Source organism: Nocardioides sp. LML1-1-1.1, from assembly GCF_040676175.1.
Classification (GTDB): domain Bacteria; phylum Actinomycetota; class Actinomycetes; order Propionibacteriales; family Nocardioidaceae; genus Nocardioides.
Genome location: NZ_JBEGHK010000002.1, coordinates 775,826 through 859,215, shown reverse-complemented (window position 1 = coordinate 859,215; position 83,390 = coordinate 775,826). Strand labels below are relative to the sequence as shown.

Below are 83,390 nucleotides of genomic sequence, written 5' to 3'. Positions count from 1 at the left end.
GACTCAGAAGCCGCCCGCCGAGCAGCCTTGCCCGACTGGCTCCACTTCTACAATCACCACCGAGCCCACTCCGCGATCGGAGGCCGGCCACCGATCACCCGGATGACCAACCTCCCCGGACATCACAGCTAGGCGGGCAGCCGCACCGTCACCCGCAGCCCGCCGCCGGCCCGCGGGGCGAGCACCAGCTCGCCGTCGTGGGCCTCGGCGATGCTGCGCACGATGGCGAGCCCGAGCCCGACGCCGGCATGGTCGGTGCGGATCCGCCCGGTGCCGCGCTGGAAGGGCTCGACCAGGGTGCCGACGAGGTCGGCACCCAGGGGCGGGCCGGTGTTCTCGACGGTCAGCACCGCGCCCTGCGGGTCGGCCGCCGTGCCGACCCGCACGCCGCCTCCCTCGGGGAGGTTGTGGACGATCGCGTTGTGCACCAGGTTCGTCGTCATCTGCAGCAGCAGCGCCGGCGAGCCCGCGGTCGTGACCGGCTCGCCGGTGACCTCGATGGTGGTGCCGCGCTTCTCGGCCAGCGGCAGCAGCGTCTCGGCGGCCTCCTCGGCGAGCAGGGAGAGGTCGACCGGCGTACGGACGAAGGCGCGACGGTCGGCCTTGCTCAGCAGGAGCAGCGCCTCGGTGAGGTCGATGGCGCGGGCGTTGACGGCGTGCAGCCGCTCGACGAGCTCGCCGTTGTCGTGGTCGGGCTCGTTGCGGGCGACCTCCAGCAGGGTCTGCGTCACCGCCAGCGGGGTGCGCAGCTCGTGGGAGGCGTTGGCGGCGAAGCGCTGCTGCTCGGCGACCTGCGCCTCGATCTGGGCGAGCATCGTGTCGAAGGCGTCGGCGAGCTCGCGGAACTCGTCCTGGCGGCCCTCCAGGTGGATCCGGTGCCCGAGCGCGCCGGCCCCGGCGCGGCGGGTCGCGTCGGTGATCCGGGTCAGCGGCGCGAGCATCCGCCCGGCCAGCCACCAACCACCGGCCAGGCCGAGGACGAGCACGACGCCCAGCATCATCGCCGCCTTCGGCGCGAAGGCGTCGACGAGGTCGGTCCGGTTCGGGGTGTGCGGCCAGGGCCGGCCGTCCTCGGGACCGATGATCTGGCCGTCCGGCACGTAGCGCAGCAGGAACACCCACACCACCGCCAGGAGCAGGAAGGCGGCCACCATGAGGAACCCGGCGTAGCTGAGCGTGAGCCGCATCCGGACGCTCAGCCCGCGCGGCCTAGCCATCGGCGTCCTCCGGCGGGACCTCCACGCGATAGCCCACGCCCGGCACGGTCGCGATCAGCCAGGGCTCCCCGAGCCGCTTGCGCAGGGCCGAGACGGTGATCCGGACGGCGTTCGTGAACGGGTCGGCGTTCTCGTCCCAGGCCTTCTCCAGCAGCTCCTCCGCGCTCACCACCCCGCCCTGGGCGGCGACCAGCACCTCCAGGACGGCGAACTGCTTGCGGGTCAGCGCGACGTACCGGCCCTCGCGGTAGACCTCGCGCCGGAACGGGTCGACCCGCAGCCCCGCGACCTCCCACACCGGCGGGCGGTTGTGGGCGCGCCGGCGGTCCAGCGCCCGGAGCCGGAGCACCAGCTCGCGCAGCTCGAAGGGCTTGGTGAGGTAGTCGTCCGCGCCGATCTCGAAACCGGACTCCTTGTCGTCGAGCCGGTCCGCGGCGGTGAGCATGATGATCGGTGTCGCGGTGCCGGAGGCGACGATCCGCCGGGCCACCTCGTCGCCGGACGGGCCGGGGATGTCGCGGTCGAGCACGGCGATGTCGTAGGCGTTGACGCCCAGCAGCTCCAACGCGGTGTCGCCGTCGCCGGCGATGTCCGCGGCGATCGCCTCCAGGCGCAGCCCGTCGCGGATGGCCTCGGCCAGGAAGGGCTCGTCCTCGACGATCAGCACACGCATAGCAACCCCGATGCTAGGGCGCGCGGGTGTATCGCGGGCGTATCGAAAAGTGGATACGCCCTGGCAACGCCGTCCTTCCTTGACTGGGCGCATGTCCACCAGCACCACTGTCCGCACCCTCGGCGCGCTCGTCCTCGCGGCGCTCGCGCTGCCGCTGCTCGTCGCCTGGTCCGGCGCACCGTCCGTCGACCGCGCCGACGGCGAGCTGCCCGACGGCGCCACCGTCTTCGACGACGACGCGGGTCTGACCCGGCTCGAGCCCGACCTGCTCGACGCGCTGCGCCGGGCCGGCCACGACGCCGCCGCCGACGGGGTCGAGCTCGGCGTCAACAGCGGCTGGCGCTCTCGCTCCTACCAGGCGCGGCTGCTGCGCGAGGCGGTCGCCGAGCACGGCTCCGAGGCGGAGGCGGCGCGCTGGGTCGCCACCCCCGACACCTCCCCGCACGTGCGCGGCCGGGCGGTCGACATCGGCGGGCCCGAGGCGACGTCGTGGCTGGCGGAGCACGGGGCGTCGTACGGGCTGTGCCGGATCTACGACAACGAGCCGTGGCACTACGAGCTGCGGCCGCGGGCGGTCACGCACGGCTGCCCGGAGCGGTACGCCGACCCGACCCACGACCCGCGGACGCAGCGGTGAGCGCCGTCACCGTCTTCGGCTGCGACCCGGAGGAGGCCGCCCTCGCGCAGCGGCTGGGACCGCGCCTGGGGCTGCACGTCACGCTCACCTCGGCGCCCGCCTCCGCCGCCACGGCCGCGCTCGCCGCGAGCCGGCCCTGCATCAGCGTCGACCACCGCACGACCCTGGACCGGGCCGACCTGGAGGCGCTCGCCGCGGCCGGCGTACGGCTGGTCTCGACCCGCAGCATCGGCACCGACCACATCGACCTCGCGCACGCCGAGCGGCTCGGGATCGAGGTGGGGAACGTGCAGTACGCCCCCGACGGGGTCGCGGACTACACGGTGATGCTGATCCTGATGGTGCTGCGGCACGCCGGTGCGACGCTGCGGCGCAGCGCGGTGCACGACTACCGGGCCGGACCGCGTGGGCGCGAGCTGCGCGACCTCACTGTCGGCGTGGTCGGCGCCGGGCGGATCGGCTCGGCCGTGGCCGCCCGGCTGCGTGGCTTCGGCTGCCGGGTGCGCACCGCGGACCGGGAGGCGGGCGACCGGCTCGACGACCTCCTGCGGGTCAGCGACGTGGTCACCCTGCACACCCCGCTGGACCCGAGCACCCGCCACCTGCTCGACGCGCGGCGGATCGGCCTGCTCCGGCCCGGCGCCTGCGTCGTCAACACCGGTCGCGGCCCGCTGCTCGACACCGCCGCCCTCCTGGCCGCGCTCGAGGACGGGCGCCTCGGTGGGGCGGCCCTCGACGTCGTCGAGGGCGAGGAGCGGGTCTTCCACACCGCCCACGACCACCCGCCCGGCGAGCGGTGGGCGCGCCTGCAGCGGCTGCCGAACGTCGTGCTCACCCCGCACACCGCCTACGCCACCGACCGCGCACTGCACGCGACGGTCGAGCACTCCCTCATCCACTGCGCCGAATTCGCGAAGGAGACAGCATGGACCGGCTGAAGGTCGGGATCCTCTTCGGAGGCCCGTCGGAGGAGCACCCCGTCGCGGTGAAGTCCGCGCGGCAGGTGGTGCGCCACCTCGACCCGGAGCGGTACGACGCCGTCCTGGTCGGGATCACCCCGGACGGCCGGTGGTGGCTCGTCGACAGCCCGGAGCCCGGCTGGGAGAGCCGGACCGGCGACCCGGTCGTGCTCTCCCCGGACCGCTCCACCGGCGGCCTGCTGGTCCTCGGTGCCGGCGGCGTCGAGACGATCCGGCTCGACGCCGTGCTGCCCGTCCTGCACGGCCGGTTCGGGGAGGACGGCGCGATCCAGGGCCTGCTCGAGCTCGCTGGCATCCCCTACGTCGGCTGCGACATCCAGTCCTCCGCACTGGCCATGGACAAGTCGCTGACCTACCTGGTCGCCGCCGGTGCGGGGATCCGGACGCCGTCGTACCGGGTGGTGGAGGCGGGGGAGCGGCCCGACCCGGCGTCGTTCGCCTACCCGGTCTTCGTCAAGCCCGCCCGCTCCGGCTCCTCCTTCGGCGTCAGCAAGGTCGCCGGGCCCGGCGAGCTCGCCGGCGCGCTCGCCACCGCGCGGCGCTACGACGTCAAGGTGGTCGTCGAGGACGCCGTCGCCGGCACCGAGGTGGGCTGCGCTGTGCTCGGCGCCGGGACCGAGGTCGTCCTCGGCGAGGTGGACCAGATCGGGCTGTCCTCCGGCTTCTTCCGGATCCACCAGGAGGAGGCACCCGAGCAGGGCTCCGACAACGCCACCGTGACGGTGCCGGCGGAGATCTCCGGCGTCGCACGGCAGCGGGTGCGGGAGACCGCGCTGGCGACGTACCGGGCGTTGGGGTGCCGCGGGCTGGCCCGCGTCGACCTGTTCCTGCTGGACGACGACAGCGTGGTACTCAACGAGGTCAACACCTTCCCGGGACTGACGTCGTACAGCCGGTACCCACGGATGATGGAGGCCGCCGGGCTCCCGCTGGCCCACGTCCTCGACCGCCTGGTCGCCGCGGCGGTGGCGCGATGAGGGAGGGCTTCGCCTTCGTCGACGAGCTCGTGCCCGGGATCCGCTGGGACGCGAAGTACGCGACCTGGGACAACTTCGTCGGCCGTCCCGTCGACGGCTACCTCGCCAACCGCATCGTCGGGACCCGTGCGCTGTGTGCGGCCCTGGGGCGGGCGCAGCGCGCGGCCGTCGTACACGGGCGGGGGCTGGTGCTGTGGGACGGCTATCGCCCGCAGCGCGCCGTCGACCACTTCCTGCGCTGGTCGGCGGAGTGGGAGGACGGGCGCACCAAGGACCGCCACTACCCGCACCTGGACCGGGTGCAGATGTTCGAGCGCGGCTACGTGTCCAGCCGCTCCGGGCACAGCCGCGGCAGCACCGTCGACCTCACCCTCTACGACCTCGCCACGGGCGAGCTCGTGCCGATGGGCGGCGGTCACGACCTGATGGACCCGGTCTCCCACCACGACGCCACCGACCTCGACCCCGCGGCCGCCGAGAACCGTCGCCTGCTGTGCGCCCTGATGGGCGACGCGGGCTTCCGTGCCTACCGGCGCGAGTGGTGGCACTACACGCTGCGCGACGAGCCCTACCCCCGCACCTACGTCGACTTCCCGATCACCCCCGGTCCCGAGGTGACCTGGCCCGTCTGCTGACACCTCTCCAAGCCTCAAGGCCCCGGTCCCCGACCGGGGCCTTCGGCATTTTTCGGGCCGTCGGAGCGCGATCGCAGGCGGATCGCAAGTATCAGATCTGACAGTGACTGTCGCCTCACAGACAACACAAGACAACAAAATTGGAAATCGGCTCCGCTCGAGCCGACTGAAGCCTTACTTCATATGTCGAACACACCTGTCCAGGTGTGTCTGACTGAAGGGGCTTCACATGTTCACCAAGAAGATCGCTGTCCGACTGGGTGCACTGGTTCTCGTCGCGGTGACGGGGACCGGGCTGGTCGCCGTCGAGAGCGGGGCCGCCGGCGGCGCGGTGCGCGCCAACTGGGGCGTGCCCTGCTGTTGAGCTCGTCGCGGCCGAACGCACACGACGAACGAGGGGTGACCGGCGGTGCCGGTCACCCCTCGATCGAGGCTCTGGGTTCAGCTGTCCTGCAGCGCACCCACCGAGCGCCCCGGGAGCCGCAGGCCGGTCGACGCACCCGCGCTGCGGAACGCCCTCAGGGCGCCCTCGTGGTCGCCGACCTCGGCGAGCAGGTCGGCGAGCTCGAACCACAGTTGGCCGGCGCTCCGGTCGGCCCCGACCGCGGTGAGCGCCTGGGCCGCGGCCTGGAACAGGTCGCGGGCCGCGTCGTGGTCGCCGCGGGCGAAGGCGATCCGGCCCTTGAGCACCAGGCCCTCGGTCTCGTGGCTGTGCTCGCCGGCGGGCTTCGACTCCATCGCCTGCTCGACGAAGGCGGCGGCGCGTTCGTGGTCGCCCAGCGCGAAGTAGGCCTTGCCCTTGAGCAGCTGGGTCGCGGAGACCTCCCACGCCGTGCCGCCCGACCAGCGCATCTCCTCTTCGAGGGTCGAGAGCACCTCGAGTGCGGAGTCGGCGTCCACCGGGTCCTGCTGGAGGTAGAGGTGGGCGATCTGGAAACGGAGCCCCGCGAGGTGGCGGTTGTCGCCCCCGGTCTCGAAGTGGGCCAGCGCCTTGCCGGCCAGCTCGAGAGCGGCGTCGGTCGCGCCGCGCTGGGCCTCCGCCAAGCTCGCGTTCCAGTAGGCGGACGCCTTGCCGATGGGCGAGTCGTACTTCTCGGCGGCCGCGAGGGCGTGCAGGCACAGCTGCATGGCCTTGTTGGTGTCGTCCTGGGCGAGGTAGGCGCCGGCCACGGTCACGGTGAGCTGGATGGCCTCGGTGAGGCCGTCGATCCCCAGCTCCTCGATCTTGGTCTGGGCCTGCTCGCCCACGCTGATCGCGCGGGCGTAGTCGTCGTTGACCCGGTGGCAGCGGCTCAGGGCGATCAGCGCCTTGAGCCAGCTCGCGTCGGGCGTCGGCTCGGACGTGATGTCCTCGAGCAGCACGATCGCGGCGTCGATCTCACCGACGTTCTCCAGGGCCAGCGCCCGGACCTGCTTCGCCGCCCGCAGCACCGGGGGGACGTTGGCGGTGGCCTCGTCGGCCAGGACCTTGTCGACGGCCTTCAGTGCGCCGGCGCCGTCGCCGGAGACCAGCGAGAGCTCGGCGTAGTCGACGGCGAGGCGCAGCTCCTGGACGCGGTCGCGGGGGACGTTGAGGAGCAGGTCCTCGAGGGAGACCCCCATCCGGCCGGCCATCCGCTCGAGCAGTCCGGCCTCGGGGCGGCGCTGGCCGTCCTCGATACGGGACAGGTACGCGGCGGAGACGTCCTCGGCGGCCACCTGGGCCTGGGTCATGCCGGCCGCCACGCGGGCGGTCCGGATCCGTCGCCCGAGCTCGGCGGCGTCGATACTGCGGCTCAATTCGGCTAGATACAGGTCCACGTGACCCATTGTGCCTTCCATGCGGTGGTGATGGTCAGTGCTGGGGGTGCGTGTCGGGGGTGGCGCTCGCGAGCAGCTCGCCCACGCGCTGGCCGCCGGCGCCGATCTCGGCGAGGGCGAGTGCCATCGACGCCAGCTGTACGGCGGCCGGGGTGGCCCCGCCGACCGCCGCCTCCGCCGTGCTCGCCCGCCAGTACGACGCCGCCCGGTCGAGCTCGGAGGGGGCGGTCTCGTAGGTGGTCAGCGCCTCGCGACAGACCCGTTCGGCGGTGCCGAGGCTGCCGCACAGCAGGTGGGCCTCGGCGACCGCGGCGGCCAGGCGCAGGGTCTCGGCGAGCCCGTCGACCCCCAGGTCGGCCATCTGGCGCTGGGCGACCTCGCCGATGGCGATCGCGCGGCCGGGCTCGCCGCGGGTGCCGTAGCAGCGGCACAGGGTGATCAGGGCGCGCAGGGTGTTCATGTCGGGGTTGGGGCTGGCGACGAGCCGCTCCAGGACCTCGATGGCCTCGTCGAGCCGGCCGAGCGCGAGCAGGGCCTCCGCGCGCACCCGCAGCGCGGTCGCGTGCAGCGCGTCGTCGCGGTAGGTGACGACGACGCCGAGGACGGCGTCGGCCATCTCCAGCGCCTGCTCGGCGTCCCCGAGGGTGATCGTGATCGCGGCGTGCTCGATCTGCAGCTCCAGGGAGCGTGTCTCGTGGGTGGAGAAACCGGTGAGCAGCTGGTGGCCGGTGGTGCCCATCCGACTCGCGAGGGCCTCGAGCAGCTGGGCGGCCGGCCGGCGCTGACCGCGCTCGATGCGGGAGACGTACGCCGCGGTCACGGTCCCGTCCGCCAGCTCGGACTGGGTCAGCCCGGCGGCGACGCGCGCCGCGCGGATCCGCCGGCCGAGCTCGGTTGGGTCGATGGTGCGGCTCAAGCCCGCGAGATCTACGTCCACCACACCAGTGTGCCCTTGATCATCATATTGTGACAGACCTAGCGGTGATTTGGAGACAATTCTCAGGTTCGGCCTGCCGCGGACCGCAACCTCTTGACTCGGATGATGTGTGTCGTAGTAATCTGCGACAAATATCATCTGAGTTGGAGGCGGACATGCAGATCGTGATCTTCGGAGCCGGACTGATCGGGAGCCGGCTGGCGACCCACCTCGCCGAGCGCGGGCACGACGCCCGCGCCCTCGGCCGGGCGGACGGCATCGACACCACCACCGGACAGGGCCTGGCCGAGGCGGTGGCCGGCGCCGAGGTGGTCGTTGACCTGACCAACTCGCCCACCTGGGCCGACGAGGAGGTGCTCGCCTTCTTCCGCGACTCGACCGCACACCTCGTCGCCGCCGGCGCCGCGGCCGGCGTGCGGCACCACGTCATCCTCTCGATCGTCGGCCTCGACCGGCTCACGGACGCGGGCTACATGCGGGCCAAGCTCGCCCAGGAGGCCGGCGTCGTGGCGGGCGCGGTGCCGTACACGATCGTGCGGTCCACCCAGTTCCACGAGTTCGTCGCCGGCATCGCCGACGCCTCGACCGAGGGCGACACCGTCCGCGCGACCCCGGGAAAGCTCCAGACGATCGCGGCGGACGACGTCGTCGCGCACCTCGCCGAGGTCGTCACCGGCACGCCGGTCGAGGGGGTCGTGGAGATCGCCGGGCCGGACGTCCTCGGCATCGACGAGCTGGTCCGGCGGCTGTTCGCGGCCACCGGCGACCCGCGCACCGTCGTCACCGACCCCGAGGCGGGCTACTTCGGGGCCGCGCTGGACGACACCGCCCTCGTCGCGACGCCGGGCGCGGGCGCCTGGATCGCGCCGACGTCGTACGACGACTGGCTGGCCACGCACTAAGGTCCGTGCCGTGAAGCTGAGCGCCGGGGTCGAGTGGGCGGTGCACTGCTGCGTCGTCCTCAGCCAGGCGGCCCGACCGGTGCCGGCCGCCCGGCTGGCCGACCTGCACGGCGTCTCGCGCTCCTACCTCGCCAAGCACCTCCAAGCCCTGGCCAAGGCGGAGATCGTCCGCCCGGTCGAGGGCCGCGACGGCGGCTACGTGCTGACCCGGCCGGCCGCCGAGATCAGCGTGCACGACGTGGTCCGCGCGGTCGACGGCCCGGAGCCGGCGTTCCGCTGCACCGAGATCCGGCAGCAGGGCGAGCTGGCCGCGCCGCCGGAGCAGTGCCGCACGCCCTGCGGCGTCGCGCGGGTGATGGCGGACGCCGAGCGAGCCTGGCGCCGCTCCCTGGCCGGTACGTCGATCGCGGACCTCGCCGCCGGCTTCGACACCTCGCGGATCACCGAGCTGGTCGGAGACGTGCCCGGCGGTGCTGCTGCGGGCTGACCCCGCGCACCCGCTTGAACGCCGCGCTCAGCGCGAACCCGCTGCCGTAGCCGACCTGGCGGGCGACGACCTCGATGGCGTCGTCGGAGGCCACGAGCAGGTCGGCGGCCAGGGCGAGCCGCCAGTGCGTCAGGTAGGTCATCGGCGGCTCGCCGACGAGCTCGCCGAAGCGCCGGGCGAGCGCGGCCCGGGAGACGCCCGCCTCGGCGGCCAGCGAGGCGATCGTCCAGCCGTGCTCGGGATGATGGTGCATCAGCCGCAGCGCCTCCCCGACGACCGGGTCGTTGGCGGCGAGGCCACGGGTCACCCGCTCCTCGCGGGCCAGCCAGTCGCGCAGCACGGTGACCAAGACGAGGTCGAGCAGGCGGTCGACGACGACCTCCTGGCCGGGCTCGTCGCGGGTGATCTCCGCGGCGAGGACGTCGAGCAGCGGGGAGGTGGACCGGCGTTGCACGATCAGGCCGGGCAGTGCGGCGAGCAGCGGCCGGCCGGCCTCGGTCTCGGCCTCCCAGGTGCCGACGAGCAGGACGTCGGACCCGTCGTGGCTGTTGCCCCAGGTGCGCACCCCGAGTGCCATCCGCTGGCCGAGCAGCGCGCCGTCCGGGTCGAGGCAGGTGTTGCCCCGGGCGATGGTGATGCCCGGCCGGGTGGCGGGGTGGTCGGCGACGGTGTAGACCGGGCCGCCCCGGATCACCGCGACGTCGCCCACCTGCAGCGCTAGCGGGTCGCCGAGCTCGCCGGTGATCCACACCGAGCCGCGGGCCACCGCGACCAGGGTGAGGGCCGGGTCGTCCTCGATCCGCACGCCCCACGGCGGCTCCATGACCATCCGCAGGGCGAAGGCCTGCCGGGCGCGCGGCCCCGACAGCAGGTGTCCGATGCCGTCCATGAGACGCACTGTGCTGGACGATCGCACATGGAATCAAGACTTCCAGCCATGGAGCGTCTCGCCGTACGGCGGTGGACTGGTGCCATGAGCAACTACCTCCTCGCCGCCGGGACCGCCGGCACCGGTCTCGTCGCCGGGATCTTCCTCGCCTTCGCCACCGCCGTGATGCCGGGTCTGGCGCGCGGCGACGACCGGACCTTCGTCGCGGCCATGCAGCACGTCAACGTCGCGATCGTGAACCCGCTCTTCGTGAGCGTGTTCGTCGCGCCGCTGGTGCTGCTGGGCGTCGCGGTGTTCACCGGCCCGGCCCGCTGGTGGGTGCTCGCCGCCCTCGTGCTGTACGTCGTGACGGTGCTGGTCACCGGTGCCGGCAACATCCCGCTCAACGACGCCCTCGCCGCGGCCGGTCCGGGTGAGGACGCCGCCGCGCGCCAGGCGTTCGAGGACCCGTGGAACCGGCTGCACCTGGTCCGCACCGCCGCCGTGGTGGCGTCCTTCGGCTGCTGCCTGGCCGCGCTCGTGCGCGGCGCGTGACCGGATGCGGGATGTGACGTGAGCCACAGGAACCGGTTGCTCCGGAGTGCTTGCGCGCAGCTAGCGGGAAACCTACTGTCGGTATCCGCAACTCCCAGTTGCACATAGACGTCGCACCAGCGTCGGTGCGCGGAATCGAGGTCACCATGCTCGCCCACGAACGCATCGGCTCCGGGGAGCCGCTCGTGCTGGTCCACGGGATCGGCCACCGCCGCCAGGCGTGGTACCCCGTCGTCGACCGGCTGGCCGAGCACCGCGAGGTGATCCTGATCGACCTGCCCGGGCACGGCGAGTCGCCGGCCCTGGTGCCCGACGAGCGGCCGATCAAGGAGCACCTCCGCGACGTCCTCGAGGAGACCTTCGCCGCGCTCGACCTCGACCGGCCGCACATCGCGGGCAACTCCCTCGGTGGCCGGATCGCGCTGGAGGCGGCCGCGGACCACCTCGTCAGCAGCGCCACCACCCTCGCGCCGGCCGGCTTCTGGCGCGGCAGCCTCGACTTCCTCTACATCCGCGCGGTCTTCGTCGCCCTCACCGGCGCGGCGACCCTCGCCCAGCCGATCGCGCCGGCCCTGCTCAGGACGGCGCCCGGCCGTGCCGCCGCGATGGGCCTGCTGATGACCCACGGCGGGCGCCTCGCGCCCGAGGCCGCGCTCGGCGACCTGCGCGGCCTGGTGGCCGCGAAGCCCGCCCTGCGCACCATCATCGACGGCGGCGAGCCCTTCGACCGCGAGATCGATCCGTCGATCCCGGTCACGGTCGCGTGGGGCACCCGCGACCTCGTGCTGCTGCCCTACCAGGCCGGCCGCGCCCGCAAGGCGCTGCCGCACGCCGAGCACGTCTCCCTGCCGGGGTGCGGCCACGTGCCGATGATCGACGACGTCGACCTCGTCGTGGACGTGCTGCTCAAGGGTTCCGACCACCCCCGCCTGGGCCAGACCCGGTACGACGTGGCCTGACTCCACTACGGTGGCGCCCGTGGGCACCACCGAGGACCTCACCGCGCACGTGCGCCGGATGATCCCGATCTTCGCCGCGATGGAGCTGGAGGTCGTGGAGGCCGAGCGCACGAGCGTCGCCGCGCGGATCCCGGCGGGACCCAACGGCAACCACTTCGGCGCGACCTACGCCGGCTGCCTGTTCTCGGTCGCCGAGGTGCTCGGCGGCGTGCTCGCCAGCACCTCGCTCGTCCTGGAGGGTGCCGTGCCGCTGGTCAAGCGGCTGACGATCGACTTCCTGCGCCCGGCCACCTCCGCGGTGACCGCCCGCGCGCGCCTCGACGAGGACACGATCGCGCGGGTGCTGGCCGAGACCGCGGAGCACGGGAAGTCCGACTTCCTGCTGGAGACCGAGGTGAGCGACGAGCACGGCACGGTCGTCGCCCGTACCTCCGGGACCTACCAGCTGCGCCGTCTCTGAGCCGTCGACTGGGACGTCCGTCCCGATTTCTCAGGTCCTGGGTCCCGGTGCCGATGAGGTCGGCGGGTATTGCTGCAAAGTAAAGGGATAGCCTGACGTCAGCGATCGCATGGGGAGGGGGATCGGCGCCGGATGGACCTCGAGCTGCCGCCGGAGGCGCACGCGCTCCTGGACGCGATGGTCGCCATCGGGTCCGACCTGGACCTGCGCGGCGTGCTCTCGCGCATCGTCGAGGCGTCGTGCCGCCTCACCGACGCCGAGTACGGCGTGCTGGGCATCGTCGACGACCAGGGCCACTTCACCGACCTGGTGCCCAACGAGGCGGCCGCCGGCCAGTTCGACGAGATCGGCTTGATGCCGCAGGGCCACGGCCTGCTCGGGCTGGTGCCGCGCGAGCGGCGCGCGATCCGGGTCGACCACGTGGCCGAGCACCCGGTGTCGACGGGCGCCTTCCCGCACGCGCACCCGATGATCGACAGCTTCCTCGGCGCCCCGGTGCTGGTGGGCGAGCAGGCCTTCGGCCACCTCTACCTCGGCAACAAGCGCGACGGCGCGCCGTTCACCCCGACCGACCAGGCGCTCGTGGAGGCGTTGGCCCGAGCGGCCGGGGTGATGATCGACAACGCCCGCGCCTACGAGCAGGTCGAGTGGCGCCGCCGGTGGGTGGCCAGCACCGCCGAGGTCGGCAGCGACGTGACCGGCACGCTGCGGGTGCAGGAGGCCCTCGACGAGCTGGTGGTCTCGCTGCGCGAGCTGTGCGGCGCCCGGTTGGTCGCCTACGTCCGGCGCGACGGCGAGCTGATGGAGATCCGCCAGGTCGCCGGCGACGGGGACGCGGTCGAGGTCGCCGAGCGGCTCACCGAGGAGATCCGCGAGGTCGACCGCACCCGGGTCCCGGCACGGCTGCCGGGCGAGGGCGGGCGCACCACCCTCGTGGTCCCCGTGCACACCCGGCTCGCGGGCTCCGGCGTGATCGTGGTCGACGATGCCCAGGAGACGCCCTCGCTGCGCGGGATCATGCTCGACCTGGTCGCGGTCACCGCCGTGCAGGTGGGGCTGATCCTCGACCGCGACCAGGCGCTGCGCGACCGCGCACAGCTGCTCGTCGCCAAGGACCGCGACCGGATCGCCCGCGACCTGCACGACCTCGTCATCCAGCGGCTGTTCGCCACCGGGATGCAGCTGCAGGGCGCCCGGGGTCTCGACGTCGCGGCGCTGCGCACCCGCGTCGACGACGCCGTCTCCGACCTCGACGTCGCGATCAAGGAGCTGCGCGCGGCCATCTTCGAGCTCGGCACCGGCACCGGCCGGCCGCTGCTCGACGAGGTGCGCACGCTGCTGGGGGAGTACGCCACGCTGCTCGGCTTCCAGCCCCTGCTGCGGGTCTCCGGTCCCGTCGACCGGGCGCTGGTCCCCGAGGCCGGCACCCACGTGCTGCTGACCCTGCGCGAGGCCTTGTCCAACGCCGTCCGCCATGCCCGCGCCTCGTCGGTCACGGTCGAGCTGACCGCGTCCTCGGCGTGGTTCCGGGTCCGGGTCACCGACGACGGTCAGGGCTTCGACCCGGCCACCGTGCAGGCGGGCAACGGCACCGGCAACCTGCGCACCCGCGCCGCCGACCTCGGCGGCCACGTCGCGGTGGTCTCCGCCCCCGGCGAGGGCACCACGCTGGAGTGGGTCATTCCGGCGGTGGGCTGAGCTCCGGCTCCGGCTCGCCCTCGGCCGCGACGGGCTCGCCGGCGAGCACCGGCCACAGCGCCCGCAGCACCCCGGTCACGGCCGCGCAGGCCAGCAGCACCAGCCCGAACCGGGTCAGTGCCTGGTCGAGGGTGAGCAGCCCCTGGGCGGCGCGGTACGCCGCCGGCGAGGCCACCACCGCCGCCACCAGGATCACCCGGACGTCGATCAGGGCCGGCGTGATCGGCGCGGGCCGCTTCGCGCGGGCCATCAGGCACCTGCCGCGGCGAGGGCCGGGCGGGCACCGCCGGCGCCGACGATCCCGACGGAGCGGACCTCGCGGGCCGCACCCAGCTCGGAGTAGGCCAGCACGGGCAGGCGCTCGACGGCCGGCGCCACCAGCCGTCGTACGGCGGCACGGATCTGGGGCGCGCAGACGAGGACCGGGCGCACGCCGGTGTTCTCGGCGGCCTGGGCGGACTGGACCAGCCCGAGCAGCACCTGCTGGGCGACGTCGGGGTCGAGCACGATGATCGTGCCCTGCTCGGTGGGCCGCAGCCCCTCCAGCATCTGCTGCTCCAGCAGCGGCTCGAGGCTGATCGCGTGCAGGACGCCGTCGGCGACGTACGGCGCGGCGAGGGAGGGCTCCAGCGCGGCGCGCGCCGCGTCGACCAGTCCGTCGTGCTCCTTGGAGACCGTGGCGCGCACCGAGAGCGCCTCGAAGATGGAGACCAGGTCGCGGATCGGCACCCGCTCCTCCAGCAGCGTGCGGAGCACCCGCTGGACCTCGCCGAGCGGCAGCTGGGTCGGGGTGAGCTCCTCGATGACCACAGGGTGGCTGCGCTTGACGATGTCGGTGAGCAGCCGGACGTCCTCGCGGCCCAGCAGCCTGCTGGCGTGCTGGTGGACGACCTCGGACAGGTGGGTGGTGACGACCGAGGCACGGTCGACGACGGTGGCTCCACCGATCTCCGCCTGGTGCCGCAGCTCAGCCGGGATCCACTTGGCCTCCAGCCCGAAGACCGGCTCCTGGGTGGGCGTGCCCGGCAGCGAGCCGAGGAAGTCTCCGATCGCGAGCACCGTCCCACGGGGCGCCTCGCCGCGGGCGACCTCGGCGCCGAAGAGGGTGATCGCGTAGGTGTGCGGCGGCAGCTCGAGGTTGTCGCGGGTGCGCACCGGCGGGATGACGATGCCCAGCTCGCCGGCCACCTTGCGGCGCAGCGCCTTGACCCGGTCCAGCAGGTCGCCGCCCGCGCGGGTGTCGACGAGGTCGATCAGGTCGGCCGACAGCTCCAGGCCGAGCGGGTCGACCCGGATCTCGGCGACCAGGGCCTCGGGGGAGTCGGGGGACTCGACGAGCTCGGCGGTGGCCGCGGACTCGGTGGCCTCCTTCGCCGTCCCCTCCTCGATCCGGCTGGCGGCCATCAGCATCACCCCGCCCGCGACGAGGAACGGCAGCTTCGGCAGGCCCGGGATCGCGCACAGCGCCAGGGCGCCGAAGCCGGCGACCCGCAGCGGCATCTTGCGCGCGAACATCTGGCCGACGATGTCGGAGCCCATGTCGGAGTCGGCGACCGAGCGGGTCACGATGAGGCCGGTGGCGACCGAGAGCAGCAGTGCGGGGACCTGGGAGACCAGGCCGTCGCCGATCGACAGCAGGGAGTAGGTGCTGATCGCGTCGCCGAACGGCATGCCGTACTGCGCGACCCCGATCGCGAAGCCGCCCAGCAGGTTGACCAGGGTGATCACGATGGCGGCGATGGCGTCGCCCTTGACGAACTTCGAGGCACCGTCCATCGCGCCGTGGAAGTCCGCCTCGGCGTGCACCTCGGCGCGTCGGCGGCGAGCCTCCTCCTCGTCGATGAGCCCGGAGTTGAGGTCGGCGTCGATCGCCATCTGCTTGCCGGGCATCGCGTCGAGGGTGAAGCGGGCGCCCACCTCGGCGACCCGGCCGGCACCGTTGGTGATGACGACGAACTGGATGACGAGCAGGATCGCGAACACGATCAGGCCGACGATGAGGGAGCCGCCGACGACGAAGTGGCCGAAGGTGTCGATCACCTTGCCGGCGTAGCCGTCGAGGAGCACGAGGCGGGTGGCGCTGACGTTGAGCGCCAGGCGGAACAGGGTCATCACCAGGATGACGGACGGGAAGGCCGCGAACTCCAGCGGCTTGTGGATGAACATCGCCACCATCAGCACGAGCAGCGCGCCGGTGATGTTGAGCGCGATGAGCAGGTCGAGCACCATCGCCGGCAGCGGGACCACGAGCATCACGACGATGAACACGATGCCCAGGGGGACACCGAGCTTGGTCAGCGACTTCACGGGCATGCGGCGGCCGGCCTCTCGGGGCGAGGGAGCGCCGTCCGTGGCACTGCGGGTGGCGCCGTCCTGTCGCCGTGCCTCTGATCGGCGGCGTACGACGCGACCTGAGCGGTCACGTGACGGCCCTGCGGCGCCGGGCGTGCGCGAGGACCTCCGGCAGCTCGTCGGTACGACGCGGGGTGCGGTGCTCCCCGCCGTGGTGACCGGCGTTGCGGCGGCTCAGCACGAAGGCCAGCACCTGCGCGACGGCCGCCCACAGCTCGCGCGGGATCTCCTGGCCGACCTGGCAGTGGCGGTAGATCGCCCGCGCCAGCGGCACGTCCTGCACCAGCGGGATCCGTTCCTCGGCGGCCCGCTCGCGGATCTTGGCGGCGATCGCGCCGGCGCCGCGGGCGACCACGCGGGGCGCGCCCTGCTCGGGGTCGTAGCGCAGCGCGACGGCGACGTGCGTGGGGTTGACCAGCAGCACGTCCGCCTCGGCGACGTCGGCGAGCATCCGGTTGCGGGCCGTGGCGAGCTGGCGGCTGCGGATCGCGCTCTTCACCATCGGGTCACCCTCGGCCTGCTTGTGCTCCTGCTTGATCTCGGCGTGGCTCATCCGGGTCTGCTTGCCGATCCGGCGCCGCATCATCGCGTAGTCCGCGGCCGCCATGCCCAGGCCGGCGACCGACACGGTCAGCAGCAGGTGGGAGACCTCGGAGGTGGCCGTGGCGAGCACGGTCTCGATCGGCAACAACCCACCGACCAGCGGCATGATCGAGCGGATGCCGGACCAGGCGAGCAGGGCGACGACCGAGCTCTTGCCGAGCACCTTCACGCCCTCCCACAGCGCGTGCGGACCGAAGAGCCGCTTCGCGCCCTGCAGCGGGTTGAGCTTCTTGGGGTCGGGCTTGGCGAGCTTGGGGGAGAGGTAGAAGCCGCCCTGCGCCAGCGCCGACAGCACGCCGACCACCAGGACCATGCTGCCCAGCAGGACCAGGCTGACCAGCACGTGCTGGGCGGCGTCGCCGAGCATCGACAGCGCCCGGGAGATCGAGGGATCGGACGCCGCGCGCAGGTGCGTGCTCATCATCGTGCGCAGGGCTTCGCCCTCGTGGTCGAGCAGCGGGCCCATCGCGAGCGTCACCACCAGCAGGGACAGCCAGCCGCCGAGCTCGGGGGTGCGCGGGACCTGGCCGTCCTTGCGGGCCTGCTTCTTCCGCTTGGGTGTGGGCTTCTCGGTCTTCTCCTGGTCGGCCATCAGCCCGCCCCGCTCATCGTGGCCATCGCCTGGTTGGCGAGCGAGACCAGGTGGTCGACGGCGCCGGGCAGCATCGGGAAGGACATCCCGAGCAGCAGCAGGGTGAGCCCGACCTTCGCCGGGAACATCACGTTGAGTGCGTTGAGCTGCGGCGCGACCTTCGTCAGCAGGGCCAGCGCCAGGTCCGCGACGAAGAGCACCGCGATCATCGGCAGCGCCATCTGCACCGCGACCGCGAAGAACATCGAGAACGCCGTCACCAGCACGCCGTCCCAGCCGGAGACGTGCGGCGTGCCGGTGAGCGGGAGGAACTTGAACGTGCTCAGCAGGCCGCCGATCACCAGCAGGTGGCCGCCGGAGACGAGCAGCAGCACGGTGGCGAGCATCTGGTGGAAGCGGCCGAAGACGGTGTTCATGTTCATGCCCAGCGGGTCCCAGGCCGAGGCCAGCGCGAAGCCGCCGAAGAGGTCGATCAGCGCGCCGGCCGCGCCGACCGCGGAGAACAGCAGCATCGTGACGTAGCCCATCGCGACGCCGACGAAGGCCTGGGTCGCGGTCGCCATCAGCAGCCCGGGCGTCGTACCGGGCAGTGCCTGGGTGGCCAGCGTCGGTGCCATCGCGAGCGACAGCCCGAGCGCGACGACAACCTTGGCCATCGACGGGATGCCCCGGGTCGCGAACGGAGGTACGACGGCCAGCCACGCCACCACCCGCACGGACGCGAGGAGCAGGGCGGTCAGCTGCGCACCGTCGACGGACAGGACCACGGCGTCGCCTAGCTCAGCAGACCGGGCAGGCGTTCGAACAGCTCGACCGTGAACGCCATCAGGGTGTGCAGCATCCAGTTGCCGCACACGAGCAGCGCGACGCCCACGCCCACGAGCTTCGGGACGAAGGAGAGCGTGAACTCCTGGATCTGCGTCATCGACTGGAACAGCGAGATCGCGAAGCCGATGACCAGCGAGGTCGCCAGGATCGGCGCCGACAGCTTCAGCGCGACCAGCATGGTCTTGAGGGCGATCTCGATGATCGCGGTGTCGGTCATCGCTAGCCCCCTCCGTACGACGCGACGAGGGACTTGATCACCAGGGCCCACCCGTCGACCATCACGAAGAGCAGCAGCTTGAACGGCAGGGACACCATCACCGGCGGCATCATCATCATGCCGAGGCTCATCAGCGCCCCGCTCACGACGATGTCGATGACCAGGAACGGGATGAAGATGATGAACCCGATGATGAAGGCGTCCTTGAGCTCCGACAGCACGAACGCGGGGATCAGCGTCGCCGTGGAGACCTCCTCGCGGTTGTCCGGCAGCTCCCGGTCGGCGACGTTGGTGAGCAGCATCAGCTCGTCGTCGTCGGTGTTGTCGAGCATGAACCCGCGCAGCGGCTCCATGCCGTCGTGGAAGGCCTCGGAGGTCGTCTTCGTGCCGTCCAGGTAGGGCTGCACGCCGGCGTCGTTGATGCTGCTCAGCACCGGCGCCATGATGAACAGGCTGAGGAAGAGCGCGAGCCCGGCGAGGACCTGGTTGTTCGGTGTCTGCTGCAGGCCGAGCGCGTTGCGGGTCAGGCCGAGCACGACGAGCACCTTGGTGAAGCTGGTGCAGGTCAGCACGATCGCCGGCAGCAGGCTGAGCAGGGTCAGCGCGAGGAAGACGACCAGGCTGTGGCTGGGCTTGTCGGTCAGGCCGGACAGGTCGATCTGCACGCTGCCACCGCCGTCGGGACCGCCCGGCCCACCGGGACCGGTGGGCTTCGCGAGCACGAGCGCCACCTGGGGGAGCAGGTTCACGACGCCCGCTTCCCGGTGACGGCGGCGAGGGTCTGCTTCCAGGTCTGCGCCGACAGCACCGAGCCGGCGAGCGGGCCGGTGGCCGCGGGCGCCGTACGGACGGGGGGCTGGCCGCCGTCGTCGTCCTCGTCGTCCTCGTCGTCGCCCGGTGCCGGACCGAGCCCGCCGTCGGCGAGCACGTCGAGGCCGACCTCGTCGGGCTCCACCTCGGTGAGCAGGGTGACCTGCTGCTCGGTCGTGCCGAGCACGAGCACCCGGGTGCCGACCGAGACCACGGCGACGCCCTGGCCGCGGCCCAGCGCCTGGCGGTGCACGACCTGGATGGCGGCACCGCTGGGCGCCTTGAAGCGGCGGTTGACGCCGCGTGCGATGAGCAGGAGCAGCCCGACGACGACCGCGAGCGAGCCGAGCAGCCGGAAGGCCAGCGCTCCGATGCTCGGGTCGGATGCGGACAGGGCGATCATCGGCGTCAGGCCGAGGCGGCGGCGTCGAGGATCTCGGTGACCCGCAGGCCGAAGTCCTCGTCCACGACGACGACCTCGCCGCGTGCGACCAGACGCCCGTTGACGAGCAGGTCGGCGGGGCTGCCGGCCGCGCGGTCCAGCTCCAGCACCGCGCCGGGGGTGAGCGCGAGCAGGTCGCGCACGGTCATCCGGGTCCGGCCGAGCTCGACGGTCACCTCCATGTCGACGCCGTGGAGCAGCTCCAGCCCCCGCGGTACGACGGGCGTGGGCGCGCTCGCGAAGGCCGGCACGAAGGGCTCCTCCGCGGCCGGCGCCTCGACGACGTCCTCGGCGGTGATCGGCTCGCGGGCGCCCGCCAGCGTCGCCGCCGGCACCAGCACGGCACCGGCGATCCCGGTGCCGATGAGCGGCACGGTGGTGAAGTCGGCGCCCAGCAGCGCGGTGACGTCGAAGTCGTCGGCCTCGAGGTCGAGGGTGGTGGCACTGCGGGCCTGGGCGCCGAGCCGGTGCGCGGCGGCGTCGAGGGCCGGCTGCACGGCGGCGGCGACGTCGAGCGCGCCGATCGGGCTGGCGGCCAGGGCGTCGACGAGCTCCTTGCCGACGAGCACCGCGACCGGGCCGGGGACCCCGCCGTCGAGCTCGGCGACCGCACCGCCCGCGAAGGCCGCGGCCACGTGCGGCGAGCCCGGCTGGGCGGGACCGAGCACGAGCGGGCTGACCGACGGCAGGACCGCCGCGGCGGCCTCGGCGACCGCCTCGGCGAGGGTCGGGGTGGCGTCGGTCATGAGTTCTCCTCGGGCGTGGTGACGATGAGCGCGGCCAGGCGCTGGCCGCGGGCTCCGGGGGTGGCGTGGGCGAAGGTGTTGCCGTCGACGGTGACGTCGAGCGGCGCGGACGCCGGGTGGCTCAGCCGCACCACGGAGCCGGGCTTCAGGTCGGCGAGCAGGCCGGGGTCCAGCGTGATCGGCCGGAAGCGCACCGACACCGCGACCGGGACGCGGTGGAACTGCTCGTGCAGCAGCATCGCCGACTCCGCGCGCTGGGCGCGCTCGCGGTCGGACATCGTGCCGGCGCCGGCTGCATTGGCGAGGTGGGGGAGCAGGCCGCTGAAGGGCAGGCACACCGACATCCGGTGCGCGCGCTCGTCGATGCGCAGCTCCAGGGTGACCACGACCATCACGTCGGCGGCCGCCGCGACCTGGGCGAACTGGGGGCTGTACTCGATCCCGGTGACGGTCGGCTCCAGCGCGACCAGTCCCTCCAGGGAGTAGCGCATCTCGCCGAGCAGGCGCTCGACCAGCCCGCGGATGACACCGTCCTCGATCTCGGTCAGCGGCCGGTCCGGCTGCTCGTCCGAGCCGGGCCCGCCGAGCATGTGGTCCAGGCAGGACATCGTCGCGAAGAGCGGGATCTCCAGCACGCCGGTGCCGGGCATCGGGTCGGCCGAAAACAGGGTCATGTACGTCGACGGGCCGAGGCTGTCGACGTACTCGGCGTAGGTGCGCTGCTCGATGCCGACCAGCGCGACCGTGCACACGGTGCGCAGCGAGCTGGTGAAGACCGTCGTCGCCTGGCGTGCGAAGCCGTCGAAGCCCAGCTGCAGGGTGCGCTGGTGCTCGCGGCTGAGCTGGATCGGCCGACGGAAGTCGTACGGCGTCGGCTCGGCCGTCCGGGGACGACGCCGCGGCCGTTGCGGAGCGAGGGTCACGCAACGCCCCATCGTCGGCGCACGGGAGGACCTGAGAGGTCGTCCCGTCACCGGACGGTCAGGGTCCCGTGGTCCCAGATGACTACGGAGGGTCCCAAGGACGGTCCCGGGTCGGCGCCCGTGCGGAGCAGCCCTACTGCGTGACGAACTCGGTGAAGAGCACCTCCATGACGTCACCGCGGTAGCGGTGCTCGAGCTCCTTCTCCAGCTCCTGGCGCAGCTTCTCGCGGGTGGCGGGGGTGTTGACCTGGCCGACCGGCAGGCCGCTGAACACGCCGATCGCGGCGTCGAGGGCCTGGCTGCCGTCGGCCTCGTGCGCGGTCTCGGTGAGCTGCAGGGCCATGCCGAGGCGCAGGTAGTGGCCGCCGGAGAGGTTGACCTGGATGGCCTCCAGCGGGAGCACCTCGCCGGGCTTGGGCTCGGCCGGGCCGGACGGCTTGAGCAGGAAGAACCAGGCGGCGCCCGCGGCGAGCGCGAGGACGACGACGCCGATCAGGATCTTCTTCTTGCCCTTGCCTCCCGCGGCGGGTGCGGCCGCGGCGTCGGTGGCCGGGCTCGGGGCGATCGTGGTGCTCACGGGAGTTCCTCTCGGGTGGCGGCGTGGGAGCCGGCGGCGCTGGCGTGCGGGTCGGTGCTGTCCGGGTCCGGGCTCGGGACGTCGGCGGGGGTGCCGGGCTCGTCGAGCCCGGCCTGGCGGCGTACGTCGGCGTAGGCGTCGTCCATCAGCGCCCGGGTCTCGGCCGGGGCCTGGCTCAGGACCACGATGTCGACGCGCTTGTTGATCTTCTGGGAGCCGGCGCGGGCGGGGTTGACGAGCGGCTTGGTGTGCCCGAAGCCGGTGGCGCGCAGCCGCCCGGTGGCGATGCCGTGGACCTCCTCGAGCCGGCGCAGCACGTGCGCGGCGCGGGCCAGCGAGAGCTCCCAGTCGGTGGGGTAGTACTTGGGCTTCACCTTCTCCTGGTTGGTGTGCCCGTCCAGCTCGATCGGCTCGGTCAGCGTCCTCAGCACCGGCGCCATGGTGTCCACGACCTGCTGCCCGCGGGCGGTCAGCACCGCGACGTCCGGCTCGAAGACGACGTGCTGGGAGACCAGGCTGACCACCAGGCCGCGGTCGTCGATGGTCGCGCGCACGTCGTCGCGCAGGCCCTTGCTGCGCAGCGCCCGGTCGATCTTCTGCCAGACCTTCAGCAGCCGCTCGACCTCGCTGCGCGCCTCGCCCGCCGCCCGCTCGTTCTTCAGCCGGTCGGACTCCTGCAGGATCTTGGTGACCGTCGAGCGCTGGGCCTCCGGGACCTGCGCGAGCAGCATCTCGTACGACGCCTCGCCCGGGTCGCTCGCGCCCTTGCGGCTGCTCACCGGGCTGGCCCCGTCGAGGATCGACTGCTCGCGGCCGAAGCCGACGGCGAGCCCCTCCTTGAGCTGCTCGTACTTCTTCTCGTCGACCGTCGACATCGCGAACATCACGATGAACAGCACCATCAGCAGGGTCACCATGTCGGCGTACGTCACGAGCCAGCGCTCGTCGACGTGGTGCTCGTCGTGGTCCTCGTCGTGGTGCCGCTTGCGCGGCGGGCCGTGGCCCTTGCCCCCGGCGGACATCAGGCGGCCTCCTGCTCGGCCGTGCCGGTCGGCAGCAGCGAGCGCAGCTTCTCCGCGACCAGGCGCGGGTTGGCGCCGGCCTGGATGGCGGCGACGCCCTCGATGGCGACCTCCATCCGGGCGCACTCCAGCTCGCCGAGCCGCTTGAGGCGGCTGGCGATCGGCAGCCAGATCACGTTGGCGGACATGACGCCCCACAGGGTGGCGACGAAGGCGCCGGCGATCAGGTGGCCCAGCTCCTCGGGGGTGGCGAGGTTCTCCAGCACGTGCACCAGGCCCATGACGGTGCCGATGATGCCGATCGTGGGGGCGTAGCCGCCGGCGTCGCTGAAGAACTTCGCGGCCTGCTTGTCGTCGCGCTTCTTCGCCCGCAGCTCGGCCTCGAGGATGTCGCGGACGTCCTCCGGGTCGGTGCCGTCGATCGCCATCGTGACGCCCTTGACGAGGAACGGGTCGTCGATCTCGCGCAGGCTGTCCTCCAGCGCCAGCAGGCCCTCGCGGCGGGCCCGCTCGGCGAGCGTCACCACCTGGGGCACCAGCGTGTCGGCCGGCTCCACCGAGCCGGAGATCGCCCGCTTGACGTTGCCGACGGCGGCCTTGGCGTCGACCATCGTGCCGCCCGCGACGGTGACCATGACCGTCGTACCGAGCACCAGCAGGATGGGCGGCAGGAGCAGCAGGCTCATCGGGTTGCCGCCCTCGAGGACGTTGGCCGCGACGATGATCACCAGGCCGACGACGATGCCGACCGGGGTGGCGATGTCCTTCACGGGGTCACTCCTCGCTGGCGGTCGGTGCGCGGCACGGCGGCCAGGCGGGTGGCGCGCGGGCGCACCGGCGGCAGGCTGGCCGCGTCGGGCAGGGCGGCGCGGGCGACGATGGAGGCGCGGTAGTCCACGACCGCGGCCAGCACCTCGTCGAGGGACTCCGACACGAGGTACTTCGTGCCGTCCACCAGCGTCACCACGGTGTCGGGTGTGCAGTCCACACGTTCGACGAGGTCCGCGTTCAGCAGGAACGTGGTCCCCGAGAGTCGGGTCAACGAGATCACCGCGGCACCTCCATGTGCGTGGTTCGTGCGGTCGTGCCGTCCGTGGCACTCCGCCGCTCCCATCGGCCGGGGGAGGTAATCCCTGACGAAAAGCACTGATTTACCGCGTGTCGGCGTGCTTTTCGTCAGGGACTACCGTCCCGGCGACGATCAGCGCTTGATGTTCACGAGCTCCTCGAGCACCTGGTCGCTCGTGGTGATGACGCGCGAGCTGGCCTGGAAGCCGCGCTGGGCGAGGATCAGGTTGGTGAACTCGGCCGACAGGTCGACGTTCGACATCTCCAGGGCGCCGGCCATGATCTGGCCGCGCTGGCCCTGGCCCGCGACGCCGAGCTGCACGCCGCCGGAGTTCGCGGACTCGCGGAACGCGGTGTCGCCGATCTTCTCCAGGCCCATCGGGTTGGTGAAGTCCGCCACGGCCAGCTGGCAGATGTCGCGCTGCACGCCGTCGGAGAAGACGCCACGGACCTTGCCGTCCGCCGCGATCGAGTACGACGTGAGCTCGACGCCCGCGGGCAGCGTGCCGTCGATCATGTGCAGGTCGACGTCGGCCGGTCCGCCGGTGGGCAGGCCGGCGCCGTCGAGGGCGTAGCCCTGGACCCGCATGCCGTTGGGTGCCACCAGGACGCCGGTCTGGTCGAAGGTGAAGGCGCCCGCGCGGGAGTAGACGTTCTCGCCGCCGTCGCGCAGCACGAAGAAGCCGTCGCCCTGGAGCATCACGTCGGTGGGCCGGCCGGTGAGCTGCGCCGAGCCCTGGCCGAAGTTGGCGCTGGTGGCGGCGAGCTGGACGCCCAGGCCGATCTGGATCGGGTTGGTGCCGCCGCGCTCGGCGCTGCCGCCCGAGGCCGCCGTCAGCATCTGGCTGAGGGTGTCGGAGAAGACGGTGGTGCTCGACTTGAAGCCGGTGGTGTTGGCGTTGGCGATGTTGTTGCCGGTGACGTCGAGCATGGTCTGGTTGACCCGGAGGCCGGAGATGCCGGCGAACAGCGAACGAAGCATGGTGGTTCTCCTTCGGTGGTGGTGCTGGTGGTCGGGCGGTGCTGGTCAGGTGGTGGTGCTGGGGGTCCCGCTCGGCGGGACGTAGGTGCTGCCGGAGCCGCCCGTGCTCGGCGCCTGGATGGTGGGCGCGTCGCCGACGCTGACGACGTCGGTGATCGGGACCTTCTGGCCGTCGACGCTGAGCACCGGGCCCGAGGCCAGGTACGTCGTGCCCTGGACCTTCCCGCTCTGCTCGACGCCCTTCTCGTCGTACCAGCGCACGGTCTGGCCGATCATCGAGCTGGCACCGAAGGCGAGCTGGGTGCTGAGGATCATCGCGTTCTGGTCGGCGATGGAGCCGAGCTTCTCCAGCGACGTGAACTGCGCGGTCTGCGCGAGCATCTGCGAGGAGTCGGTCGGGTTGAGCGGGTCCTGGTACTTCATCTGGGTCACCATCAGCTCGAGGAACATGTTCTTGTCGTCGCTGGTGGTGGCCTTCGTCGTACCGGTGCTCGCGGTGCCGGTCACGCCGTAGCCGACGCCTTCGGTGGATCCGATGGACATGGGTGCCTCCTCAGACGGTCCGGTCGAGGCGACCGGTGGCCGGGGTCGGTTCGGTGAGGTACGACGGCTGGCGCGGCTCCTGGCGCCGCGGCTGGTCGCGGGTGGGCTGCTCGCGGGGCGCCTGCTCGCGCGGCTGGCCCTCGCGGGCCTGGGCGTCGGGGCCGGTGTGCAGGCCGGGCTGCGCGGCGGTGGCCGCCGGCTGGACGCTCGCTGTGGGGCCGGGGCCGGAGGACAGCAGCGGTGCGAACGGGTCGCGCACGCTGACCCGGGCCTCGGCGCCGGTGCGCTCCAGCAGCCGCTGCAGCTCGGGCGCACCGCCGGCCAGCGCCCGGTGCACCGCGGCCCCCTCGACGCCGTCGCCGCCCGCGAGCCGGACGTGCACCGAGCCGTCGCGGACCACGAGGGTCACCCGGACCTCGCCGAGCTGCTCGGGCTGGAGGGTGAGCGTGATCCGGTGGGTGCCGTTGCTCGCGGTGCTCACCAGCCGGGTGACCTCCGGGAACACCTGCTGCACGACCGCCTTCCCCACCGTCGAGTTGGGGGTTCCCACCGTCGAGTTGGGACTTCCCACCGTCGAGTCGGGACTTCCCACCGTCGAGTCGGGACTTTGCGACACGGTGGGTGGCAACACGTCGGGGTCGGCCGGACGCTGGCGGGCGGCCGGGTCGGCGACCATGACCAGGCGGCTCGCCACGGCCGGGGTGTCCCGCGCCGTGGTCGCCGCGGGAGCGTCGTGCGCTGCTGCGTCGTCGAGTGCCGGCGACGGAGCGGGCGAGACCGAGGGTGCCGGGGTGGGAACCCCCAAGTCACGGGTGGGAACCCCCAAGTCACGGGTGGGAACCCCCAAGTCACGGGTGGGAACCCCCAAGTCACGGGTGGAAAGGGGCACGTCGAGCGGCTGGACCGCCGCGGACCCCTCGGCGCTGGGCTCGGCGGACGCGGGCGCGGGTGCGGCGACCGTGGCGACCGAGGTCAGCACCGGCAGCGTCGCGGCCGGTACGGCGAGCGCGCCGGCGAGGGCCGCCGCGAAGGCGTCGCCGAAGCCGGGCTGGCCGTCGGGGTTCTCGCCGGTCGGCTGGTCGGGGACCTGGCCGTCGGTCGGGACGAGTGCCGGGATCCCCGGCAGGAAGGGCGCGATGCTCAACTCAGCTCCTCACCATCGCCATGATGTTGCGGACGTAGTTCTGGGTCTCCCGGTACGGCGGGATGCCGTCGTAGCGCGTGACCGCCCCGGGGCCGGCGTTGTAGGCCGCCAGGGCCAGGTCGGTGCGGCCGAACTTGTCGAGCAGCGAGCGCAGCAGCCGCGCCCCGCCGTCGATGGCCTGCGCCGGGTCGAAGGAGTTCTCGACGCCGAGGCCGCGGGCGGTGCCGGGCATGAGCTGCATCAGCCCCTGCGCGCCCGCCGGGCTGACGGCCTTCGCGTTGAAGCCGGACTCCTGCTTGGCGACGGCGGCGAGCAGCTCGCCGGGGACACCGGTGCGTGCGGCGGCGGCGTTGATCAGGTCGGCGTACGGCGTCGAGGCGGAGACCCGTGCGGAGATCCCCGCCGTGGCGGCCGGTCCCGAGGTGGGCGTCGCGGTGCTGGGGATGATCCGGCGGATCATGTCCGGCTCGGACGGGACGTCGACGATCCGCACGTTGAGCCCGGTGCGCGGCGCCTCGATCATCTTGCCGTCGCCGATGTAGATCGCGATGTGGTCGGCACCGTTGTTGCGGCTGGAGTTGTCCCACGCGATCAGGTCTCCGGGCTGGGCCTCGGCGAGGCTCTTGACCGCGGTGCCGGAGCGGGCCTGGTCGGCGGAGAGGCGTGGCAGGTCGTAGCCGAGGGACTTGTAGACCGACTGCACGAGCCCGGAGCAGTCGACGCCCTTCTCCTTGCTGGTGCCGCCCCAGACGTAGGGGAGACCGAGGTACTTCTTGGCCTCCTCGACGACGGCCTGGCCGCCGGCGCTGCCGGTGCTCGTGGCGGTGGCGCCGGCGGCGGAGAGCGCGTCGGAGAAGCCGGCGCCGGTCGTCGAGGTCGCCGAGGTCGCGGCGAACTGCGCGAGCTGGGCCTGGATCTGGCCGATCCGCGCGGTGACGACGTCGATGCTCATCGGGTCCCCCTCGCCCAGCGCTGGGCGGCCAGGTCGTCGGCCTCGCGGGCCTCCCGCCGTGCCGCCTCGGTACGACGGCGGGCCGCCCGCTGCTCCAGCAGGTGCTCGACCGCGGCGAGCCGGGCCTTGTCGGCGCCCCAGCGGGCGCGGGCCTCGGCCGCGACGACCTCGGTGGTCGCCAGCTCGGTGCGGGTCTCGCCGGCGAGCAGCCCGGCGCCAGTCAGGGCGGCGCGCTGTGCGAGGAGCGCGCCGGGCGTGCTGACGGCGGGGACGGAGGAGCCGGCCAGGACGCCGGTCAGGCTGTCGAGACGCGTGGTGAGCGCGGCCTGCTCGGCGAGCACCTGCTGCAGGCCGATCCGGCTATCGGTCTCGCGAACCTCGCGGACCCGTACGACGGCGGCCAGGCTGCGGTCCTCACGGTGCGCGCTCACGACGCCACCAGGCCGGCGAGCCGGTCCCAGGTCTCGGTGGGCGGGGTCAGCTCGTCCATGCCCTGCTGGAGGAAGGCCTCGATCCGGGGCAGCCGGGCGAGGGCGGCGTCGGCGTGCTCGTCGGCTCCGGCGACGTACGCCCCGATCTCGACGAGCTCCTTCACGGAGCGGTGCGCGGCGAGCATCCGGCGCAGCCGGGCGGCGTCGCCCTGCTGGTCCAGCGTGGTCACCGCGCGGTGGACGCGGGAGATCGACTCCAGCACGTCGATGGCGGGGAAGTGGCCGGCGGTGGCGAGGTCGCGGGTGAGCACGACGTGGCCGTCGAGGATCGAGCGGGCGGTGTCGCCGATCGGGTCCTGGAGGTCGTCGCCCTCGACGAGGACGGTGTAGAGCCCGGTGATCGAGCCGTGCGCGGACGTGCCGGCACGCTCCAGCAGGCGGGGGAGCAGACCGAAGACGCTGGGCGGGTAGCCGCGCGTGGCCGGCGGCTCGCCCGCGGACAGGCCGATCTCGCGCTGCGCCATGGCGACCCGGGTGAGCGAGTCCATCATCAGCAGCACGTCGCGGCCGGCGTCGCGGAACCACTCGGCGATCCGGGTCGCGGTGAAGGCGGCGCGCAGCCGCTCGACGGCAGGGGCGTCCGACGTCGCCACGACCACGACCGAGCGGGCCAGGCCCTCGGGACCGAGGTCGCCGTCGAGGAACTCGCGCACCTCGCGGCCACGCTCGCCGACCAGGGCGATCACGTTGACCTCGGCGTCGGTGCCGCGGGCGATCATCGACAGCAGCGACGACTTGCCGACACCGGACCCGGCCATGATGCCGAGCCGCTGGCCGCGCCCGGCGGGGACGAGCGCGTCGAGGGCCCGTACGCCGAGCCCGAGCGGCTCGGTGATCCGGGGCCGGGACAGCGGGTCCGGTGCGCCGTGCTCGGTCGAGACGGACAGCAGGCCGTCGAGCGGCGGGCCGCCGTCGATCGGGCGGCCGAGGCCGTCGAGCACGCGGCCGCGCAGGGCGTCGCCGACCGAGATCCGCAGCGGGCCCCCGGTGGCGTGGACGTGGTCGCCGACGCGGACGCCGGTCGTCGTACCGAGCGGGAGGCAGACCGCGGCGCCGTCGCGCAGGGCGGCGACCTCGGCCAGCAACGGACCGCTGGCGGTGCGGACCTCGACCAGGTCGCCGGCGGCGGCCGACGGCAGGCCGCGGACCTCCAGGTGCAGGCCGACCAGCTCGGTCACCGTGCCCAGCCGCAGCGGGCGGGCGGCGGCGACGGCACGGTCGAGCACGGGCGCGGTGATCCTCACGACAGCACCTCCCGCACCCGCGCCATCGCGGCGTCGATGCGCAGGTCCGTGACCGAGCCGTCGGGCGACTCGACCAGCGCGTCCGCGCGACCGAGGGTGGCGTCGGCGACGACCTCCACGCCGCGGGCGGCGAGGTCGCGAGCGGCCTCGGTCGGCACCACGGCGGGGTGCAGCCGCACCCGGCCGACCGGTACGGCGGGCAGCACCTGCAGCACCCGGACGACCACGTCCGCGGACGCCACGTGCACGCCCAGGATCTCCGCGGTGAGCGCGCAGGCGAGCTCGCTCGCCTGCTGCTCGACCGCGGCGGCGAGGTCGTCGAGCAGCCCCCTGACCTGCTCGGCGGCCCGGCCCAGGGCGGCCACGGCGGCGTCGTGCTCGGCCTGGCGGCCGGACTCGGCGGCCTGGTGCCGGGCGCCGCGCTCGGCCTCCTCGGCGGCGGCCTGCTCGGCAGCCGCGCGTCGTCCCTCGGCCCACCCGACGGCGTACCCCTGGGCCCGGGCGGCCTCCCGGGCCTTGGTCGCGAGCCCGTCGAGCATCGACTCGGTGACCGCGTCGCCGAGCACCGAGGAGCCACCGAGCCGGGTCCACTGCCCGACCCGGAGCTCCGGCGTCGCGACGCCGCCGCGGGGCTCAGACGACGAACTCATCGTCGTTCCCTCGCCGGACCATGATCTGGCCCTGCTCCTCGAGCTGGCGGATGGTGCGGATGACGCCCTGCTGGGCCTCCTCGACCTGCGCGAGGCGGACGGCGCCGAGCAGCTCGACCTCGTCGAGCAGGTTCTCTGCGGCGCGCTCGGACAGGTTGCCGGTGATCTTGCTGCGGACCGCGTCGCTGACGCCCTTGAGGGCGAGGGCGAGGTCGGCGGTGTCGACCTGGCGGAGCACCTGCTGCACCGACCGGTCGTCGAGGCCGACGATGTCCTCGAACATGAACATCCGGCTCTTGACCTCGTCGGCCAGCGACGGGTCGAGACCTTCCAGGCCCTCGACGATCTGCCGCTCCGTGGGGCGGTCCGAGCGGTTGATGATGTTGACGAGCGGATCCACGCCGCCGACCCGGGAGACCTCCGCGGGCTGGAGCATCGAGGACAGCTTGCGCTCGAGGATCGCCTCGACGGTGCGCACGATCTCGGGCGACGTACGGTCCATCACCGCGATCCGGTGCGCGACCACCGCCTGCTGGTGGGCGGGCAGGCCGCTCAGCAGCAGGGACGCCTTGTCCGCGGCCATGTGAGCGAGCACCAGCGCGATCACCTGGGGGTGCTCGTCGGCGATGAAGGAGCGCAGCTGCGCGGGGTCCGCGCGGTGCAGGAACTGGAAGGGCATCTGCACGGCCGCGGCGTGCAGCCGCTCCATGATCTCCTTCGCGCGCTCCGGGCCGAGCGACTGCTCCAGCAGCTGCTGGGCGAAGCCGAAGCCGCCCTGGGTGACGTGCGCGTGCGCCGTCGCCAGGTCGTGGAACTCGCTGAGCACCTGGCTGGTCTCGTCGGCGGTCACCGCGTCCAGCCGGGCGATCTCGGCGGAGATCGCCTCGACCTCGGCGTCGGAGAGGTGGGACATCACCTGGGCGGCGCGGTCCTTGCCGAGCTGGATGAGCAGGACGGCGGCCTTGCGCACGCCCAGCTGGGCGATGGCGGAGGTGGTGCCGGTGGCCATGATCGTCATTTCCGCGGCTCCACCAGCCAGCCGCGCAGCAGCGCGGCCACGTCGTCGGGCTGCTTCTCGACGAGCGCGATGAGCTCCTCGCGCATCGACTCGTCCTCGTCGGACTCCGCCGCCTCCAGCGCGGCCAGGGCGGGCGACTCCAGCACCGGCGTGCGGTTGGCGGCGTCGAGGCGGAGCTGCTCGACGACGTACGACGTCGCCTCGTCGCGGGCCTTGGCCCGGCGCCGGGCCTGCCACCAGGCCATCAGCGCCACGAGCATCACGCCGCCGCCGATGCCGAGGTTGCGCAGCAGGGCGTTCTTGCGGTCGGCCGCGTCGGCGGCCTTCGCGGCCGCGATCTCCTTGGCGTTGGCGTCGGCCACGCTGCGGTCGAAGGGCAGCACGGAGACCTCGATCGTGTCGCCGCGGGTCGGCTCGATGCCGACCGCGCTGGTCAGCTGGTCCTTGATCACCTGCGGCTGGATCTTCGCCGCCGCCGTCGCGTCGAGGGTCACGCCCACCCCGAGCCGGTTGATCGCGCCGGGCGCGGTCTCGCGGGTCTCGACGACCTCGTCGAGGGCGTTGTCGCGCGTGGTGCTGGTGTTCTCGTACGCCGAGTCGCCGCTCCCCGCCGCGGTGGGGTCCATCTGCCCGTCGGGGCCGACCACGCCACCGGCGCCGTCGGTGCCGGAGCCGGCCGGACCGTTGTACTTCTCGGTCGTCGTGGACTCCGAGATCGGCGGGTTCTTGCGGTCGTTGGTGTACTTGCGGCTCTTGACGACCGCCTTGTCGAAGTCGAGGTCGGCGGTGACCGTGGCGGTCGAGTTGCCCGGGCCGACCCACTTGTCGAGCGCGGCCTGGATCTTGGCCTGCATCGAGCCCTCGAAGGCCGCGACCTCCTTGGCCCGCGCCGAGGCGGCGCCCGAGCCGGAGTCGGTGCCGTCCGCGGTGAGCAGCTTGCCGGTCGCGTCGGAGATGGTGACGTTCTTCGGGTCCAGGCCGTCGATGCTGCGGGCGACCAGGCTGACCATCGACTGCACCTGCTCGTCGTCGAGCTTCGCCCCGGGCGCGGTCTCGACGAGCACCGACGCCGTGGTCGGCTTCTGCTCGTCGCTGAAGACCTGCTGCTCGGGCATCGCCAGGTGGACGATCGCGGTGTCGACGCCGTCCATCGCCTCCAGGGTCTTGGCGACCTCGCCCTCCATGGCGCGCTTGAAGTTGGTGCGCTCCTGGGACTCCGAGGTGGACAGGCTCTGGCCCTCGAGCGTCTCGTAGCCGCCGGTGCCGGAGTCACCCGGGAGGCCCTTGCCCTGCAGCTTCACGCGGGTGGTGTAGACGTCGTTGCGCGGCACCATGACGGTGTTGCCACCGTCGGCGAGCTCGTAGGAGACACCCTCGGCGTCGAGCTCGTCGACGATCGCGCTGGCGTCCTTCCCGGAGAGGTTGGAGTAGAGCGGGGCGTAGGTCGGCGCGGAGACCCAGCGGAAGACCAGGAAGGCCGCGATGAGGAGGGCCGCCGTGCCGATGACGGCGACGGCCTTCTGGCCGGCGGTGAAGGCCGCGAACGTGTCGCGGGCGCGGGTGAGCGCTTGGGAGAGTCGTTGCTGCATCGTTCAGTCCTCAGACCTGCATCCGCATGATCTCGTTGAACGCCTCGATCCCCTTGTTGCGCAGGGCGACCGTGAGCTGGCTGGCGACCGAGGCCTCGCTGGCGGCGATCGTGTAGTCGTGGATGTTCTCGAGCTTGCCGGTGGCGGCCTGCACGGCGAGGCCGTCGGCCTTGTCGGTCAGCCCTTCGAGCCGGTCGAGGCCGTCGAGGACCATCGAGCCGAACTCGGTGTCCGTGCCCGCGGGGGCCTGGACCGCCGTCGAGGGCGTGATCGCGGCGGCGGGGTTGATGCTCGCCGTGCCGGAGATCGACGGGAAGCTGAGGGGTACGACGTCCATCACCGCGCCCCGATCTGCAGTGCCGCGGTGTAGGTGTCCTGGGCGGTCTTGGTGACCTGCACCGAGGCCTGGTAGCCGCGCTGGGCCATGACCAGCTGGCTCATCTGCGAGGACATGTCCGTGTCGGGCATCCGGACGTAGCCGTCGGCGTCCGCGAGCGGGTTGTCCGGCGCGCTGACCATCCGGCCCTCGGCGCTGGACTGGGCGAAGCCCTCGACGTCGACCCCACCGTCGGCACGCGGGTCCAGGACGACGTACGTCGCCCGGAAGGCGTCCTGGTCGGTGGAGCGGACCGTGTTGACGTTGGCGATGTTGTCGGCCAGCGCGTCGAGCCAGACCTGGTGCGCGCCGAGCGAGGTGTTCGCGATCCGCAGGGTGTCGAAGGCGCCCATCACGCACCGCCGCCGATCATCGAGCTCAGGCGGGACTGCCGGTCGCTGATCGCGCGGCCCATGATCTGGTACTGGTACTGGGTCTGCACCGCGGCGATCGACTCCTTGCGGAGGTCGACGTTGTTGTCGTTGGCACCGACGGGAGTGTCCGTGGCCTCGGTCGTGGCGCCCAGTGCACCGGGGCCGCCCGTGCGCGCCGTACCGCGCTCGATGGCCTTCTCCAGCGCGGACTCGAACTCCACGCTGCGGGCCCGGAAGCCGGGGGTGTCGACGTTGGCGATGTTGTCCGCGATCACGTTCTGCCGCGTGGACAGCCCGTTGATCGCGGTGTGCAACACGAAGTCGACGCCGTCGGACGCTGCGAAGGACACGAGCGAGCTCCTCGGGGAGCACCGACCGGGGTCGGTGCGTGCGGTGCCGGTCCTTCGGCGGGGGTGAGCAATCCGTCGCTCACGGGGCCTGATCGGTCCCCGGCCCGGCGACCTGAGTCGGGACGGCTGGGACTTGGTCCCGAGTAGTTCGGCCGATCGGCGCTCGCCGGGCTCCTGGCGCGCGTCGTACCGGGCGCGGCGGGCGGCACACGGGCGCTCCGGCGGACCGGCGACCGGTTCGTCGGGGACGCCGGTCGTCTCGGAGCGGCGCCCGCACCATCTACCCGGGCGTTGTGGCATCTACCAGGGTGGTCGACCACCCTGGTAGAGGCAAGAACACGTAGTTACAAGGCGCTCAGAGCAGCACGACCGAGAGCACCCCGTCGCCGTACCCGGCGATGGAGACGGCGAGGTCCCCGCGCCGCCCGAGCGTCAGCGTGCTGATCCGCAGCTGCGGGTCGAGCGGGGGGCCGGCGGGGTGCAGCGCGTGCAGCTTGAGGTGGTCGGCGCCGGCGACGTTGAACATGGACGCCGCGATGTTGAGCACCTCGTAGAGGTTCTCGGCGAGGATGTCGGTGAGCTTGCCGTCCTCGACCGCGGCCTCCGCGCCGCCGGGCGGCACCAGCCCGATCGCCGCGCCGGCGTGGGCGGAGAAGGTCAGGTCGCAGGCGATGAGGGCCCGGATCTGGAGCTGGTCGTCGACGTACACCGCGACGGAGGCGGGGGTGTCCGGCCCGGGGGCGTACGGCGCCCCGGGGGACAGCGTGACCTCGCGGCCGAGCAGCTCGGTGAGCAGGTCGCGGACCTGCTTGGGCTGGGGGAGGTGGACCACCATGACGACCTCAGAGCACCGTGCGGAGGGCGTCGTCGAACGCCTCCGGGGTGAACGGCTTGGCGATCAGGAAGGCCGCACCGGCCGAGGCGGCGCGCTGCCGCATCTCCTCCGAGCCCTCCGAGGTGACGAAGCCGAAGGCGACCTCGGAGCCCGAGGCGCGCAGCGCGGCCAGGCAGTCGATGCCGTTCATCTCCGGCATGTTCCAGTCCGAGAGCACCAGGTCGGGTGCCTCGGAGCGGACCATCTCCAGCGCCTCGCGGCCGTTCTCGGCCTCGACGATGTCGTGCCCGCCGTGGCCGGCCTGGCGCAGGGTGCGGATGACGATCTGCCGCATCACGCGGCTGTCGTCGGCGATCAGGATCTTCATCGGGAGCCTCCGTTGCTGGAGCCGGGCCGGGGGACGTGGACGCAGACCCGCACCGGGCCGCCGCGCCAGGCGAGGTCGAGGCGGCAGACCTCGACGACGTCGCTGGCGAAGACCGCGCGGCCGGCGGCGACGGCGGGCAGGGACAGCACGCTGGGGCCGGGCATCAGGCTCTTGAGGTTGCCGCCGACCATGTTGACGAGCTCGCCGACCGCGTCGGCGACGTCGGCGTCGGCGACCTCGGCGGCGGGCAGGTCGAGCATGCCGGCACCGAGCAGCCGGGCGGCGTCCTCCTGCAGCTCGACGGTGACCACGCCCTGCCAGCCACCGCTCACGGTGACGGCGGCCGACCACACGCCGGTCGCGTCGAACGGCGAGCCGGACGGCACCTGCCGCGGCAGGAGCACCTCCTCCTCGCCGAGCAGCGCGAGCCAGACGTCCTCGGTGACGGCGCGGACGTCGTCCTCGGCCGGGGCCTCGACCTCGTCGGTGAGCACGCTCATGCCGGCACCCCCTGGTCGGAGGCGGGCACGAGGCCGAGCAGCGAGAGCTTCTCCACGATCGCGTCCGGGGTGAACGGCTTGATGACGTACTCGTGGGCGCCGGCGGCCAGCGCGCGCACGATGTTGCGCTGCTCGCTCTCGGTCGTGACCATCATCAGCGTCACGTCGCGCCACTCCGGGTTGGCCCGGACCTCGGTGATGAAGGTGTAGCCGTCCATCACCGGCATGTTCCAGTCCACCAGGCACACGTCGGGTACGACGCCTGCCCGCATCTGGTCGAGCGCGGCCTGGCCGTGCTCGGCCTCGCTCGTCTCGAACTCGAGCCCGGACACGATGCGGCGCAGGATGCTGCGCATCGCCCGGGAGTCGTCGATGATCATGGCTCGCACGATCAGGCTCCTGTCCTGGAGAGGGTCATGGCGGTCGCGCGCCGGTAGGCCGGCACCCGCCCGATCTGGTCGCGCCGCCACGAGGCGGCGAGGTCGGCCGGCATGTCGAGGGTGGTCTCCGACGAGCCGAGCAGCAGGAATCCGTCGACGGCGAGCATCGGCAGCATCCGGCGCAGGATGTCGGCCTTGGTCTCGGCGTCGAAGTAGATGAGCACGTTGCGCAGCCAGATGACGTCGAAGCTGCCGAGCATCGGGAACGGCGCCGCGAGATTCATGTGCTTGACGGTGACCCGTTCGCGCAGCCGCTCGGCGACCTCCCACTCACGCCCCACCCGGGTGAAGTAGCGCACCAGGCTGGTCGCGGGCAGCCCGCGGTTGACCTCGACCTGGCTGTACCGGCCGGCCTGGACGCGGGCGAGCATCTGGGTGGAGATGTCGGTGCAGACGATCTCGTACTCCCACCCGGCCGGCAGGTGCTGGTCGAGCAGCATCGCGATGGAGTAGGCCTCCTGGCCACTGGAGCAGGCCGCGCTCCAGATCCGCAGGCGGCGGGTCAGCGCCCGCTCCTCCAGCAGCGGCGGGAGCATGGCGTCGGTGAACGCCTGGTACGGCGTGTGGTCGCGGAAGAAGCTGGTCTCGTTGATGGTCAGGGCGTCGATCACCTTGCGGCGCTCGTCGGCGTCGAAGGCCAGGCGGGCGACGTACTGCTCGAGGTCCAGGCCCTTGGCGTTCGCCAACGGGGTCAGCCGGGCCTCGACGAGGTACTCCTTGCCCTCGTCGTACACCATCGACGTCTCCCGGCGTACCAGCGCCGAGACGGACGCGAAAGCGGTGGGGGCGGTCATGCCCCGTCATTCGGCCGGGCGCGATAGTCCCTGACGAAAAGCACTACTTTTCGCACCGGAAGAGTGCTTTTCGTCAGGGACTACGCCGCGGGGCCGATGGACGAGCCGTGACCAAGATCAGGGTTCTCGTCGTCGACGACTCGGCACTCGTACGACGCCTGGTGACCACCGCGCTGAGCGGAGCCGCCGACATCGAGGTGGCCGGCGTGGCCCGGGACGGTCTGGAGGCCGTGCGGATGGTGGACGAGCTGCGGCCCGACGTGGTCACCCTCGACATCGAGATGCCGCACCTGGACGGTCTCGGGGCGCTCACCCGGATCCGGGACAAGCACGCCCGGCTGCCGGTCATCATGTTCTCGACGCTCACCGAGCGGGGCGCGACCGCGACCCTCGACGCCCTCTCCCGTGGGGCGTCGGACTACGTCACGAAGCCGTCCAACACCGGGCAGATCGCCGACGGCATCGCGGCCGTGCGCGACCAGCTGGTGCCGCGGATCCGCGCGTTGGCGGGCCTGCGCAAGCTGACGCCCGGTGCGGGCGGACCGATCGTGCGCCGGGAGCGCGCCGGCCGGACCCCGCCCCCGGGCCCGGTGAGCGCGCTGCTCATCGGCTGCTCGACCGGGGGCCCGGACGCGCTGGCCCGGCTGCTGCCGCGGCTGCCCGGCGACCTCGGCATCCCGGTGCTCGTGGTCCAGCACATGCCGCCGGTCTTCACCGCGATGCTGGCCCAGCGTCTCGACAAGGTCTCCCAGCTGTCCGTGCGCGAGGCGGCCGAGGGCGACGAGGTGTGCCCGGGCGAGGTGCTGATCGCGCCCGGCGACTTCCACCTGCGGGTACGACGCGGCGCGGGCGCCGTGCGGGTGAGCCTCGACCAGGGCCCGCAGGAGAACTTCTGCCGTCCGGCGGTGGACGTGATGTTCCGCTCCGCGCTGGAGGTGTGGGGCGGATCCGCGCTGGCGACGGTGCTCACCGGGATGGGCCAGGACGGTCTCGCCGGGGCTCGGCAGCTGGCGGCCGCCGGCGCCCGGATCCTGGTCCAGGACGAGGACTCCTCGGTGGTGTGGGGGATGCCGGGCGCCGTGGCGAGTGCGGGCCTCGCGGACGACGTGCTGCCGCTGGAGGGGCTGGCCGACCGCATCGTCGGCACGGTGCGGCGCTCTCACGCCGCTTGACCGCTGAGGTTACGGCCGGCGAGGTCATCGGAATCGAGGATTGAGGCCGTCTCGGGGCGAAGCGTTCCATGGACGGACCATCCGTCCTCTGGAGGCCTCCCGTGTCCCGTCATCGCTCCCCTCGGCGCGCCCGTCGCGTCCTCTCCCGCCTGGGCTCGGCCGGGCTGCTCGTCGCCGGCGCGGCCTTCGTCGCCACGACGGCGTCGCCGCCGACCGCCTCCGCGGCCGGGCAGTCGATCTCGACGACGACCAACGTCGCCGCCTCCACCGGCAACGGCACCTGCCTGCACCCGAACGCGGTGACCGACCCGACCAACTGCAACGCCTACACCTCGCGTGAGGACGTCTGGCTGAGCAACCTGCCGCAGGGCCTCCCCGACGGGGACTACTTCTTCGCGGTCTCCGTGCCCGGTAGCCAGGCGGACCCGAACGACGGCGCCAGCGGCCTGCTCTCGACCGACTCGCACCTCGACCGCTCCTTCCGGATCGACAACGGCACGGTCACCGGCCTGGGCACGCACCTCGTCGAGAACCAGCGGGTGCAGCTCTTCCCGTTCGACGAGACCACCAACGGCGGCGGGGTCTACATCGCCAGTGTGTGCAGCCTCGCGGACTACCCGGTGAGCGGCTCGGACTGCACGCACGACGCCTTCAAGGTCGGGCCGGACCAGCCGGACGTGGCCTTCGGGCCGACCGTCCTCAAGGACGCCGCGGGTGACTACACCCGCACCTACGCCTGGACCGTCGACAAGGTTGCCGACAAGACCAGCGTGTCCGGCACCTCGGGCAGCGCCACCGTCAGCTACACGGTCACCGTCGGCCACGACGCCGGCACGGTCTCCGGCGTCGTCGTCGGCGGCACGATCACGGTCTTCAACCCGAACGCCGACCCGCTGGTCGCCGACGTGACCGACCAGCTCTCCGACGGCACCGCCTGCTCGGTGACCGGTGGCGCGGGGGCCGTGCTCCAGCCCGGTGACAACGACTTCGCCTACACCTGCGCGCTCGCCGCGCTGCCCCAGGCGCAGCTCGACAACACCGCGACCGCGACGTGGACCGACCAGGCCGTCGGCAACGCCCAGCTCGCGGCCGGCAGTGCGGACTTCCTGTTCAGCGACGTGTCCTTCACGGCCGCCCTGGTCGACGACTGCGCAGCGGTGGTCGACACCTGGGCGGGCGCGCTCGGGACGGTCTGCGTGGGTGACGCGAACCCGACGGCCTACCACTACGCGCGGACCTTCCCCTTCGACACCCCGGGCTGCGTGGTGCACCCGAACACCGCGACGGCCACCGCCGACGACAGCGGTACGCCGGTCAGCGACAGTGCCGACGTGACGGTCTGCAAGGTCCCGCTGTCCACCGGGGCGCACACGATCGGCTTCTGGTCCAACAAGAACGGCCAGGGCGTCATCAAGGGCGGGCCGGCGCCGGGCGGCGTGTGCGCGTCGGGGACCTACCTGCGCACCTTCGCCCCGTTCAAGGACCTGGCGGCCAACGCGAGCTGTGCGACCGTCGCGTCGTACGTCGCCACGGTGATCTCGAAGGCCACCGCCAGCACGATGAACCCGATGCTCAAGGCACAGATGCTCGCCACCGCGCTGGACGTGTGGTTCACCGGACCGGGCAGCACCGTGGCGACCCAGAAGTTCCTGCCGCACAGCAACCTCGGCGGGACCACGATCGACCTCACGCACGTCAAGGGCACGAACGTGAGCAGTGCCTTCGGCGGGGCCACCAGCCTGACGGTCAGCCAGATGCTGGCCTACGCCGCAGCGCAGTCGAACGTCGGCGGCAGTGTCTGGTACGCCAACGTGAAGGCGACCCAGACCAAGGCCAAGGACGCCTTCGACGCGATCAACAACCAGGCGGCGTACGGCCCCTGATCGCCGTCAGGCCGTGATGTCGAGGTAGACCGGGGAGGCCGGCGCGGTCGTCGCGTCGGCCACCCGGTCGGCCACCTGACGCTGCTGGTGCTTGTCGGACAGCATCGCCGGGATCGCCTCCATCAGCGCCTGCTGGCGCGCCAGGAGCTGGCGGGCCCGGGGCACGAACTCGTCGGGGATCGGGCCGAGGTCCGAGGGCGGCAGCCAGGGCACGTCACCGGGCCCGGCGTCGCCGGCGATCATCTCCTCGGCGCGCTCGGCGTGCGCCTCGAGCCGGTCCAGCGCCTCGCGCCAGGACAGCGGCCGGCGCGGGGCGATCCCGTCGGGCACGGGCGGCGGCACGGGGGTCACTGGAGCGCCGCCGTCATCGCCGCCTCGCGCCAGGTGTCGCACAGCTGGCGGGAGAGGTCGAGGGCCTGCCGGGTGGTCTCCGGGTCACGCTTGACGTTCGCGTCGACGTAGCAGCCCCGCAGGTACTGGTAGAGCGCGGCGAGCTGCTTGCCCGCGGGCATCTTCTCCACGTCGAGGCTGGACTCCAGCTCGATGACGACGTCCTGCGCGTGCAGCAGGTGGCGGTGCGCCTCGGTCCAGGCGCCCGTCTCCTGCGCGGCGAGCGCGCGCTCGCCGTCGAGGACGAGCCGTTCGACGAGCATCACCAGCAGCCGGGCCGGGGAGGCCGTGGCCACCGCGTTCTCGCGATAGGCGGACTGGGCGCTGTGCACCGTTCGGGTCGCATACATCGGGGGGTCGGTCCTCACTGGGTGGATGCGGACAGGGAGTCGAGCTGGCTGGTGAGCCACGACGACTGGCTGTTGAGCTGGGACAGGGCGGTCTCCAGCGCGGTGTACTGCCGTTCGAGGGTCTTGCGACGCAGCTCCAGCCGGTCGTCCCAGTCGGCGATGCTCGCGTTCAGGCGGGTGATCGTCGTGGTGTGGCTGGTGATCGCGTTGGTGACCGAGCCGGCGTACTTGTCGCTGGCCTGGTTGGCGACCGTCTGCACGCGGGCCGCGAAGCCGGTCGCGCCGGTGAAGGCCGCGGCGACGGCGTCCGGGTCGGCGGCGTACGACGCGGCGAGCTTGTCGGCGTCGAAGGTGAGCTTGCCGTAGCGGTCGATCTGGACGCCGAACTTCGCCATCGAGGAGCCGTCGGCGGGGTAGATCGCGTCCTGGAGCGCACCCGCGACGCGGCGCAGCGTGCTGTCGCCGGCGAGCGTGCCCTTGGCGTCGGTGCTGTTGGACGTCAGCGTCGCGATCGAGGTGAGCGCCGCGTTGACCTGGTCGACGAAGGACTTGACCGCGTCGGACTGGCCCTGCGCGTCGCGGACCACGCTCAGGTCCGCGCTGCCGGTGGCGCTCGGGCCGAGCGTCACCGTCACCCCCGGTACGACGTTCGCGAAGGTGTTGCTCGTCGAGGTGGCCGTGATCCCGCCGATCTCGATGCTCGCGTCCCGGCCGGCGCGGACGGTGCCGCCGCCGAGCAGCGGAGCGCCGGTGCTGTCGGTGAGCTCGAAGGCCTGTGCCTGGCCGGTGGCGGTGGACTCGACGAGCAGCCGGTACTGGTCGGTCCCGCCGCTGCTGCCGGTGCGCACGAGGGTGGCCCGCACGCCGGCGTTGGCGCCGTTGATCGCGGTGGCGAGCTCCTCCAGCGTGCCGCTGGCGGTGCTGATCGCGAGGTCCGGCTGGCCGTCGCGCTTGAGGAGCACGCCGGTCGTCGCGCCGGTGACGCTGTCGGTCCGCGCGTGCGCGTCGGTGAAGGCGACCTGGTGGGTGAGCGCGGTCTGGCCGACGGTGACGGTGAAGCCGCCGGGAGCGGCGGCCGAGGTGGCGGACACGGACACGCCGGTGTTGCTGGAGGTGGCCTTGAGCGTGGACCAGGTGCCGGTGGTCGGCTTGGCCATCGCGCCGGCGGCGGTGGCGAGGGACTGCAGCGCGGTGTTCAGCTTCTGCAGGGCGGAGACCTTGGACTGCTCGGTCGTGACCTGCGTCTTGAGCTTGGTCTGCGACTGCGACTCCAGCGTCATCAGCTGGTCGATGATGCTCGCTGTGTTGAGGCCGCTGGCGAGGCCGCCGACGCTGGTGGTGCCTGCCATGTCGTCCTCCGTTGCTGGGCTGGTCGGGAAACGAGTGAGTGCCGGTGGGCCGGTCGGGCCCACCGGCACTCAGTCGTGTGCGGATGCTGCGGGATCAGCCGCGGAGCAGCTGCAGCACGCCGTTCGGGGCCGAGTTGGCCTGGGCGAGCATGGCCGTGCCGGCCTGGGAGAGGATCTGCGAGCGGGTGAGGCTCATCATCTCCTGGGCCATGTCGGTGTCGCGGATCCGCGACTCGGAGGCGGACAGGTTCTCGATCGCGACGTTGACGTTGTTGATCGTGTGCTCGAACCGGTTCTGCACCGCACCGAGGGCGGCACGCTGGGTGGAGACCTCGGTGATGGCCGCCTGCAGCGTGTTGCTGTCGGTGATGTCGACGGCGGCGACCGCGGCACCGGCGGTGAAGTCGGCGAGCGACGTCGCGTCGATGTCGATGGTGTCGGCGTTGTCGTAGCCCACCTGGAAGGTCAGCGCGTTGCCCGCGAAGAGGTCGACACCGTTGAACTTGGTGTTGTCCTTGATCCGGGTGATCTCGGTGTTGAGCGCGTCGAACTCCGCCTGCAGGGCCGCCTGCGACTCGGTGTTCTGGGTGCCGTTGTTGTACTGCACCGAGAGGTCGTTCATGCGCTGCAGCATGGAGTGGACCTCGGTGAGCGCGCCTTCAGCGGTCTGCGCGACCGAGACGCCGTCCTGGGCGTTGCGGACCGCGACCTTCAGGCCACCGACCTGCGAGCGCAGGCCCTCGGAGATGGCGAGGCCGGCGGCGTCGTCGGCGGCCCGGTTGATCCGGAAGCCGGACGACAGCTTCTCCATCGACTTCGAGAGCTGGTTCTGCGTGACCGACAGGTTGCGGTACGAGTTCGTGGCCTCGATGTTCTGGTTGATGCGAAGACCCATGATATTTCCCTCCTGGAATCAGGTGTCAGTGGTGGTTCTCGGGTGACCGTCCGTGGTCTCCCGTCGCGGTGGTGATCGGTACGCCGACCGCGAGCCTGAGAGGTTTTCTCAGCAGTTTCGGGGGCCGCGCCGAGATCAGCCGACCGCGTCGAGCGGGGTGGCGACGCCGCGCCGCGCGCCGTCGGCGTGGCGGGCGGCCACCGCGGCGAAGTAGGACTCGCGGCGGCGCTGGGCCACGCCGCCCGTCTTGCCGGTGCTCTGCACCAGCGACGGCTCGAGGGCGTGGTTGAGCGCGTCGCGCAGCAGGGTGAGCGCCTCGGCCCGCATCTGCGAGATGCGCGAGTCGGTGACCCCGAGCTCGGCGGCGATCTCGGCCATCGGCCGCTCGGCGAAGAAGTAGTCGCGCACGACGACCCGCAGCCGCTCGGGCAGCTCCTCGATCGCCTCGCGCAGGTAGGTCAGTCGCTCCGCGTGCTCGACGAGGTCCTCCGGCGAGGGGGCGCGGGTCGGGACCAGCTCCTCGATCGGCGTGGTGGCCGAGCCCTGCAGCGAGAGCACCTGGGCGCGGGAGACGTCGTCGTCGTTGGCGACGACCTCGTCCGGCGACATGCCCGCGGCCTGGGCGACCTCGGCGACCGACGGGGTGCGGCCGAGCACGTTGGCCAGCCGGCCACGGGTCTCGGCGAGGTCGCGGGCCCGGCGCCGCACGGAGCGCGAGGCCCAGTCGACCGAGCGGAGCTCGTCCAGCAGCGCGCCGCGGATGCGGGTGGCGGCGTACCGGTCGAAGGGGACACCGCGCTCGGCGTCGTACGCCCGGGCGGCGAGGACGAGCGCGGTCAGCCCCGCGGAGGTGAGGTCGTCGCGACTGACGTGCGACGGCACCCGGCCCATCGTCTCCCGGACGATGTGGCCGACCAGGGGCATGTGGGTGGTGATCAGCTCGTCCGTCTCGCCGGCGACGGTGCCCTCGTACTCGTTCACGTCCACGAGATTCCTGGTTTGCGTCGGCGTGTCGCAGAGAAATGCGGCCCGAGTGTCCGCTCGGTCGGCCAATACAGGACCGAGGTCCCGGTTCTGACTGGTTCCAAGGAGTGTCCGCAGGCGGGCCTTTGGGCGGAACTGCTCAGGTCTGCCTTCCCTCGAACGATGGGCGAGATCACGAACCCCGCACCTCGGGGGCTAGGGAGAGACCGGAGAAAAGATCGACATGGACAGGCTTTCGCAGATCCTGTGGCGCGAGCGCGAGCTGCTCGAGACCCTCGCCTACAAGCTCGAGGTCGAGCGGATGGTGCTCGCCTCCGGGCGCACCCGCTGGCTCGTCAACGCGACCCGGGAGATCGAGTCGGTGCTGGAGGACATGCGCGCCACCGAGGTGCTGCGCGCCACCGCCGCCGACGAGGCGGCCGAGCAGCTCGGCCTGACGCCCAACCCCTCGCTGGGTGCGCTCGCCGAGTCCGCGCCCGACCCGTGGCGCGGCATCCTGCTCGACCACCGCGACGCGATGGTCGCCCTGGCCCGCGAGATCGCCGAGACGTCGGAGGACGCCAAGGGCCTGATCACCGCCGGCTACCGCTCCGCGCGCGAGACCCTGCTCGCCATCGGCGGTACGACGACCGCGAGCTACACCCCCTCCGGCGACGCCGTCGTCGAGCCGGCCGCGCCGCGCCTGGTCGACCGGAGCCTGTGATGTCCGGCTCCTTCGGCGGGATCTCCGCGGCCTCCGCCGCGCTGCGCTTCCAGCAGGTCGCCCTCGACGTGGCCGGCAGCAACATCTCCAACGCCAGCACCGACGGCTACGTCCGCCGCCGCGTGGTCGGGGAGACGATCAGCACCAACGTCCCGGCCGTGTGGTCGCGCTCGGACAGCTTCGGGGGCACCGTCGGCGTCGGCGAGGTACGCCGGATGGTGGACCCGCTGCTCGACACCCGGGTCCGCCGCGAGCACGCCACCCTCGCCGGGCTGCAGACCTCGCGGACGGTCCTGGCCCGCGTGGAGGAGGGCATCGGCGAGCCCGGCGACAACGGCGTGTACGCCGCCCTGCTCGACTTCCGCAACGCCTGGCAGGACCTCTCGACCAACCCCGGCGGCGACGCCGCGCGCCAGCAGGTGCTCGGCAGCGCCGAGACGCTCGCGCAGGCGCTGCGGATCCAGGTCGGCAACGTCACCGGTGAGGAGGCCGACCAGCGGGTGCACCTCAACAACATCGTCGCCGAGGTCAACACGGCCGCCACGGGCATCGCCGAGCTCAACCACAGCATCCTGGTGACCGAGCAGAACGGCACCGACGCCGGCACCCTGCGCGACCAGCGCGACCAGCTCGCGCTGCGGCTCGCCGAGCTCACCGGCGCGGTGACCACGGTCCGCGCGGACGGGCAGTTCGACGTCGCCGTCGGCGGCGAGAGCCTGGTTTCTGGCCGGGAGGCCGGCGCCTTCGTGGTCGCCTCGGGCGTGACGCCCTCCGGTGCTGCCGACGGCGCGCCGATCACGTTCCGCATCGACGCCAGCTGGGGGAGCACCGTGCTCCCGACCGGGCCGGGCGGCGCCGGCGGTGAGCTGGGCGCGGTGACCGACATCCTGACGACCGTGCTGCCGTCGTACCGGGTGGGGCTGGACACCATCGCCGCCGACCTCGCGAACGCGGTCAACACCCAGCACGCCCTCGGGTACGACGCGAGCGGCGCCGCGGGCGGGACGTTCTTCTCCTACGACCCGCTCCTCGGCGCGGCCAGCCTGCAGGTCGCGATCACCGACCCGGCGCTGGTCGCCGCGTCCTCGGTGACCGGCGGCGCCCGCGACGGCGCGAACGCCGACGCGCTGAGCCGGGCCGGCGACGCCGCCGAGGCCTACCAGCGCCTCGTCAACGGCTTCGGCACCAAGGTGGCCTCGCTGGAGCGCCAGGTCGCCAACCAGACCTCGCTGACCAGCTCGCTCGACGGCGCGTGGGAGCAGCAGGCCGGCGTCAACCTCGACGAGGAGACCGTCAACATGATGACCGCACAGCGTTCCTACGAGGCGGCGGCGCGGCTGCTGACCACCCTCGACGAGGTGCTGGACACCCTGATCAACCGGACCGGGCTGGTGGGTCGATGAGCATCGGACGTGTCACCCAGCGGATGATGACGCAGAGCTCGCTGGCCAACCTCCAGCTCGGCCTCGGCCGGCTCGCCCGGGTCCAGGAGCAGCTCTCCACGGGCCGGGTCATCAACCGGCCCTCCGACAACCCGACCGGCACCACCGCCTCGATGCGGCTACGCAGCTCGGTGGCCGACCAGGCGCAGTACTCCCGCAACGCCCAGGACGGCATCGGCTGGCTCACCCAGGTCGACTCCGCCCTCGACTCGGTGACCACCGCGGTCAAGCGGGCCCGCGACCTCGCGCTGCAGGGCGCGAACGCCTCGGCCTCCGGCTCGGTCGCCCGGGAGGCACTGGCCACCGAGGTCGACGGGATCAAGGCCGAGCTGCTCTCGCGGGCGAACACCAAGTACCTCGACAGCCCGGTCTTCGGCGGCGTCACCGCCGGCAACCAGGCCTACGACGCCAGCGGCGCCTACGTCGGCACGCTCGGGGACGTCAACCGCCGGGTCGCCGACGGGGTCCTGGTCAAGGTCGACGTCGACGGCCCCAGCGTCTTCGGCAACGGCGCCACGTCGGCGTTCGCCGAGCTGGACGCCCTCTCGACCGCGCTGCGCGCCGGCGACCAGACCGGCATCAGCAACGCGATCAACACGCTCAACAGCCGGATCGACACGGTCACCAGCGCCCGCACCGCCGCGGGCACCCGCTACCAGCGCCTGGAGCAGGCGGACCAGACCGCCTCGGACGCCAAGATCTCGCTCGACAACCAGCTGAGCACGATCGAGAACGCCGACCTGGCGCAGACCACCGTGGAGCTCAAGCTCCAGGAGGTCGCCTACCAGGCGGCGCTCGGGGCCACCTCGCGCGTGATGCAGCCGAGCCTGCTCGACTTCCTGCGATGAGCGGCACTGCCACAATGACCCGCATGGACATCCCCGTCATCGAGCTCGCACACCCGATGCCCGGCTTCCCCGACGACGGCCGCTTCGCGCTGGTCCGCCTCGACGAGGACGGCGTGCTGCTCGGGTTCCGCTCGCTCGACAGCGCGGACCTCCAGTTCGTGGTCGTCCCGCCCGCGCCCTTCTACCCGGACTACGCCCCGGAGATCGGCGACGACGTGGTGAGCGAGCTCGGCATCGAGGAGGCGGCCGCCGGTGAGGTGCTCGTGCTGCTGGTCGTGCACGCCGGCGCCACCCTCGCCGAGACGACCGTCAACCTGCGCGCCCCGCTCGTCGTCAACCCGGCCACCCGCAAGGCCAGCCAGGTGATCCTCGACGACACGGACCTGCCACTCGCCGCCCCGCTGGTCGCCTGAGGCACTAGCCTGCTGCTGTGCTGGTTCTCTCCCGACGTGTCGGCGAAAGCGTCGTCATCGGCGACGGCTCGCCCGAGGCCGTGACCGTCACCGTGCTCGAGGTGCGCGGCGACGTCGTACGGATCGGGATCGACGCGCCCCGCTCCGTCGCGGTCCACCGCGCCGAGCTGCTCGCCGAGCTGGCCGACGCCAACGCCGAGGCCGCCTCGCCCACGCCCGACGCCGTCGCGTCGCTCACCGAGGCGCTGCGCACCCGCAAGTAGCCCCTCGGGTCCGCCCTCCGGACCCGTCTCCCGGGACCTGGTCCCGACTGTCTTTACCCGTCTCATCCGACCTCCGCCCGCGCCGATGGACTGCGCGGAAGGAGGGACGATGGACGACGACGCAGAGATCATCGCGGAGTTCCTCGTGGAGTCCCACGAGAACCTCGACCAGCTCGACCGTGACCTGGTCGAGCTGGAGCAGCAGCCCGACTCACGGGAGCGGCTCTCGAGCATCTTCCGCACGATCCACACCATCAAGGGCACCAGCGGGTTCCTGGCGTTCAACCGCCTGGAGCAGCTGACGCACGTGGGCGAGACGCTGCTGTCGCGGCTGCGCGACGGCGAGGCCGTGATGACGCCCGCGATCGCCGAGGCGCTGCTCTCGATGGTCGACACCGTCCGTGCCCTCCTCGACGTGATCGAGCGGACCAGCAGCGACACCGACCCCGCGGTCGACGTCGCGCCGGTGGTCGCCGTCATCGAACGCCTGCTGACCGGTGCCGGCGAGGTCACGGAGGAGCCGGTCGTGTCCCCGGCGGCCTCCTCCGTGGCCCCGCCGGCCGAGCCGGAGCCCGCGCCGGAGCCGGTCGTCGAGACCGTGCCGGCGCCGGAGCCCGACCTCGAGCCGGTGCGCGTCGAGGCTCGGGTCGAGTCCTCGGTCCGGGTGGACGTCGACCTGCTCGACGACCTGGTCGACCTCGTCGGCGAGCTGGTGCTCACCCGCAACCAGCTGCTCCAGCGCAGCCTGTCCTCGCCGGACGTCGAGCTGGTGCGTGCCAGCCAGCGCCTCGACCTGGTGGCCAGCGAGCTGCAGGAGTCGGTCATGAAGACCCGCATGCAGCCGATCGGCCAGGTCTGGTCGAAGATGCCGCGCGTCGTGCGCGACCTGTCCCACCAGCTCGGCCGCGAGGTGGAGCTGGTCATGGAGGGCCACGAGACCGAGCTCGACCGCAGCCTCCTCGAGGCCGTCAAGGACCCGCTGACCCACCTGGTGCGCAACTCGCTGGACCACGGCATCGAGCCGCCCGGCGTACGCGCGGCGGCGGGCAAGCCCACCAAGGGCACGCTGAGCCTGCGGGCCTACCACGAGTCCGGCCAGGTGGTCGTCGAGATCGCCGACGACGGCAAGGGCATCGACCCCGACCGGATCGCCGCCGTGGCGCTCGAGCGTGGCGTCGTGACCCGTGAGCAGCTGTCCCGGATGGACGGCCGGGAGGTGCTCGGCCTGATCTTCCGCCCCGGCTTCTCGACCGCCGCCGCGGTCTCCAACATCTCCGGGCGTGGGGTCGGCATGGACGTCGTGCGCACCAACATCGAGCGGATCGGCGGCAGCGTCGACGTCGCCTCCGAACCCGGCCGCGGTACGACGACGAGGGTCCGCATCCCGCTGACGCTCGCCATCATCCCGGCGCTCGTCGTCGGCGAGGGCGTGGAGCGCTACGCGATCCCGCAGGCCAACCTCGTCGAGCTCGTCCGGATCGAGGGCGAGGACCTGCAGCGCCAGGTCGAGGACCTCGCGGGCGCCCCGGTGCTGCGGCTGCGCGGCAAGCTGCTGCCCCTCGTCTCGCTGTCGGGCGTGCTCACCGGCGACCAACCGGCCGCGGGCGAGCCGCTCACGGTCGTGGTGCTGCAGTCCGACGACGTGCGCTTCGGGTTGTGCGTCTCGACGGTGCACGACACCCAGGAGATCGTCGTCAAGCCGGTCGGCCGGCAGCTCAAGGCCCTGGCGATGTACGCCGGCGCGACCATCATGGGCGACGGTCGGGTCGCGCTGATCCTCGACGTCGCCGGCATCGCCGCGACCGCCGGCGTGGGCGCCACGCAGGCCGAGTCCACCGACCCCCGGACCACCGTCACCGATGACCGCACCGCCCTGCTGGTGCTCGAGGTCGCCGACGGCCGCCGCGCAGCCCTCCCGCTCGCGGCGGTCGCTCGGCTCGAGGAGTTCGAGCGGGAGCGGATCGAGCGCAGCGGCGTGGCCGAGGTGGTGCAGTACCGCGACGGGATCCTGCCGCTGGTGCGCCTCGCGACCGCGATCGGGCTGCCGGACACCAGCGACCGCAGCGAGCAGGTCAGCGTCGTGGTGCACGAGACCGGCGACGCCGGGGGAGCGGTCGGGATCGTCATCGACCGGGTCCTCGACGTGGTCGAGGTCGCGGTGAGCGCGAGCCAGGTCGGGCGTCGTACCGGGGTGACGGGCAGTGCCGTCGTGCAGGACCGGGTCACCGACCTGGTCGACCTGGAGGCCGTCGTGGCCCGGTCAGGAGTGAGCGCATGAGCACCACCGCCACCCGCACCGCCGAGCAGTACTGCACCTTCTGGGTCGCCGACCTCTACTTCGGGGTCGCCGTCGACGAGGTGCAGGAGGTGCTGCGCCACCAGCCGATGACACCGGTGCCGCGCGCCGACGAGGCCGTGACCGGCCTGATCAACCTGCGCGGCCAGATCGTGACCGCCGTCGACCTGCGGGTGCGTCTCGGGCTCCCGCCCCGGCCCGCCGAGCAGGTCCCCATGAACGTGATCGTCCGCAGTCGCGGCGAGGTGGTCAGCCTCCTCGTCGACGACATCGGGGACGTGATCGACCCTGGACGGATGGGCGCCGTGGACGCCCAGCCGCCGCCCTCGAACATGCCCCGGGGCGTGCAGGACGTGGTCCGCGGGGTGCGCCCGCTGACCGACACCATCCTGCTCGTCCTCGACGCAGATCGCGCGGTCGACGTAGCGACCACGCCCGACAACCCCGGAGGAAACCCGTGACCGAGATCCTGGACGTGCCGGTCAACGGCACCGGTCCCACCAAGAGCACCCGCGCCGGCCGGCCGCGCCCCGCGGCCACCACGCCGTCGCCCGAGCCCGTCGAGACCGACACCGGCTCGGCGTCGTTCGCGCTGTCGATGATGGAGAACAGCCCGACGAACATGATGTTCGCCGACCTCGACTTCGTCATCCGCTACATGAACCCGGCCTCGCTGAAGACCCTGCGCGGTCTGGAGGCCGCGCTGCCGGTCGCCGCCGACCAGGTGGTCGGCTCCAGCCTGGACGTCTTCCACAAGAACCCGGCGTACCAGCGGGGGCTGCTGGAGACCGCCGAGCACCTGCCGCGGCGCGCGAACATCAAGGTCGGCGAGGAGACCCTCGACCTGCTGGTCAGCGCGATCACCGACGCCGAGGGCCGGTACGTCGGTGCGATGGCCACCTGGGAGGTCATCACCGACCGCCTGCGGGCCGAGCGCGAGCGCACCGAGGCGGAGGCCGACACGGCGGCCGTCAACAAGATCCTGTCCAGCCTGAGCGCCGCGACCGACGTCGAGCACGCCGTGCAGACCGCGCTGGACACGGTGCGCGGGGAGTTTGGCTGGGCCTACGGCTCGTTCTGGAAGATCGACCCGGCCGACCGGACGCTGAGGTTCGACCGCGAGTCGGGCGACGCGGGCCCGGAGTTCCGCCGGGTCACCCTGCAGGCCTCGTTCGCCGAGGGCGTCGGCCTGTCCGGCCGGGCCTGGGCGCAGCGCGACCTCTACTTCACCCCGGACATCGGCGAGATGACCGACTGCGTGCGGGCGCCGATCGCCCAGCAGGTGGGCGTGAAGTCGGGTGTCTGCTTCCCGATCATCGTCGACGGCGAGGTCGTCGGCACGATGGACTTCTTCGCCACCGAGACGCTCAAGCCGAGCAACCAGCGGCTCGAGGCCCTGCGCAACGTCGGCCGGCTGGTCTCGCAGGCCATCGCCCGGATCGAGCGCGAGAGCGCGGAGCGGGAGGCGGCGGCGGTGATCGCCGCCAAGGTGGCACAGATCCTCGACGTGGTCTCGGCGGCCGCCGCGGGCGACCTGACCCGCGAGCTGGACATCGAGGGCGACGACGCCGTCGGCCAGGTCGCCTCCGGCCTGCGCACCCTGCTCGGCACGTTGCGCGAGTCGATGGGCAACATCGGCGGGACGGCCGAGACGCTCTCCGCGGCCGCCGACCAGCTCACCTCGCTGGCCGAGGGCATGGGCGAGGGCGCCTCGATGACCTCCGACCGCGCGGCCTCCGCGTCGAGCGCGTCGGTCCAGGTGTCCGCCTCCATCCAGACCGTCGCCACCGCGGCGGAGGAGATGACCGCCTCGATCCGCGAGATCGCCAAGAACGCCACCGAGGCGGCGACCGTCGCCACCGACGCGGTCACGGTGGCCTCCGAGGCCCAGGGCACCGTGGCCTCCCTCGGTGAGTCCTCGGCGGAGATCGGCCAGGTCATCAAGGTGATCACCTCGATCGCCCAGCAGACCAACCTGCTCGCCCTCAACGCGACCATCGAGGCCGCCCGCGCCGGCGACGCCGGCAAGGGCTTCGCGGTCGTCGCCAACGAGGTCAAGGAGCTCGCCAAGGAGACCGCCAAGGCCACCGAGGAGATCGGCCAGAAGATCGAGGCGATCCAGAGCGACACCCAGGGCGCGGTCTCCGCGATCAGCCGGATCGCCGACGTCATCGCCAAGATCAACGACATCCAGTCGACGATCGCCTCCGCCGTCGAGGAGCAGACCGCCACCACGAACGAGATCGCCCGCTCGGTCACCGAGGCCGCGGCCGGCGCCAACGGCATCGCCGAGGACGTCACCCAGGTCGCCACCGCCGCGGCCGACACCCGCGAGGGCGCGCAGAACACCCTGACCTCGGCCACCGAGCTGACCGGCATGGCCGGCGAGCTGCGGGACCTGGTGGGGCGCTTCGCGCTCTGAGTGGGGCTGCAGGAATCCCCGCTCACCCGGGGATTCCTGCGGTTCCCGCCCGTTGCAACGGGCAGGAACGTCGGAACACGTCGAGAACCCTCAGGGGCCTCCACCGCCGGTGGAGGCCCCTGAGGGTTGGTGCGGGCCGCGTCCCCGGTGCGGCCCGAGCGTGGGGAGCGGCTCAGCCGACCTGGCGGGCCGGCATCGGGGCGGCGCTGTCGCCACCCCGCAGCCGTACGGCGAGCAGGGCCGCCTGGGTGCGGTGCTGCAGCCCGAGCCGGGCGAGCAGCCCGGTGACGTGGTTCTTCACGGTCTTCTCGGCGAGGTAGAGCTCCTCGGCGATCTGCCGGTTGGTCATGCCCTCGGCGATGAGGAAGAAGATCTTGCGCTGCTGCGGGGTGAGCTCGCAGATGACGTCGAGCGACTTGCGCTGCATCTCCATCTGCTCCACGACGCGGCTGGCGACGGTGGGGTCGATGAGCGAGTGGCCGCCGGCGACGAGCTTGATGCCGCTGAGCAGCGAGTTGCCCTCGATCCGCTTGAGCACGTAGCCCGAGGCGCCGGCGAGGATCGCGGCGGAGATGGCGTCGGGGTCGTCGTACGTCGTCAGGATGAGGCCCTTGATGTCGGGGTCCACCGAGCGCATCTCGCGGCAGATGTCGACGCCGGTGCCGTCGGCCAGGTGGGCGTCGAGGATCGCGACGTCGGGCCGCAGCTCGAGGATCTCGCGCAGCGCGACGGTGGCGCTGCCGGACTGGCCGACGACCTCGATCGTGTCGTCGGTCGCGAGCAGGGCGGCCACCCCCCGTCGCACTACTTCATGGTCGTCGACGAGGTACACGCGGATGGGGCTCTGCTCGGTCACCTACCGAGTGTCCGCCGCCGCGGGGCGGAAAGGGGGACTTCGGCCCAGGACCGTCCGGAGGATCCGCGGGCATGGTCCTTTCGGACCAGGAGGTCCCGGCCGTTCGGAGGGACCGTCCCGGGTCAGCGGGCCTGGAGCTCGGCCAGGGCGGTGGAGATGTCGCGCTCGCTGCGGCGCAGCTCGGCCAGCAGGGCGACGATCTCGCCGGTGGTGAGGTGGCCGCTGCCGGTGGACGGCTCGAGCCACTCGTCGGCCTCGGCGGCGGTGATCCGGCCCCCGATCTCCAGGCGGTACGACGTGTCGGCGAGGTCGAACTCGACGTCGGCGACGACCGCGCTGTAGTGCTCGTCGGCGACCGGGTCGTGCACGACGACGTGCTCGCCGGGCTCCAGCCCGCGGATCAGACCCTGCTCGACGTGGCTGACGCCCAGCGAGCGGCTGCGCCGGGTGAACGGGCTCAGCGCGATCACGATCTGCTCCATGACGACTCCTGCACTTGCGGTGCCGGCACCGTGCCGACATCATCATCAACAGCCGAGCGGCCCGGTCGTTATGCCTGGCCCGGTCCTCTCGCGGCTAGTCAATTGGGACTAGCCAAGATGATCATCTCGGGTAGTATGTATGGAACGCCGCCGCTCGGGTAGTGGCGTCGCAGATGAAGTACACGTGGCCAAGCCCACCGCCACACCACTCTCGTCATCGGGAGTAGTCCAGTGTCCATCGTCCTTGAAGTACCCACCATTCCGACCACGCACACCGCCCGCCGCAGCCCGTCCTCTTCCGGGGACGACCCGCTGGCGTTGAGCCCGGAGGAGCGCAAGTCGCGCACGTCCGACCTGCTCGACCGTGCCACGCGTGCGAGCGGCGCCGAGCGCGACGCCCTGCTGGAGCAGGTCATCGTGATGAACATCCCGGTCGCCCGCTCGTTGGCCTCGCGCTACCGCAACCGCGGGCAGAGCCAGGAGGAGCTCGAGCAGGTCGCCTGCCTCGCGCTCACCCGGGCCGTCCAGGGGTTCGACCCCGAGCGGGGTGACGACCTCCTGGTCTTCGCGGTGCCGACCATCCTCGGCGAGCTGAAGCGGCACTTCCGCTCGGCGAGCTGGGCGGTCCGCCCGCCGCGCCGGGTCCAGGAGATCCGGCCCCGGCTGGCAGCCGCTGAGGAGGAGCTGGCCCAGTCGCTGGGCCGTCCGCCGACGCCCGCCGAGCTGGCGGCTGAGGTCGACGCCCCGGTCAACGAGGTCGAGGAGGCGCTGTCCTGCGGCGACCTCGCCCACGCCTCGTCGCTCGACGAGCCGGTCTCGGAGACGGGGAGCACGCTCGCCGAGCTGCTGCCCACCGCCGACGCGGGTTTCGAGCACAGCGAGGCCGTCGTCCTGCTGGGCCCGGCCTGCCGCAAGCTCAAGCCGCGGGACCGCCGGATCCTGCAGATGCGCTTCTACGAGCAGATGACCCAGCAGCAGATCGCCGACGAGCTCGGCGTGACGCAGGTCCAGGTCTCCCGGCTCCTGCAGCGCATCTTCACCGACCTCCGTCGCGCCGTCGCCGGCTCCGCCAGCAGCAGCGCGGCCTGAGGTCAGCGCGCCGCCGGTCACCGGTGGCGACTCGTGATCAGGCGGACCGCCCGAACCCACCCCCCGGGTGGTCCGCCGTCCACGGTCGCGACGACGGTCCACCGATATAGATCCGTCCGACACGCTCGACGGATCGAGTCGGTGGACCGCCGTCGTGCCTCGGCTCACGGGTGGAACAGCACCTTCACCATGCCGTCGCGCTTGTCCCGGAAGTCGGCGTACGCCGCCGGGGCGTCGGCCAACGGCAGGTGGTGGGTGGCGAACGACTCGACGCCGAGGTGGTCCTCGGGCTCCATCAGCAGGTCGAGGATGTCGTCGCTCCAGTGCCGCACGTTGGCCTGTCCCATCCGCAGCTGGACCTGCTTGTCGAACAGCTCCATCACCGGCATCGGGTCCATCGCGCCGCCGTAGACGCCGACGACGGAGATCGTGCCGCCGCGGCGCACCGCGTCGATCGCCAGGTGCAGCGCGGCCATCCGGTCCACGCCGACCGATTGCAGGAGCGGCTGGGCCAACCGGTCCGGCAGCAGGCCGACCACGTTGGACATGCCCTCCGCGACGGGGGAGCCGTGCGCCTCCATGCCGACCGCGTCGATGACCGCGTCGGCGCCACGACCCCTGGTGAGCTGCTGGACCTGCAGCAGGGCGTCGTCGTCGAGCGGGACCACCTCGGCGCCGTACGACGCGGCGCGGGCCCGGCGCTCCGGCACCGGGTCGACGACCAGCACCCGGTGCCCACGGTGGATCGCGATCCGGGCGCACATGTCGCCGATCGGCCCCGCGCCGAGCACCAGGACCGTGTCGCCGGAGCGCAGGTCGGCGTACTCCACGGCCTGCCACGCCGTCGGCAGCACGTCGGAGAGGAACACGAAGCGGTCGTCGGTCGGACCCTCCGGCACCTTGATCGGCAGCGAGTCGGCGAAGGGCACCCGCAGGAACTCCGCCTGCGCGCCGGGCACCTGCCCGTAGAGCTTGCTGTAGCCGAACAGGCTGGCGCCGGTGCCGTGCTCGCGGTTCTGGGTGGTCTCGCACTGGCTGTGCAGCCCGCGGGTGCACATCCAGCAGCTGCCGCAGCTGAGGTTGAACGGCACCACGACGCGGTCGCCCGCCCGGAGCGCGGACACCCCGGGCCCGGCCTCCTCGACGATGCCGATCGGCTCGTGGCCGACCACGTCGCCCGCCTCCATGTACGGCGCGAGCGGGTCGTAGAGGTGCAGGTCGGACCCGCACAGGCCGGTCGAGGTGACCCGGACGATGATGTCGTCCGGTCGCTGGATGCTCGGGTCGGGCACCTCCTCCACCGTCATCGTGCCCTTGCCCTGCCAGGTCACTGCCTTCATCGGGTGTCCTCCGCCTCCGTCGGTGTCACTTCTGCTGGTCGGACTTCTTCTTCCTCTTGCGCGGCGCGCGGTGGCTGCTGTCGCACCACGGCAGCCGCTCGGAGCGGCCGCAACGGCACAGCGCCACCACCGCGTGCTCGACCGGCGTGGGCTCGCCGTCGATGCCCACGACCTCGTCGGCGCCGCGGACGAGCAGGGGCCCGCCCGGGCACTCGGTCACGCTGACCCGCCGCCCGCTCATCCGGCGGCCCGGGTCGGGTGGCTGCGCTGGGGGCGGCGGCTGCCGCGCCACCGCTCCAGGAGCACCTGGCCGGCCAGGCCGTCCAGGGTCAGGCAGGCGGTCGCGCCGAGCAGCACGTCGTCGGCGAGCTCCGGCTCGTCGGTGACCAGCGCCCCGCAGATGGTGCGGATCGCGAGCTGCTCGTGCACCGCGTCGGCGAGCACGTGCTCCTCGTAGTAGTCGGCGACCGCCTCCGGCAGCCCGAGCCGCCGCGCGCCCTTCGCGATCCGGTCGCACGGCAGCGAGCTCGTCGCCTCGAACGCCGCCAGGTGTCCCAGCGCCGCCCCGCGCAGCCGGCGGTTGAGAGCGAACAGGGACATCACGTTGACCGAGGCGAGGGTCTCCCCGCCGGCCTGCTCGGCGTACGTCGCGACGTCGTCGGGCATGTCCAGCGACCGCAGCCCGCGGGCGAACATCTCCTGGTGCAGCCGGTCGGGACGACCGGAGCCGTACTCGTCGTACTGCAGCTCGGCGAGGCCGACCTTCGCGGCGCCGTCGAGGCGCGGCAGCAGGAAGCTGTGCGGGTCGGACTCGCGCAGGTGGTGGACCGCGCGCTCGGCGAGGTAGCCGCGGAACTCCTCCACGGTGGCGTGCCGCTCGAGGAAGCGGGTGACCTCGGAGGGGCCCTCGGAGACGGTCATCCGGCGCAGCGCGGTGATGACCCGGTCGGCCGGGTCGTCGCCCAGGTGGCCGAGCTCGTCGGCGGGCGCGGCCTCGGCGAGCAGCTGTCGCAGCGCGTGCTCGAAGGTGCGCTCCAGCGCGGCCCGGCTCACGATGAGCAGCGGGTCCCACTCGGCGTCCGGGTCGACGCCCTCGAAGCCGCGGTAGTGCAGCTCGTAGAGGATCCACAGTGCGAGCTGGAAGTCGCGGTCGGTGAGCGGGTCGAGGTCGCTCACCGCGTGGGGCAGGCCCACGGGCTGGGGGCCGGTCGGCTCGGCCGTGAGCGCGCGGACGACTCCCTCGCTGAGGGGGCCGCACGGCTGGGGGATCCGCATCGGGGGTTGCCTTCCTGTCGGGTCGGTGAGGGGGCCCTGTGTTGTGCCCCGCGGTGGGGATTCGAGATACTCGTGCCTGCAGACGACCGGGTCCGCCGCTGCCGCGCCATGTGGTTGCGGAGTACCCGGCGGCTCTTTCGGCACACGGGACCCGCGGGTGCCGCGGACGTTCGTTGGTGGAGGACAGATGGAGCAGGTGGGTCCCCTGGACCTGGCTGAGGGGCACCAGACGGGGCGTTTCGTCTATGACGTCAAGGCCGGCACCTGGGAGTGGGACGACGACGTCTACGCGCTCCACGGCTACCGGCCGGGCGAGGTGCAGGTCACGACCGAGCTGGTGCTGCGGCACAAGCACGAGCAGGACCGCGACCGGGTCGAGTCGCGGCTGCGCGAGGCGATGGCGGACGGTGCGCCGTTCAACATCTACTACCGGATCCTGGTCGGCGGCGACGTACGACGGGTGGTGCTGGTCGGCGAGGGCGAGCACGACCAGCAGGACGCCCCGCCCGGGGCCCCGGTCGACCGCCTCGTGGGCTACTACCTCGACCTCAGCCCGGAGCTGGAGGCCGAGACCAGCGCCGCCGCCTCGGCCGCGGTCGCCGCGTCCGCTGCTGCTCGCGACACGATCGAGCAGGCCAAGGGCATCTTGATGCTCGGCTACGGGCTCGACGCCGACGCGGCCTTCGCGATGCTCAAGTGGTGGTCGCGCAACCGCAACGTCAAGGTGCGCGAGGTCGCCGACCGGCTGATCCAGGTCGCCCGCGAGGGACACGTCAGCCACCCCGGCCTGCGCCGCCTGCTCGACAGCCTGCTGGACGACCTCACCGCACGACGGATCGGCGGGGCCTGAGCCGGGTACCTCCGGTCCATGACCGACAACGGATTCCCCGCCCAGCAGCAGACCCCGCCGGGACTGACCGGTGAGATGGACCCCGTGCCCGACCACGGCGAGCGGTCGTACGTCGGGCACGGCCGGTTGGAGGGCCAGGTGGCTCTCGTCACCGGCGGTGACTCCGGCATCGGCCGGGCGGTCGCGCTCGCCTACGCCCGTGAGGGCGCCGACGTGGCGTTCACGCACCTGGCCGAGGAGCAGCCCGACGCCGACGCCACCACCGCGTTGATCACCGACGCCGGGCGCAAGGCGCTGCCGATGGCGCTGGACCTGACCGAGCGGGAGGCGTGCGACGAGGCGGTGCGTCGTACCGTCGAGGAGCTGGGGGCGCTCGACGTCCTCGTCAACAACGCGGGCTACCAGATGGCGCGCGACCCGGAGCTGGAGGACTTCAGCGACAGCCGGATCGACCGCACCTTCAAGACCAACCTCTACGCCCTGATGTGGCTCACCCGGGCAGCGGTCCCGCACCTGCGCGAACGCCCCGGCTGCATCGTCAACAACACCTCCATCCAGGCCTTCGAGCCCTCCACGACGCTGCTCGACTACGCCGCCACGAAGGCCGCGATCAACAACCTCACCGTCAACCTCGCCGCCTCGCTGGGCGAGCACGGCATCCGGGTCAACGCGGTCGCCCCGGGACCGATCTGGACGCCGCTCCAACCGGCGACCCAGGAGCCGGAGAAGATCGAGAAGTTCGGCACCGACACCCCGCTGGGTCGCGCCGGGCAGCCGGCGGAGGTCGCGCCGGCCTTCGTCTTCCTCGCCTCGCCGGGCGAGGCGTCGTACGTCTCGGGGACGGTGCTGGGGGTCACGGGCGGGAAGCCGGTCTTCTAGGGCCGAATGCCTCCCGGGGACCGGGGTACCGCCTCGGCATGGTTGACGAGGCGGAAGAGAACGAAGGCCAGCTGTCCGAGGTCGCCAGCCGCAAGGCCGCGGGCGAGGTGACGCCCGGCGACGCGGTCGCCGGCCACCCCAGCGACCGCGAGGTGCAGGAGGGCTCGACCGGCCCGAACGCCCGCACCGGCGAGGACCACCACCCGGCCGACGTCGACCACGAGGCCGTGGTCGACGAGGAGCACGACGTCGATCCCGAGATCGCGGAGGAGGCCGACCAGGACCAGTACCCCCGCGTGCAGGACGTGGAGGAGGACCGGGCGTGAGGACCCCGCCGGCGCTGCGTGAGCGCCCGCGCCCCGCGGAGCAGATCACCCGCAACCTCGCGGAGCTGCTCCAGGAGCTGCGGGTCATGCAGACCGGCGTCCAGATCCTCACCGGGTTCTTGCTGACGGTGCCCTTCACCCAGCGCTTCCCCGACCTGAGCGACGCCCAGCAGAACCTCTACCTGTGCATCCTGATCGGTGCCGTGCTGACGACCCTCGTCATCGTGGCCCCGGTCTGCTACCACCGCCTGCTCTTCCGCCAGGGGGAGCGGCCGTGGCTGGTGAGCGCGGCGCACCTGTGCTGCCTCGCCGGCCTGATCGGCCTCGGCGTGGTCTCCGCCGCCGTCGTGTACCTCGTCTTCGACGTGGTGCTCGGCGGGCAGGCGGCCCCGATCGCCGCGGCGGCGGTCGCGCTGGCCTTCATCGCACTGTGGGCCGTGGTCCCTCTCACCCTCCGGGACCGCGAGTGATGAGCGGAGCCTGGCGTACGACCGTCGTCGCGGTCGCCCTGGCCGCGACGCTGACCGGCTGCTCGCTGGTCGGGCGACCGGACGCGAAGGCCTGGGACGACCGGGCCGAGCAGGCCCTCACCGACGCCGTCGGGCAGGTCCGGACGGCCCGGCTGGCGCTCGACTCCGCCCGGCGGGAGCGGACCTGGTCGTCGTACACCGTGGTGCTGGTGGCGCAGGCCGAGGAGGCGATGGGCACCGCGCAGGACGACCTGTCCCGGCTGCAGGTGCCGGACGGCCGCGCCGAGCGGGCCGAGCGCGTCGAGCAGCTCCTCGACGACGCGAGCACGGCCGTCGAGGACGCGCGCGCCGCCGCCGTCGCTGGACGGTACGACGACGCGGGGCTCCGCCAGGAGCTGACCGACCTCGGCGCCCGGCTGGAGAGCGAGGCGGGGCGGTGAAGCGCTACCTCGCCGTCCTGCTCGGGGTGCTGACGGCGATCGGCGGCTTCGTCGACATCGGCGACCTGGTCACCAACGCCCAGGTGGGCGCCCGCTTCGGGCTCGGCATGGCGTGGGTGGTGGTCGTCGGGGTCGTGGGCATCTGCCTGTTCGCGGAGATGTCCGGCCGGATCGCCGCCGTCAGCCACCGGGCCACCTTCGACCTGGTCCGCGAGCGGCTCGGGCCGCGGATGGGCTTCCTCAACCTGGTCGGCTCGATGCTGGTGACCCTGTTGACCTTCATCGCCGAGATCGGCGGCGTGGCCCTGGCCCTGCAGCTCGTCAGCTCGGTCGACCACGTGCTGATCGTGCCCTTCGTCGCCGTCGCGGTGTGGCTGGTGCTGTGGCGGGCGAAGTTCTCCTCGATCGAGAACGTCCTCGGCCTGATGGGCCTGGCCCTCATCGCCTTCGCGGTCGCGCTGTGGCAGCTCGGGCCGGACTGGGGCGACCTGGCCCGCACCCTGTCGCCGGCGGAGAAGCCGGCCGAGGAGAGCTGGGCCACCTACGCCTACTTCGCGGTCGCGCTGTTCGGGGCCGCCATGACGCCGTACGAGGTCTTCTTCTTCTCCAGCGGCGGCGTCGAGGAGCGCTGGACCGAGAAGGACATCGGCGTGATGCGGGCCAACGTGCTCGTCGGCTTCCCGCTGGGCGGGCTGCTCTCGGTCGCCATCGCCGGCTGCGCCGCGGTCGTCTTCATGCCCCAGGGCATCGGCGTGGAGACCCTCGGCCAGGTCGGCCTCCCGGTCGCCATCGCGCTGGGCAAGATCGGGCTGGCGATCGTGGTGCTCGGCTTCTTCGCCGCCACCTTCGGTGCTGCCTGCGAGACCGGGCTCTCGGTCGGCTACAGCCTGGCGCAGTACGGCGGCTTCCAGTGGGGCAAGTACGTCAAGGCCCGCGACGCGGCCGGCTTCCACGTGGTCATCCTGGTCGCGACGGTGCTCGCGGCCGGCGTCCTGATCACCGGGGTGGACCCGATCATGGTCACCGAGGTCTCGGTGGTCTTCTCCGCGATCGCGCTGCCGCTGACCTACTTCCCGATCCTCGTGGTCGCCAACGACCCGGACTACCTCGGCGAGCACGTCAACGGCCGCTTCGCCAACACCCTCGGCGTGGTCTACCTCGTGATCATCGTGGTCTCCGCGGTGGCCGCGATCCCGCTGATGGTGCTGACCTCGATGGGACAGGGCTGATGACGCACGACTACCAGCCCCCGCCGCACCGCTCGCCGCGCTTCCACGGCTGGCCCGACGTCGAGTACGACGCCGCGCTGCACCTGCTCGACCGCCAGGTCGTCGACGTGGCGGGCCGTCAGGTCGCCAAGGTCGACGACCTCGAGCTGACCCTGGACGCCGACGGGCGGCTGGTGCCGACCGGGCTCCTCGTGGGTCTGCCGGCCCTGCTGCCGCGCTTCGGGCCACGGCTGGGCGCGTTGCTGGCCCGCACCCACGACCAGGTCTACGACGCCCAGGCCAACCGGTCGCGCCCCGACGTCGTCGACCTCGGCCTGGTCCACGACGTCAGCAGCGAGGTGCACCTCTCCGTGCCACGCACCGGCCTGCTCCGGCCGCGGGAGGACGTCGACCCCGCACCCGAGCGGTGGCGGCTCGGCACGCTGCTCGGGCTGCCGGTGGCAGCCTCGCGCGAGACCGGCATCGTGGCGCGCAGCCGCCTGCTCGACGTACGGCTGCGGCCGACGGGGGACGGGCGACGCCACGTCGTGGGCGCGTTGGTCGTCGGTCCCGGCCGCCCGGGCGCGCTGCTCGGCTACGACCGGCACGACCACCCCTCGCCGTGGCTGGTCGCGCGCCTGGTGCGCTGGCTGCACCGCCACGCCTGCCTCGTCGAGATGGGCCCGGCGGTCGACATCGACCGCGACACCGGCGAGGTGCGGATCGGCCGGGAGGCGTCTTGCCGGCCGCTGCTCGGGTAGTGCCAGGGAGCACCGGTCCGACGAGGAAGGGAAGTGTCATGCCCGGCAAGAAGCACGGTCCCGGCATCAAGAACCCGGACGTCTACGAGGAGCTGCGCGACGACGGCGCCAGCAAGGAGAAGGCCGCCCGGATCTCGAACGCGATGAAGTCCGAGGGCGCCTCGAAGGTCGGCCGCCGCGGCGGCAAGGCCGGCGACTACGAGGACTGGACTGTCGAGGAGCTGCGCAAGCGGGCGGCGGAGATCGGCATCGACGGCCGCTCCGACATGCGCAAGGGCGAGCTGATCGACGCGCTCCGCAACCACTGAGGTCGAGTCGGCACTTCCGGCGGCCGAGTGGGCACTTTCCGCTCCTCGAGTGGGCACGTGCGCGCCGGAAACCCCCACTCGGGCGCCGGAAACCCCCACTCGGGCGCCGGGAGCCCCCACTCGGGCGCCGGGAACCCCCACTCGCGGGGTCAGATCCAGCGGTTGAAGATCACCCGGTTCAGCCACTCGCCCTTGGTCAGCAGCTGGTTGGTCCAGATCGGCCAGAACCACGCGAAGTTCATCGCGACCAGGATGAAGAAGGCCCCGCCCACGACCACCCCCGTCGTACGACGGGTGGAGGGTTGGCGCGAGGGCCCGATCAACGTGCCGATGGCGAGGGTGATCGCGATGATGGTGAACGGCAGGATCGCGATGGCGTAGAAGATGAAGATCGGCCGGTCGTCGTAGCGGAACCAGGGGAGCCAGGTCGACAGCGCCCCCACGACCGCGAGCCCGTAGCGCCAGTCCCGGGCACCGATCCACATCACCACCGCGAACAGCAGCGCGACCACCCCGCCCCACCACAGGACCGGGGTCGGTAGCAGCAGCACCTGCTTGATGCAGGTGCTGCCCTCGGCCGCGTCGCAGCCGTCGGTGCCGGGCTGGATGTCGTTGGTGACCGCCACGCCGACCGGCCGGTTGACGAGCAGCCAGCTCGACGGCTTCGACTGGTAGGTGTGCGTGGAGCAGTCGAGGAAGTGGGTGTGGAAGGTGAAGACGTCCTGGTGGTAGTACCAGAGCGAGCGCAGTGACTGCCACGCCTCACCCAGCCCCGTGGCGTCCTTCTCGTCCGCGGTCGGCCACTTCTTCGTGGTGTCGAGGTTGTCGGCGGCGTAGGAGTCGTCCTCGGTGCAGTGGCCCTGACCGGTGTACTGCCGGTACTGGGTCGCGCTGAGGTGCTCCTCGTACTCCTTCGCGTGCAGCAGCCAGCCGCCCCAGGTGGCGATGTAGACCATCGCGGCGACGACGACGAGGTGCACGAAGGCCGGCAGGCCGTCGGCGACGGCCCCCTTCACGACCGCCCACCGGATGCCGAGCATCCGCCGGGCCCCCGCGCTCCAGATCCAGCACAGCAGGCCGAAGACCCCCAGGGCCGGGAGGGCGGTCCACTTGGTGCCGATCGCCAGGCCGAAGCAGGCCCCGCCGGCGAGCAGCCAGGGCCGGAACAGGATCCGCGGGCCCCAGCCGGTCAGCGTGCCGTCCTCGCTCGCCGCCGCGCGCCGGGCGAGCCGGGCGCGCAGCCACTGGCGGTCGGCGACGATGCAGTGCACCCCGCAGAGCAGGAAGAGCGCGAGGAAGATGTCGAGCAGGGCCAGCCGGGAGAGCACGAAGTGCAGCCCGTCGAGGGTGAGCAGGAGGCCCGCGACGCAGCCGAGCATGGTGGAGCCGGTCAGGCGTCGTACGAGCCGGCACATGACGAGCACCATCAGCGCGCCGGCCACGACCGAGGCGATCCGCCAGCCGAAGGGGTCCATCCCGAAGGCCTTCTCGCCGAGCGCGATCAGCCACTTGCCGACGTCGGGGTGCACGGCGAGCGAGGGCTCGCCGGTCCACACGCCCTGGGTGTGACCGGCCAGGATGTCGGCGTTGATGTCGGTCTTGGGGTTGCCGTCGACATCGGTCAGGTAGGTCTGGATGTAGCCGTTGTTGAGCAGCGACCACGCGTCCTTGGCGTAGTAGGTCTCGTCGAAGGCGAAGCGGCGCGGGTCGCCGAGACCGATCAGGCGCAGGCCCAGCGCGAGCAGGGTGACCGCGAGCGGGCCGAGCCAGCCGACCAGGCGCTCGCGCCGGCCCAGCCGGCGCAGCGGGCCCAGGGCCCGGTCGATCGCGTGCGGGACGCGGCGCCCGGTCGCCGTCGTGGAGAGCGTCGTCAGGCTGCGCGGGGCCGCGGTGGCGCGGGTCTCCTCGTCGACGGCGGTCACGGGTCGGAAGCCTACGCGGAGGGCGTGCGAGGATCGTGCCGTGACTGGAGTCCTCGTGCTCGCGGGTACGCCGATCGGGCAGGCCGGCGACGCGCCGCCCCGGCTGGCGCAGGAGCTGGCCGCCGCCGACGTGGTCGCCGCGGAGGACACCCGCCGGCTGCGGCGGCTGACCACCGACCTCGGCATCGAGCTGACCGGCCGGGTGGTGTCCTACTTCGAGGGCAACGAGTCCGCGCGGACCCCCGCGCTGGTGGAGGCGCTGACCGGCGGGGAGCGGGTCGTGCTGGTGACCGACGCCGGGATGCCGAGCGTGTCCGACCCGGGCTACCGCCTGGTCGCGGCCGCCGTCGAGGCGGGGATCCGGGTGACCGCCGTCCCGGGGCCGTCGGCGGTGCTCACCGCGCTGGCCGTCTCCGGGCTGCCCGTCGACCGGTTCTGCTTCGAGGGCTTCCTGCCGCGCAAGGCCGGTGAGCGCTCGCGCCGCCTCGCCGACCTGGGCGCCGAGCAGCGCACGATGGTGTTCTTCGAGGCGCCGCACCGCACCGCGGCCGCGCTGGCCGCGATGCGCGACGTCTTCGGCGCCGACCGGACCGCCGCGGTGTGCCGGGAGCTGACCAAGACCCACGAGGAGGTACGCCGCGGCCCGCTCGCCGCGCTCGTCGACTGGGCCGCCGAGGGCGTCCGCGGCGAGGTCACCATCGTGGTCACTGGCGCCACGCCGGGCGCTGCTGTCGCCGACGACCCGGAGAGCCTGCGGGCCGCGGTCGCGGAGCTGGAGGAGTCCGGCATGCGGCGCAAGGACGCGATCGCGGCGGTCGCCGTCCAGGCTGGAGTCCCCAAACGCGACGTCTACCAGGTGGTGCACATCGATGGCTGAGACCACGACGAGCCGGATCACGAGCGTCACGCGCGACGGGCTGGTGCTCGACGTACGGGACGAGGGGCCGGTGGACGGCGAGGTCGTCGTCCTCCTGCACGGCTTCCCCGAGCGGTCGACCTGCTGGCGCTTCGTCGCGCCGATCCTGCACGAGGCGGGCTACCGCACGCTGGCGATGGACCAGCGCGGCTACTCCCCGCGCGCCCGCCCGCGGCGTCGTCGCGACTACCGCATGCGCGAGCTGCTCGGGGACGCGCGGGTGCTCGCCGAGGCCGCCGGCCGCCCGGTGCACGTCGTCGGGCACGACTGGGGTGCGATGCCGGCGTGGCTGCTCGCCGCGCACCACCCCGAGCTGGTCGCCAGCCTGACCGCCGTCTCGGTGCCGCACCCGATGGCCTTCCTGACCGCGATGGTGCGCTCCCCGCAGCTGCTGCACTCCTGGTACATGGCCGCCTTCCAGCTGCCCTTCCTGCCCGAGCGGCTGCTGTCGAGCCGCGGCCGGGCCGCGGACCGGCTGGTCGCCGGCTTCGGGATGACCGAGGACGACGCCGCGCGGTTCCGGGCCGAGATCGTGGATGACGGCGCGCTGTCGACCGCGCTGGGCTGGTACCGCGCGATGGCCCTGGAGGACCCGCGCCTGCTGCGGGTGAAGGTCTCCGTGCCGACGACGATGGTGTGGAGCGACGGCGACGTCGCCGTGGAGGGCTGGGGGCCCGAGCACTCGGGCCGCTGGGTCGAGGCGCCCTTCCGGTTCGTGCCGCTCGCCGGCGTCTCGCACTGGATCCCGACCCACGCCCCGGAGGCGCTCGCCGAGGCGATCCTCGACCGCGTGCGCGCCGCATGAGCGAGGAGCGCCCGCCCGCCCCGGAGCCGCTGCCGCACCCGGTCGTCGACAACCACTGCCACCTCGACATCGCTCGCGGCGGTGAGCCGTGGGCGGCGCAGGAGGCCATCGCGGCGGCGGCCGCGGTCGGCGTACGACGCATCGTGCAGATCGGCTGCGACCTGCCCGGTGCCCGCTGGGCCGTGTCCGCCGCGCGGGAGCACGCCGCGCTGGTGGCCGGCGTCGCGCTGCACCCCAACGAGGCGCCGCGGATCCTCGCCGAGGGTGGCCGCGCCGCGCTGGAGGCCGCGTGGGCCGAGATCGAGGAGCTCGCGGGTGCGCACGACAAGGTCCGCGCGGTGGGGGAGACCGGGCTCGACGCCTTCCGCACCGGCGAGGACGGGCGGGCGGTGCAGGTGGAGTCCTTCGCCCGGCACGTCGACCTCGCCAAGCGGCTCGACAAGACCTTGGTCATCCACGACCGCGACACCCACGCGGAGGTGCTCGAGGTGCTCGACGCCGAGGGTGCGCCCGAGCGCTGGGTGATGCACTGCTTCTCCGGCGACGCGGACTTCGCCCGGGCCTGCCTGGACCGCGGCGCCTACCTGTCCTTCGCGGGCACGGTCACGTTCAAGAACGCAGCGCCGCTGCGCGAGGCGCTGCGGGTCGCCCCGCAGGACCGGGTGCTGGTGGAGACCGACGCGCCGTACCTGACGCCGAGCCCCTACCGAGGGCGGACCAACGCGTCGTACCTGGTGCCGGTGACGGTGCGCGCGATGGCCGCCGAGCGCGGCGAGGACCTCGCCGCGCTCTGCGCCGCGATCGACGTGAACACCGAACAGGCCTTCGGCGGCACCTGGTGAAGGTGCTTGCTCCAGCAAGCACCGTCCTGTGACGGGTGTGACGGATGTGACGAGAACCGGGTGAGCCCGCTCACGCGCCCAGGCGGGGAACGGCGTTGCGAGTTTGCCATCGGGCGCCCGCTCTTGTTCTGGTAGAGGACATCGGCCGGGATCGGAAGCACCATCACGGCCAGTCCTCACGGGGTCTGAGGCTGTGCGTCACACGCGCGCGGGCTGAGGTCGGACTGGTCGCCCGAGGCCCGGGGACCACGACGTTCGGAGCATCGTGCGACTTGCGCACCTTTCCCTCACCCAGTCCCTCCGGGGAACCGTCCACACGCTGATCCGCAGCCGGGTCGCCCTCGTCGCCACCGTCGTCGGGGTGCTGGTCGCGGTCTCCGCGGTCACCTTCGGCTACTCCTCGCTCACCACCGAGGTGACGCTGTCGGTCGACGGCAAGGAGCGCACGGTCAGCACCATGGGCGACACGGTCCAGGACGTGCTCGACGACGAGGGCATCAAGGTGTCCGACCGCGACGTGGTGCAGCCCGGAGCGGGCGAGGCGATCGAGGGCGGTGACCGCATCTCGGTGCGCTACAGCCGGCCGATCGAGCTGACCGTCGACGGCAAGGAGAGCACCCACTGGGTGACCGCCACCGACGTGGACGGCGCGCTCGACCAGATCGGCGTCCTGTACGCCGACAGCCGGCTCTCCACGAGCCGCAGCGCCGACATCGACCGTGGCGGCGCCGCGATCGAGGTGATCACGCCGAAGACGCTGACCTTCCGTCTCGCCGGCCGCGCGCCGATCCGTCGTACCGTGCCCGCGCTGACGGTGCAGGACGCGCTCGCCCAGCTCGGCGTCGAGGTCGACTCCCTCGACAAGGTGCGCCCCGCCCGCACCGCGGCCGTCAGCGACGGCGACAAGATCGTGTTCACCGACATCGAGCAGAAGCAGAAGTCGGTGACCGGCGAGACCGTGCCCGCGCCGGTCAAGAAGGTCGACGACGACTCGATGTACGACGGTGAGACCAAGGTCGTCACCGAGGGCGTCGACGGCGTGCGCGACGTCGTCTACCGCGTCATCATCCGCAACGGCAAGGCCGTGCGCCGCGTCGTGCTCAGCCAGGACGTCACCAAGGCGCCCCGCACCGAGGTCGTCCACGTCGGCACCAAGACGGTCGAGGCCAACTACGCCGGCGGCAACTCCGTGTGGGACCGCCTCGCGCAGTGCGAGTCCGGCGGCAACTGGGCCATCAACACCGGCAACGGCTACTACGGCGGCCTGCAGTTCAACGCCAGCACCTGGCACTCCTACGGCGGCTCCGGCCTTCCGCACCAGGCCTCCCGCGAGACCCAGATCGCGATCGCGACCAAGGTCCGCGACGCCTCCGGCGGCTACGGTGCCTGGCCCGGCTGCGCCGCGTCGCTGGGCCTGCCGCGCTGACCCTGGGGGCTGCGCCACTAGGCTGGGTGGCGTGCCTGAGACGTCTGCCGTGCGGCTGTTGGGTCCCGCGGAGATCCGGGCGCTCGCGGCGCGCCTGGACCTGCGGCCCACCAAGCAGCGTGGGCAGAACTTCGTCATCGACGCCAACACCGTGCGCCGGATCGTCCGCGAGTCCGGCGTCACGCAGGACGACGTCGTGCTGGAGGTCGGCCCCGGCCTGGGGTCGCTGACCCTCGCGCTGCTCGAGGTGGGCGCCGCGGTCACCGCGATCGAGGTCGACCCGGTGCTCGCCGGCGAGCTGCCGGCGACCATCGCCGACCACGCTCCCGCACAGGCCGCGCGCTTCCAGGTGGTCCTCGACGACGCGCTCGCCGTCACCGAGGTCCCCGGTGCGCCGCCGACCGCCCTCGTCGCCAACCTGCCCTACAACGTCTCCGTGCCGGTCCTGCTGCACCTGATGGCGCTGCTGCCCTCGCTGCGGCACGGGCTGGTGATGGTGCAGGCCGAGGTCGCCGACCGCCTGGCCGCGCCACCGGGGTCGAAGACCTACGGCGTGCCCTCGGCGAAGGCTGCCTGGTTCGCCGACGTACGACGGGCGGGGGCGATCGGGCGCAACGTCTTCTGGCCCGCTCCCAACGTCGACTCCGGGCTGGTCGCGTGGACGCACCACGCGCCGCCCACCGACCGGGTCACCCGGCAGCAGGTGTTCGCGGTCATCGACGCCTCCTTCGCGCAGCGCCGCAAGGCCCTGCGCGGTGCGCTGCGCACCCTCGCGGGCGGCTCCGAGCCCGCCGAGGCCGCTCTGCGCGCCGCCGGCATCGACCCGCTGACCCGGGGCGAGGCGCTGGGCATCGACGAGTTCGTCGCCCTCACCATCGCCCTCCACGAGGGAGGCGCGGCATGAGCGAGGCCCTCGTCGAGCCGGTCCCGCGGGTGACGGTCCGCGCTCCCGCGAAGATCAACCTCCACCTCGGGGTGGGCTCCCCGCGCCCCGACGGCATGCACCCGCTCGCCACCGTCTACCAGGCCGTCGGGCTCTACGACGACGTCACGGTGACCGACGCCCCGTCCTGGTCGGTCGGGCTGACGGCACCCATCGACGGCGTGCCGCTCGACGGGTCGAACATCGCCGTCCAGGCCGGCCGCGCGCTCGTCGCCCACCACGGCATCGACCTGGCGGCGCGGATCACCATCGCCAAGGGCATCCCGGTGATGGGCGGGATGGCCGGCGGCTCCGCCGACGCCGCCGCGACCCTGCTCGCGCTCGACCGGCTGTGGGACCTGCAGACCAGCGACGAGGACCTGCTCCGGATCGCCGGCACGCTCGGCAGCGACGTACCGTTCGCGCTGCTCGGGGGCACCGCCCTCGGCACCGGGCGCGGTGAGCTGGTCGAGCCGCTGGAGGACCGCTCGTCGGTGTGGTGGGTCGTCGTGCTGTCCGACGAGGGACTGTCCACGCCGTCGGTCTACCAGCGCTTCGACGCGCTCTCGCCCGACGCCGACCCCGAGCCCCGGATCCCGGACGCGCTGATCGCCGCCCTGGCGGAGGGCTACACCGAGGAGGTCGGCGCGCTGCTCCACAACGACCTGTGGCCCGCGGCCCGCGACCTGCGGCCCGACCTCGTCGACACCGAGGAGCAGCTGCGGATCCTGGGCCCCGACGGCGTCCTGCTCTCCGGCTCCGGGCCGACCCTGCTCATGCTGCACGAGGACGTCGAGGAGGCGCGGAGCGCCGTGGCCGAGCTGACCGAGCGCGGACTGCGCTGCACCGTCGCCCCGGGGCCGGTCGCCGGCGCGCACGTGGTGACCTATGCCTGAGCCCGGCGCCGGGCGCAGCCTGCTCAACCTGGAGCGGGTCTCGAAGTCCTACGGCATCCGCCCGCTGCTCACCGACGTCTCGCTCGGCATCGCCGCCGGCGAGCGGATCGGGATCGTCGGGCGCAACGGGGACGGGAAGACCACGCTGCTGCGGATCATGACCGGTGCCGAGGAGCCCGACGAGGGGCGGGTCTCTCGCCAGCGCGGCCTGCTCGTCGGGGTGCTCAGCCAGCAGGACGACTTCGACGACACCCACACCGTCCGCGAGGTGGTGCTGCAGGGGATGGCCGACCACGAGTGGGCGGCCGACGCGCGACTGCGCGAGATCGTCGACGTGCTGCTCGCGGGGGTGGACCTCGACCGCGCCGTCGCCGGCCTCTCCGGTGGCGAGCGCCGGCGGTGTGCTCTCGCCGGGCTGCTGCTCGGCGAGCACGACCTGGTGATCCTCGACGAGCCCACCAACCACCTCGACGTCGAGGCGGTCGCCTGGCTCGCCGCGCACCTCGCGGCCCGGCCCTCGGCGCTCGTCGTGGTCACCCACGACCGCTGGTTCCTCGACGCCGTGTGCCAGCAGACCTGGGAGGTCCACGACGGCGTGGTCGACGGCTACGAGGGCGGGTACGCCGCCTTCGTGCTCGCCAAGGCCGAGCGCACCCGCCAGGCCGCGGCCTCCGAGGCCCGCCGGCAGAACCTCGTCCGCAAGGAGCTCGCCTGGCTGCGCCGTGGCGCCCCCGCCCGCACCTCCAAGCCGAAGTTCCGCATCGACGCCGCGAACGCCCTGATCGAGGACGTCCCGCCGCCCCGTGACCGGCTGGAGCTGCAGCGCTTCGCCGCCCAGCGGCTCGGCAAGGACGTGATCGACGTCGAGGACGTCGACTTCTCCCGCGGCACCCGCTCGCTGCTCTCGCGCGCCACCTGGCGGCTCGGCCCTGGAGACCGGGTCGGCCTCGTCGGCGTCAACGGTGCCGGCAAGACCTCCGTGCTCGCGCTGCTCGCGGGCGAGGCCGCGCCGCAGGCCGGCCGGGTCCGGCACGGCCGGACCGTCGCCCTCCAGCACCTGTCCCAGGACGTCGCCTTCGAGGACCCGGAGGCCCGGGTGCTCGACACCGTCGAGGGCATCCGCCGGGTGACCAGGACCGCCGACGGCGAGATCAGCGCCACCTCGATGCTGGAGCGCTTCGGCTTCACCGGCGACAAGCTCACCGCCCGGCTCGGCGACCTCTCCGGTGGGGAGCGCCGCCGCTTCCAGCTGCTCCGGCTGCTGCTCACCGAACCGAACGTGCTGCTCCTCGACGAGCCCACGAACGACCTCGACATCGAGACCCTCAACGTCCTGGAGGACTTCCTCGACGGCTGGCCGGGCACGCTCGTCGTCGTCTCGCACGACCGCTACTTCCTCGAGCGCGTCACCGACTCCGTCTGGGCGCTGCTCGGAGACGGCCAGGTGGTGATGCTCCCGCGCGGCGTCGACGAGTACCTCGAGCGCCGCCGTGCCTCGCTCCGCGCCGCCGCCGCGCAGCCGGCCCCCGCGGCGGTGCCGTCCGCCCCGGCCACGCCGTCCGTCTCGGCGCCGGCCGTCGCTGCCGCGCCCGCCGCCAAGGCCGGCTCGGCCGAGGAGCGCGCCGCCCGCAAGACGGTCGCGCGGCTCGACAAGGTCCTCGAGCGGCTCTCGGCGCGCGAGGTGGAGCTGACCGCCGCGCTCACCGAGCACGCCACCGACCCCGATCGGCTGACCGCGATCGCCGCCGACCTCACCGCTCTGCAGGAGGAGAAGGAGGCCGCGGAGCTGGAGTGGCTGGAGGCCGCCGAGGTCCTCGGCTGAGGCGCACGCTCCGCCGGGCGGTCAGTCGGCGAACGGGACCAGGAGGCGGCGCAGCAGGTCCGCCAGCTCCTTCTGGTCCTTCGCCGAGAGCCCCGTGAGCAGGTCGCGCTCGGCATCGAGGAGCGCGGCGAACGCGCCGTCCACGGCGTCCTTGCCCTCCGGGGTGAGCCGGACCAGGACGCCTCGCCGGTCGCTCGGGTCGGGGTGGCGCTCGACCAGGCCGCGCGTCGTGAGCCGGTCGACCCGGTTGGTCATCGTCCCGCTCGTCACCAGGGTCTCGCGCAGCAGCCGGCCGGGGGAGAGCTCGTAGGGCTCGCCTGCCCGCCGCAGCGCCGCCAGCACGTCGAACTCCCACGACTCGATCTCGTGCGTGGTGAAGGCGTGCCGCCGGGCCCGGTCGACGTGGTGGGCGAGCCGGGCGATCCGGCTGAAGACGGCCACGGGTCCGAGGTCGAGGTCGCTGCGCTCGCGCGCCCACGCCTCGACCAGCTCGTCCACCTCGTCCCGCATGCGGGCCACCTTATCGGACCGGTCGAGAATCTTGACGTCAAGATAAGTTGGACGTACGCTCGGCCCGTGACCCAGCGCACCACGGCGCTCGACGCCGTCACCCTGACCAGCCTCGTGTGGGGCGACGTCGAGGACACCGCGCTGCCCCTCGCGCTGCTGCTGCACGGCTTCCCCGACACCGCCCACACGTGGCGGCACCTCGGCCCGGCGCTCGCCGGCGCGGGCTACCGCGTCGTCGCGCCGTTCACCCGCGGCTACGCGCCGAGCGGGCTCCCCGCCGACGGCAGCCTCCACGTGCCGGCCCTGATGGACGACGTGCTCGCCCTCCACCGCGCCTACGACGCCGACCACCGGGCCGTGCTCGTCGGCCACGACTGGGGCGCGATCACGGCGAACGGCATCGCGGCCTGCGCGGCGAACCCGTTCGGCGCGATCGTCTCCCTCGCCGTGCCGCCGTTCTCGGCGATGAACCCGCGCCGCGACGACGTGACCCGCTGGCTGCGGATCCTCCTCCGTCAGGCCGGCCTGAGCTGGTACACGCTCTTCAACCAGGTCCCGGTCCTGCCCGAGCGCACCTTCGAGCGGCTCGTCGCGCACCTGTGGCGCCGCTGGTCCCCGGGCTACGACGCCCGCGACGACCTCGCCCACCTGGCGCGGGCGCTCCCGGACACCGCGCACCGCTCGGCGGCGCTCGGGTACTACCGCGCCCAGCCCCGCACCTGGCGGCTGCCGGCGCGCTACCGGCCGCTGGCCCGCGACTGGGTCGGTGCGCCGAAGGTGCCGATGCTCTACCTCCACGGCGCCGACGACGGCTGCCTCGACGCGCGCTGGGCCGGCCGGGTCGGCGGCCACCTCCCGGGCGGCAGCCGCGTCGCCGTCATCGAGGGCGCCGGTCACTTCCTCCAGCTCGAGCGGCCGGACGCGGTGAACGCCCGGATCCTCGAGCACCTCGACAACTGATCGGAGACTCCTCCTCATGAGCACCCAGTGGGACCCGGAGCGCTACCTCGCCTTCGCCGGAGAGCGGGGACGCCCCTTCATCGACCTGGTCACGCGCATCGACAGCACCGACCCGCGGGTCGTGGTCGATCTCGGTTGTGGTCCTGGCAACCTCACCTCCCTCCTCGCCGACCGCTGGCCGGACGCCGCGGTCACTGGTGTCGACTCCAGTGCGGACATGGTGCGCGCCACCTCCGACACAAAGGCCGCCGGGCGGATCACCTTCCGCCAGGCCGACCTCCGCGCGTGGCTGGCCGAGGCCGCGCCCGGCTCGGTCGACGTGCTCGTCTCCAACGCGACGCTGCAGTGGATCCCCGAGCACCTGGAGCTGGTGCCGGCCCTGGTGCGCGCGGTCGCCCCCGGTGGCTGGCTGGCCTTCCAGGTGCCCGGCAACCACGACGAGCCGAGCCACACCCTGCGTGCCGCGCTCGCCGCGGAGCCGCCGTACGCCGTGCACACGGCCGGCGCCGCCCACGTGAGCGCGCACGACGCGGCGACGTACCTGCGGGCGCTGCAGGCCCTGGGCTGCACGGTCGACGCCTGGGAGACGACCTACCTGCACGTGCTGCACGGGCCGGACCCGGTCTTCACGTGGATCTCCGGCACCGGCGCGCGGCCCACGCTCCAGGCCCTGCCGGACGACCTCCGCCCGCGCTTCGAGGAGGAGCTCAAGGCGCGGCTGCGGACGGCGTACCCGGACGAGGGGCACGGCGTCGTGCTGCCGTTCCGCCGGATCTTCGTGGTGGCGCAGGTGGCGTAGAGCACCTTGCCGACTATTGTTACCGACGAGTAATGTCCGGGTCATGACGACCCAGGTGCAGAACCTCTGGAAGACGACCACCGGCCTGCCGGTCGTCGGCGGCTCGATCGGCAAGCGGGTGTTCTCGATCGCGTTCGCGCAGAAGGCGCCGTACTTCGCGACGATCCACCCACGCGTGGTCGACCTCCGGCCGAACTACGCCGAGGTCCTCATCCCCAAGCGGCGCAGCGTGCAGAACCACATCGGCACCGTGCACGCCATCGCGCTGTGCAACGGGCTCGAGATGGCCATGGGCGGTCTCGCGGAGTCGACGATCCCGAAGAACAAGCGCTGGATCCCCAAGGGGATGACGGTCAGCTACACCGCCAAGGCGACCGGCGACGTCACCTGCATCGCGGAGACCGACCAGGAGCAGTGGGACACCGCCGAGGGCGACCTGCCCGTGCGGGTGCGCGGTCAACTGGCCGACGGCACCGTCGTGATCGACGGCGTCATCAACCTCTGGGTGACCTCGAAGAAGTGAGGTCCACCGGTCCCGCGCCGCTCAGGCGCGGGACTGGGACTCGATGCCCGCCGCCACGGTGACGACGTCGATCTTGTTCTCGCCGACGAAGCGGCGCTGGATCCAGGTCGCGAGCGCGGTGAGCAACAGGTTGAGCCCGACGTAGAGGACGGCCAGCACGATCGCGGCCTGCACCTGGTTGTGGAACTCCTTGTAGATCGCCTGGCCGACCTTCGTCAGGCCGGGCGCGGCGACGGCGTAGCCGAGGCTGGTGTCCTTCAGCGCGACCACCATCTGGCTGATCATCGCGGGGAGCATGACCTTGACCGCCTGCGGCAGCAGGATGATGGTCATCACCTGGGACTTGCGCATCCCGATCGCGTACGCCGCCTCGGCCTGCCCCTTCGGGATCGCGTCGACCCCCGCGCGCACCACCTCGGCGAGCACCGCGCCGTTGTAGCAGGTGAGCGCGATGACGACGGAGAAGAACCCGCTGCGCTGGTCGATCCACAAGAAGCTGCCCTGCATCGAGATGAACCACATGAAGAACACGAAGATCATCAGCAGCAGCACGGGCATGGCCCGGAAGAACTCCACGACCACCCAGGCCGGCCACCGGACGAAGGCGTGGTCGGACATCTTGGCGACGCCGAAGACGAAGCCGAAGACGACGGCGCCGAGGATGGCGAAGACGGCCATCGTGACGGTGTCGACCAGGCCGTCGAGGATCAGGGCCCTGAGGTAGTCAGGGGTGAGGAAGGGCTCCCACAGGGCGTACTCGAACTGGCCGTCGTCGTTCAGCTTCCACAGCGCGTAGCCGATCGCCGCCAGGATCGCCGCGGAGGCGACGACCGTGTAGATCCGGTGCCGCCTCCGCGTCGCGGGCCCGGGTGCGTCGAAGAGAACACTGGCGGCCATCAGGCGGTCCTCCACCGTCGCTCGAGGCTGAGCGAGATCAGCGAGACGATCTCGACCAGGATGATGTAGCCGACCGCGAAGCAGAGGAAGATCCCGAGCCGCTGGCTGGCGTTGTCGTTGGTCAGCCCGCGCATCACGGCGAGGGCCTCGGCGAGGAAGAAGACGCCCGCGACGGAGGTGTTCTTGAGCATCGCGATGAGCGCGCTCGCGACCGGCGGCACGGAGGCCCGCATCGCCTGGGGGAGGACGACCTGGGTCATCACCCCGCCGAAGGGCAGCCCGATCGCGCGCGCCGCCTCGGCCTGGCCCATCGGCACGGCGTTCACCCCGGAGCGCAGGCCCTCGCAGACGAAGCACGCGGTGTAGAGGCTCAGCGCGACGAACGCGGTGGCGAAGGCCGAGGTGAAGTCGAAGGTGCCGATGTGCACCTGCACCCAGCGGAAGTTGATGCCGATGATCGGTGCGGCGAAGTGGAAGAAGATGAAGATCAGGACCAGCGGCGTGTTGCGCACGAGGGACACGTAGGTCGTCGCGAGCAGGCGGAGGACCGCGATCGGGCCCACCCGCATCGCGACCAGGACCGTGCCGAGCACCAGCGAGGCGACGGCACACACCAGGAACAGGAAGAGCGTGTAGCCGAAGCCCTTCAGCACCTCATCGAGGTTGTCGAGAACCGCCTGCAACGGCGTCCCCTCTCCATCGGGGGAGCCGGGGCACGTCGTACGACGGCCCCGGCTCCGCGATCATGCGTGGACTACTTGCAGGCCTGCAGCTTCGGCGGCTCGGGCGTCTCCACGCCCGAGGGGCCGAGGGTCAGCTCGAAGGCCTTCGCCCAGCCGCCGTCCTCGAAGGCGTCGGTCAGGACGCCGTCGATCCACTCGCACATCTCCGGGTGGTCCTTGCCGTAGCCGACGCCGATGTTCTCGGTCGAGAACTCGTCGCCGACGACCTTCAGCTTGCCCTCGTTCTGCGCGGCGAGGCCGGCGAGGATCGTGCCGTCGGTGGACATCGCCTCGTAGGTGCCGTCCAGCACCTTCTCCGCGCACTCGGAGTAGGAGTCGGCGCCGACGCCCTTGGCGCCCTTCGCCTTGACGTTCTCCAGCGAGGTGGACCCGGTCACCGAGCACACCTCCTTGCCCTTGAGGTCGTCGATGCCGGTGACCTTGCTGTCGGTCGCCACCAGGACCTGCTGGCCCGTGACCATGTAGGGCCCGGCCTGGCCGACGACCTTCTGCCGGTCGTCGGTGATGGAGTACGACGCCAGGACGACGTCGACCTTCCCCGACTCCAGGTAGGGCTCGCGGTTGTCGGAGATGGTCTCCTCCCAGTTCACGTTGTCGCTGGCCGGGTCGATGCACAGGTCGGCGATCAGCAGCTTGGCGACCTCGATGTCGAAGCCGCTGGGGACCTTGTCCGTCGCGCCCTGGAAGCCGACGCCCGGCTGGTCGGTCTTGTGCCCGACCGTGATCTTGCCGGCCTTCGCGAGCTCGGCCATCCGCGAGCCCGCCTCGAACTTGTCGTCGCAGTCCTTCTTGGCGTCGACCTTCACGCCTTCCTTGTCGCTGCCCGCGTCACCGCACGCCGCCAGGCCGGCGGCCACCGCGATGCCGGCGGCCGTGGCTGCCAGGGTCTTCCTGAGTCGCATCTGTTGCTCCTTTGTTCTCAGCCCGAGTTGACGAGCGGTCAGTGGCGGAGGATCTTGCCGAGGAAGTCCTTGGCTCGATCGCTCTGGGGGTTGGTGAAGAAGGACTCCGGGTCGGACGTCTCGACGATCCGACCGTCGGCCATGAACACGACGCGGTTGGCGGCGGTGCGGGCGAAGCCCATCTCGTGGGTGACCACGATCATGGTCATCCCGCGCTCGGCGAGGTCGACCATGACCTCCAGGACCTCCGAGATCATCTCGGGGTCCAGCGCGGAGGTGGGCTCGTCGAAAAGCATCACCTTCGGCTCCATCGCGAGCGCGCGGGCGATCGCCACCCGCTGCTGCTGCCCGCCGGAGAGCTGCGCGGGGTACTTCGCCGCCTGGTGCCCCACGCCGACCCGGTCGAGCAGCTCCTGGGCGCGCTTCTCCGCGTCGGCCCTCGACTGCTTGCGGACCTTGATCGGGCCCAGGGTGACGTTCTCGAGGATCGTCTTGTGGGCGAAGAGGTTGAAGCTCTGGAACACCATGCCGACGTCCGCGCGGTGCGCCGCCAGCGCCTTGCCCTCCTGGGGCAGCGGGGCGGCGTCGACGAGGATCTCGCCCTGGTCGACGGTCTCCAGGCGGTTGATCGTGCGGCACAGGGTCGACTTGCCGGAGCCGGACGGGCCGATCACCACGACCACCTCACCCCGCCCGACGGTGAGCTCGATGTCCTGGAGGACGTGCAGGTCGCCGTACCACTTCTGGACACCGTGCAGCTCGACCAGAGGTTCGCCGGAGCGCCGAGCAGGCTCCCCGACCGCAGCATCATCGGTGACGGTCATGCAGCGGGACGCTAGTCGTGAGAGGGGCGCCACGGCTAGTGCCGCGCAGCCCCGAGACCAATTCGTGACCGCGACGGCGCCGGATCAGACGATGGCCGGCACCACGCTCAGCGCGAGGCCGACCACGATCGCCCCCACCGCCACCGGTACGGCGAGCCGGCCGGTCTGCGCCGCCGGCTCCTCCTCGTCGGCGGTCATCCCCATCTCGTGCCGCCACGCCGCCTCCTCCTGCTCCCACTGTGCGTCGGGGGTCAGCGCGCGCAGGCTGCGGCCGATGACCTGCAGCAGCAGGGTGAACGTGCCGCCGGCGATGGTGAGCACGGTGAGGATCGCGCGGACGCCACGGGTGTCGGTGCCGAACATCAGGCCCGCGCCGAGCAGGACGGCGACGACGAGGGCGAGGATGCTCAGGATGCTGCCGACGACCTCGTTGTTGCGGGCGACGAATCCGGTCGTGGCGGGGTCGGACATGTCCCGAGCCTAGGGGATCGCGACGTAGGGTCGCTCCCGTGCTGGTCTCCGCCCTGCCGTCGCGGCACCTCGGCGTCCCCGTCGAGAAGGCGGTGCTGCGCATCGGGCGGACGCGAGAGGACCAGCCCTTCGCCATGCGCTCGCTCCTCCTCGCCGGCCGCCCGGCGTTCGATCTCAGCCTGTGGTGCGGCACCTGCCCCTTCCTCTTCGAGCGGAAGGAGGGCGCGACCTCCTCCTCGCCCGCCGAGACCCTGCCCGTGCTGGAGGGTCCGCTCGCGACGGTCGGCGACGACGTCCTCGACGCCTTCGGCGCCCTGCTGCCCGCGGGGGAGTTCCTGCCGCTCCTGCTGGAGGTGCGGCCCCGCCTGGTCGCCCCGCACGACGCGGACGACTACTTCACCCACGAGCAGGTCGCGACGTGGGGCGTCGACTCCTTCTGGGGCCTCCCGGAGAACCCGCGCAGCTTCTACTACCGCACCTTCCAGACCGCGGTCGCCGACGACGCGCACCTCTACGAGTTCGTGGTGCCGATGGTCCCGCCCGGATGGAACGAGCGCGCCCGGGTGCACCACTACGGCGAGCTGTTGGCCGCGGGGGTCACCCCGACCGCCGTCGCGCTGTCGACCCTGGACGTCTGCGAGCCCGCGACCGAGGAGGACGGTACGACGGACGTCTACGCCCACTGGGGCCTGACCCACTTCCTGCTCGACGGGCACCACAAGCTGGAGGCGGCGGCCGCGAGCGGCGCCTCGGTGCGGCTGCTGGCGCTGGTGAGCATCGACGGCAGCCTGGCCGCACCCGACGACGTACGTCGCCTGCCGAGCCTGCTCGGGCAGCCGGCGAGTGCGCGACCGTAGTCATTCTTCGCCGGAGCGGCCCGCGCCGTACCCTGGTGCGGTCATGAGCACCACGCAGAGCCAGCCCCGCACCTACGAGGTCCGCACCTACGGGTGCCAGATGAACGTGCACGACTCCGAGCGCCTCTCGGGCCTCCTCGAGGACGCGGGCTACCTCCCCTTTGTCGCAGCGCCCGAGGGCGAGCAGGCCAGTCACCCGGACGTGGTCGTGTTCAACACCTGCGCGGTGCGGGAGAACGCCGACAACCGGCTCTACGGCAACCTCGGCCACCTCGCGCCGGTCAAGGCGAGCCGGCCCGGCATGCAGATCGCCGTGGGCGGGTGCATGGCGCAGAAGGACCGCGACACCGTCGTGAAGAAGGCGCCCTGGGTGGACGTCGTGTTCGGCACGCACAACATCGGCTCGCTGCCGGCCCTGCTCGACCGCGCCCGCGTCCAGCAGGAGGCGCAGGTCGAGATCCTCGAGTCGCTCGACGTGTTCCCCTCGACGCTGCCGACCAAGCGCGAGTCGGCGTACGCCGCCTGGGTCTCGGTGAGCGTGGGGTGCAACAACACCTGCACGTTCTGCATCGTGCCCAGCCTGCGCGGCAAGGAGAAGGACCGCCGGCCCGGCGAGATCCTCGCCGAGATCGAGGCGTTGGTCGCCGAGGGCGTCTCGGAGGTCACCCTGCTGGGCCAGAACGTCAACGCCTACGGCGTGGAGTTCGGCGACCGGCAGGCGTTCTCCAAGCTGCTGCGCGCGTGCGGCGAGATCGAGGGCCTGGAGCGGGTGCGCTTCACCAGCCCGCACCCGGCGGAGTTCACCGACGACGTGATCGAGGCGATGGCCGAGACGCCGAACGTGATGCCGAGCCTGCACATGCCGCTGCAGTCGGGCTCCTCGAAGGTGCTCAAGGACATGCGCCGCTCCTACCGCCAGGAGAGGTTCCTGGGCATCATCGAGCGGGTCCGCGCGGCGCTGCCGGACGCGGCGATCACCACCGACATCATCGTCGGCTTCCCGGGCGAGACCGAGGAGGACTTCCAGGAGACCCTCAAGGTCGTTCGGGAGGCCCGGTTCTCCGGGGCGTTCACCTTCCAGTACTCCAAGCGCCCCGGCACGCCGGCTGCCGAGCTCGACGACCAGGTGCCGCAGGCCGACGTCACCGACCGCTACAACCGCCTGGTCGACCTCGTCAACGAGATCACCTGGTCCGAGAACCAGCGCCTGGTGGGCCGTGAGCTGGAGCTGATGGTCGCCGAGGGCGAGGGCCGCAAGGACGCCGAGACGCGCCGCCTCTCCGGGCGCGCGCCCGACAACCGGCTGGTCCACTTCGAGGCCGACTTCTCCCAGGTCGACGGCGAGCCGCGGCCCGGTGACATGGTCACCGTCGAGGTCACCTACGCCGCCCCGCACCACCTGGTGGCGGACGGCCCGGTGCGCGCGCTGCGTCGTACCCGCTCCGGGGACGCGTGGGAGCGCCGAGTCGCCGGACCGGCCGACGAGAAGCCCGCGGTGGGCCTGGGGATGCCGTCCGTCGGCGTCCCGGCGCCGTTGCCCGACGCGCCCGTCTGCGGCTGAGGCGCCACGCCGTGCCCGCCGACGCGCCGACCATCCTCGCCACCTCGGGCGGGGTCGTCCCGAGCCCGCGCAACAAGTGGTCCGTGGGTCCGCTGACCCGCTACGCCGTGGACCTGGCGGGCGTCGAGGGCCGCGCGCCGCGGGTGGCCTTCCTGGCGACCGCGTGCGGCGACCAGCCGGCGGTGATCCGCGACTTCTACGACATGGCGCAGGAGGCGGGCTTCCACGGCAACCACCTGTCGCTGTTCACCATGCCCAACGTCGACGACGTCCGCGAGCACCTGCTCGGCCAGGACGTGATCTGGGTCTGGGGCGGCAGCGTCGCGGGCCTGCTCGCGATGTGGGAGCTGCACGGCGTGGGTGAGGTGATGCGTGAGGCCTGGGAGGCGGGCGTGGTCCTGACCGGCGTCTCGGCGGGCTCGATCTGCTGGCACAGCGGCGGTACGACGGACTCCTTCGGCCCCGACCTGCGGCCGATCACCAACGGGCTCGGCCTGGTGCCGTGGTCCAACGGCGTGCACTACGACTCCGAGGAGCAGCGCCGTCCGCTGTTCCAGAAGCTCGTCGGCGACGGGGTGCTCCCGTCCGGCTACGCCACCGACGACGGCGTGGGCGTGCTCTACCGCGGCACGGAGCACGCCGGCTCGTTCACCGAGGTGCCGGGCAAGTCGGCGTACTTCGTCGAGCGGACCGCGGACGGCGGTGTCGTCGAGACGCCGCTCGACACCCAGCTGCTGCGCTGATCGCTCGCTGGTCCCGGCGAGGGCTCAGGCGGGCGACTCCCGCTCGGGCGGCACCTCGGGGTTGTCCTTGGTCGCCTCGGTGTCGGTGTCCTCGCCGGTCGTGGTCTCCTCGGGGAGCTCGTCCGTGGCGGGGTTCTCGGCCGGGTCCGGGTCGCGCGGCTCGGTGCTGTAAGCGCCGTCGCCACCGACACCCTCCAGGCGGTTCGGGCCACCGGGCGGCGGGGCCTGCGGCTCGGCGTGGGGCTCGGGCTGCGGAGGCAACGATTCGCTCATCCCGCAGAGGTATCCGGCAGCGTCCGGTTCAACCGGGCTCAGAAGCCGAACGAGGTCAGCGCGGGCAGCGTGCCGGTGCGCAGCCCGTCGAGCACGAACCGCTCGTGCGGCACCACCGGCTCGGGCAGTGCGTCGAGCGGGAACCAGCGCAGGTCCGCGCACTTGGTGGGCTCGACGATGCGCGGCTCGCCGCGCCACGACCGGGCGGTGAAGAAGAAGTCGACGCGCTCGTCGATCGGCAGGTCGTGCGCGGTGCGCTGCATCGCGGTGGCGAAGGTGAGCGCCAGGTCCTCGACCGCCACCTCCTCGCGCACCTCGCGGCGCGCGGCCTGCTCGGCGGTCTCGCCACGCTCGACGTGCCCGGCAGCGGCGGCCCAGTGGCCGTCCATGTAGCCGGTGCCGTGCCGCAATTGCAGGAGCACCTCGGTGCCCGCCGCGCCCTCCCGCAGGAGGTAGACGTACGACGCGGGGACCACCGCGAAGCGGGTCTTCCCGGTCGCGGGGTCCTGGACGGTCACCGAGGTGCTCGAGGCTGACGTTCGCGGAACGTCAGTTGATGTCGTCGTCCTGGCCGTCGAGGCCGTCGAGCGCGTCCTTGGCCTTGTCCACGCCGGTCTCGATCTTGTCGTCGAACTTGCCGCCGGTCTTGTCGGAGGCGAAGTCGGCGGCCTTGTCGAGACCGTCGCTGATCTTGTCGCCCTGGCTGTCGACCGCGTCGGTCAGCTTGTTCTTGGCGTCGTCGAGAAAGCCCACGAGAAACCCCCATTGCTTGATGGACGCGACCCGGACCGGGCCGCGCGGAACACCTTGCCACACTAGTGCCATGCCCGCCCGCGCCACCACGTCCACGCCTGCGGTGGTGACGATCGTGGGGCCCACCGCGAGCGGCAAGACCGAGCTCTCGCTCGACCTCGCGCAGGCCCTCGGCGGCGAGGTCGTCAACACCGACGCGATGCAGGTCTACCGCGGCATGGACATCGGTACGGCGAAGCTCCCGCCCGCCGAGCGGCGCGGCATCCCGCACCACCTTCTCGACACCTTGACGGTCCGCGAGCCGGCCACGGTCGCGGACTTCCAGCGCTGGGCGCGCGCCGCCATCGCCGACATCCGCGGGCGCGGTGCCACCCCCGTCCTGGTGGGCGGCTCGGCGCTCTACACCCGCGCCATCCTGGACCGCTTCGACTTCCCCGGCACCGATCCCGCCGTCCGGGCGCGGCTCGAGGCCGAGCTCGACACGGTCGGCTCGCCGGCCCTCCACGCACGGCTGGCCGGGCTGGACCCGGCGGCGGCGGAGCGGATCGAGCCGGAGAACGGCCGCCGCGTCGTACGGGCGCTGGAGGTGATCGAGGTGACCGGTGAGCCGTTCAGCGCCACCCTCCCCGTCCAGGAGTACGCCGACCCGGCCACCGTGCAGGTCGGCGTCGCCATCGAGCGCGACGTGCTGGAGGAGCGGATCACCCAGCGGGTG

100 protein-coding genes (1 of these 100 cut by a window edge) are annotated in these 83,390 nt (G+C 72.5%); 45 read left to right on the top strand and 55 right to left on the bottom strand.

What is annotated here, in order from left to right; genetic code table 11:
- The coding region (locus tag MRBLML1_RS11035; RefSeq protein WP_364515642.1) for an integrase core domain-containing protein at positions 1-132 on the top strand (132 nt) is incomplete at its 5' end.
- Here MRBLML1_RS11035 and MRBLML1_RS11030 read toward each other — a convergent pair.
- Both MRBLML1_RS11030 and MRBLML1_RS11025 read right to left on the bottom strand, forming a co-directional pair.
- Complete coding sequence (locus MRBLML1_RS11030; protein WP_364515586.1) at positions 129-1,217, bottom strand: sensor histidine kinase; 1,089 nt, start codon at positions 1,215-1,217, stop codon at positions 129-131. The genes MRBLML1_RS11035 and MRBLML1_RS11030 overlap by 4 nt on opposite strands.
- A complete protein-coding gene (locus MRBLML1_RS11025) occupies positions 1,210-1,890 on the bottom strand; it encodes a response regulator transcription factor (RefSeq protein WP_364515583.1) in 681 nt (226 codons plus the stop codon). Before MRBLML1_RS11025 ends, MRBLML1_RS11030 begins: the two co-directional genes overlap by 8 nt.
- A 91-nt stretch (positions 1,891-1,981) precedes the next feature.
- On the opposite strand from MRBLML1_RS11025, the gene MRBLML1_RS11020 reads away from it, so the two are divergent.
- The 5 genes from MRBLML1_RS11020 (at position 1,982) to MRBLML1_RS11000 (ending at position 5,483) form a co-directional block, all read left to right on the top strand.
- A complete protein-coding gene (locus tag MRBLML1_RS11020) occupies positions 1,982-2,527 on the top strand; it encodes a M15 family metallopeptidase (RefSeq protein WP_364515580.1) in 546 nt (181 codons plus the stop codon).
- Complete coding sequence (locus tag MRBLML1_RS11015) at positions 2,524-3,465, top strand: NAD(P)-dependent oxidoreductase (RefSeq protein ID WP_364515577.1); 942 nt, start codon at positions 2,524-2,526, stop codon at positions 3,463-3,465. Before MRBLML1_RS11020 ends, MRBLML1_RS11015 begins: the two co-directional genes overlap by 4 nt.
- Entirely contained in the window at positions 3,453-4,484 is a 1,032-nt protein-coding gene (locus tag MRBLML1_RS11010) for a D-alanine--D-alanine ligase family protein (RefSeq protein ID WP_364515574.1), read from the top strand. The genes MRBLML1_RS11015 and MRBLML1_RS11010 overlap by 13 nt, the downstream gene beginning before the upstream one ends.
- The gene (gene vanX, locus MRBLML1_RS11005; RefSeq protein WP_364515571.1) at positions 4,481-5,119 is read left to right on the top strand and encodes a D-Ala-D-Ala dipeptidase VanX; all 639 of its coding nucleotides are present in this window, start codon (positions 4,481-4,483) and stop codon (positions 5,117-5,119) included. The genes MRBLML1_RS11010 and vanX overlap by 4 nt, the downstream gene beginning before the upstream one ends.
- 229 nt (positions 5,120-5,348) lie before the next feature.
- On the top strand, positions 5,349-5,483 hold the full coding sequence (locus MRBLML1_RS11000; RefSeq protein ID WP_364515568.1) for a hypothetical protein: 135 nt from the start codon (positions 5,349-5,351) through the stop codon (positions 5,481-5,483).
- A 77-nt stretch (positions 5,484-5,560) separates the two neighbouring features.
- Here the strand turns inward: MRBLML1_RS11000 and MRBLML1_RS10995 are convergent, their stop codons facing one another.
- Positions 5,561-6,898 carry a helix-turn-helix domain-containing protein gene (locus MRBLML1_RS10995; protein ID WP_364515565.1) on the bottom strand — a complete coding sequence of 446 codons (1,338 nt, stop codon included), beginning with the start codon at positions 6,896-6,898 and terminating at the stop codon, positions 5,561-5,563.
- 55 nt (positions 6,899-6,953) lie between these two features.
- Positions 6,954-7,856, bottom strand: coding sequence for a helix-turn-helix domain-containing protein (locus MRBLML1_RS10990; RefSeq protein WP_364515563.1), 903 nt, complete (start codon positions 7,854-7,856; stop codon positions 6,954-6,956).
- A 155-nt stretch (positions 7,857-8,011) separates the two neighbouring features.
- Here MRBLML1_RS10990 and MRBLML1_RS10985 point away from each other — a divergent pair, with 155 nt between their 5' ends.
- Positions 8,012-8,758: an SDR family oxidoreductase gene (locus tag MRBLML1_RS10985; RefSeq protein ID WP_364515560.1), complete on the top strand. Its 747-nt coding sequence runs from the start codon at positions 8,012-8,014 to the stop codon at positions 8,756-8,758.
- A 10-nt stretch (positions 8,759-8,768) separates the two neighbouring features.
- Positions 8,769-9,245 (top strand): RrF2 family transcriptional regulator, encoded by a 477-nt coding sequence (locus MRBLML1_RS10980; RefSeq protein ID WP_364515557.1) that lies wholly within the window; start codon positions 8,769-8,771, stop codon positions 9,243-9,245.
- Here MRBLML1_RS10980 and MRBLML1_RS10975 read toward each other — a convergent pair.
- Entirely contained in the window at positions 9,199-10,134 is a 936-nt protein-coding gene (locus MRBLML1_RS10975) for an AraC family transcriptional regulator (protein WP_364515554.1), read from the bottom strand. The two genes, MRBLML1_RS10980 and MRBLML1_RS10975, sit on opposite strands and share 47 nt — an antisense overlap.
- Before the next feature lie 84 nt (positions 10,135-10,218).
- On the opposite strand from MRBLML1_RS10975, the gene MRBLML1_RS10970 reads away from it, so the two are divergent.
- The 4 genes from MRBLML1_RS10970 to MRBLML1_RS10955 all read left to right on the top strand — a co-directional run bounded on the left by MRBLML1_RS10970 (position 10,219) and on the right by MRBLML1_RS10955 (position 13,785).
- Positions 10,219-10,668, top strand: a complete 450-nt coding sequence (locus MRBLML1_RS10970) for a DUF1772 domain-containing protein (protein ID WP_364515551.1) — start codon at positions 10,219-10,221, stop codon at positions 10,666-10,668.
- A 125-nt stretch (positions 10,669-10,793) separates the two neighbouring features.
- Positions 10,794-11,627: an alpha/beta fold hydrolase gene (locus MRBLML1_RS10965; RefSeq protein WP_364515548.1), complete on the top strand. Its 834-nt coding sequence runs from the start codon at positions 10,794-10,796 to the stop codon at positions 11,625-11,627.
- A gap of 19 nt (positions 11,628-11,646) precedes the next feature.
- Entirely contained in the window at positions 11,647-12,087 is a 441-nt protein-coding gene (locus tag MRBLML1_RS10960) for a PaaI family thioesterase (RefSeq protein WP_364515545.1), read from the top strand.
- 132 nt (positions 12,088-12,219) lie between these two features.
- Complete coding sequence (locus MRBLML1_RS10955; RefSeq protein ID WP_364515542.1) at positions 12,220-13,785, top strand: GAF domain-containing sensor histidine kinase; 1,566 nt, start codon at positions 12,220-12,222, stop codon at positions 13,783-13,785.
- Here the strand turns inward: MRBLML1_RS10955 and MRBLML1_RS10950 are convergent.
- From MRBLML1_RS10950 to MRBLML1_RS10805, 30 genes are all read right to left on the bottom strand, one after another.
- Positions 13,766-14,035, bottom strand: coding sequence for a hypothetical protein (locus MRBLML1_RS10950; RefSeq protein WP_364515539.1), 270 nt, complete (start codon positions 14,033-14,035; stop codon positions 13,766-13,768). The two genes, MRBLML1_RS10955 and MRBLML1_RS10950, sit on opposite strands and share 20 nt — an antisense overlap.
- Complete coding sequence (flhA, locus tag MRBLML1_RS10945) at positions 14,035-16,098, bottom strand: flagellar biosynthesis protein FlhA (protein ID WP_364515536.1); 2,064 nt, start codon at positions 16,096-16,098, stop codon at positions 14,035-14,037. The genes MRBLML1_RS10950 and flhA overlap by 1 nt, the downstream gene beginning before the upstream one ends.
- 106 nt (positions 16,099-16,204) lie before the next feature.
- Positions 16,205-17,332, bottom strand: coding sequence for an EscU/YscU/HrcU family type III secretion system export apparatus switch protein (locus MRBLML1_RS10940; RefSeq protein ID WP_364515533.1), 1,128 nt, complete (start codon positions 17,330-17,332; stop codon positions 16,205-16,207).
- The gene (locus MRBLML1_RS10935; protein WP_364515530.1) at positions 17,332-18,099 is read right to left on the bottom strand and encodes a flagellar biosynthetic protein FliR; all 768 of its coding nucleotides are present in this window, start codon (positions 18,097-18,099) and stop codon (positions 17,332-17,334) included. The genes MRBLML1_RS10940 and MRBLML1_RS10935 overlap by 1 nt, the downstream gene beginning before the upstream one ends.
- 8 nt (positions 18,100-18,107) lie before the next feature.
- A complete protein-coding gene (gene fliQ / locus MRBLML1_RS10930) occupies positions 18,108-18,377 on the bottom strand; it encodes a flagellar biosynthesis protein FliQ (RefSeq protein ID WP_364515527.1) in 270 nt (89 codons plus the stop codon).
- A gap of 2 nt (positions 18,378-18,379) precedes the next feature.
- The gene (fliP, locus tag MRBLML1_RS10925) at positions 18,380-19,126 is read right to left on the bottom strand and encodes a flagellar type III secretion system pore protein FliP (RefSeq protein ID WP_364515525.1); all 747 of its coding nucleotides are present in this window, start codon (positions 19,124-19,126) and stop codon (positions 18,380-18,382) included.
- Positions 19,123-19,590 (bottom strand): flagellar biosynthetic protein FliO, encoded by a 468-nt coding sequence (locus tag MRBLML1_RS10920; protein ID WP_364515522.1) that lies wholly within the window; start codon positions 19,588-19,590, stop codon positions 19,123-19,125. Before MRBLML1_RS10920 ends, fliP begins: the two co-directional genes overlap by 4 nt.
- 5 nt (positions 19,591-19,595) lie before the next feature.
- Positions 19,596-20,375 (bottom strand): flagellar motor switch protein FliN, encoded by a 780-nt coding sequence (gene fliN / locus MRBLML1_RS10915; protein WP_364515520.1) that lies wholly within the window; start codon positions 20,373-20,375, stop codon positions 19,596-19,598.
- The gene (locus tag MRBLML1_RS10910) at positions 20,372-21,298 is read right to left on the bottom strand and encodes a flagellar motor switch protein FliM (RefSeq protein ID WP_364515518.1); all 927 of its coding nucleotides are present in this window, start codon (positions 21,296-21,298) and stop codon (positions 20,372-20,374) included. The genes fliN and MRBLML1_RS10910 overlap by 4 nt, the downstream gene beginning before the upstream one ends.
- A gap of 133 nt (positions 21,299-21,431) precedes the next feature.
- Positions 21,432-21,875, bottom strand: coding sequence for a flagellar basal body-associated FliL family protein (locus tag MRBLML1_RS10905; protein ID WP_364515515.1), 444 nt, complete (start codon positions 21,873-21,875; stop codon positions 21,432-21,434).
- The gene (locus MRBLML1_RS10900) at positions 21,872-22,897 is read right to left on the bottom strand and encodes a flagellar motor protein MotB (RefSeq protein WP_364515512.1); all 1,026 of its coding nucleotides are present in this window, start codon (positions 22,895-22,897) and stop codon (positions 21,872-21,874) included. Before MRBLML1_RS10900 ends, MRBLML1_RS10905 begins: the two co-directional genes overlap by 4 nt.
- Positions 22,897-23,667, bottom strand: coding sequence for a motility protein A (locus tag MRBLML1_RS10895; RefSeq protein ID WP_364515510.1), 771 nt, complete (start codon positions 23,665-23,667; stop codon positions 22,897-22,899). The genes MRBLML1_RS10900 and MRBLML1_RS10895 overlap by 1 nt, the downstream gene beginning before the upstream one ends.
- On the bottom strand, positions 23,664-23,948 hold the full coding sequence (locus tag MRBLML1_RS10890; RefSeq protein ID WP_364515507.1) for a flagellar FlbD family protein: 285 nt from the start codon (positions 23,946-23,948) through the stop codon (positions 23,664-23,666). The genes MRBLML1_RS10895 and MRBLML1_RS10890 overlap by 4 nt, the downstream gene beginning before the upstream one ends.
- A 150-nt stretch (positions 23,949-24,098) precedes the next feature.
- Positions 24,099-24,947, bottom strand: coding sequence for a flagellar hook protein FlgE (locus MRBLML1_RS10885; RefSeq protein ID WP_364515505.1), 849 nt, complete (start codon positions 24,945-24,947; stop codon positions 24,099-24,101).
- Between the two features lie 45 nt (positions 24,948-24,992).
- Complete coding sequence (locus MRBLML1_RS10880) at positions 24,993-25,490, bottom strand: flagellar hook assembly protein FlgD (RefSeq protein ID WP_364515502.1); 498 nt, start codon at positions 25,488-25,490, stop codon at positions 24,993-24,995.
- Positions 25,491-25,500: 10 nt separating this feature from the next.
- Positions 25,501-26,634, bottom strand: a complete 1,134-nt coding sequence (locus MRBLML1_RS10875; protein WP_364515499.1) for a flagellar hook-length control protein FliK — start codon at positions 26,632-26,634, stop codon at positions 25,501-25,503.
- Position 26,635: 1 nt separating this feature from the next.
- Positions 26,636-27,586 carry a transglycosylase SLT domain-containing protein gene (locus MRBLML1_RS10870; protein WP_364515496.1) on the bottom strand — a complete coding sequence of 317 codons (951 nt, stop codon included), beginning with the start codon at positions 27,584-27,586 and terminating at the stop codon, positions 26,636-26,638.
- On the bottom strand, positions 27,583-28,017 hold the full coding sequence (locus MRBLML1_RS10865; RefSeq protein ID WP_364515494.1) for a flagellar FliJ family protein: 435 nt from the start codon (positions 28,015-28,017) through the stop codon (positions 27,583-27,585). The genes MRBLML1_RS10870 and MRBLML1_RS10865 overlap by 4 nt, the downstream gene beginning before the upstream one ends.
- Complete coding sequence (locus MRBLML1_RS10860) at positions 28,014-29,321, bottom strand: FliI/YscN family ATPase (RefSeq protein ID WP_364515491.1); 1,308 nt, start codon at positions 29,319-29,321, stop codon at positions 28,014-28,016. Before MRBLML1_RS10860 ends, MRBLML1_RS10865 begins: the two co-directional genes overlap by 4 nt.
- A complete protein-coding gene (locus MRBLML1_RS10855; protein WP_364515488.1) occupies positions 29,318-29,971 on the bottom strand; it encodes a hypothetical protein in 654 nt (217 codons plus the stop codon). The genes MRBLML1_RS10860 and MRBLML1_RS10855 overlap by 4 nt, the downstream gene beginning before the upstream one ends.
- A complete protein-coding gene (gene fliG, locus MRBLML1_RS10850) occupies positions 29,955-30,989 on the bottom strand; it encodes a flagellar motor switch protein FliG (RefSeq protein ID WP_364515485.1) in 1,035 nt (344 codons plus the stop codon). Before fliG ends, MRBLML1_RS10855 begins: the two co-directional genes overlap by 17 nt.
- Entirely contained in the window at positions 30,986-32,578 is a 1,593-nt protein-coding gene (gene fliF, locus MRBLML1_RS10845) for a flagellar basal-body MS-ring/collar protein FliF (RefSeq protein ID WP_364515482.1), read from the bottom strand. Before fliF ends, fliG begins: the two co-directional genes overlap by 4 nt.
- 10 nt (positions 32,579-32,588) lie before the next feature.
- On the bottom strand, positions 32,589-32,915 hold the full coding sequence (locus MRBLML1_RS10840; RefSeq protein ID WP_364515480.1) for a flagellar hook-basal body complex protein FliE: 327 nt from the start codon (positions 32,913-32,915) through the stop codon (positions 32,589-32,591).
- Entirely contained in the window at positions 32,915-33,307 is a 393-nt protein-coding gene (locus MRBLML1_RS10835) for a flagellar basal body rod protein FlgC (RefSeq protein WP_364515477.1), read from the bottom strand. Before MRBLML1_RS10835 ends, MRBLML1_RS10840 begins: the two co-directional genes overlap by 1 nt.
- Positions 33,307-33,678, bottom strand: a complete 372-nt coding sequence (locus tag MRBLML1_RS10830; protein ID WP_364515474.1) for a flagellar basal body rod protein FlgB — start codon at positions 33,676-33,678, stop codon at positions 33,307-33,309. Before MRBLML1_RS10830 ends, MRBLML1_RS10835 begins: the two co-directional genes overlap by 1 nt.
- Before the next feature lie 355 nt (positions 33,679-34,033).
- Complete coding sequence (locus MRBLML1_RS10825; protein ID WP_364515471.1) at positions 34,034-34,513, bottom strand: hypothetical protein; 480 nt, start codon at positions 34,511-34,513, stop codon at positions 34,034-34,036.
- A 7-nt stretch (positions 34,514-34,520) separates the two neighbouring features.
- Positions 34,521-34,880: a response regulator gene (locus tag MRBLML1_RS10820; protein WP_364515468.1), complete on the bottom strand. Its 360-nt coding sequence runs from the start codon at positions 34,878-34,880 to the stop codon at positions 34,521-34,523.
- On the bottom strand, positions 34,877-35,380 hold the full coding sequence (locus MRBLML1_RS10815) for a chemotaxis protein CheX (protein WP_364515465.1): 504 nt from the start codon (positions 35,378-35,380) through the stop codon (positions 34,877-34,879). The genes MRBLML1_RS10820 and MRBLML1_RS10815 overlap by 4 nt, the downstream gene beginning before the upstream one ends.
- Complete coding sequence (locus MRBLML1_RS10810) at positions 35,377-35,760, bottom strand: response regulator (RefSeq protein ID WP_364515462.1); 384 nt, start codon at positions 35,758-35,760, stop codon at positions 35,377-35,379. The genes MRBLML1_RS10815 and MRBLML1_RS10810 overlap by 4 nt, the downstream gene beginning before the upstream one ends.
- Before the next feature lie 11 nt (positions 35,761-35,771).
- On the bottom strand, positions 35,772-36,614 hold the full coding sequence (locus tag MRBLML1_RS10805) for a CheR family methyltransferase (protein WP_364515459.1): 843 nt from the start codon (positions 36,612-36,614) through the stop codon (positions 35,772-35,774).
- Between the two features lie 107 nt (positions 36,615-36,721).
- Here MRBLML1_RS10805 and MRBLML1_RS10800 point away from each other — a divergent pair, with 107 nt between their 5' ends.
- Both MRBLML1_RS10800 and MRBLML1_RS10795 read left to right on the top strand, forming a co-directional pair.
- Positions 36,722-37,786, top strand: a complete 1,065-nt coding sequence (locus MRBLML1_RS10800) for a protein-glutamate methylesterase/protein-glutamine glutaminase (protein WP_364515456.1) — start codon at positions 36,722-36,724, stop codon at positions 37,784-37,786.
- Between the two features lie 101 nt (positions 37,787-37,887).
- Positions 37,888-39,669 (top strand): hypothetical protein, encoded by a 1,782-nt coding sequence (locus tag MRBLML1_RS10795; protein WP_364515453.1) that lies wholly within the window; start codon positions 37,888-37,890, stop codon positions 39,667-39,669.
- A 6-nt stretch (positions 39,670-39,675) separates the two neighbouring features.
- On the opposite strand, the gene MRBLML1_RS10790 is transcribed toward MRBLML1_RS10795, so the two are convergent.
- The 5 genes from MRBLML1_RS10790 to MRBLML1_RS10770 form a co-directional block, all read right to left on the bottom strand.
- Positions 39,676-40,011, bottom strand: coding sequence for a hypothetical protein (locus MRBLML1_RS10790; RefSeq protein ID WP_364515450.1), 336 nt, complete (start codon positions 40,009-40,011; stop codon positions 39,676-39,678).
- Positions 40,012-40,016: 5 nt separating this feature from the next.
- A complete protein-coding gene (fliS, locus tag MRBLML1_RS10785) occupies positions 40,017-40,409 on the bottom strand; it encodes a flagellar export chaperone FliS (RefSeq protein WP_364515447.1) in 393 nt (130 codons plus the stop codon).
- A 14-nt stretch (positions 40,410-40,423) separates the two neighbouring features.
- Complete coding sequence (fliD, locus tag MRBLML1_RS10780) at positions 40,424-41,758, bottom strand: flagellar filament capping protein FliD (protein ID WP_364515444.1); 1,335 nt, start codon at positions 41,756-41,758, stop codon at positions 40,424-40,426.
- A 94-nt stretch (positions 41,759-41,852) separates the two neighbouring features.
- A complete protein-coding gene (locus tag MRBLML1_RS10775; RefSeq protein ID WP_056896645.1) occupies positions 41,853-42,653 on the bottom strand; it encodes a flagellin in 801 nt (266 codons plus the stop codon).
- A gap of 135 nt (positions 42,654-42,788) precedes the next feature.
- Complete coding sequence (locus tag MRBLML1_RS10770; RefSeq protein ID WP_364515440.1) at positions 42,789-43,634, bottom strand: sigma-70 family RNA polymerase sigma factor; 846 nt, start codon at positions 43,632-43,634, stop codon at positions 42,789-42,791.
- Between the two features lie 226 nt (positions 43,635-43,860).
- On the opposite strand from MRBLML1_RS10770, the gene flgN reads away from it, so the two are divergent.
- The 8 genes from flgN to MRBLML1_RS10730 all read left to right on the top strand — a co-directional run bounded on the left by flgN (position 43,861) and on the right by MRBLML1_RS10730 (position 52,024).
- Positions 43,861-44,340, top strand: a complete 480-nt coding sequence (gene flgN, locus MRBLML1_RS10765) for a flagellar export chaperone FlgN (RefSeq protein ID WP_364515437.1) — start codon at positions 43,861-43,863, stop codon at positions 44,338-44,340.
- On the top strand, positions 44,340-45,743 hold the full coding sequence (gene flgK / locus MRBLML1_RS10760) for a flagellar hook-associated protein FlgK (protein WP_364515434.1): 1,404 nt from the start codon (positions 44,340-44,342) through the stop codon (positions 45,741-45,743). The genes flgN and flgK overlap by 1 nt, the downstream gene beginning before the upstream one ends.
- Positions 45,740-46,630, top strand: a complete 891-nt coding sequence (flgL, locus tag MRBLML1_RS10755; protein WP_364515431.1) for a flagellar hook-associated protein FlgL — start codon at positions 45,740-45,742, stop codon at positions 46,628-46,630. The genes flgK and flgL overlap by 4 nt, the downstream gene beginning before the upstream one ends.
- Positions 46,631-46,653: 23 nt before the next feature.
- Positions 46,654-47,043, top strand: a complete 390-nt coding sequence (gene fliW, locus MRBLML1_RS10750; protein ID WP_364515428.1) for a flagellar assembly protein FliW — start codon at positions 46,654-46,656, stop codon at positions 47,041-47,043.
- A gap of 17 nt (positions 47,044-47,060) precedes the next feature.
- A complete protein-coding gene (gene csrA / locus MRBLML1_RS10745; RefSeq protein ID WP_364515425.1) occupies positions 47,061-47,306 on the top strand; it encodes a carbon storage regulator CsrA in 246 nt (81 codons plus the stop codon).
- 109 nt (positions 47,307-47,415) lie between these two features.
- A complete protein-coding gene (locus MRBLML1_RS10740; protein ID WP_364515423.1) occupies positions 47,416-49,584 on the top strand; it encodes a chemotaxis protein CheW in 2,169 nt (722 codons plus the stop codon).
- Positions 49,581-50,063, top strand: coding sequence for a chemotaxis protein CheW (locus tag MRBLML1_RS10735; RefSeq protein ID WP_364515420.1), 483 nt, complete (start codon positions 49,581-49,583; stop codon positions 50,061-50,063). The genes MRBLML1_RS10740 and MRBLML1_RS10735 overlap by 4 nt, the downstream gene beginning before the upstream one ends.
- Complete coding sequence (locus MRBLML1_RS10730) at positions 50,060-52,024, top strand: methyl-accepting chemotaxis protein (RefSeq protein WP_364515417.1); 1,965 nt, start codon at positions 50,060-50,062, stop codon at positions 52,022-52,024. Before MRBLML1_RS10735 ends, MRBLML1_RS10730 begins: the two co-directional genes overlap by 4 nt.
- A gap of 172 nt (positions 52,025-52,196) precedes the next feature.
- Here the strand turns inward: MRBLML1_RS10730 and MRBLML1_RS10725 are convergent, their stop codons facing one another.
- On the bottom strand, positions 52,197-52,880 hold the full coding sequence (locus MRBLML1_RS10725) for a response regulator transcription factor (protein WP_364515414.1): 684 nt from the start codon (positions 52,878-52,880) through the stop codon (positions 52,197-52,199).
- 122 nt (positions 52,881-53,002) lie between these two features.
- Positions 53,003-53,362, bottom strand: a complete 360-nt coding sequence (locus MRBLML1_RS10720; RefSeq protein WP_364515411.1) for a hypothetical protein — start codon at positions 53,360-53,362, stop codon at positions 53,003-53,005.
- Between the two features lie 318 nt (positions 53,363-53,680).
- On the opposite strand from MRBLML1_RS10720, the gene MRBLML1_RS10715 reads away from it, so the two are divergent.
- The gene (locus tag MRBLML1_RS10715; RefSeq protein WP_364515408.1) at positions 53,681-54,451 is read left to right on the top strand and encodes a sigma-70 family RNA polymerase sigma factor; all 771 of its coding nucleotides are present in this window, start codon (positions 53,681-53,683) and stop codon (positions 54,449-54,451) included.
- A 164-nt stretch (positions 54,452-54,615) separates the two neighbouring features.
- Here the strand turns inward: MRBLML1_RS10715 and MRBLML1_RS10710 are convergent, their stop codons facing one another.
- The 3 genes from MRBLML1_RS10710 to MRBLML1_RS10700 are packed head-to-tail and all read right to left on the bottom strand — an operon-like array spanning position 54,616 to position 57,066.
- The gene (locus MRBLML1_RS10710; protein WP_364515406.1) at positions 54,616-55,791 is read right to left on the bottom strand and encodes an alcohol dehydrogenase catalytic domain-containing protein; all 1,176 of its coding nucleotides are present in this window, start codon (positions 55,789-55,791) and stop codon (positions 54,616-54,618) included.
- Between the two features lie 25 nt (positions 55,792-55,816).
- The gene (locus tag MRBLML1_RS10705) at positions 55,817-56,011 is read right to left on the bottom strand and encodes a CDGSH iron-sulfur domain-containing protein (RefSeq protein WP_364515403.1); all 195 of its coding nucleotides are present in this window, start codon (positions 56,009-56,011) and stop codon (positions 55,817-55,819) included.
- A 17-nt stretch (positions 56,012-56,028) separates the two neighbouring features.
- Positions 56,029-57,066, bottom strand: a complete 1,038-nt coding sequence (locus MRBLML1_RS10700) for an iron-containing redox enzyme family protein (RefSeq protein ID WP_364515400.1) — start codon at positions 57,064-57,066, stop codon at positions 56,029-56,031.
- A gap of 196 nt (positions 57,067-57,262) precedes the next feature.
- Between MRBLML1_RS10700 and MRBLML1_RS10695 the strand changes: the two genes are divergently transcribed.
- From MRBLML1_RS10695 to MRBLML1_RS10660, 8 genes are read left to right on the top strand one after another with little or no spacing between them, the layout of a single operon-like run.
- The gene (locus MRBLML1_RS10695) at positions 57,263-57,916 is read left to right on the top strand and encodes a PAS and ANTAR domain-containing protein (RefSeq protein ID WP_364515397.1); all 654 of its coding nucleotides are present in this window, start codon (positions 57,263-57,265) and stop codon (positions 57,914-57,916) included.
- 18 nt (positions 57,917-57,934) lie between these two features.
- Positions 57,935-58,795 carry an SDR family oxidoreductase gene (locus tag MRBLML1_RS10690; protein ID WP_364515395.1) on the top strand — a complete coding sequence of 287 codons (861 nt, stop codon included), beginning with the start codon at positions 57,935-57,937 and terminating at the stop codon, positions 58,793-58,795.
- A 38-nt stretch (positions 58,796-58,833) separates the two neighbouring features.
- Positions 58,834-59,121: a hypothetical protein gene (locus MRBLML1_RS10685; RefSeq protein ID WP_364515392.1), complete on the top strand. Its 288-nt coding sequence runs from the start codon at positions 58,834-58,836 to the stop codon at positions 59,119-59,121.
- Positions 59,118-59,591 carry a DUF6328 family protein gene (locus tag MRBLML1_RS10680; RefSeq protein ID WP_364515390.1) on the top strand — a complete coding sequence of 158 codons (474 nt, stop codon included), beginning with the start codon at positions 59,118-59,120 and terminating at the stop codon, positions 59,589-59,591. Before MRBLML1_RS10685 ends, MRBLML1_RS10680 begins: the two co-directional genes overlap by 4 nt.
- Positions 59,591-60,031, top strand: a complete 441-nt coding sequence (locus MRBLML1_RS10675) for a hypothetical protein (protein WP_364515387.1) — start codon at positions 59,591-59,593, stop codon at positions 60,029-60,031. The genes MRBLML1_RS10680 and MRBLML1_RS10675 overlap by 1 nt, the downstream gene beginning before the upstream one ends.
- A complete protein-coding gene (locus MRBLML1_RS10670) occupies positions 60,028-61,260 on the top strand; it encodes an NRAMP family divalent metal transporter (protein ID WP_364515384.1) in 1,233 nt (410 codons plus the stop codon). Before MRBLML1_RS10675 ends, MRBLML1_RS10670 begins: the two co-directional genes overlap by 4 nt.
- Positions 61,260-62,000 (top strand): hypothetical protein, encoded by a 741-nt coding sequence (locus MRBLML1_RS10665; RefSeq protein WP_364515381.1) that lies wholly within the window; start codon positions 61,260-61,262, stop codon positions 61,998-62,000. The genes MRBLML1_RS10670 and MRBLML1_RS10665 overlap by 1 nt, the downstream gene beginning before the upstream one ends.
- Positions 62,001-62,038: 38 nt before the next feature.
- A complete protein-coding gene (locus MRBLML1_RS10660; protein ID WP_364515378.1) occupies positions 62,039-62,308 on the top strand; it encodes a DUF7218 family protein in 270 nt (89 codons plus the stop codon).
- Positions 62,309-62,457: 149 nt separating this feature from the next.
- Here MRBLML1_RS10660 and MRBLML1_RS10655 read toward each other — a convergent pair whose 3' ends face one another.
- On the bottom strand, positions 62,458-64,230 hold the full coding sequence (locus tag MRBLML1_RS10655; protein WP_364515375.1) for a dolichyl-phosphate-mannose--protein mannosyltransferase: 1,773 nt from the start codon (positions 64,228-64,230) through the stop codon (positions 62,458-62,460).
- 40 nt (positions 64,231-64,270) lie between these two features.
- Here MRBLML1_RS10655 and rsmI point away from each other — a divergent pair, with 40 nt between their 5' ends.
- From rsmI to MRBLML1_RS10620, 7 genes are all read left to right on the top strand, one after another.
- On the top strand, positions 64,271-65,107 hold the full coding sequence (gene rsmI, locus MRBLML1_RS10650) for a 16S rRNA (cytidine(1402)-2'-O)-methyltransferase (RefSeq protein ID WP_364515372.1): 837 nt from the start codon (positions 64,271-64,273) through the stop codon (positions 65,105-65,107).
- Positions 65,100-65,951, top strand: coding sequence for an alpha/beta fold hydrolase (locus MRBLML1_RS10645; RefSeq protein WP_364515369.1), 852 nt, complete (start codon positions 65,100-65,102; stop codon positions 65,949-65,951). The genes rsmI and MRBLML1_RS10645 overlap by 8 nt, the downstream gene beginning before the upstream one ends.
- Positions 65,948-66,793: a TatD family hydrolase gene (locus MRBLML1_RS10640; RefSeq protein WP_364515366.1), complete on the top strand. Its 846-nt coding sequence runs from the start codon at positions 65,948-65,950 to the stop codon at positions 66,791-66,793. The genes MRBLML1_RS10645 and MRBLML1_RS10640 overlap by 4 nt, the downstream gene beginning before the upstream one ends.
- A gap of 265 nt (positions 66,794-67,058) precedes the next feature.
- Positions 67,059-68,219, top strand: coding sequence for a transglycosylase family protein (locus MRBLML1_RS10635; protein WP_364515363.1), 1,161 nt, complete (start codon positions 67,059-67,061; stop codon positions 68,217-68,219).
- A gap of 31 nt (positions 68,220-68,250) precedes the next feature.
- A complete protein-coding gene (rsmA, locus tag MRBLML1_RS10630; RefSeq protein ID WP_364515361.1) occupies positions 68,251-69,123 on the top strand; it encodes a 16S rRNA (adenine(1518)-N(6)/adenine(1519)-N(6))-dimethyltransferase RsmA in 873 nt (290 codons plus the stop codon).
- Positions 69,120-70,037 (top strand): 4-(cytidine 5'-diphospho)-2-C-methyl-D-erythritol kinase, encoded by a 918-nt coding sequence (locus tag MRBLML1_RS10625; RefSeq protein WP_364515359.1) that lies wholly within the window; start codon positions 69,120-69,122, stop codon positions 70,035-70,037. The genes rsmA and MRBLML1_RS10625 overlap by 4 nt, the downstream gene beginning before the upstream one ends.
- Positions 70,030-71,859: an ABC-F family ATP-binding cassette domain-containing protein gene (locus MRBLML1_RS10620; protein WP_364515357.1), complete on the top strand. Its 1,830-nt coding sequence runs from the start codon at positions 70,030-70,032 to the stop codon at positions 71,857-71,859. Before MRBLML1_RS10625 ends, MRBLML1_RS10620 begins: the two co-directional genes overlap by 8 nt.
- A gap of 21 nt (positions 71,860-71,880) precedes the next feature.
- Here MRBLML1_RS10620 and MRBLML1_RS10615 read toward each other — a convergent pair whose 3' ends face one another.
- Positions 71,881-72,369 (bottom strand): MarR family winged helix-turn-helix transcriptional regulator, encoded by a 489-nt coding sequence (locus MRBLML1_RS10615; protein ID WP_364515354.1) that lies wholly within the window; start codon positions 72,367-72,369, stop codon positions 71,881-71,883.
- A 66-nt stretch (positions 72,370-72,435) separates the two neighbouring features.
- On the opposite strand from MRBLML1_RS10615, the gene MRBLML1_RS10610 reads away from it, so the two are divergent.
- From MRBLML1_RS10610 to MRBLML1_RS10600, 3 genes are read left to right on the top strand one after another with little or no spacing between them, the layout of a single operon-like run.
- On the top strand, positions 72,436-73,329 hold the full coding sequence (locus tag MRBLML1_RS10610; protein WP_364515351.1) for an alpha/beta fold hydrolase: 894 nt from the start codon (positions 72,436-72,438) through the stop codon (positions 73,327-73,329).
- Positions 73,330-73,345: 16 nt separating this feature from the next.
- A complete protein-coding gene (locus MRBLML1_RS10605) occupies positions 73,346-74,128 on the top strand; it encodes a methyltransferase domain-containing protein (protein WP_364515348.1) in 783 nt (260 codons plus the stop codon).
- 43 nt (positions 74,129-74,171) lie between these two features.
- Entirely contained in the window at positions 74,172-74,651 is a 480-nt protein-coding gene (locus MRBLML1_RS10600) for a hotdog fold domain-containing protein (RefSeq protein ID WP_364515345.1), read from the top strand.
- 21 nt (positions 74,652-74,672) lie between these two features.
- Here the strand turns inward: MRBLML1_RS10600 and MRBLML1_RS10595 are convergent, their stop codons facing one another.
- The 5 genes from MRBLML1_RS10595 to MRBLML1_RS10575 all read right to left on the bottom strand — a co-directional run bounded on the left by MRBLML1_RS10595 (position 74,673) and on the right by MRBLML1_RS10575 (position 78,488).
- Positions 74,673-75,548: an amino acid ABC transporter permease gene (locus tag MRBLML1_RS10595; RefSeq protein ID WP_364515342.1), complete on the bottom strand. Its 876-nt coding sequence runs from the start codon at positions 75,546-75,548 to the stop codon at positions 74,673-74,675.
- Entirely contained in the window at positions 75,548-76,231 is a 684-nt protein-coding gene (locus tag MRBLML1_RS10590) for an amino acid ABC transporter permease (protein ID WP_364515339.1), read from the bottom strand. Before MRBLML1_RS10590 ends, MRBLML1_RS10595 begins: the two co-directional genes overlap by 1 nt.
- A gap of 71 nt (positions 76,232-76,302) precedes the next feature.
- Entirely contained in the window at positions 76,303-77,193 is an 891-nt protein-coding gene (locus MRBLML1_RS10585; RefSeq protein WP_364515336.1) for a glutamate ABC transporter substrate-binding protein, read from the bottom strand.
- Between the two features lie 38 nt (positions 77,194-77,231).
- Entirely contained in the window at positions 77,232-78,017 is a 786-nt protein-coding gene (locus MRBLML1_RS10580; RefSeq protein ID WP_414691237.1) for an amino acid ABC transporter ATP-binding protein, read from the bottom strand.
- Positions 78,018-78,101: 84 nt separating this feature from the next.
- Positions 78,102-78,488, bottom strand: coding sequence for a hypothetical protein (locus MRBLML1_RS10575; protein WP_364515334.1), 387 nt, complete (start codon positions 78,486-78,488; stop codon positions 78,102-78,104).
- A 38-nt stretch (positions 78,489-78,526) separates the two neighbouring features.
- Between MRBLML1_RS10575 and MRBLML1_RS10570 the strand changes: the two genes are divergently transcribed.
- Genes MRBLML1_RS10570 through MRBLML1_RS10560 form a run of 3 tightly spaced genes read left to right on the top strand, consistent with a single transcriptional unit; the run spans position 78,527 to position 81,649 of the window.
- The gene (locus tag MRBLML1_RS10570; protein ID WP_364515331.1) at positions 78,527-79,345 is read left to right on the top strand and encodes a hypothetical protein; all 819 of its coding nucleotides are present in this window, start codon (positions 78,527-78,529) and stop codon (positions 79,343-79,345) included.
- Positions 79,346-79,388: 43 nt separating this feature from the next.
- The gene (gene miaB, locus MRBLML1_RS10565) at positions 79,389-80,906 is read left to right on the top strand and encodes a tRNA (N6-isopentenyl adenosine(37)-C2)-methylthiotransferase MiaB (protein ID WP_364515328.1); all 1,518 of its coding nucleotides are present in this window, start codon (positions 79,389-79,391) and stop codon (positions 80,904-80,906) included.
- Positions 80,907-80,917: 11 nt separating this feature from the next.
- On the top strand, positions 80,918-81,649 hold the full coding sequence (locus MRBLML1_RS10560; protein WP_364515325.1) for a peptidase E: 732 nt from the start codon (positions 80,918-80,920) through the stop codon (positions 81,647-81,649).
- A gap of 24 nt (positions 81,650-81,673) precedes the next feature.
- On the opposite strand, the gene MRBLML1_RS10555 is transcribed toward MRBLML1_RS10560, so the two are convergent.
- Genes MRBLML1_RS10555 through MRBLML1_RS10545 form a run of 3 tightly spaced genes read right to left on the bottom strand, consistent with a single transcriptional unit; the run spans position 81,674 to position 82,675 of the window.
- Positions 81,674-81,922: a hypothetical protein gene (locus tag MRBLML1_RS10555; protein WP_364515322.1), complete on the bottom strand. Its 249-nt coding sequence runs from the start codon at positions 81,920-81,922 to the stop codon at positions 81,674-81,676.
- Positions 81,923-81,960: 38 nt separating this feature from the next.
- Entirely contained in the window at positions 81,961-82,440 is a 480-nt protein-coding gene (locus tag MRBLML1_RS10550) for an NUDIX hydrolase (RefSeq protein WP_364515319.1), read from the bottom strand.
- A gap of 31 nt (positions 82,441-82,471) precedes the next feature.
- Positions 82,472-82,675, bottom strand: a complete 204-nt coding sequence (locus tag MRBLML1_RS10545) for an antitoxin (RefSeq protein ID WP_364515316.1) — start codon at positions 82,673-82,675, stop codon at positions 82,472-82,474.
- A gap of 70 nt (positions 82,676-82,745) precedes the next feature.
- Here MRBLML1_RS10545 and miaA point away from each other — a divergent pair, with 70 nt between their 5' ends.
- Positions 82,746-83,390, top strand: partial view of a tRNA (adenosine(37)-N6)-dimethylallyltransferase MiaA gene (gene miaA / locus MRBLML1_RS10540; RefSeq protein WP_364515313.1) — the 5' portion only. 291 nt of this gene lie beyond the right edge of the window; 645 of the gene's 936 nt are visible here — the first part of the coding sequence; it begins with the start codon at positions 82,746-82,748; its stop codon lies off the right edge, out of view.

Bases quoted from the DNA above. Each gene is read 5' to 3' on its own strand.
- MRBLML1_RS11030 (WP_364515586.1), bottom strand. From the start codon at position 1,217: ATGGCTAGGCCGCGCGGGCTGAGCGTCCGGATGCGGCTCACGCTCAGC.
- MRBLML1_RS11025 (WP_364515583.1), bottom strand. From the start codon at position 1,890: ATGCGTGTGCTGATCGTCGAGGACGAGCCCTTCCTGGCCGAGGCCATC.
- MRBLML1_RS11020 (WP_364515580.1), top strand. From the start codon at position 1,982: ATGTCCACCAGCACCACTGTCCGCACCCTCGGCGCGCTCGTCCTCGCG.
- MRBLML1_RS11010 (WP_364515574.1), top strand. From the start codon at position 3,453: ATGGACCGGCTGAAGGTCGGGATCCTCTTCGGAGGCCCGTCGGAGGAG.
- vanX (WP_364515571.1), top strand. From the start codon at position 4,481: ATGAGGGAGGGCTTCGCCTTCGTCGACGAGCTCGTGCCCGGGATCCGC.
- MRBLML1_RS11000 (WP_364515568.1), top strand. From the start codon at position 5,349: ATGTTCACCAAGAAGATCGCTGTCCGACTGGGTGCACTGGTTCTCGTC.
- MRBLML1_RS10985 (WP_364515560.1), top strand. From the start codon at position 8,012: ATGCAGATCGTGATCTTCGGAGCCGGACTGATCGGGAGCCGGCTGGCG.
- MRBLML1_RS10975 (WP_364515554.1), bottom strand. From the start codon at position 10,134: ATGGACGGCATCGGACACCTGCTGTCGGGGCCGCGCGCCCGGCAGGCC.
- MRBLML1_RS10970 (WP_364515551.1), top strand. From the start codon at position 10,219: ATGAGCAACTACCTCCTCGCCGCCGGGACCGCCGGCACCGGTCTCGTC.
- MRBLML1_RS10955 (WP_364515542.1), top strand. From the start codon at position 12,220: ATGGACCTCGAGCTGCCGCCGGAGGCGCACGCGCTCCTGGACGCGATG.
- MRBLML1_RS10950 (WP_364515539.1), bottom strand. From the start codon at position 14,035: ATGGCCCGCGCGAAGCGGCCCGCGCCGATCACGCCGGCCCTGATCGAC.
- flhA (WP_364515536.1), bottom strand. From the start codon at position 16,098: ATGCCCGTGAAGTCGCTGACCAAGCTCGGTGTCCCCCTGGGCATCGTG.
- MRBLML1_RS10940 (WP_364515533.1), bottom strand. From the start codon at position 17,332: ATGGCCGACCAGGAGAAGACCGAGAAGCCCACACCCAAGCGGAAGAAG.
- fliQ (WP_364515527.1), bottom strand. From the start codon at position 18,377: ATGACCGACACCGCGATCATCGAGATCGCCCTCAAGACCATGCTGGTC.
- MRBLML1_RS10920 (WP_364515522.1), bottom strand. From the start codon at position 19,590: ATGATCGCCCTGTCCGCATCCGACCCGAGCATCGGAGCGCTGGCCTTC.
- fliN (WP_364515520.1), bottom strand. From the start codon at position 20,375: ATGACCGACGCCACCCCGACCCTCGCCGAGGCGGTCGCCGAGGCCGCC.
- MRBLML1_RS10900 (WP_364515512.1), bottom strand. From the start codon at position 22,897: ATGTCCGCCGGGGGCAAGGGCCACGGCCCGCCGCGCAAGCGGCACCAC.
- MRBLML1_RS10885 (WP_364515505.1), bottom strand. From the start codon at position 24,947: ATGCTTCGTTCGCTGTTCGCCGGCATCTCCGGCCTCCGGGTCAACCAG.
- MRBLML1_RS10880 (WP_364515502.1), bottom strand. From the start codon at position 25,490: ATGTCCATCGGATCCACCGAAGGCGTCGGCTACGGCGTGACCGGCACC.
- MRBLML1_RS10870 (WP_364515496.1), bottom strand. From the start codon at position 27,586: ATGAGCATCGACGTCGTCACCGCGCGGATCGGCCAGATCCAGGCCCAG.
- MRBLML1_RS10855 (WP_364515488.1), bottom strand. From the start codon at position 29,971: ATGAGTTCGTCGTCTGAGCCCCGCGGCGGCGTCGCGACGCCGGAGCTC.
- fliG (WP_364515485.1), bottom strand. From the start codon at position 30,989: ATGACGATCATGGCCACCGGCACCACCTCCGCCATCGCCCAGCTGGGC.
- fliF (WP_364515482.1), bottom strand. From the start codon at position 32,578: ATGCAGCAACGACTCTCCCAAGCGCTCACCCGCGCCCGCGACACGTTC.
- MRBLML1_RS10840 (WP_364515480.1), bottom strand. From the start codon at position 32,915: ATGGACGTCGTACCCCTCAGCTTCCCGTCGATCTCCGGCACGGCGAGC.
- MRBLML1_RS10835 (WP_364515477.1), bottom strand. From the start codon at position 33,307: ATGGGCGCCTTCGACACCCTGCGGATCGCGAACACCTCGCTCGGCGCG.
- MRBLML1_RS10825 (WP_364515471.1), bottom strand. From the start codon at position 34,513: ATGGTGGTCCACCTCCCCCAGCCCAAGCAGGTCCGCGACCTGCTCACC.
- MRBLML1_RS10820 (WP_364515468.1), bottom strand. From the start codon at position 34,880: ATGAAGATCCTGATCGCCGACGACAGCCGCGTGATGCGGCAGATCGTC.
- MRBLML1_RS10815 (WP_364515465.1), bottom strand. From the start codon at position 35,380: ATGAGCGTGCTCACCGACGAGGTCGAGGCCCCGGCCGAGGACGACGTC.
- MRBLML1_RS10810 (WP_364515462.1), bottom strand. From the start codon at position 35,760: ATGATCATCGACGACTCCCGGGCGATGCGCAGCATCCTGCGCCGCATC.
- MRBLML1_RS10805 (WP_364515459.1), bottom strand. From the start codon at position 36,614: ATGACCGCCCCCACCGCTTTCGCGTCCGTCTCGGCGCTGGTACGCCGG.
- fliS (WP_364515447.1), bottom strand. From the start codon at position 40,409: ATGTATGCGACCCGAACGGTGCACAGCGCCCAGTCCGCCTATCGCGAG.
- fliD (WP_364515444.1), bottom strand. From the start codon at position 41,758: ATGGCAGGCACCACCAGCGTCGGCGGCCTCGCCAGCGGCCTCAACACA.
- MRBLML1_RS10775 (WP_056896645.1), bottom strand. From the start codon at position 42,653: ATGGGTCTTCGCATCAACCAGAACATCGAGGCCACGAACTCGTACCGC.
- flgN (WP_364515437.1), top strand. From the start codon at position 43,861: ATGGACAGGCTTTCGCAGATCCTGTGGCGCGAGCGCGAGCTGCTCGAG.
- flgK (WP_364515434.1), top strand. From the start codon at position 44,340: ATGTCCGGCTCCTTCGGCGGGATCTCCGCGGCCTCCGCCGCGCTGCGC.
- flgL (WP_364515431.1), top strand. From the start codon at position 45,740: ATGAGCATCGGACGTGTCACCCAGCGGATGATGACGCAGAGCTCGCTG.
- fliW (WP_364515428.1), top strand. From the start codon at position 46,654: ATGGACATCCCCGTCATCGAGCTCGCACACCCGATGCCCGGCTTCCCC.
- MRBLML1_RS10740 (WP_364515423.1), top strand. From the start codon at position 47,416: ATGGACGACGACGCAGAGATCATCGCGGAGTTCCTCGTGGAGTCCCAC.
- MRBLML1_RS10735 (WP_364515420.1), top strand. From the start codon at position 49,581: ATGAGCACCACCGCCACCCGCACCGCCGAGCAGTACTGCACCTTCTGG.
- MRBLML1_RS10720 (WP_364515411.1), bottom strand. From the start codon at position 53,362: ATGGAGCAGATCGTGATCGCGCTGAGCCCGTTCACCCGGCGCAGCCGC.
- MRBLML1_RS10710 (WP_364515406.1), bottom strand. From the start codon at position 55,791: ATGAAGGCAGTGACCTGGCAGGGCAAGGGCACGATGACGGTGGAGGAG.
- MRBLML1_RS10700 (WP_364515400.1), bottom strand. From the start codon at position 57,066: ATGCGGATCCCCCAGCCGTGCGGCCCCCTCAGCGAGGGAGTCGTCCGC.
- MRBLML1_RS10690 (WP_364515395.1), top strand. From the start codon at position 57,935: ATGACCGACAACGGATTCCCCGCCCAGCAGCAGACCCCGCCGGGACTG.
- MRBLML1_RS10685 (WP_364515392.1), top strand. From the start codon at position 58,834: ATGGTTGACGAGGCGGAAGAGAACGAAGGCCAGCTGTCCGAGGTCGCC.
- MRBLML1_RS10675 (WP_364515387.1), top strand. From the start codon at position 59,591: ATGAGCGGAGCCTGGCGTACGACCGTCGTCGCGGTCGCCCTGGCCGCG.
- MRBLML1_RS10665 (WP_364515381.1), top strand. From the start codon at position 61,260: ATGACGCACGACTACCAGCCCCCGCCGCACCGCTCGCCGCGCTTCCAC.
- MRBLML1_RS10660 (WP_364515378.1), top strand. From the start codon at position 62,039: ATGCCCGGCAAGAAGCACGGTCCCGGCATCAAGAACCCGGACGTCTAC.
- MRBLML1_RS10645 (WP_364515369.1), top strand. From the start codon at position 65,100: ATGGCTGAGACCACGACGAGCCGGATCACGAGCGTCACGCGCGACGGG.
- MRBLML1_RS10640 (WP_364515366.1), top strand. From the start codon at position 65,948: ATGAGCGAGGAGCGCCCGCCCGCCCCGGAGCCGCTGCCGCACCCGGTC.
- MRBLML1_RS10625 (WP_364515359.1), top strand. From the start codon at position 69,120: ATGAGCGAGGCCCTCGTCGAGCCGGTCCCGCGGGTGACGGTCCGCGCT.
- MRBLML1_RS10620 (WP_364515357.1), top strand. From the start codon at position 70,030: ATGCCTGAGCCCGGCGCCGGGCGCAGCCTGCTCAACCTGGAGCGGGTC.
- MRBLML1_RS10615 (WP_364515354.1), bottom strand. From the start codon at position 72,369: ATGCGGGACGAGGTGGACGAGCTGGTCGAGGCGTGGGCGCGCGAGCGC.
- MRBLML1_RS10605 (WP_364515348.1), top strand. From the start codon at position 73,346: ATGAGCACCCAGTGGGACCCGGAGCGCTACCTCGCCTTCGCCGGAGAG.
- MRBLML1_RS10600 (WP_364515345.1), top strand. From the start codon at position 74,172: ATGACGACCCAGGTGCAGAACCTCTGGAAGACGACCACCGGCCTGCCG.
- MRBLML1_RS10595 (WP_364515342.1), bottom strand. From the start codon at position 75,548: ATGGCCGCCAGTGTTCTCTTCGACGCACCCGGGCCCGCGACGCGGAGG.
- MRBLML1_RS10585 (WP_364515336.1), bottom strand. From the start codon at position 77,193: ATGCGACTCAGGAAGACCCTGGCAGCCACGGCCGCCGGCATCGCGGTG.
- MRBLML1_RS10580 (WP_414691237.1), bottom strand. From the start codon at position 78,017: ATGACCGTCACCGATGATGCTGCGGTCGGGGAGCCTGCTCGGCGCTCC.
- MRBLML1_RS10575 (WP_364515334.1), bottom strand. From the start codon at position 78,488: ATGTCCGACCCCGCCACGACCGGATTCGTCGCCCGCAACAACGAGGTC.
- miaB (WP_364515328.1), top strand. From the start codon at position 79,389: ATGAGCACCACGCAGAGCCAGCCCCGCACCTACGAGGTCCGCACCTAC.
- MRBLML1_RS10555 (WP_364515322.1), bottom strand. From the start codon at position 81,922: ATGAGCGAATCGTTGCCTCCGCAGCCCGAGCCCCACGCCGAGCCGCAG.